95 protein-coding genes and 1 tRNA gene (2 of these 96 only partly in view) are annotated in these 115,343 nt (G+C 62.3%); 51 read left to right on the top strand and 45 right to left on the bottom strand.

Translation table 11 applies throughout. The features are described 5' to 3' along the window. From trbE to C7G61_RS24040, 8 genes are all read left to right on the top strand, one after another. Positions 1 to 1,939, top strand: the 3' portion of a protein-coding gene (gene trbE / locus C7G61_RS24080; protein WP_108519138.1) for a conjugal transfer protein TrbE. Its footprint begins 650 nt before the window's first position; only the last 1,939 of its 2,589 coding nucleotides appear in the window; its start codon lies off the left edge, out of view; the stop codon is at positions 1,937 to 1,939. Positions 1,940 to 1,988: 49 nt separating this feature from the next. After that, a complete protein-coding gene (gene trbJ, locus C7G61_RS24075; protein ID WP_108519136.1) occupies positions 1,989 to 2,744 on the top strand; it encodes a P-type conjugative transfer protein TrbJ in 756 nt (251 codons plus the stop codon). 12 nt (positions 2,745 to 2,756) lie between these two features. Then, positions 2,757 to 3,935 (top strand): P-type conjugative transfer protein TrbL, encoded by a 1,179-nt coding sequence (gene trbL / locus C7G61_RS24070; RefSeq protein WP_108519133.1) that lies wholly within the window; start codon positions 2,757 to 2,759, stop codon positions 3,933 to 3,935. A 4-nt stretch (positions 3,936 to 3,939) separates the two neighbouring features. Beyond that, positions 3,940 to 4,644, top strand: a complete 705-nt coding sequence (gene trbF, locus C7G61_RS24065) for a conjugal transfer protein TrbF (protein ID WP_108519131.1) — start codon at positions 3,940 to 3,942, stop codon at positions 4,642 to 4,644. A gap of 11 nt (positions 4,645 to 4,655) precedes the next feature. Continuing rightward, complete coding sequence (gene trbG, locus C7G61_RS24060; RefSeq protein ID WP_244608444.1) at positions 4,656 to 5,666, top strand: P-type conjugative transfer protein TrbG; 1,011 nt, start codon at positions 4,656 to 4,658, stop codon at positions 5,664 to 5,666. Beyond that, positions 5,663 to 6,940 carry a TraB/TrbI/VirB10 family type IV secretion system protein gene (locus tag C7G61_RS24055; protein WP_108519127.1) on the top strand — a complete coding sequence of 426 codons (1,278 nt, stop codon included), beginning with the start codon at positions 5,663 to 5,665 and terminating at the stop codon, positions 6,938 to 6,940. The genes trbG and C7G61_RS24055 overlap by 4 nt, the downstream gene beginning before the upstream one ends. 5 nt (positions 6,941 to 6,945) lie before the next feature. Then, on the top strand, positions 6,946 to 7,248 hold the full coding sequence (locus C7G61_RS24050; RefSeq protein ID WP_108519182.1) for a DUF2274 domain-containing protein: 303 nt from the start codon (positions 6,946 to 6,948) through the stop codon (positions 7,246 to 7,248). 652 nt (positions 7,249 to 7,900) lie between these two features. Further along, complete coding sequence (locus C7G61_RS24040) at positions 7,901 to 8,128, top strand: helix-turn-helix domain-containing protein (RefSeq protein WP_108519123.1); 228 nt, start codon at positions 7,901 to 7,903, stop codon at positions 8,126 to 8,128. A 143-nt stretch (positions 8,129 to 8,271) separates the two neighbouring features. On the opposite strand, the gene C7G61_RS24035 is transcribed toward C7G61_RS24040, so the two are convergent. The 4 genes from C7G61_RS24035 to C7G61_RS24020 all read right to left on the bottom strand — a co-directional run bounded on the left by C7G61_RS24035 (position 8,272) and on the right by C7G61_RS24020 (position 10,503). Next, positions 8,272 to 9,243 carry an ImmA/IrrE family metallo-endopeptidase gene (locus C7G61_RS24035; protein ID WP_244608443.1) on the bottom strand — a complete coding sequence of 324 codons (972 nt, stop codon included), beginning with the start codon at positions 9,241 to 9,243 and terminating at the stop codon, positions 8,272 to 8,274. Next, positions 9,203 to 9,673 carry a helix-turn-helix domain-containing protein gene (locus C7G61_RS24030; protein ID WP_108519119.1) on the bottom strand — a complete coding sequence of 157 codons (471 nt, stop codon included), beginning with the start codon at positions 9,671 to 9,673 and terminating at the stop codon, positions 9,203 to 9,205. The genes C7G61_RS24035 and C7G61_RS24030 overlap by 41 nt, the downstream gene beginning before the upstream one ends. A 7-nt stretch (positions 9,674 to 9,680) precedes the next feature. Next, on the bottom strand, positions 9,681 to 10,184 hold the full coding sequence (locus C7G61_RS24025) for a GNAT family N-acetyltransferase (protein ID WP_244608442.1): 504 nt from the start codon (positions 10,182 to 10,184) through the stop codon (positions 9,681 to 9,683). A gap of 112 nt (positions 10,185 to 10,296) precedes the next feature. Beyond that, complete coding sequence (locus C7G61_RS24020; RefSeq protein ID WP_108519115.1) at positions 10,297 to 10,503, bottom strand: transcriptional regulator; 207 nt, start codon at positions 10,501 to 10,503, stop codon at positions 10,297 to 10,299. 184 nt (positions 10,504 to 10,687) lie between these two features. On the opposite strand from C7G61_RS24020, the gene C7G61_RS24015 reads away from it, so the two are divergent. From C7G61_RS24015 to dcd, 6 genes are all read left to right on the top strand, one after another. Continuing rightward, positions 10,688 to 11,557: a multiubiquitin domain-containing protein gene (locus C7G61_RS24015; protein ID WP_108519113.1), complete on the top strand. Its 870-nt coding sequence runs from the start codon at positions 10,688 to 10,690 to the stop codon at positions 11,555 to 11,557. After that, positions 11,554 to 12,966, top strand: coding sequence for a ThiF family adenylyltransferase (locus C7G61_RS24010; RefSeq protein ID WP_108519111.1), 1,413 nt, complete (start codon positions 11,554 to 11,556; stop codon positions 12,964 to 12,966). Before C7G61_RS24015 ends, C7G61_RS24010 begins: the two co-directional genes overlap by 4 nt. Next, positions 12,966 to 13,319, top strand: a complete 354-nt coding sequence (locus C7G61_RS47505) for a ubiquitination-like system serine protease family protein (protein WP_108519109.1) — start codon at positions 12,966 to 12,968, stop codon at positions 13,317 to 13,319. The genes C7G61_RS24010 and C7G61_RS47505 overlap by 1 nt, the downstream gene beginning before the upstream one ends. A gap of 25 nt (positions 13,320 to 13,344) precedes the next feature. Beyond that, positions 13,345 to 13,764: a hypothetical protein gene (locus C7G61_RS24000; protein ID WP_108519106.1), complete on the top strand. Its 420-nt coding sequence runs from the start codon at positions 13,345 to 13,347 to the stop codon at positions 13,762 to 13,764. A 139-nt stretch (positions 13,765 to 13,903) separates the two neighbouring features. Beyond that, positions 13,904 to 14,782, top strand: coding sequence for a M48 family metalloprotease (locus tag C7G61_RS23995; RefSeq protein WP_145963678.1), 879 nt, complete (start codon positions 13,904 to 13,906; stop codon positions 14,780 to 14,782). Further along, complete coding sequence (gene dcd, locus C7G61_RS23990) at positions 14,779 to 15,378, top strand: dCTP deaminase (protein WP_108519102.1); 600 nt, start codon at positions 14,779 to 14,781, stop codon at positions 15,376 to 15,378. The genes C7G61_RS23995 and dcd overlap by 4 nt, the downstream gene beginning before the upstream one ends. 170 nt (positions 15,379 to 15,548) lie before the next feature. Here the strand turns inward: dcd and C7G61_RS23985 are convergent, their stop codons facing one another. From C7G61_RS23985 to C7G61_RS23975, 3 genes are all read right to left on the bottom strand, one after another. Further along, positions 15,549 to 16,124 (bottom strand): DUF4238 domain-containing protein, encoded by a 576-nt coding sequence (locus tag C7G61_RS23985; protein WP_190241943.1) that lies wholly within the window; start codon positions 16,122 to 16,124, stop codon positions 15,549 to 15,551. Between the two features lie 535 nt (positions 16,125 to 16,659). Further along, positions 16,660 to 17,091, bottom strand: a complete 432-nt coding sequence (locus tag C7G61_RS44025) for a hypothetical protein (protein ID WP_145963676.1) — start codon at positions 17,089 to 17,091, stop codon at positions 16,660 to 16,662. Positions 17,092 to 17,164: 73 nt separating this feature from the next. Continuing rightward, entirely contained in the window at positions 17,165 to 19,321 is a 2,157-nt protein-coding gene (locus C7G61_RS23975) for an ATP-binding protein (protein WP_145963675.1), read from the bottom strand. Positions 19,322 to 19,445: 124 nt separating this feature from the next. On the opposite strand from C7G61_RS23975, the gene C7G61_RS23970 reads away from it, so the two are divergent. After that, positions 19,446 to 20,066, top strand: coding sequence for an ESCO family N-acetyltransferase (locus C7G61_RS23970; RefSeq protein WP_108519093.1), 621 nt, complete (start codon positions 19,446 to 19,448; stop codon positions 20,064 to 20,066). Between the two features lie 286 nt (positions 20,067 to 20,352). On the opposite strand, the gene C7G61_RS23965 is transcribed toward C7G61_RS23970, so the two are convergent. Continuing rightward, a tRNA-Ile gene (locus C7G61_RS23965) sits at positions 20,353 to 20,428 on the bottom strand. Positions 20,429 to 20,595: 167 nt separating this feature from the next. Between C7G61_RS23965 and C7G61_RS23960 the strand changes: the two genes are divergently transcribed. Next, on the top strand, positions 20,596 to 21,561 hold the full coding sequence (locus C7G61_RS23960) for a TAXI family TRAP transporter solute-binding subunit (RefSeq protein WP_190241942.1): 966 nt from the start codon (positions 20,596 to 20,598) through the stop codon (positions 21,559 to 21,561). A gap of 149 nt (positions 21,562 to 21,710) precedes the next feature. Here the strand turns inward: C7G61_RS23960 and C7G61_RS23955 are convergent, their stop codons facing one another. Then, a complete protein-coding gene (locus C7G61_RS23955) occupies positions 21,711 to 22,922 on the bottom strand; it encodes an ABC transporter substrate-binding protein (RefSeq protein ID WP_108519088.1) in 1,212 nt (403 codons plus the stop codon). Positions 22,923 to 23,105: 183 nt separating this feature from the next. Here C7G61_RS23955 and C7G61_RS23950 point away from each other — a divergent pair, with 183 nt between their 5' ends. The 3 genes from C7G61_RS23950 (at position 23,106) to C7G61_RS23940 (ending at position 27,356) form a co-directional block, all read left to right on the top strand. Then, positions 23,106 to 24,218, top strand: coding sequence for a molybdopterin-binding protein (locus C7G61_RS23950; RefSeq protein ID WP_108519086.1), 1,113 nt, complete (start codon positions 23,106 to 23,108; stop codon positions 24,216 to 24,218). 1 nt (position 24,219) lies between these two features. After that, a complete protein-coding gene (locus C7G61_RS23945; RefSeq protein WP_108519084.1) occupies positions 24,220 to 26,181 on the top strand; it encodes a molybdopterin biosynthesis protein in 1,962 nt (653 codons plus the stop codon). Between the two features lie 71 nt (positions 26,182 to 26,252). After that, a complete protein-coding gene (locus tag C7G61_RS23940) occupies positions 26,253 to 27,356 on the top strand; it encodes an FAD-dependent monooxygenase (protein WP_244608441.1) in 1,104 nt (367 codons plus the stop codon). A 102-nt stretch (positions 27,357 to 27,458) separates the two neighbouring features. Here C7G61_RS23940 and mobA read toward each other — a convergent pair whose 3' ends face one another. Then, positions 27,459 to 28,142, bottom strand: a complete 684-nt coding sequence (mobA, locus tag C7G61_RS23935) for a molybdenum cofactor guanylyltransferase MobA (protein WP_108519181.1) — start codon at positions 28,140 to 28,142, stop codon at positions 27,459 to 27,461. After that, the gene (fdhD, locus tag C7G61_RS23930) at positions 28,087 to 28,977 is read right to left on the bottom strand and encodes a formate dehydrogenase accessory sulfurtransferase FdhD (protein ID WP_108519082.1); all 891 of its coding nucleotides are present in this window, start codon (positions 28,975 to 28,977) and stop codon (positions 28,087 to 28,089) included. The genes mobA and fdhD overlap by 56 nt, the downstream gene beginning before the upstream one ends. A gap of 218 nt (positions 28,978 to 29,195) precedes the next feature. Here fdhD and mobB point away from each other — a divergent pair, with 218 nt between their 5' ends. The 8 genes from mobB to fdhF all read left to right on the top strand — a co-directional run bounded on the left by mobB (position 29,196) and on the right by fdhF (position 41,663). Then, entirely contained in the window at positions 29,196 to 29,723 is a 528-nt protein-coding gene (gene mobB / locus C7G61_RS23925) for a molybdopterin-guanine dinucleotide biosynthesis protein B (RefSeq protein ID WP_108519080.1), read from the top strand. 8 nt (positions 29,724 to 29,731) lie between these two features. Beyond that, positions 29,732 to 30,988, top strand: a complete 1,257-nt coding sequence (locus C7G61_RS23920) for a molybdopterin molybdotransferase MoeA (RefSeq protein WP_108519078.1) — start codon at positions 29,732 to 29,734, stop codon at positions 30,986 to 30,988. A 41-nt stretch (positions 30,989 to 31,029) separates the two neighbouring features. Continuing rightward, positions 31,030 to 31,281, top strand: a complete 252-nt coding sequence (locus tag C7G61_RS23915; protein ID WP_108519076.1) for a sulfurtransferase TusA family protein — start codon at positions 31,030 to 31,032, stop codon at positions 31,279 to 31,281. Between the two features lie 87 nt (positions 31,282 to 31,368). Further along, entirely contained in the window at positions 31,369 to 32,802 is a 1,434-nt protein-coding gene (locus C7G61_RS23910) for a sigma-54-dependent transcriptional regulator (RefSeq protein WP_108519073.1), read from the top strand. Further along, complete coding sequence (locus tag C7G61_RS23905; protein WP_108519071.1) at positions 32,795 to 34,819, top strand: sensor histidine kinase; 2,025 nt, start codon at positions 32,795 to 32,797, stop codon at positions 34,817 to 34,819. The genes C7G61_RS23910 and C7G61_RS23905 overlap by 8 nt, the downstream gene beginning before the upstream one ends. Positions 34,820 to 35,230: 411 nt before the next feature. After that, positions 35,231 to 36,886, top strand: coding sequence for an OFA family MFS transporter (locus C7G61_RS23900; RefSeq protein ID WP_108519069.1), 1,656 nt, complete (start codon positions 35,231 to 35,233; stop codon positions 36,884 to 36,886). 296 nt (positions 36,887 to 37,182) lie between these two features. Continuing rightward, a complete protein-coding gene (locus tag C7G61_RS23895; RefSeq protein ID WP_108519067.1) occupies positions 37,183 to 38,901 on the top strand; it encodes an NADH-ubiquinone oxidoreductase-F iron-sulfur binding region domain-containing protein in 1,719 nt (572 codons plus the stop codon). Beyond that, complete coding sequence (gene fdhF, locus C7G61_RS23890; protein ID WP_108519065.1) at positions 38,898 to 41,663, top strand: formate dehydrogenase subunit alpha; 2,766 nt, start codon at positions 38,898 to 38,900, stop codon at positions 41,661 to 41,663. The genes C7G61_RS23895 and fdhF overlap by 4 nt, the downstream gene beginning before the upstream one ends. A gap of 57 nt (positions 41,664 to 41,720) precedes the next feature. On the opposite strand, the gene C7G61_RS23885 is transcribed toward fdhF, so the two are convergent. Beyond that, the gene (locus tag C7G61_RS23885; RefSeq protein ID WP_244608439.1) at positions 41,721 to 42,872 is read right to left on the bottom strand and encodes a LysM peptidoglycan-binding domain-containing protein; all 1,152 of its coding nucleotides are present in this window, start codon (positions 42,870 to 42,872) and stop codon (positions 41,721 to 41,723) included. A 114-nt stretch (positions 42,873 to 42,986) separates the two neighbouring features. Beyond that, positions 42,987 to 44,003 carry a magnesium and cobalt transport protein CorA gene (locus C7G61_RS23880; RefSeq protein WP_108519061.1) on the bottom strand — a complete coding sequence of 339 codons (1,017 nt, stop codon included), beginning with the start codon at positions 44,001 to 44,003 and terminating at the stop codon, positions 42,987 to 42,989. Between the two features lie 257 nt (positions 44,004 to 44,260). On the opposite strand from C7G61_RS23880, the gene C7G61_RS23875 reads away from it, so the two are divergent. Further along, the gene (locus tag C7G61_RS23875) at positions 44,261 to 44,527 is read left to right on the top strand and encodes a hypothetical protein (RefSeq protein ID WP_108519059.1); all 267 of its coding nucleotides are present in this window, start codon (positions 44,261 to 44,263) and stop codon (positions 44,525 to 44,527) included. A gap of 86 nt (positions 44,528 to 44,613) precedes the next feature. Here C7G61_RS23875 and dapA read toward each other — a convergent pair whose 3' ends face one another. From dapA to C7G61_RS23860, 3 genes are all read right to left on the bottom strand, one after another. After that, on the bottom strand, positions 44,614 to 45,594 hold the full coding sequence (dapA, locus tag C7G61_RS23870; protein WP_108519057.1) for a 4-hydroxy-tetrahydrodipicolinate synthase: 981 nt from the start codon (positions 45,592 to 45,594) through the stop codon (positions 44,614 to 44,616). A 6-nt stretch (positions 45,595 to 45,600) separates the two neighbouring features. Beyond that, complete coding sequence (locus C7G61_RS23865; protein WP_108519055.1) at positions 45,601 to 45,882, bottom strand: hypothetical protein; 282 nt, start codon at positions 45,880 to 45,882, stop codon at positions 45,601 to 45,603. 95 nt (positions 45,883 to 45,977) lie between these two features. Next, the gene (locus C7G61_RS23860) at positions 45,978 to 46,442 is read right to left on the bottom strand and encodes a hypothetical protein (RefSeq protein ID WP_108519053.1); all 465 of its coding nucleotides are present in this window, start codon (positions 46,440 to 46,442) and stop codon (positions 45,978 to 45,980) included. Positions 46,443 to 46,880: 438 nt separating this feature from the next. Here C7G61_RS23860 and C7G61_RS23855 point away from each other — a divergent pair, with 438 nt between their 5' ends. From C7G61_RS23855 to C7G61_RS23830, 6 genes are all read left to right on the top strand, one after another. Further along, positions 46,881 to 46,970, top strand: a complete 90-nt coding sequence (locus C7G61_RS23855; RefSeq protein WP_016846764.1) for a K(+)-transporting ATPase subunit F — start codon at positions 46,881 to 46,883, stop codon at positions 46,968 to 46,970. Positions 46,971 to 47,086: 116 nt separating this feature from the next. Continuing rightward, positions 47,087 to 48,790 (top strand): potassium-transporting ATPase subunit KdpA, encoded by a 1,704-nt coding sequence (kdpA, locus tag C7G61_RS23850; protein ID WP_108519051.1) that lies wholly within the window; start codon positions 47,087 to 47,089, stop codon positions 48,788 to 48,790. A 24-nt stretch (positions 48,791 to 48,814) separates the two neighbouring features. Further along, positions 48,815 to 50,932, top strand: coding sequence for a potassium-transporting ATPase subunit KdpB (gene kdpB / locus C7G61_RS23845; protein WP_108519049.1), 2,118 nt, complete (start codon positions 48,815 to 48,817; stop codon positions 50,930 to 50,932). Between the two features lie 41 nt (positions 50,933 to 50,973). Then, on the top strand, positions 50,974 to 51,576 hold the full coding sequence (locus C7G61_RS23840; protein ID WP_108519047.1) for a K(+)-transporting ATPase subunit C: 603 nt from the start codon (positions 50,974 to 50,976) through the stop codon (positions 51,574 to 51,576). A 41-nt stretch (positions 51,577 to 51,617) separates the two neighbouring features. Next, positions 51,618 to 54,332: a sensor histidine kinase gene (locus tag C7G61_RS23835; protein WP_108519045.1), complete on the top strand. Its 2,715-nt coding sequence runs from the start codon at positions 51,618 to 51,620 to the stop codon at positions 54,330 to 54,332. Beyond that, positions 54,329 to 55,018, top strand: a complete 690-nt coding sequence (locus tag C7G61_RS23830; protein ID WP_108519043.1) for a response regulator — start codon at positions 54,329 to 54,331, stop codon at positions 55,016 to 55,018. The genes C7G61_RS23835 and C7G61_RS23830 overlap by 4 nt, the downstream gene beginning before the upstream one ends. A 52-nt stretch (positions 55,019 to 55,070) precedes the next feature. On the opposite strand, the gene C7G61_RS23825 is transcribed toward C7G61_RS23830, so the two are convergent. Both C7G61_RS23825 and C7G61_RS23820 read right to left on the bottom strand, forming a co-directional pair. Further along, positions 55,071 to 55,685 carry a GDYXXLXY domain-containing protein gene (locus tag C7G61_RS23825; protein ID WP_108519041.1) on the bottom strand — a complete coding sequence of 205 codons (615 nt, stop codon included), beginning with the start codon at positions 55,683 to 55,685 and terminating at the stop codon, positions 55,071 to 55,073. Then, positions 55,682 to 56,935, bottom strand: coding sequence for a DUF2157 domain-containing protein (locus tag C7G61_RS23820; RefSeq protein ID WP_108519180.1), 1,254 nt, complete (start codon positions 56,933 to 56,935; stop codon positions 55,682 to 55,684). Before C7G61_RS23820 ends, C7G61_RS23825 begins: the two co-directional genes overlap by 4 nt. A 369-nt stretch (positions 56,936 to 57,304) precedes the next feature. Between C7G61_RS23820 and C7G61_RS23815 the strand changes: the two genes are divergently transcribed. Further along, a complete protein-coding gene (locus C7G61_RS23815; protein WP_108519039.1) occupies positions 57,305 to 57,910 on the top strand; it encodes a pyridoxamine 5'-phosphate oxidase family protein in 606 nt (201 codons plus the stop codon). Positions 57,911 to 57,920: 10 nt separating this feature from the next. Here C7G61_RS23815 and C7G61_RS23810 read toward each other — a convergent pair whose 3' ends face one another. Continuing rightward, positions 57,921 to 59,528, bottom strand: a complete 1,608-nt coding sequence (locus C7G61_RS23810) for an AMP-binding protein (protein ID WP_108519037.1) — start codon at positions 59,526 to 59,528, stop codon at positions 57,921 to 57,923. 178 nt (positions 59,529 to 59,706) lie between these two features. Here C7G61_RS23810 and C7G61_RS23805 point away from each other — a divergent pair, with 178 nt between their 5' ends. Then, positions 59,707 to 59,949, top strand: a complete 243-nt coding sequence (locus C7G61_RS23805) for a DUF6496 domain-containing protein (protein ID WP_108519035.1) — start codon at positions 59,707 to 59,709, stop codon at positions 59,947 to 59,949. Between the two features lie 154 nt (positions 59,950 to 60,103). Here the strand turns inward: C7G61_RS23805 and ku are convergent, their stop codons facing one another. After that, positions 60,104 to 60,988 (bottom strand): non-homologous end joining protein Ku, encoded by an 885-nt coding sequence (gene ku, locus C7G61_RS23800; RefSeq protein ID WP_108519033.1) that lies wholly within the window; start codon positions 60,986 to 60,988, stop codon positions 60,104 to 60,106. Between the two features lie 99 nt (positions 60,989 to 61,087). On the opposite strand from ku, the gene ligD reads away from it, so the two are divergent. Then, the gene (ligD, locus tag C7G61_RS23795) at positions 61,088 to 63,733 is read left to right on the top strand and encodes a DNA ligase D (RefSeq protein ID WP_108519031.1); all 2,646 of its coding nucleotides are present in this window, start codon (positions 61,088 to 61,090) and stop codon (positions 63,731 to 63,733) included. A 131-nt stretch (positions 63,734 to 63,864) separates the two neighbouring features. Here the strand turns inward: ligD and C7G61_RS23790 are convergent, their stop codons facing one another. Further along, entirely contained in the window at positions 63,865 to 64,029 is a 165-nt protein-coding gene (locus C7G61_RS23790; RefSeq protein ID WP_108519029.1) for a DUF3309 family protein, read from the bottom strand. Positions 64,030 to 64,192: 163 nt separating this feature from the next. On the opposite strand from C7G61_RS23790, the gene C7G61_RS23785 reads away from it, so the two are divergent. Beyond that, the gene (locus tag C7G61_RS23785; RefSeq protein ID WP_108519027.1) at positions 64,193 to 64,504 is read left to right on the top strand and encodes a polyhydroxyalkanoic acid system family protein; all 312 of its coding nucleotides are present in this window, start codon (positions 64,193 to 64,195) and stop codon (positions 64,502 to 64,504) included. A gap of 69 nt (positions 64,505 to 64,573) precedes the next feature. Here C7G61_RS23785 and treY read toward each other — a convergent pair whose 3' ends face one another. From treY to treS, 5 genes are read right to left on the bottom strand one after another with little or no spacing between them, the layout of a single operon-like run. Continuing rightward, complete coding sequence (gene treY, locus C7G61_RS23780; RefSeq protein WP_108519025.1) at positions 64,574 to 67,363, bottom strand: malto-oligosyltrehalose synthase; 2,790 nt, start codon at positions 67,361 to 67,363, stop codon at positions 64,574 to 64,576. A 4-nt stretch (positions 67,364 to 67,367) separates the two neighbouring features. Then, complete coding sequence (gene treZ / locus C7G61_RS23775; RefSeq protein ID WP_108519023.1) at positions 67,368 to 69,125, bottom strand: malto-oligosyltrehalose trehalohydrolase; 1,758 nt, start codon at positions 69,123 to 69,125, stop codon at positions 67,368 to 67,370. Next, a complete protein-coding gene (gene glgX, locus C7G61_RS23770) occupies positions 69,122 to 71,197 on the bottom strand; it encodes a glycogen debranching protein GlgX (protein ID WP_108519021.1) in 2,076 nt (691 codons plus the stop codon). The genes treZ and glgX overlap by 4 nt, the downstream gene beginning before the upstream one ends. A gap of 3 nt (positions 71,198 to 71,200) precedes the next feature. Beyond that, on the bottom strand, positions 71,201 to 73,348 hold the full coding sequence (gene glgB / locus C7G61_RS23765; RefSeq protein ID WP_108519019.1) for a 1,4-alpha-glucan branching protein GlgB: 2,148 nt from the start codon (positions 73,346 to 73,348) through the stop codon (positions 71,201 to 71,203). Further along, positions 73,345 to 76,638: a maltose alpha-D-glucosyltransferase gene (gene treS, locus C7G61_RS23760; protein WP_420836790.1), complete on the bottom strand. Its 3,294-nt coding sequence runs from the start codon at positions 76,636 to 76,638 to the stop codon at positions 73,345 to 73,347. The genes glgB and treS overlap by 4 nt, the downstream gene beginning before the upstream one ends. Positions 76,639 to 76,935: 297 nt before the next feature. On the opposite strand from treS, the gene malQ reads away from it, so the two are divergent. The 4 genes from malQ (at position 76,936) to C7G61_RS23740 (ending at position 84,405) form a co-directional block, all read left to right on the top strand. Beyond that, positions 76,936 to 78,885 (top strand): 4-alpha-glucanotransferase, encoded by a 1,950-nt coding sequence (gene malQ / locus C7G61_RS23755; RefSeq protein ID WP_108519017.1) that lies wholly within the window; start codon positions 76,936 to 76,938, stop codon positions 78,883 to 78,885. A 116-nt stretch (positions 78,886 to 79,001) separates the two neighbouring features. After that, positions 79,002 to 80,801 carry a glycoside hydrolase family 15 protein gene (locus C7G61_RS23750; protein ID WP_108519015.1) on the top strand — a complete coding sequence of 600 codons (1,800 nt, stop codon included), beginning with the start codon at positions 79,002 to 79,004 and terminating at the stop codon, positions 80,799 to 80,801. A gap of 482 nt (positions 80,802 to 81,283) precedes the next feature. Then, a complete protein-coding gene (locus C7G61_RS23745) occupies positions 81,284 to 82,264 on the top strand; it encodes a formylglycine-generating enzyme family protein (RefSeq protein ID WP_108519178.1) in 981 nt (326 codons plus the stop codon). Positions 82,265 to 82,464: 200 nt separating this feature from the next. After that, on the top strand, positions 82,465 to 84,405 hold the full coding sequence (locus C7G61_RS23740) for an adenylate/guanylate cyclase domain-containing protein (RefSeq protein ID WP_108519013.1): 1,941 nt from the start codon (positions 82,465 to 82,467) through the stop codon (positions 84,403 to 84,405). A gap of 400 nt (positions 84,406 to 84,805) precedes the next feature. On the opposite strand, the gene C7G61_RS23735 is transcribed toward C7G61_RS23740, so the two are convergent. Genes C7G61_RS23735 through C7G61_RS23710 form a run of 6 tightly spaced genes read right to left on the bottom strand, consistent with a single transcriptional unit; the run spans position 84,806 to position 92,248 of the window. Then, positions 84,806 to 85,609: a Cof-type HAD-IIB family hydrolase gene (locus C7G61_RS23735; protein ID WP_108519011.1), complete on the bottom strand. Its 804-nt coding sequence runs from the start codon at positions 85,607 to 85,609 to the stop codon at positions 84,806 to 84,808. Next, complete coding sequence (locus C7G61_RS23730; RefSeq protein ID WP_108519177.1) at positions 85,606 to 86,094, bottom strand: gluconokinase; 489 nt, start codon at positions 86,092 to 86,094, stop codon at positions 85,606 to 85,608. Before C7G61_RS23730 ends, C7G61_RS23735 begins: the two co-directional genes overlap by 4 nt. Positions 86,095 to 86,116: 22 nt before the next feature. Beyond that, positions 86,117 to 86,872, bottom strand: a complete 756-nt coding sequence (gene pgl / locus C7G61_RS23725) for a 6-phosphogluconolactonase (protein ID WP_108519009.1) — start codon at positions 86,870 to 86,872, stop codon at positions 86,117 to 86,119. A gap of 3 nt (positions 86,873 to 86,875) precedes the next feature. Continuing rightward, complete coding sequence (gene zwf / locus C7G61_RS23720) at positions 86,876 to 88,387, bottom strand: glucose-6-phosphate dehydrogenase (RefSeq protein ID WP_108519007.1); 1,512 nt, start codon at positions 88,385 to 88,387, stop codon at positions 86,876 to 86,878. Between the two features lie 6 nt (positions 88,388 to 88,393). Continuing rightward, positions 88,394 to 89,389: a phosphogluconate dehydrogenase (NAD(+)-dependent, decarboxylating) gene (gene gnd / locus C7G61_RS23715; RefSeq protein WP_108519005.1), complete on the bottom strand. Its 996-nt coding sequence runs from the start codon at positions 89,387 to 89,389 to the stop codon at positions 88,394 to 88,396. A gap of 12 nt (positions 89,390 to 89,401) precedes the next feature. Then, positions 89,402 to 92,248: a bifunctional transaldolase/phosoglucose isomerase gene (locus tag C7G61_RS23710; protein ID WP_108519003.1), complete on the bottom strand. Its 2,847-nt coding sequence runs from the start codon at positions 92,246 to 92,248 to the stop codon at positions 89,402 to 89,404. Between the two features lie 250 nt (positions 92,249 to 92,498). On the opposite strand from C7G61_RS23710, the gene C7G61_RS23705 reads away from it, so the two are divergent. Then, the gene (locus C7G61_RS23705) at positions 92,499 to 92,771 is read left to right on the top strand and encodes a hypothetical protein (protein WP_145963674.1); all 273 of its coding nucleotides are present in this window, start codon (positions 92,499 to 92,501) and stop codon (positions 92,769 to 92,771) included. 52 nt (positions 92,772 to 92,823) lie between these two features. On the opposite strand, the gene C7G61_RS23700 is transcribed toward C7G61_RS23705, so the two are convergent. Next, positions 92,824 to 93,273: a DsrE family protein gene (locus C7G61_RS23700; protein ID WP_108518999.1), complete on the bottom strand. Its 450-nt coding sequence runs from the start codon at positions 93,271 to 93,273 to the stop codon at positions 92,824 to 92,826. Between the two features lie 73 nt (positions 93,274 to 93,346). Continuing rightward, positions 93,347 to 93,952, bottom strand: a complete 606-nt coding sequence (locus C7G61_RS23695; RefSeq protein WP_108518997.1) for a hypothetical protein — start codon at positions 93,950 to 93,952, stop codon at positions 93,347 to 93,349. Between the two features lie 503 nt (positions 93,953 to 94,455). Here C7G61_RS23695 and C7G61_RS23690 point away from each other — a divergent pair. Genes C7G61_RS23690 through C7G61_RS23680 form a run of 3 tightly spaced genes read left to right on the top strand, consistent with a single transcriptional unit; the run spans position 94,456 to position 99,233 of the window. Beyond that, the gene (locus C7G61_RS23690) at positions 94,456 to 96,399 is read left to right on the top strand and encodes a PrkA family serine protein kinase (protein ID WP_108518995.1); all 1,944 of its coding nucleotides are present in this window, start codon (positions 94,456 to 94,458) and stop codon (positions 96,397 to 96,399) included. Positions 96,400 to 96,411: 12 nt separating this feature from the next. Then, positions 96,412 to 97,692: a YeaH/YhbH family protein gene (locus C7G61_RS23685; RefSeq protein ID WP_108518992.1), complete on the top strand. Its 1,281-nt coding sequence runs from the start codon at positions 96,412 to 96,414 to the stop codon at positions 97,690 to 97,692. Further along, complete coding sequence (locus tag C7G61_RS23680; RefSeq protein ID WP_108518990.1) at positions 97,689 to 99,233, top strand: SpoVR family protein; 1,545 nt, start codon at positions 97,689 to 97,691, stop codon at positions 99,231 to 99,233. Before C7G61_RS23685 ends, C7G61_RS23680 begins: the two co-directional genes overlap by 4 nt. Before the next feature lie 176 nt (positions 99,234 to 99,409). Here the strand turns inward: C7G61_RS23680 and C7G61_RS23675 are convergent, their stop codons facing one another. The 11 genes from C7G61_RS23675 to pqqA all read right to left on the bottom strand — a co-directional run bounded on the left by C7G61_RS23675 (position 99,410) and on the right by pqqA (position 110,704). Next, positions 99,410 to 100,465 carry a 2-oxoacid:ferredoxin oxidoreductase subunit beta gene (locus C7G61_RS23675; protein WP_108518988.1) on the bottom strand — a complete coding sequence of 352 codons (1,056 nt, stop codon included), beginning with the start codon at positions 100,463 to 100,465 and terminating at the stop codon, positions 99,410 to 99,412. Then, positions 100,462 to 102,312, bottom strand: coding sequence for a 2-oxoacid:acceptor oxidoreductase subunit alpha (locus C7G61_RS23670; protein ID WP_190241940.1), 1,851 nt, complete (start codon positions 102,310 to 102,312; stop codon positions 100,462 to 100,464). Before C7G61_RS23670 ends, C7G61_RS23675 begins: the two co-directional genes overlap by 4 nt. After that, on the bottom strand, positions 102,282 to 104,081 hold the full coding sequence (locus C7G61_RS23665) for an FAD-dependent oxidoreductase (RefSeq protein ID WP_108519176.1): 1,800 nt from the start codon (positions 104,079 to 104,081) through the stop codon (positions 102,282 to 102,284). The genes C7G61_RS23670 and C7G61_RS23665 overlap by 31 nt, the downstream gene beginning before the upstream one ends. 291 nt (positions 104,082 to 104,372) lie before the next feature. Next, positions 104,373 to 105,572: a chromate efflux transporter gene (gene chrA / locus C7G61_RS23660; protein ID WP_244608437.1), complete on the bottom strand. Its 1,200-nt coding sequence runs from the start codon at positions 105,570 to 105,572 to the stop codon at positions 104,373 to 104,375. Between the two features lie 24 nt (positions 105,573 to 105,596). Continuing rightward, positions 105,597 to 106,262 carry a DUF4286 family protein gene (locus C7G61_RS23655; RefSeq protein ID WP_108518984.1) on the bottom strand — a complete coding sequence of 222 codons (666 nt, stop codon included), beginning with the start codon at positions 106,260 to 106,262 and terminating at the stop codon, positions 105,597 to 105,599. Positions 106,263 to 106,273: 11 nt separating this feature from the next. After that, positions 106,274 to 107,260, bottom strand: a complete 987-nt coding sequence (gene pip, locus C7G61_RS23650) for a prolyl aminopeptidase (protein WP_108518982.1) — start codon at positions 107,258 to 107,260, stop codon at positions 106,274 to 106,276. Next, positions 107,250 to 108,458 carry a pyrroloquinoline quinone biosynthesis protein PqqE gene (gene pqqE, locus C7G61_RS23645; protein WP_108518980.1) on the bottom strand — a complete coding sequence of 403 codons (1,209 nt, stop codon included), beginning with the start codon at positions 108,456 to 108,458 and terminating at the stop codon, positions 107,250 to 107,252. Before pqqE ends, pip begins: the two co-directional genes overlap by 11 nt. Continuing rightward, positions 108,455 to 108,766, bottom strand: a complete 312-nt coding sequence (pqqD, locus tag C7G61_RS23640; RefSeq protein ID WP_108518978.1) for a pyrroloquinoline quinone biosynthesis peptide chaperone PqqD — start codon at positions 108,764 to 108,766, stop codon at positions 108,455 to 108,457. The genes pqqE and pqqD overlap by 4 nt, the downstream gene beginning before the upstream one ends. A gap of 6 nt (positions 108,767 to 108,772) precedes the next feature. Continuing rightward, positions 108,773 to 109,528, bottom strand: a complete 756-nt coding sequence (gene pqqC, locus C7G61_RS23635) for a pyrroloquinoline-quinone synthase PqqC (protein ID WP_108519174.1) — start codon at positions 109,526 to 109,528, stop codon at positions 108,773 to 108,775. Positions 109,529 to 109,548: 20 nt separating this feature from the next. Continuing rightward, positions 109,549 to 110,478: a pyrroloquinoline quinone biosynthesis protein PqqB gene (gene pqqB / locus C7G61_RS23630; protein WP_108518976.1), complete on the bottom strand. Its 930-nt coding sequence runs from the start codon at positions 110,476 to 110,478 to the stop codon at positions 109,549 to 109,551. Positions 110,479 to 110,623: 145 nt separating this feature from the next. Further along, the gene (gene pqqA, locus C7G61_RS23625; protein ID WP_035635412.1) at positions 110,624 to 110,704 is read right to left on the bottom strand and encodes a pyrroloquinoline quinone precursor peptide PqqA; all 81 of its coding nucleotides are present in this window, start codon (positions 110,702 to 110,704) and stop codon (positions 110,624 to 110,626) included. Between the two features lie 308 nt (positions 110,705 to 111,012). Here pqqA and C7G61_RS23620 point away from each other — a divergent pair, with 308 nt between their 5' ends. From C7G61_RS23620 to C7G61_RS23600, 5 genes are all read left to right on the top strand, one after another. Continuing rightward, positions 111,013 to 111,270, top strand: coding sequence for a DUF6894 family protein (locus C7G61_RS23620; protein WP_108518973.1), 258 nt, complete (start codon positions 111,013 to 111,015; stop codon positions 111,268 to 111,270). A 176-nt stretch (positions 111,271 to 111,446) separates the two neighbouring features. Then, entirely contained in the window at positions 111,447 to 112,727 is a 1,281-nt protein-coding gene (locus C7G61_RS23615; RefSeq protein WP_108518971.1) for a PQQ-dependent sugar dehydrogenase, read from the top strand. 140 nt (positions 112,728 to 112,867) lie between these two features. After that, positions 112,868 to 113,434 (top strand): c-type cytochrome, encoded by a 567-nt coding sequence (locus tag C7G61_RS23610; protein ID WP_108519172.1) that lies wholly within the window; start codon positions 112,868 to 112,870, stop codon positions 113,432 to 113,434. 229 nt (positions 113,435 to 113,663) lie between these two features. Continuing rightward, positions 113,664 to 115,055 carry an amidase family protein gene (locus C7G61_RS23605; protein WP_108518969.1) on the top strand — a complete coding sequence of 464 codons (1,392 nt, stop codon included), beginning with the start codon at positions 113,664 to 113,666 and terminating at the stop codon, positions 115,053 to 115,055. Between the two features lie 15 nt (positions 115,056 to 115,070). After that, a protein-coding gene (locus C7G61_RS23600) for a glutathione peroxidase (protein WP_108518967.1) crosses the window boundary here: on the top strand, positions 115,071 to 115,343 show its 5' portion. 204 nt of this gene lie beyond the right edge of the window; 273 of the gene's 477 nt are visible here — the first part of the coding sequence; its start codon is at positions 115,071 to 115,073; its stop codon lies off the right edge, out of view.

The raw sequence follows: 115,343 nt of genomic DNA, 5'->3' as shown, positions 1-115,343 counted from the left end.
CGATCGTGCCGTCGATCTGCTCTCGTCCGTTCTGCCGGAAATCGCCCCGCTCGACGACAAGGACACGCTGACCTATCTGCACACTTGCGTCTCGACGAAGCGGCATCCCGTCAGTGTTCCCGAGATTCCGGCCTATCTGGACGCATTCTTAAGCGATGAGCCGCTGACCGGCGGTCTCTCGCCAGCGATCGGCCGCAGCCACCTTCGTATGGTGACCGTACTGGGCTTTCCGGCCGTTACGTTTCCGGGGGTGCTCGATGATTTGAACCGGCTCGGCGTCGCCTATCGATGGGCCACGCGCTTCTTACCGCTCGATCGGACGCAAGCCCAAGCAGCACTTTCCCGCTATCGGCGGCAATGGTTCGCTAAGCGCAAATCCCTGGGCGTTATCCTGAAGGAGGTGATGTTCAACGAGCAGGCAGCCTTGCTCGACACGGATGCGGATAACAAGGCGGTGGACGCGGATGCGGCGCTCCAGGAACTCGGCGATGACCTCGTGGCGTTCGGCTACATCACGACGTCAGTCACGGTTCACGATGAGGATTCCCACGCCGCCGACGAAAAGATTCGCGCGGTGGAACGGGCCATCAACAGCCGCGGCTTCACCACGATCCGGGAGAACGTCAACGCGGTGGAAGCCTGGCTCGGCAGCCTGCCGGGACAGGTCTACGCGAACCTGCGTCAGCCGATCGTCCATACCCTCAACCTCGCCCATATGTGTCCTTTGTCTGCCGTATGGGCAGGCGAGGCGCGCTGCGAACATCTGGATGGACCGCCGCTTCTCTTGGCCAAGACCAAGGGCGCGACGCCGTTTCGCCTGACGCTGCATGTCGGCGATGTCGGTCACAGCCTGATCGTCGGACCAACGGGCGCCGGCAAATCTGTCCTTCTGTTGGTACTGGCTCTTCAATTCCGCCGCTATCAAGGATCCCAGCTTGTGATCTTCGACAAGGGCCGTTCGGCCCGCGCGGCAACGCTTGCACTCGGCGGCGCCTGGTATGAGTTGGGGGTGAAGGGCGGACTTGCGTTCCAGCCACTCCGGGATGTCGACGATGAGGGAGCGCGGCTCTGGGCGCTTGACTGGTTGTGCGGCGTTCTTGCCCATGAACGAGTCCTCATCACGCCCGAGGTCAAGGAGACGATCTGGTCGGCCTTGAAGAGCCTTGGCTCGGCACCGGTCGCGGAACGCACCATGACCGGTCTTGTGGCCTTGCTGGCGCGCGACGCGCTGCGTCAGGCGCTGACGCCCTACACGCTGGAAGGCCCTTACGGACGCTTTCTTGACGCTGACGCGGACAGGCTCTCCAGCGCCGATGTGCTGACGTTCGAGATGGAAGAACTGATGGCGCTGCCGGGACTGGTGGCGCCCGTGCTAACCTACCTGTTTCATGCGCTCGAGGCGCGATTTGACGGCCGTCCAAGGCTTCTGGTTCTGGATGAGGCCTGGTTGTTTTTGGACGATCCGTTGTTCGCCCATCGCATCCGCGAATGGCTGAAGACGCTCCGCAAGAAGAACGTCGCAGTGGTTTTCGCGACCCAGTCACTCAGTGATATTGCCGACAGCCAGATCGCGCCGGCGATCATTGAGTCCTGCCCAACCCGGATATTCCTGCCAAACCCCCGGGCGCTTGAGCCTGCCCAGTCGGAAACCTACCGCCGTTTCGGTCTTAACGACACGCAAGTGCGCCTGATCGCGGAAGCCTTTCCGAAGCGCGACTATTACCTGCAATCGCGCGCCGGCAACCGCCTGTTCGAGCTTGGTCTCGGTCCAATTGCGCTTGCCTTCGCGGCGGCTTCATCGCCCGAGGATCAGCGCCTGATTGAGGCACTACTCGCCAAATTCGGCCCCAGCCAGTTCGCGGAACGCTACCTCGCCGCCCGAGATCTTCAGTGGGCCGCCAATCTGATCAGCACCTTCGAACACGTCAGGGACGCGTGATTCCACGCGCGTTGCCTGCAATCCTTTCCTCTAATCCGGAGTCCATCTGATGCTGGAAAAGCTGTTCGGCAAAACCGTTCCACGAAAAATACCGACCAGTGTCGTCGCAATCGGACTGGCACTCGTCGTTGCGGTGAATGGGTCGCGACGACTTGGAGCCCAGATCGTCGTGTTCGATCCGTCGAACTACAGCCAGAATATTCTGACCGCCGCGCGGGCATTGGATCAGATCAACAATCAAATCAAGAGCCTCGAAAACGAGGCGCAGATGCTGATCAACGGCGCCAGGAACCTGACGAGCCTGCCAAGCAGCGTTGTTGGCCAACTCACTTCGAAGATAAACGAGATCAACAGCCTGATCGCCCAGGCCAAGGGCATTTCATTCGACGTTCAGAAAACCCAGGGCGACTTTCAGCGGTTTTATCCTCGCCAATATAGCGCAGCAGTGTCCTCAGACCGGATGGTGCAGGACGCGACAGCCCGCTGGGACAACACCTATCAGGCGCTGAAGCAAACGCTGGTGACCCAGGCGACGATTGCTTCCGCGCTCGATCAGGACGGGCAGACGCTCCGTACCCTGATGGCGAATTCTTCGGGCGCCGTCGGGTCACTGCAGGCCCAGCAGTCCGGCAACGAACTATTGGCGCTTCAGGTCAAGCAGTCGCTGCAGGCTCAGGCGCTGGTCGCGACGCAGGCCCGGGCTGAGGCCTTGCGAGCGGTCGAGCAGCAGGCGTCCGCGGAGGCCGGGCGCGAGCGCTTTACCCGTTTCATCGGGGACGGTCGCGCTTACACCGGCGGACGCTAGAGGAGGGGGACCATGGCTGATCTCGCGGTCATCGACCGTTTTACCGAAACATTCTCGCGCTACATCGATTCCGGCTTCGGAATTCTCGGCGGCGACGTTGCGTTTCTGAGCTCAACGCTGGTTGTCATTGATTTGACGCTTGCGGGCCTTGCGTGGAGCCTGCGTGCCGACGATCACATCCTGGTTACGCTTGCCAAGAAGGTGCTCTATGTCGGGGCATTCGCCTTCATCATTGGCAACTTCAAGTCGCTTGCCGGCATCGTCTTCAGTTCGTTCTCAAGCATTGGGCTGAAGGCAAGCGGCGGTTCGCTGAGCGCGGCGGATCTGATGCGGCCGGGCTTCGTGGCCTCGTCGGGGTTCACCGCGGCACATCCGCTGCTCGAGGAAACCGGCCAGTTCTCGGGCTTCGACATACTGACCAACCTGCCCACGATTCTGATCCTGCTGTTTTGCTGGATCGTGATCGTGCTCGCGTTCTTCATCCTCTCGGTCCAACTGTTCGTTACCTTGATCGAGTTCAAGCTGACGACGCTTGCGAGTTTTATTCTGGTACCGTTCGCCCTCTGGGGCAAAACGTCTTTTCTCGCCGAAAAGACGCTCGGCAACGTGGTCGCATCCGGTGTCAAGGTGATGGTGCTTGCGATCATCATCGGCATCGGATCGACCATCTTCGGTGAACTCGCCACGACGCTGACCCGACCGGTCGATATTGTTTCCGCCATGGGCCTGCTGCTTGCCGCGCTCTCCTTGTTTGGGCTCGGTATCTTTGGCCCAGGAATCGCGGCCGGTCTGGTGTCGGGCGCGCCCCAACTTGGCGCCGGTGCTGCCGCGGGCACGGTTGCGGGCGCCGCGGCGGTCGCGATCGGCGGTGGTGCGATGGCGCTCGGCGGCTTGCGGATGGCGGCAGGGTCGGTAGGAACGCTCCGTTCAGCCGCTTCCCTTTCCGGTACACCGACGAGCGGGCCTACCCCTGCGGCAGATGCGGCCGGCGCTCGCCAGAGTTCTCAGCCGGCGGAAGCCGGCAGGCTTGGCGGTGAGGGCTCCGCTTCATCCAGCGGCAGACCGTCGGGTCTGGCCGGCCAGTTCCGTCCGGGACAGCAGATCAAGGATGCGGCGCGCGTCGCCAGCCATACCCTGAAGGAAGGTGACAAAGGTGGACACTCTTCCGGTCCCAAGCTGGGAGAGGACTAAAGCTATGGCGACTCATCCCTTCCACCGCCCGTCGGTCCGCTATGGCAATACGCCCGAGCCGGTCACGCCCTATCAGAAGGCGCAACAGGTCTGGGACGAACGGCTGGGCTCGGCCCGCGTTCAGGCCAGCAACTGGCGGCTAGCCGCTCTGGCCGCTATTGCACTTTCAACGGTGTTGGGTCTCACGTTTTCGACGGTGATTGGCCGGTCCGGCGTCGTGCCATATGTGGTCGAGGTTGATCGCCTCGGTGAAGTGCGCGCTGTCGGTCCTGCATTTGAAACCTACCAGCCCACCGATGCCCAGATCGCGCACTTCCTCGCGCGCTTCGTCGAAAACGTCCGCTCGCTATCGATTGACCCGGTCATCGTGCGAACGAACTGGCTTCGAGCGTATGACTTTGTCACCGATCGCGGGGCGCAGGCTCTTAACGAGTATGCGCGAGAAGCCGACCCCTTCACGAAGATCGGCGCAAAAACCGCAACCGCCGACGTGATCTCGGTCGTCCGTGCATCCGGCGACAGTTTCGAGATTCGCTGGAAGGAGAGCACCTACGAGAACGGCGCGGTCGCAAAGACTGAGCGCTTCACCGGCGTCGTGACAGTCATCCTGAAACCTCCAACCAGTGCCGAGACGTTGCGGAAAAACCCGCTCGGTCTCTACGTTCATTCCCTCAACTGGTCGCGCGATCTGATCGGAGACGCAAAATGATGTCTTTTGCCATGAAGAGCCGCGCGTCGGTGAGCACCCTTGTGCTGGCGCTCGCACTTGGGGGCTGCGCCACGAAATTGAATCTCGAGGCGCCGTACGACGAATTGAGCTTTGAGAAGGCGCTTCCGGAGACCGATCCGCCTAAGCCGGTCGAGGTTGTCGAGGTACCCAAGGTGTTGCCTCTGCCTGGCCAACTCAAGCCTTGGCCAACCAAAGGTGCGAAAGGCGAGAAGGTGCCGCCGGAACAGGCCATTGCCACTGCCAACAAGGCCGCACGGATCGAGCCGACCCGGGCGGGCTATATCAATGCCATTCAGGTCTATCCCTGGACCGAAGGCGCGCTTTATCGGCTCTACACCAGTCCGGAGAAGGTCTCCACCATCGTGCTGCAGCCAGCCGAAGAGCTGATCGATGTCTCGACTGGCGACACCGTACGCTGGGTCATCGCCGACACCATAAGCGGGCAGGGGGGCACACGGCGGGTCCATATCCTGGTCAAGCCGACGCTGCCAGATATTCAGACCAATCTTGTGGTCCTGACCGACCGGCGCACCTACCACCTCGAACTCGTTTCCACCAAGCAAACCTACATGGCCTCAATCTCCTGGACCTATCCGACCGACAGTCTGGTCGCACTTCACAAGCAAAACCAGGCGGCGCAGGAGACTGAACAACGTGTCGCTGATCGCGGCGTGCGGCTGGACAGCTTGAACTTCCGTTATCGGATCGAGGGGGACGATCCGCCGTGGCGGCCGCTTCGCGCCTTCGACGATGGCCATAAGGTCTTTATTCAGATGCCGTCGGGTCTCTCCCAAGGCGAGGCGCCGCCGCTGTTCATCGCCGGCGCCGATGGCCGGCCTAACCTCGTCAATTATCGCGTACGAGGCTCCTACTACATCGTCGACCGGATGTTCGGCGCCGCCGAGCTTCGCCTTGGCGAAAATCCTCAGCGTACGGTTCGGATTGTCCGCACCGATGCGCGCCCGGTCTCGCAGATCTTCAGCACCGGAGGCGCATCGTGACCGAGGATTCCGACAAGGTGCCACCGGAACGGCTGGAATTGCGGGCGCGGCCGCGGCCGATCCGCCGTCTCAACAAACGCACCCTCATGATTAGCTGCGCGGTCGCCGCGCTGCTCATCGCGGGGGCGACGATCATTGCGCTCAGCCCGCCTCGGATGTTCAAGCCCACCGAACGAACTGAATTGTACAATACCGACCGCAAACAGACGGCTGACGGGCTCACCAAGCTGCCCAAATCCTACCAGGACTTACCGCCAAAACTTGGCCCACCGTCGCCCGGCGATGTCGGTCGCGCCTTCGCCGAAAGTGAGAAGAAACTAGGGGCAAGCCCATCCGAAACGCCCTTCCAGGCTAACCCGGAGCAGGATGTTGAGCGGGCAGAGCGCATCCGCCAAGCCCGTATAGCGCAGCAGGCCAAGGAGTCGGGGCTCCTGTTTCGCCTGTCGGACAAGCAGGACCGGCGTAAGCAGCCGGCGGCTGTGGTCACAACCACTGAGCAGCCTTCGGCATTTCGCCCGGCACCCGCGGATAACACTCCGACGACCGCTGATCTGCTTGCAAAGGCCCAGGGCTTGAACGATCGCTCCAGCGAAATCATTCCATCGTCCCAGGCGCGCAAGCTTGCCTTCGTTGGCGCCAAAGCCGACAAGGAAACCACCAACCCTCACAGCCTCGCAGCCGTGCCGTCGCCCTACGCGATCATGGCGGGATCGATCATCCCGGCGAGCCTGATCACTGGTTTGAATTCCGATCTACCGGGATCGACGATCGCCCAGGTAACGGAAAACGTCTACGACACCGTGACCGGCGGGCATCTCTTGATACCACAGGGAACGAGGCTCTTTGGCAAGTACGATAGCGTCGTCGCTTTTGGCCAGAAACGTGCGCTGGTGGTCTGGACACGCTTAATCCTGCCCAATGGCAATTCGATTGTCATCGAAAATCTGCCGGCGACGGACGTGGCGGGCTATGCCGGTCTTGAGGATGACGTCGATTTCCATACGTGGCAATTGCTCAAGGGGATTGGCCTCGCGACGCTCATCGGTGTTGGAACCCAGCTCTCGCTCGGCAACGACGAAAGCGATCTGGTCAAGGCGCTGCGCGAAAGCGTTCAGCAGACGACCAATAGGGCAGGTCAGCGGCTCATCGAGCGTGAACTCGATGTCCAGCCCACCATCACAGTGCGACCTGGCTGGCCGTTACGCGTTATTGTTTCAAAGGATCTGGTGCTGAAGCCGTATCAAGACATTCAGACGGCGGCCAAGGCGAGATAATGCCGATGAAGCTTTCGAAACTACCCGATCGAACCCCGGTCAAACTCAGCACGACGCTATCGCCGAACCTCGCAGCGCGGCTTCGCGAATACGCCGATTTCTACGCGGAGACCTACGGTACACGGGAGGAGGTGGCCGATCTCGTGCCGTTCATGCTGGAGGCGTTTCTAGATGGCGATGCGGATTTCCGGCGAGTCCGCCGGGCAAACGGCGTGAGGGACTCGTCCGATGCTGCTCCTCGGAATCCTGAGGACCGGCGCACCCGCAAAGGGCAGGACCAGGGTGAGCAGAGTCCTCACCAAAGGTAAGCGAGAAATTCGGCGCCGGCGCCAGTGATGAATGCGCAAACCAACTATCGTTTTGTTGGGGAGGAGAGGGCAGAGCCCGAGGTACCCGTCATTTATATTAGGGGCCCTTCGAGTAGTTGGCCATCCTATCAATGGCCTCCCTCACAAGGTCGACCGAACGCTGAAGACGCTGGAGTAGGGCTCTTAGATCAGCAGCGCTAGCCTCCTCCATGCGGAGGTTTTCGAAGTTCAGCGCATTTCGTACTAGAATGTCGATAGGTGCGGCTCCGTGCACGGCGGATTCAACGGAATTCGAGTAAGATACTGCGACTGCAACCTGGCCATCCACCGTGATGGTCAACGCTACCGACCCACGCAAATTCACAATCTTTTCAATAATTTCAGCAGTTACAATTGTTGATGTAATAGCAGTGCCGTCTGGACCCATGCGGTATCCAATTCGGTAGCCAGCGGCACCATTGAAATCACGCGTCCTATCGATAGGCTCGACAAAGGGTTCGAGTGCTACGGGTGGGGACTTCAAGGCAAGCCTCAATTGATGGTAATACGTCCAAGCTGACGATGGGAAAACCAGTCGGCACAAGCGCATGATAGCTCTTTTTATGACTCATAGTCTATGGGCTAACGTCGCGCGGTCTTCTGCTCTACCTGCATGGATCTGCGGGACCGAGTCGGATTGAATGTTCAGGAATTGCGCCGAGCCAAGAAGCTCAGCCAAGAGGAGCTGGCTTATCGGGCAAAGATTCATCAGACCTATTTGAGTGGAGTGGAAGGCGGCAAACGCAATCCATCGTTATTGGTCCTTGACCGAATAGCGAAAGCGCTCGGAACTGATGTCGAGGATTTGGTTCGTCGCAGACGTCGAGCGAGGGCCGATTAACCGTATGTATTTAGCAGGCTTGCCAGTTGAGCGGCGCTGCCTCTGGAAGTTTCGTTTATTATCCAACGACCCCAAGGAGCTATGATTGGAGTAGCGACTAGTGCGAACCACTTCGCGCCGATCTGGGTTCATTGTTTGACATGTTAAAAACCCACAATGCGCAGGTGGGGTCGTTGATAAACGGCCAAACTCAGGCAGTCGTACGTGTTGCAAAACGTTTCAAACAGAAACACGTGCTGGTCGTCGTTCTTGTCGGTTAGCAGCGCCTCTCCTGAACCCAGCGGACCAGCTCGCTGGTGTCCGCAGTAGGACGATATCGCCCGATGTATTTCCGCAGGAATTATGCTGCGAAATTTATCTGCGAATGCAGGCGACTCTATCAAATAGCGAAACGGCCGCATGGCATCAAAATTTGCAGGAGGACGCCGCGGGTGCGGCCCGATCATTCCAATCATCGGCAACTGCGTATGAGCCCCTTCGATGTAGCGCCAGAAAGTCGTCGTGTACGTGTTGCCGAAGTCGGACTTCAGCGATCGAACAGCATCGAGGCTGGGCAATGTGTCATTGGCTGCTTGAACGAAACGGGCCTGCAGAAACAACAGTTGTCCGGCCGTATAATTAGCTTCCGCCTCGACTTGTGCATGACAGCCAGGTGTGAGCGATTGTTCATGATCGCCGAGCATCAGATCAGCATGCCAAGGCAGGAGACTATGTCCGATTTCATGTGCCTCGTTCCAACGCTGCTTTGCATCGGGTTGTGATTGATCGAGAAGAATTCGTTTGCGATCCGGCAGATAGAGCGCGCGCAGGTCGAACTTGCGGACGGCATCCAACAATAACGTTGGCCGCTGAAGAATCTGCACACCGGCTACCGTGAGCTTGCTCACCGTCTCTCTGAGAAATCCGTCGCTGCGCGATGAATAGTAAGCTCGATCTATGCGCAGTAGTTCGCGAACATCTTGAAGCTGAAGCGGGGGCTCGGGATTTCCAAGTCCTCGCAGCACTTTGGCGACTTGTGCGTCGATGTCTTCAACGGTTGGCCGACTGAGCAGGATGTTTTGCACGATATCGTCGCTATTGTTTAGCCAAGAAAGCGACGAACTCTTCCAGCGCACGTTGCTCTTCCTGAGAGAGACTTTGCACCGACTCTCCTGACCGCGCGGCGAAACGAAGAGCGTGTTCTTGAACGCCGGTGTCTCGCGCCGTTGAATTTCCCGAGAGTTGCATTAGCGCCTTGTTTGGTAGATTGAAGGTCAAGGCGATCTGATACACCGTCCTTGGCTCCGGTCGGAAATGAGCGTCGCGTTCGATGTTCATTACTTCGGAGACTTCTATCTTTGCGGTTTCGGCCAACTTCTCCATGCTAAGGCCGCGCTTGCGGCGCATGTATTCTACTAGTGAGCCGAAGGCTATTCGCGTCGGAGTGACTGGTTCGGCGGCATCGGCTGGAGATGGATCCCGGGCTAGGATACCAGCGGCGATCTCTAGATCACCTTCATTTCTGGCCTTGCCGTCGAACCATTCCCTCGTAATGGCGAGTTTCATGGCTGTCCTAACTCGAGAACGCCGTCGATTGCTCCGACGTCATCTCGAAATATCTGAGGTTTTCTTTGGTTCCGTCCAGGCCGAGATCGCTCATTCCGCAAACGTCTGCGTAGAATGACTCGGATTGCGGTAACGAATGTAGGCCAATGCGGCCATGAAATCCTTCGTCGCGACTGACTTCAATCGCCGCCCGTACCATAACCACGCCGACGCCGCCAAATCTTGGCTGACCAACGACCGTAACGCGGTTCCACGGCGCCGTCTCAACGTAGTCGACATAGGCGAGGTGCTTGCCGGCTTGTGCCGGCAAACGACAGAGATTTTTGGCCGTGTTGATCTGCATGAGGCCCTGAACTTTGCCTTCGCAAGTCAGCGCGAAGGTCCGGAATGCAAGCAGACCGCTGATGTGATCCATTTTTGTGCGCCAATTCCAATGCCAGCTCTGTGGCCAGGCTTGGCGCGGCTCGCCTCCGTCGACGAGCTGCTTTATCCGGTTAACGAGAACGGGCATCCACTCCGTCTCCACACAACGGAGATGGGACTCGTCGATAGTTTCAACGAGCTCGGCCGCAACCGTCTGACCGGTGCGCCTATCCTTTAGCAGGACCGAGTGGGTCACGGATTCACAGCACCATAAGTTCGGCTTTTTCCTTGGTGGCGTCATCCTCAAAGAAGAGCTTGCCGCCTTGTCCCAGTCGAACATCTACCAACTGGTAAAGCTTCAACGCCTGGCGAAGAACGGCTGTTTTGCTCAGATCCTTCTTGCCCGACAGCTGCTCAAGAGCAGTCATTTCGGCGTCGGTTAGATTCAGGGTCATTGTTTTCTTCATGGGGTACTCTCCTCGATGGGCGCCATAAGTTAATGGTTTTACTGTAAAAAATAAACTAGAAACATGCATGAAACAGCCATCAAGCAGCTAAATATTGAGGATAGCTATTGACTAGCTAAAATATAGCTAGTATTTATGTATCCGACAGAGCGGGCGATGGCGCCTCCTCTAGCGGAGAACTTAGATGAGCGATCACGCAAATCTGGCCGGCCCAGATGCTGCCCAACGCCAGTATGAAACGGCCATCAACGACACGTTGCACTCATTTCGCGATCCCGTCGTAACTGGCGAGCAAATACTCGAGACCGCGAAGCTCTTTCCGACCGACGAATACCTCATCTTTCTAAAGCTGCAGGACGGTCAGCTCGACGAGATCCGTCTCGACGAAACGGTCGATCTTCGAACGGAAGGGATCGAGCGCTTCATTACCTTCAAGAGCGACCGCTCCTTCCGCTTTACCCTGGACGGCCGGCGTTTCGAATGGGGGCTTCCCTTTATCACGGGCCTGCAGCTCAAGCGATTGGCCGGGGTTGATCCGAAGACGTATGGTGTATGGCTGGCGCAGCGTGTCGGAGACGATCGCCTGATCGGTAACACTGAACAGGTCGATTTGCGAGCCGAAGGTGTCGAGCGATTCTTCACTGGCATTGACACCACGACCGAGGGGGCGGGACCCGCAGTGCTCCCGCCTGACGACCGAGAATATTTAGAAAACTGCGGCATTGTTTTCGAAGAGCGAAACGAAGGCGGCGTCAAGGCGCTTGTGCTGAAGGGACGTAGTCTGCCCAGCGGTCGCTTCGACTCTGGCGTGGTGGACATTCTGATCGTACTGCCACCAGCATATCCCGACTGCGCGCCGGACATGTTTTATCTCACGCCTTGGGTGCGTCTGGTGACGAGCAAGCGCTACCCCCAGGCCGCTGACCAACCCTACGCGTTTGCCGGCAGGAGCTGGCAGCGCTGGTCAAGGCACAACACGGCTTGGCGGCCCGGCGTCGACGGCATCTGGACGATGCTGCGGCGAATCGAACGCGCTTTGGAGATTGCGGCATGACCAGCGCGGACCTGAGCTTCCAGGAGAAGCATTTGCGGCTGCTGGAAGCCGAACTGATCCGCCCAGACGGGGCGGAACATGCAGCATATGTGATCTTTGGAGTAACTCGGATCCACCGCGACCCCTTCACTACCGGACCGCGCATTCGTGTCTCTGTGAAAGACATACTCCCAGTGGAATTAGACGAGATCATCTCGTCCGATCATCAGCACATTTCTTGGCGAACCGATCGTTTTGTTTCCCTGTTGGCGCAAGCCGAGCGCGAAGGATTCCAAGTAGGTATCGCGCATTCGCACCCTCAAGGCCCAAAGCATTTTTCTCCGCAAGATGACCGCAACGAGGCCGAACTCTCTCGGCTGGCACAGAACCGCAACGGCGAAAAGGCAATTATGCCGAGCCTCTTGTTCTGCGGCGATGGAACAGTCTTGGGTCGTATTTGGACAACTCCGAACGAAGCGATCCCGTTAGCAACCATTCGTACTGTTAGTTCGAATTGGCGCTTCATCCATCGGAAGGAAATCTCCGAAGACGATGAACCAGCGTTTGCGCGCCAGAGCTTGGCACTCGGAGCTGCATTCAACCGGACCGTGAGGGAATTGCGAATTGGGGTTGTCGGTGCCGGTGGAACTGGCAGTCCGCTCATCCAACAACTCGGGCGCATGGGAGCAGGCTGCCTCGCAATTTTTGACCCAGATATTGTTGAAACCTCAAATCTCAACCGGCTTTATGGAGCGACGTATGAAGACGCCGCGGTGGGCCGCAAGAAAGTCGAAGTCGCTAAGCGCGAAATCGAGCGCATGGGACTTGGAACCCAGGTCGTTACGTTTGAGTCCTGGATCGGCGCGGAGGAATGCCGTGACGCGCTAAGATCGCTAGATCTAATTTTTGGCTGCACAGACGATCATGAGGGCAGGGGACTTCTCAACCGATTGGCGTATTATTACCTGATCCCTGTCATCGACGTAGGTCTTGCATTGCGGGTTTCCGAGCGTCACGGCGAAACGCTGCTCGAAGCTGATGGCCGCGTAACTGTATTGGAGCCAGGCGCATCTTGCTTGATTTGTCGGCGCGTTGTGAATCCAGCAATCGCTGCGGAAGAAGCGCTGAAGCGGACCGATCCCCCAGAATACCATCGTCGAAAGGCTGAAGCCTACGTTCGAGGAGAGCGAAATCCCGCTCCGGCGGTCGTATCCTTCACGACCTCGGTCGCGACGATGGCCGTCGAAGAGATGATCCAACGCTTGCAACAATTTCGCGGTACGACTGGCAACGTTGCCAATCGAGTGCGTAAGTTCACACACTTGGAGGACTTCCGACCTGGAGCCTCACCGGAGCGGTGCCGCGTGTGCGCCAATTTTCGAATTCACGGAGCGGGCGACGTTGAACCATTTTTGGGAAGGGTCGGCTAATGCTTGGAGCATTGTTAGCGAAGGCGCTTAGCTGGTCGCGGCTTCTTGCGAAGCCTGACTTTCTGATCTGTCGGGCGACGGAAATGCCACCTCGTGAAATCCTTGAGGCCGGCGTGCTCGTCGTCGTCGGTCCCAAGCGAAATCCAAAATGGGCGACTTTCCTTTGCCCATCAGGCTGCGGAATGCCGCTTCTACTATCGCTTAGCCAAACACGACGCCCAAGGTGGTCTGTCGCATCAGACTGGCTGGGTAGGCCATCACTCAGCCCGTCCGTTCGGCGAACTGATGGTTGTCGCTGCCATTTTTGGCTTCGCCGCGGATCGGTGGACTGGTGCGCAGACACTGGCAGGTGAGTACGCCGACGCCAAGTGAGGGAGCATGGGTTTCGGTAGACAACTCGAAACAGCCATTTCGTTCAAAAGCCCGTTGAGCCACACTATCGACGATTCGGCGGGATGGAGCGAACATATGTTTTCGGCGATACCGTCCGAGAATGCGAAGCGTCTTGAGCTATTTCGGCTTGCGCTCATTTTGGTCAATCGGGGCAACCAAGAAATTCCGGCTCCCCTGTCGACTCACTTTAATTGTGTTCTGCAACAAGCGAGGCTGCTACTCGAGGATCCAAGGACGATCTCGCCCGAAGTCATCCCGCAAGCTGTTCAATTGGCGAATGACTTTCGCTCGATTGCCGGCCTCAAAGACGCGTTAGAAGGTATCGAGCGTATCGGTGATGTTAGTCCCGACATCGCAGATAAAGTGCTCCGTAGCCTGGAGCCTAACATTGCACCCGCGGACTGACCTTGGGCTCTTACTCGAAAGTCTAGAGCAACTTTCGACGACGCCCTATTTCAATAGAGCGATCGAAGCACATACGCGCGCTCTTGTGGACGTTATCCGGCACGTCCTAACAGCCTCACCCCGATATGACGACGAGATCGTGCGCAACTTCTCTGAAAAGGTATGGGTCACTCACCGCTACTTGCAGGGGTCCACCACCAAGGAATTGCCTTACGAAATCGAATATTGCATGAGGTTTGCGATTGCGGATTGGCTTACTGATGAGTGTCTGGTCACGACAACTCTGACTGAGGAGAAGGACTTTCATCTCAATCCAGGCGATCCGTGGGAGTTTGTTGGCACCGCGATAACTCGCTATGACCGGCCACTTCCAAGAGGGCGTCTAATTTTAATCGGTGTACCACGACTTTACAAGCACATGCCGCTATTTTGCAGTGCCTTATACCATGAGCTCGGACATTTTCTGGATTTGAATCGTAACGTGACCGACACGACGATGCTGCTCAAATCCGTTCCTGAGAATCTCCAGGAGATAGTCTCAACGCACCGGCGCGAGCACTTTGCGGATCTGTTTGCAGCTTGTTATGTCGGGTCCGGAATTGTCGACAGCCTGAACGCTGTAAATCCATTGGGAAAACGGACATTCACCCATCCGCCGACAGTTGAGCGAATAGAGGTTATCCGCGCGTTCCTTGCAGGCGAAGAGTTCGACGAGCTCACAATGTTTCAAGACGCTCTCACGCGACTGGGGCTTCCGAGGCTTGAGCGTCGTTTCAGCATTCCGGATATCGAGGCTTCCTTTGACGATATTCGCCCTCATGTGCTGTCTGGCAAAGAAGAGCTGCACGGTATGATGTCCTCTGGGTGGTCATACATGGCAAAGGCGCTACGCGGCGACGGACCGTCGTGGACTAAGAGCGCGAAGCCGTTGGAGATAATCCGGATTGTCAACGATCTGACCGAAAAATCGATCCGTAACGCATCGATACGGCAACGCTGGTCGAGTGTAATAAAGTGATCAAGCAAGAAATTCTCGATCGGTTGGGAAAGACCGGGCCGACGGGCCTTTGGATCGAACCCCTACTTGATGATTCCCAGATCGGTGAGGTCACGATTGACCTGCGTCTAGGTTATGATTTCCTGGTGTCTATCGTGACACGTCGGCCCTACATCGGAGTTGCGCGTCAGGATGCCGGATTCCGCTCTGTGTCCTCATACTTTCAACCGACGAGACGTGAACTCGGCGAGCGGTTCATCCTCTATCCGGATCAAGTGGTACTGACAACGACGTTGGAGTATGTGGCCCTTCCATCCGACGCTTATGCGGACGTGCTTTCGCGCAGCAGCTACACACGCCTGGGCATTGCGGTGAATACGATGATACAGCCGGGCTTTCGAGGATGTTTTCCGGTCGAGTTATTCAATCATGGCAATAACCCTGTGGAACTCGTCGTCGGTGCTAAGATGTTTCAGATGCGTCTGACAAAACTCGCCAGTACCACAAACTACGGCGGAACAGAGAGAAAATATTTCGGAAACGTCCGTCCAACTCCGTCGCGTGCGGCCGACGACGCGGACCTGCAACGACTCTCACGGCTGAGTCCAGACCAATAAGGTACGGTTGATCATCGTTCGCCTATCGGTTATCGGCCCAAAAGCGGACCGTCTTGCCGAGTAATTGCGTAAGAAGCCGCCGACCGGTCTCAACCCGGTCTGGCGGCTTTGCTATTTCGGCGCTTGGGCATATCCTTAACTTTTGTGGGGATAATCTGCCCGCATTGGCTCTATTTGGTCCGTAGCGTGAAGATTTTGGTATCGCCGGGGTCCTTGCCACCTGCAAGAAACACATCGTCTGTGTTGAGGTGGGCACCACTGCCGACTTCCTCTTTCGGTCCGCGCTTGTAGCTGAATAGCGCATCCCGCGCGTAGATCTGGTTATGGCAATTGCTGATCAACAGGCTGTTGATGCCAGCGACCGTATCCTTGTCCTCCTGGACGATGTTTTCTTCGCCATCGAAACGGCCGCGCAGCGCGAGCTTTGGCGAGAGTGAGAAGAGTACTTCCGTGCCAGGCATGCCAAATCCCGGAGAAAGGAAGCCGCGGTCCTTACCGTCGCACCATCGTAAACAGATAGGATGATCGCTCGTGACGAAACCACCTGAATCGTCGATCGCCACGACGATTTGCCATTTCCGCTGTTCGTACCGCTGTACCAGAGTGTCGTGAAATTTGGCCTCAATATAAATGTTGAAGTTCTCGGTACGCTCACGCGACCTTTGAATTGCCAGTCTGCGCCAGTTGCTGGAGGTCTCGCCCGGCACCACAAATGTCTCGCCATGGGCTCCCCCCAGCGGCGACATGGGCACGGCTCGTGGCATAGCGTTCAAACTCAATATCCATTTCCAGCCGCTCCGCCCCGAAGCGTCGAATCGACGCCAGCTCGAGGAGGCTGCGTCGCAAACTGGCGACGGACGCCTTTTCCGCCCTTATCGTTTTCTTGGGTGGTATCAATTCTCGGCGAGCCAACGTCGAAAGTGCTCATCTTGCCTTTTCGAGCAGGTCGATCCGGGCCTGCACTGAGGCAATCTTCGCTAAAGCTCAAGCTTCCCTAACCGCCTCCAGTAATTTTCCGAAGGCATAACCCTGTTTGGATGTGCGTCGGAAATGCGGCGGCTCTGGGCTTTTCCACCACTAGCGCCGCCCCATGGTTTCTTTAGGCTTTTCTCTTGTGCGACTTTTAGCTACCTCACATATCAACCAGAAATTGTTTTCGAGGGAACGATGCCGACGAAACTAACGGGCCGCGACGGGGTCTCAGTCACCATTCCAGATGGCGGACACGGTTTACAAGGCTCAGACGGGCACATGGTCGCTATTCCACGTGGCGGACACGGCTTACAGGGTAGGGACGGCCGCATGGCTGCGGTTCCCGCAGGCGGGCATGGTTTGCAAGGTCGAGACGGCCGTATGATCGCGATCCCAAAGGGCGGGCATGGGTTGCAGGGCAAAGATGGTCGCATGGCCGCGATCCCAGCTGGTGGTCACGGTTTGCAAGGTCGGGATGGCCGCATGGTTGCAATACCCGCAGGTTGTCATGGTCTCCAAGGGCCTGACGGACGAATGGTGGCAATTCATCCTGGCAAGCATGGTGTCGCAGATGCGCGAGGTAGAATGCGGAACAAGTAGAGTTGCACAAATGCGCTCCTCTGAATTCGAGAATTTTGAATAGCTGGCCGAGCCATTGGTCTCCCAATGGTTGGCCTGCTCAAAAATCAGAGGCAAAATGTTGTTGTTGCGCAAGTCAAAAAAAATGCAAAGGGTAGACACTCGATTTCACCAGAGCTTCGACCGTTGCGAAAGTCTGTTGCGCAGACTGTAGTCGAATGCTGGCGCCGATCGGCTAGGCTGTTTGTGCGACGACCGGCGGTTCAGGTGGCGGTTGGCGCAACGCATCGCTAGCGTCCTTTTTCGCCTGATCAAACGGCCGGCCGAGCAGGATCGGCCTTTCGGCCTTGATCGCTTTGCCCGCGGCGAGGAATTCGAAGCGTCCCAGGTTTGGAATCGAGCGCACATGCTGGGAACTATAAACGCTTTCAAGGAACGTCAGGCTGGTCTGGTCGATGAGGCTGTGCGTGAGGAAGGTATTGCACTGAGAAAGGATCGTCTTGCTCACCAAGGCCGTTCGTTGGCTGATTACAAGTAGGCCCACGCCATACTTGCGGCCCTGCAACGCGATTTGACCAATACGGCTGACGACCCATTGGGTATCGCCATCGAAGCCCGAGCTGAACGTCTCGGGGATGATGGTGTGCGCCTCCTCCAGAACGATCAGCACCTTGCGCGCTTGGCGATGTTTCCGCGCCCAGGCCATAATAGTCGATAGATACTGTTCCGTGATCCGCAGCGTCGCCTTGGTGTTGGAAATTTCGGTCAACTCAAGGATCGCGAGCTTCTCCGCGCCCTCCAGGAAGGCTTTTATTTGCGTTTCGACACCAACCTTGATGTTCGCCAGGCAACCCTTCAAGGCTGCCTTTTCCGCGCCAGCACCATATGCCCCTGTCTCCGCCGCGAATAATTTTTGGTCCAGATCATCTATTTGGGCGGCCGTAGGGGCCGGGAAAATCGGGTTCAAATCTTTCAGGCGTGCTTTGTACTCGCCGGTGAAATCGACGCAAAACACCTTAAAATCATTTCTGACCGCCTCCCGCACAATATCGAGCGCCAGTTCCGTTTTGCCAGTGCCAGTCACGCCGAGAACGGCGGTATGAAACTGCACCAAGTCGTCAATATGCGCGGTGACGCCAATATTGGTCGACGGCACCGATCCGACAACGAACTCGCCCGGCTTGAGCACGGCGGCCGGAAAAACCCGAGCCTTCGCCCAGAACACCGGCGCGTTCATTGTTGATAGCCAGCCGTATTTCGTGAAGCCGTTTTCGGGTGAATAGCAGCCCAGTTGCACCGCGTTGACGATGTGGGTGCCGCGGGGATTTTGGTCGAAACTTTCTTCCGCAGTCTGTGCGTCTAGAATTTGGTAGAAAACGTCTGTGCCATTGAGCCGCACGAAGACGACTTGCCCTTCGCCCAGCTGCGAGGCCGCGGACACCTCGAATCGCAATATTCCAATATTGGAATTTTCAACCGTGAAACCGACCAGTTCGGAGCCAGGCGTGCCACTCAAATTCTCAATGAACTCGGCCGCCTTTTCCGGCGAATGTGACTGGATCACTTCGCCTTCCGACAGGCTGATCTTATCCTGCAACTGGGCGACGCAGAGACCCGTACCCATCACTTCGAGGCCTTGGACCTGGCTGAACAGCGCCAGCACGAAATGCTGATCGCCGTTCGACATCGCAGCGGTATGAAGCGTGCCCGGCTTCCAGGAGGAGTGCCGCGCGAGCCTGACCCTGACGATATCGGGATCGTCGATGCGTTCGATCGATCCGATCGTGGGAGACGAAATTACCCGCGCTTTTTCGACCTGCCAATGTTTCCAGGCGGACAGCAAGCGTTCCGCCGGTCTGCCGATCACGAACATCGTCCATAGGATGATTAACCAGGTGACCGTCGTCAGACTGCCTTGGTACGCGCCGATGATGCTGATCAGGGCCGGTGGGGTGTAGAGCAATTCCCCCTGACCGAAGGTATCCGTGACGCGGAAAAAGAAGCGCCCGGTAGGCGAACGCTTGCTTTTATCATGGATGAAGAGAGAGACGACAGCACTCACCATGATTACGGCGCAATAGGTCACCGCCACCCATCGCACCGCTTCGAGGTGAGGTTTTAGACCGCCGACAGCGCCGAGGTCGGCGGTCACCAGGATAGCCATGGCGCCGAGTGCGTTCGCTAGCGCGTCTTTGGGTGGCACGAACCAGGGGGCCGAAAGAAGTGCCAAGAACCACAGCGCGAGACCGCTCAGGAACCAAACACTTTCGAGTCCGCCCGTGGGCAGCAGATTGCCCGAGGCGAAGTATAAGCTAGCGTAGAAGACCACAATATTGGCGCACAACGCCTTGGTCCGATCGGCTAAGGTCGTCTGCAATCTGTTATCAGCCACTTACGAATCCCTGGTTGCGTCCCATCATATCACACAACCAGCATCGCAAGTCCCATGACCTATTTCATGGCCGCGCCATAGGATAAGCTTGCGCAGCCGCGCTCACGGAATTGAAAGGTGACCAATGGCCAAGCGCGCGTACGCGATGGAGTTTTTTAAGCGTCCCGAGACGTTTGAAGGCACCTGTCCGGTCTGCAACATGCTGTACGTGAAAGAAGAGTCGGACGATCGCATCATGCACGAGGCATATCATCGTGAGATCGTCGATGTCTTTGAGCCAAAACCGAGCGTTACACTTGCGAAACTTTTCATTCGCCATGGTCAGCTCGTTCCGGTTCGCTCCGACAGTCCGCGGCCCATCCGGCGACGCCTGGCGCGCATTTCACGCGTCTTCAAAAAGGAGTTCGGCGCAGGCTTCACGATGTATGAAGAAGCCGAAGACACTGGCGATGGCTACTTGATCGTGGGATCCGACGGCCGCGCCGTCGGCGGCTTCGTGGTGCGATGGATGGAATACGAGAATGAGCCCGCGCGATGGGTCTTATGTTGGGTCTGGATCGCGCCAAGCCATCGCCGACGTGGACTCATGCAAACGGCGTGGCTGATGGTCCACGACAAATATCCGAACATCGAGCCGGACCCGCCATTTTCCAAAGGGGCGGCTCTGTTCTTCGCTAACCGGGAGGATGTACCCGACGACATTCGAAAATACGCGCAGAGTCAACTGGCCGCCGACAACTTCTGATAAATAGCACTGCCAGTGATAGCGACTAGCCGGCCTTGCCGGAAAGCCGCGATGTCGTTGAGCAGCCGGATCGGAGGGTTCGGTTTCTCCACCCAATTGCCTGTGACGGCGGTTATCAAAATGGAGCTGTTTGGTGCTGGTCTCACCTGCGGAAGTGTTTCTGACCTTGGTCAAACTTTCCCACTTAAGATCATCACGCGAACAAAACGGCAATCAATTCTGTGGCGGCAACTGAGGCGGTATCAAATCATCAACCTTCAGAAACGTACTAAGGTTCTGCGATCATTGGTGGGCCCGGCAGGACTCGAACCTGCAACCAGACCGTTATGAGCGGCCGGCTCTAACCATTGAGCTACAGGCCCCGCCGCGGCGGCCGGGAGAAGCGGCCGGCAACGGTGCCGCCATCGTTTACAGGCATGACAGCGATACGGCAATGCCGGGTTGGCGGCCAAGAACAGGCTTTCATCAGGCCCCGCGCTTGCCTACAACCTCCGTTGCATCATTCGTCACCGAACGCTTGAGGCTAGAAATGAAACTCGCTGGGATCGTCTGGGCCGGCCTGCTCCTGTTCGCTGGCGCCGCCGCGGCGCAGGAGGGAGGCAAGACCATTACCAAATCCACGATCAGCTTGGGTACCGCGACGCCGGGCGGCGGCTTTCCGGTCTATGGCAATGCCTTCGCGGAAGTCATGAATGCGGCCGATCCCGCGCTATCGATCGAGCCGCGCAACACCAAGGGTTCCAACGAAAACATCCCGCTCCTGGAATCCGATCAACTCGACATCGCGCTGGTGGCCGGCGAGCCGGCCTATGAGGCCTTCATGGGCATCGGGCGGGCGGCAACAAAACTGAAAATCCTCACCGCGATGTATTCCAGTCCCGGCATGTTCGTGGTGCGGGCGGACAGTCCCTACAAGACGATCAGGGATCTGGTCGGCCAGCCGGTTGCCTTCGGCGCCAAGGGCTCCGGCCTGCCGATCCTGTCGCGCTACATCCTCGATGGCATCGGGCTGAAGCAGGACGAGGATTTCAAATCGATCTATCTCGATCGCGCGGGCGACGGCCCCGCCATGGTACAGGACGGCCGTGCCGCCGCGTTATGGGGCGCGGGCATCGGCTGGCCGGGTTTTGCCGCGATGGCGCAGGCGCCGGGCGGCGCACGGTTCATCGCGCCCGACGCCAGCGAGATCGCACGCGTCCGCGCCAAGCACACTTTTCTCAAGCCGCTGACGGTCCCCGCCAACAGCTATCCCAACCAGCCGGCGGCCATCGATTCCATCGGCTCATGGAGTTTTGTGCTGGCGCGCGAGAGCCTGCCTGATGATGTCGCTTACCGGCTGGCGCGCACGCTGCACGGAGCGGAGGGCGCGCTTTGCAAGAAGCTGCCGCAGGCCTGCGAGACCACGGCCGCGAACACGGTCGCGGCGGCGCCGAATGCAGCGCTGATTCATCCCGGCGTGATGAAATATTTTAGGGAGGCGGGGGTGGTGAAGTGACCGTTGCCTTGGCTCGCGTTTCAGCGCGAGGCAAGGCAACGGTCATCCCGGGGCGCGAGCCAAGCGAGCGAACCCGGGATCTCGAAATTCTCAGGTGCGCAATTGCGCACCATAGCTCGCTTGCGCGCCCCGGAATGACTGCTACGCAGTCACTTCTTCGCCATCGCGCACGCCGGATCGGGCGGGCCGAACGCCTCATCGCCGGGAATCTTGGTGAGGATCTGATAGTAGTCCCACGGATATTTCGATTCCTCCGGCTTCTTGACCTGCACGAGCCACAGGTCATGCACCATCAGATTGTCCTCGCGCAGTTTGCCGTTGCGGGAGAAGAAATCCTCGACCGGCTTTTCGCGCATCTTCGTCGCCACTTTCAGCGGCTCGTCGGTGCCGGCCTCCTTGATGGCGTTGAGATAGTGCATAACCGAGGAATAGACGCCGGCCTGCCACATCGTCGGCATCCGGTTCATCTTGGCGAAATAGCGTTTTGACCATTCACGCGTCTTGTCGTCCATGTCCCAGTAGAACGAGGTCGTCAGCAACAGGCCCTGGGCTGCCGGCAATCCCAGCGAATGGATGTCGGTGATCAGCGCGAGCAATGCCGCCATCTGCTGGCCGCCCTTCAATACACCGAACTCGGCGGCGGTCTTGATCTCGTTCATGTTGTTCGGCGGACCGGCGGCGATGCCGATGATCTTGGCCTTGGACGCCTGCGCCTGCAGCACGAAGGACGACAGGTCCGGGGTCGCGAGCGGTGGGCGCACGGAACCCAGCACCTTGCCGCCATTGGCGGTGACGACGCTGGAAGCGTCGCGTTCCAACGAGTGGCCGAACGCATAGTCGTCGGTGATGAAGAACCAGCTATCGCCGCCGCGCTTCACCACCGCCTGCGCGGTGCCTGCGGCGAGCGAACGGGTGTCGATCACCCACTGCATCGCGTAGGGCGTACAGAATTTGCCGTGGAAATCCGCGGCCAGGGTCGAATGCGTGATGAACAGCTTCTTCTTGTCATTGGCAATGTTCTGCACTGCAAGGCCGACCGCGGAGACCGGAACGTCGACGATCAGGTCGACCTGATCGACGTCATACCAGCGCCGCGCAATCGCGCCGCCGATATCCGGCTTGAGCTGGTGGTCGCCGACGATGATGCCGATCGGCTTGCCCAGCACCTTGCCGCCGAAATCGTCGATCGCCATTTGCGCTGATGTGACCGAGCCCTGGCCGGTCGGCGTCGCCGCCGGTCCGTTCATGTCGGTGAGGACGCCGATCTTGACCACATCGTCTGAAACTTGCGCGAGCGCGGCGGTCGACGCCAGCAGCGCGGCCGCAAGTATTCCCAGCCTGGATAGGTTCCTGGCGAACATCCTGTCTTCTCCTCCCTGGAATCGGCGCGTTGGCCGCTGGTTTTGGCAGGCGGTTTGATCCGCCAATTGGTCTCATTTGCAACTATTTTCGGGCGGCGTCAACGTGGTTCCGTGGAGGGGTCCCGACGATAGGCTGCCCCCGGTTCTGTTTATTTCCAGCCCGATTCAGGGCATAGCCGGACCATGACCTCGCCGCAGCGCCTGCCGACCTCACTTACGCCGCTCGACACGGCGCTCGACGCCCTGCTGCAGGGCGTGGAACCGGTCGCGCCGGTGGAATTATCGCTCAAGGAAGCACTGCGCTGCATTGCCGCCGAAATGCCGCCGCTCCAGGCCCGTCCGTCACGCGACATCGCCGCCGTCGACGGTTACGCCTTCCGCGCGCGCGATCTCGTCGGCGCATCCTCCTATTCGCCGTTGCCGTTATCGGCGCCGCCGGTCTGGGTCGAGGCCGGCGAGGCCATCCCGGAGGCCTGCGACTGCGTGCTCGATTCCGATTCCGTCGATTTGTCCGGGCCGATGCCGCAGGTGCTGGCGGAAGCGATTCCGGGGCAGGGCGTGCGCCGGGCCGGCGGCGATATTGCGGCCGGCAGTCTCGTCGTGGAGGCCGGGCGGCGCGTGCTGCCGCGCGATCTCCTGCTGGCACGCACTGCCGGAATAGAGCGATTGAACGTCCGGCGTCCGCGCCTGCGCATCGTCAATGTCCCCGGTGGCGGCGTGGCGGCGAATCTGATCGCAGAGAGCGCGCAAGCGACAGGTGCCGAAACCGTCTGCTTCACCGCTGCGGGCCGCGATGCCGGATCGATTGCGGCGGCACTCGATGACGGCGCGTGCGATCTGCTCCTGATCGTCGGCGGTTCCGGCGTCGGCCGCACCGATGCGGCGGTGACGGCATTGGCTGCGCGTGGCAAAATTCTTAGCCATGGCATTGCCCTGCAACCCGGCCGCACTTCGGCCGTCGGGCGCCTCGGCAAGACGCCCGTCGTGGTGCTGCCGGGCGCACCGGATCAGGCCCTCGCGGCATGGTGGACGCTGGCGCTTCCCGTACTCGATCGCCTCGCGGGCCGGCGCCAGCGCAAAACAGTCAATTTGCCGCTGGCGCGCAAGATTGCATCCAGCGTCGGCATCGCCGAGATCGTGTTGCTGGAGCGGAAGCAGGATATGTGGGCCACGCTGGCGGTGGGCGAATTGTCGCTCAACGCGATCGCGCGTGCCGAAGCCTGGCTCGTGGTATCAGGCGGCTCGGAAGGCTTTGCGGCAGGCAGCCCGGTCGATGCCTATATGTTGCGGGAGTGATATGAGTTCGGGAATGACCAATACGCCTTCGCCAAGAGACCGCGACAATAGCGAGCAGGACCAGTTCCTGACGATCCTGTCGCGCGAGGATGCGCTGGCACGTTTCGAGGCCGCCTTGTTCCCGCGTGCGGTGACGGCAGAGAAGCGCCCGCTCGCCGACGCGCTCGGCTGTGCGCTTGCCGAGGATGTCGTGGCGCCGATCGACGTGCCGCCGTTCGACCGCTCCAATGTCGATGGTTTTGCGGTGCGTTCGGCCGATCTTGCTTCCGCCGGTGAGGCTTTACCGGTGCGCGTGATGCTGAACGACGAGGTGATCGCCTGCGGTATCGCGCCGACGCGGCCGGTATTGTCGGGGACGGCCACGCCGATCGCGACCGGCGGTCCGGTGCCGCGCGGGGCAGACGCCGTCGTGATGGTGGAGCATACGCAGCCATCAGGACCTCGCGCGATCGAAATCCGCCGCGCCGCTTCCCCAGGGCAATTCGTGTCCCATGCCGGCTCCGATATCGCCCGTGGCGAGGCGCTGCTGCGTGCCGGCACCATCATCGGCTCGCGCGAGATCGGCATGCTGGCCGCCTGCGGCATCGCGGACGTCACCGTCGCGCGGCCTCCGCGCGTCGCCGTCATCTCCACCGGCGACGAACTCATGCAGCCCGGCCCGCCGTTGCGCCCGGCCGCGATCTACGACACCAACGGCGCCATCGTCACCGCGGCGATCTCCGAGAACGGCGGCGAGGCGGCGTTTCTGGGCGCAATTCCCGACGACGAGGAAGCACTCGAATCTGCCATGCGCCGGGCGCTCGAGACCAGCGACATGCTGGTGCTGTCGGGCGGCTCGTCCAAGGGCGCGGGCGACGTATCCCATCGTATCATCGGCCGGCTCGGCCAACCCGGCATCATCGCGCATGGCGTTGCGCTGAAGCCCGGCAAGCCGCTGTGCCTTGCGGTATGCGACGGCAAGCCCGTGATCATCCTGCCGGGATTTCCGACCTCGGCGATGTTCACCTTCCACGACATGATCGTGCCGGTGCTGCGGCGGATGGCCGGCCTGCCGCCGCGTTCGGACGCCAAGGTGGCCGCACGCGTGCCGGTGCGGATCGCCTCCGAACTCGGCCGCACCGAATTCGTCATGGTGTCGCTGGTCGAAGGGGCGGACGGGTTGATCGCGTACCCGACAGGCAAAGGCTCCGGCGCCATCACATCATTCGCGCAGTCCGACGGCTTTCTGCGCATCGATGCGCTGGCCGACCAGATGCCCGCGGGCATCGAGGCCGAGGTGACGCTGTTCACGCCGCATGTGCGGGTGCCAGATTTGGTCATCGTCGGCAGCCATTGCACCGGGCTCGATCTCGTCACCGCGCCGCTGGCGCATGCGGGATTTGTCGTGCGCTCGATCGCCGTCGGCAGTCTCGGCGGGCTCTCCGCCGCCAAGCGCGGCGAATGCGATTTTGCGCCGATCCATTTGTTCGACGAGAAGACCGAGACCTACAACACGCCCTATCTCAGCGACGGGCTCGAACTGGTGCCGGGCTGGCGGCGCATGCAGGGCATCGTATTCCGCAAGGGCGACCGGCGTTTCGAGGGACTGTCGGCCGAAGACGCAGTTCGCGCCGCACTCGCTGATCCCGCCTGCATCATGGTCAATCGCAACCAGGGCGCGGGCACGCGCATCCTGATCGACCGGCTGCTCGGCGGCGCGCGCCCGGACGGCTACTGGAATCAGCCGCGCTCGCACAATGCGGTGGCGGCCGCGGTCGCGCAGCATCGCGCCGACTGGGGCATGACCATTGCGCCGGTCGCGCATGCGTCAAACCTGGGTTTCATTCCTTTTGCCGAAGAGCATTATGATTTTGCGCTGGTGAAGGCGCGCAAGCAGCGGCCGGCGGTGCAGGCTTTTCTCGATGCGCTGGCGTCGGGGCAGGGCCGCGCCGCCCTGGAGCAGGCGGGGTTTCGGCCGGCCTGATGCGCGACATGTGAGAAGCCGTCATTAGAAACGGCTCGAGCAGGGACTGGGAATGGCAAGACCGCTATCGATTGCGATCATCGGCGCCGGCATGGGTGGGCTCGCGGCCGCCGCGGCGGGTCGGCATCGAAATCACCGTCTACGAACAGGCGACGCAGTTCGCGCGGCTGGGCGCCGGCATCCAGATCGGCTGCAACGCCATGAAGGTGCTGCGCGGGCTGGGGCTGGAGGCACGACTGCGCGGCCAGTCGTTCTATCCGCGCTCCTGGAACAACCGCGACTGGCGCACCGGCGAAGTCAAATTCGATATGATCTTCGGCGAGAGCGCCGAACAGAGGTTTGGTGCACCCTATCTGCTGGCGCATCGCGGCGATCTTCATGCGGCGCTCGCCAGCGCCGTTCCAGATCAATGCGTCAAGCTCAATCACAAACTGGTCGGGCTGGAGGAAAGCGGCGAGGGCGTCCGGCTGACATTCGCCAACGGTGCAAGCGCCGTCGCCGACGCCGTGATCGGCGCCGACGGCGTTCACTCGGTCGTACGAGATATTTTGTTCGGCATCTCGCCGGTAAAATTCACCGGGCGGATCGCCTACCGCACCACCTATCCCGCCGCGCTGCTCGATGGTGCAAAAATCGATGACTGCACCAAATGGTGGGGCGAGGATCGCCACATCGTCATCTATTACGTCAAGCCGGACCGCAGCGAGATCTACCTCGTCACCAGCCAGCCGGAGCCGGATTTCCGGATCGAGTCGTGGTCGGCGAAGGGCGACGTCAGGGAATTGCGCAAGGCGTTCGCCGGCTTCGACCGCCAGGTCGAGCAGGTACTGGCCGCGTGCCCCGACGTACACAAATGGGCGATTGTCGATCGTAACTCGCTGGAGCGCTGGACGGATCGAAACGTGACGCTGCTTGGCGATGCCTGCCATCCGATGACGCCCTACATGGCGCAGGGCGCGGCGATGGCGATCGAGGACGCCGCGGTGCTGTCGCGCTGTCTCGACGGCGTTGAGCCGGATGGAATTGCGAATGCGTTTCGCCGCTTCGAGGCGACGCGCAAGGCGCGGACGGCGCGCATCCAGGAGACTTCGCGCGCCAATATCTGGCTCAGCGGAAAGACCGATACCGACTGGGTCTATGGCTACGACGCCTGGACCGTGCCGCTTGCGGCGTAAGGTCTCCTAACCCTGAATGCGCAGCAGCTCGCTGATGATCCGTGGCTTCATCCAGCCGACGTTGTAATTGCGCACGTGGCGGGGATGACGGAGAGAGTTGAGTCAATCCCCATCCAGTGCCGCCAGCCGCTCCGCCTCCGCGATGTCGTCCATGGTGTTGGCGTTGAAGAACGGATCAAGCGGCGTGATCGGCCACGTCACGGTGGCAAGCTTGTAGCGCGCGGTCCAGCGGTCGATCTTTCTGATGTCCTCGACGACAAGCGCGTGACGAAGCTTTTCGCGCAAGCCGACGCTCCACAATCCGATCACCGGATGCGATTGTCCGTCGGAGGCAGCAACGGCCAGCTCAGCCTTCTCTGCTTCCAGCGCGCCGCATAGCCGCGACACCAGATCGCGCGGCAGGAACGGACAGTCGGCGGCGGCGCTGAGAACGAGTTTTATGTCTGGCCGGTTGGCTGCGGCCCAGTCGAGTGCCGCGAGGATACCTGCGAGCGGGCCTGGAAAATCCGCGACGCCGTCGGGGATGACCGGCAGCCCGAACGCGGCAAAGCGTGCAGGATCGCCATTGGCGTTGAGGATGAGGCCGTCGCATTGCGGCTTCAGCCGCGCGATCACGCGGTCGAGAATGGTGCGGCCGGCGATCGTGCGCATCGGCTTGTCGCCGCCGCCCATTCTGCGCGCCAGCCCGCCGGCGAGCAGCACGCCGGGAATTTTGACGGTCTCCGTCGCGTCAGTCGTCACGTTCTTCGCCCTTGCGCTTGTGCCGCGCGGATTCTTCCGCGACATAGTCGAGGTCCTGGTCGAACACGATCCGCTCCTGTCCGGACAGCGCGATGAAGCGTTTTCCCCGCGTGCGCCCGACGAGTGTCAGTCCGACCTGCCGCGCCAGTTCGACCCCCCAGGCCGTGAAGCCCGAGCGTGAGACGAGAATGGGAATTCCCATCCGCACCGTCTTGATCACCATTTCGGAGGTGAGGCGGCCGGTGGTGTAGAGGATCTTGTCGGCGGGATCGACGCCGTGGCGATAGATCCAGCCCGCGATCTTGTCGACGGCATTGTGGCGGCCGACGTCCTCGGTGTAGCACACCGGCGTGCCTTCCTTGCACAGCACGCAGCCATGGATCGCACCGGCTTCCAGATAGAGCGAGGGCATGGTGTTGATCGTACGCGTCATCTCGTAGAGCCAGGACGTGCGCAATTCCGCTTTCGGCAGTGCCACGCTTTCTACGGCCTCGAGAAGATCGCCGAACGCGGTGCCTTGCGCGCAGCCTGACGTCTGCGTGCGCTTCTTCAGTTTTGCCTCGAAGTTGGTGTGGTGCTCGGTGCGCACCACCACGACCTGAAGGTCGTCGTCATATTCGACCTCGGTGACGACGTCGTCGTATTTCAGCATGTTCTGGTTCAGGAGATAGCCGAGCGCGAGGTATTCCGGATAGTCACCGATCGTCATCATGGTGACGATCTCCTGGGCGTTCAGATACAGCGTCAGCGGCCGCTCCACCGGCACCCGGATTTCGACCGCAGCACCCGTCTGGTCGGTCCCGGTAACGCGCTCGGTCAGCCGCGGATCCTCGGGATTCGGCACGATCAGGGGGGCGGGGGCTTTTTCCATCTTCATCATAGCACGCAGGTTAGCATGACTTTGTCCCGGGGCTGATATAAGCACCGGAGTGAACAAGTCACGGTCTACCCGTCATGGCCGGGCTTGTCCCGGCCATCCATGTCTTCTTTCGGAGACGGTTCGAGACGTGGATGCCCGGGACATCCAGGGTGGAAGACGCGCTTCGCGCTTTTGCCCGGGCTTGACGGGGGATACTGACGCCGGTGTCGGAGAATGTGATGAATGTAATAGGCCTCGCGGGATGGAGCGGCGCCGGCAAGACCACCTTGCTGACGCGGGTGATCCCGCAATTGCACAAACAGGGCCTACGCGTTTCCGTCATCAAGCACGCCCATCACGCCTTCGATGTCGACGTGCCCGGCAAGGATTCCTGGAAGCATCGCGAGGCCGGCGCGGCCGAAGTGCTGGTGTCGTCCAGCCAGCGCTGGGCCCTGATGCACGAGCTGCGTGGTGCCGCCGAGCCGCGGCTGCCGGAACTGCTGGCGAAGATGTCGCCGGTCGATCTCGTCGTCGTCGAGGGTTTCAAGCGCGAGCCGCACCGCAAGATCGAGGTCTATCGCGCCGCGAATGAAAAACCGCTGCTGTTCCCCGACGATCCCGGCATCGTCGGGATAGCGACCGACACCCCGGTTGAAACCACGCTGCCGACCGCCCATCTCGATGATATCGAAGCGGTGGCGGCGATGATGCTGAAATCGGCGATATCGCTCGAGGACGTGCTGGCGAAATGCGAAGCTGAGGGCTGATCAGGCACATGGCGCAATTGTCCGACGATTGCTTTGCCTTCGGCGGTCCGATGATGTCGGTCGATGAGGCCGTCGGTCTCATTGCGACGCGCGTGACGCCGGTCGTGGATATCGAGACGGTCATGCTTGCGCGCGCCGATGGCCGCATTCTGGAGCACGACATTTTGGCGCCGCTGCCGCTGCCGCCCTTCACCAATTCCGCCGTCGACGGCTATGCGGTCTCCAGCCGCGACCTGCCGCAAATGGAAGAACAGGCGTTTCCGGTAATCGGCCGCGTTCAGGCGGGCAGCGCCGCATCTGCGCCGCTCAAGCCGGGGCAGGCGATGCGCATCTTTACCGGCGCGCCGATGCCCGAGGGCGCCGATACCGTGTTCATGCAGGAAGACGTGCGCGTCGACGGCGACAAGGTCGTGCTTCCCGCGGGCCTCAAGCCCGGCGCCAATGTGCGCCCCTCGGGTGAAGACATTCCGGCAGGTTTTGCGGCGCTAAAGGCCGGCCAGCGGCTGCGGCCACAGGATGTTGCGCTTGCCGCGGCCTTCGGCCTGACGCAACTCGATGTCGTGAGGCGCCTTCGCATTGCGGTGTTCTCCACCGGCGATGAACTGGCCTCGCCCGGCGAAGCGCGCGCCGCGGCGCAATTGTTCGATTCCAACCGCTTCATGCTGATGGCGATGTTGTCGCGGCTCGGCTGCGAGGTCAGCGATCTCGGCGTCCTCAGGGACGATCGGGCTGCGCTCGCCCGCGCCCTGCAGGAGGTGGCCGGCAGCCACGACCTGATCCTCACCACCGGCGGCGTTTCGACCGGCGAGGAGGATCACGTCAAGGCGAGCGTCGAAAGCGTCGGCAGGCTGGTGCTGTGGCGGATGGCGATCAAGCCGGGACGACCCGTCGCGATGGGAATCATCGGCGGCACCCCGTTCATCGGCTTGCCGGGCAATCCGGTGGCGAGTTTCGTCACTTTCGTCCACGTCGTGCGGCCCACGATTCTGGCGCTATCCGGTGCGCAGCCGGAGCCGCTGCTGCCGATGCCGGTGCGTGCCGCCTTCAGCTACAAGAAGAAGATTGCCCGCCGCGAATATGTCCGCGTCACCTTGCGCAAGGCCGCCGATGGTGCGCTCGAAGCGGTGAAGTTTCCACGCGAAGGCGCGGGCCTCTTGTCTTCGCTGGCGGATACTGACGGCCTGGTCGAACTCGGCGAAGAACTCACGCAGGTGACGCCTGGCCAGACGATCGGGTTCCTGTCCTATGCAAGCCTGATCAATTGATGTCCGTTGACGATGCAGGGTCCCTTCGCCATGGTCGGAGCATGACGACGACAAAACTCGATCTTGCCGGGCTGAAATGTCCCTTGCCGGCATTGAAGACGCGCAAGGCGCTGAAGACGTTGCCGCCCGGCGACAGGCTGGAAGTGCTCTGTACCGATCCGCTGTCGGTGATCGATATCCCGAACCTCATTCGCGAGACCGGCGACAAGGTCGAGATTACCGAGCGCAGCCAGGACCGGATCGTTTTTTTGATAGAAAAAGCAATGGGTTCCGCGGAAAAGACAAATGCCTGAGCGGGCCGGGCGGGGACAAGATCCTCGCTCGTCAATTAGACGACCGAGCGGTTGCCGGGTGCGACATTCGGCCCTACAAATCCCGGCATGAACCTCCCAACATCGAAGGCGAGCGCAGCGGCATCTCTTGCCACGGTCAATGAGCCGGCGGGGAAACTCGGCAGATCAGCCGGTGGGCCTGAGTTCAGCGCGCTGGCGCAGGCCTCGATCCTGATCGTCGATGATGAGCCCGGGATGCGCAATTTTCTCGTGCGCACGCTGGGGCCGCGCTGCAAGCATGTGGCGGAGGCGGCCGACACGGACGAAGCCTCGCGCATGCTCGACAAGAGCCGGTTCGACGTCGTCATCCTCGACAACATCATGCCGGGCAAGAATGGCGTCGACTGGCTCGCCGAGCAGCGGGCCGTCGGCTTCTTTGCGGATGCGATCCTGATCACGGCCTATGCCGATCTCGACACCGCGATTCAGGCGCTGCGCGCCGGCGCGGTCGATTTCGTGCTGAAACCGTTCCGCTCGAACCAGATCCTGAACGCGGTGGCGCGTTGTCTCGACCGGGTCCGGCTGCAGCGCGAGAATTATGTGCTGCGCTATGCGCTGCGCGCCTCCTCCGATCGCACCTTCCTGCGCGACAACCTGATCGGGGCGTCGCCGGCGACCCGCAGCGTGCGGGAAACCATTGCCCGCGTCGCCCGCCTGCCGACGTCGATCCTGCTGACCGGCGAATCCGGCACCGGCAAGGAAGTCGCGGCGCGCTCGATTCATTCGCTGTCCGACCGCGCCGATAAGCCTTTCGTGCCGGTCAACTGCGCAGCCATTCCGCCCGACATGATCGAGGCCGAACTATTCGGCCACATCAAGGGAGCCTTCACCGGCGCAGACAGCGGGCGCGAGGGCCTGTTCCTTTATGCGCATGGCGGCACATTATTTCTGGATGAAATCGGCGAACTGCCGCTGCCGATGCAGAGCAAGCTGCTCCGCGTGCTGGAGGACCGCCGCGTCCGTCCCGTCGGCTCCGAGCGTGAAGTGCCGGTCGATCTCCGCTTCATCTTTGCGACCAATGCCGACCTGCCGAAGGAAGTGGAAAAAGGGCGCTTTCGAGCCGACCTCTACTACCGCCTGAACGTCATGCAGATTCACCTGCCGCTGTTGAAGGACCGCGGCGACGACGTGCAGGAGCTCGCCACCATCTTCATGAGCAAGCTCTCGACACAGCTCGGCATGCCGCCGATTCCGATCGACGGCTCGGTCCGCGCCGCATTGGCGAGTTACGACTGGCCGGGCAATGTGCGGGAGCTGCGCAATCTGATCGAACGCACGCTGATCCTCGGCGCGTTCCCGGACGATTTCGCCGGGCCGCGAAACGACGGGCAAGTCGCCACCGCCGACAGTCTGGCGGACATGGAGCGTCGCCACATTCTTTCAGTGCTGAAGGAGACCGGCGGCAACCGTGAGGAAGCGGCGCGGCGGCTCGGGGTCTCGCGCAAGACCATCGATCGCAAGCTTGCGTTATGGAATGGCTGACCGGGCAGGCCGCACGGACGGACCGATGCGCGGGCGATCCGTCCGCTTCCGGCTGCTCGCCATTGCATTGCTGCCCATGCTGGTCATCCTGCCGCTGCTGCTCGGAGTTGCCGTCTATCGCTGGAACGCGAGATTCGATGCGACGCTGATCTCGAAAGTGAATGGCGATCTCACCATCGCCCACCAATATCTGGCCCGCATTCTCGAAAAAACCGGCGTTCAGATCCGCGCGCTCGGCCTCTCCGCCCGCTTCCGCGATGTGGAAGAGCATGATCCGCTGTCCGCCGTGGGCGACCTGCTCGAAACCTCCCGCAAGGAGATAGGTCTCGACTTTCTCTACCTGATGGACTCCAGCGGAAAGATCCTCGTCTCGTCACCCGCGTTTCCTGGACGGCCAAAGGGCGACTGGCCGATCATCACTTCGGCGTTGTCGGGGGAAGCCCCGTCAGCCGGCATCGACATCTTCACCAATGATGAGCTTGCGGCGATTTCACCTGTTCTGGCAGAACGTGCGCGTCTCGACCTGGTGCCGACGCCGAACGCCATGCCGACCGACCGCAGCACGGAAACGCACGGCATGGTCGTGCATGCGGCGAGCCGGGCGACGACTCCGGGCGGAGCGCCGGCTGCGTTGGTCGGCGGCATTCTGCTCAATCAAAACCTGGAATTCATCGATACGATCAACGACCTCGTCTATCGGGCGGCTAGCCTCCCTGAGGGCAGCCAGGGAACGGCGACGCTGTTCCTGGACGACGTGCGGATCTCCACCAACGTCCGGCTGTTTGAAGGGCGCCGCGCGCTCGGCACGCGCGTATCAGCGGCCGTGCGTTCTGCTGTCATGGACGAGGGGCGCACCTGGCTCGACAGCGCGTTCGTGGTCAACGACTGGTACATTTCGGCCTATGAGCCACTGGTCGACAGCTATGGCAAGCGTGTCGGCATGCTCTATGTCGGCTTCCTGCAAAAGCCGTTCAGCGCCGCGAAGTTTGAGACGCTGCTGATCATCGCGCTCGCATTCATCGTGATCACGGCGGCAACCGTGCCGATCTTCCTGCGCTGGGCGCAGTCGATATTCATGCCGCTCGAGCGCGTTACGACGACGATCGGCGAAGTGGAGAGCGGCAATTTGTCCGCCCGCACCAAACTGCCGGCGTCGGGCGACGAGATCGGTCGCGTGGCGTTTCACCTCGATACCCTGCTCGACCAGATCCAGGAGCGCGACCGCCAGTTGCGGGAGTGGAACGAGGAGTTGAACACGCGGGTACGCGAGCGAACGCGGGATCTCGAGCACGCCAATCTGAAGCTGGAGGCGACCACCAAGCAGCTCATCATGTCCGAAAAGCTCGCCGCGATCGGCGAAATCACCGCCGGCGTCGCCCATGAGATCAACAACCCGATCGCGGTGATGCAGGGCAATCTCGACGTCATCCGCAGCGTGATCGGCCCTGACGTCGAAAAGGCCAAAGTCGAATTCCGCCTGCTCGACGAGCAGATCCATCGCATCAGCCAGATCATCACCAAGCTTTTGCAGTTTGCCCGGCCGGAAGAGTATGCCGGCTATGTCGAGCGTCATGCGCCCGGAAGCGTGGTCGCGGATTGCCTGCCGCTGGTGCAGCATCTCCTGAACAAGACGGAAATCGACGTGGTGAGAGAGGATCGGGCCAGCCGCCTGGTCCTGATGAACCGCACCGAACTGCAGCAGGTCGTGATCAACCTGATCGTCAACGCGATCCATGCCATGCCGGACGGCGGGATGCTTGCGCTGCGGTCATTCGACGCCGAGCGGGACGGCAATCCGGGCATCGTCATCGAAGTGGCCGACACCGGCGTTGGCATGCCAGCGGATATGGTGGAGAAGGTGTTCGATCCCTTCTTCACGACGAAGCGCCGCGAGGGCACGGGCCTTGGTCTTTCCATAAGTCAGACATTGATCAAGCGCCAGCGTGGCCAGATCACGGTGGAAAGCGAAGTCGGCCGCGGAAGCATATTCCGCGTGTGGCTTCCGGAAGCCGACTGATCCCCGACGGATTGGACATTTTGTCCGGAGAGTCCGGACATTTTGTCTTGAGTCGCCGCACGGTCACTCACAAGTCATTGATTTCTTGCATCGTGCGATTTGGCACACGGATTGCTCACTCCTCTTCAACAAGTTGAAAGGGGAGGAGCGATGACCAGCGGTGTGCAGTCGGGTTGAGCTGTCGGCCGCGCATCTCATGCCGGCAAAATCTCACCTCAATTGGCCGGCACTGCTGCGAGCACAATCAAAACATCAGGGTGGATGGTTCTCGAATGCGCGTGGCGGTCCCCGCGCGTTCCGGAATTGCGTGGGACAGCAGGATGGTGCTGTTCCACTGCATGGCTGAAGACGACGGGATCGAAGACGTCAAAAAACGCCCAGTTCAACAGTGGGCTGCAGGGGAAAATAGCGATGACAACAATCAGCAGCGCCGGGAGTATACCCGGTGCCGGAACGGGATTCCTTGACAAAGAGCGGACGATTGCGACAGCCGGCTTCAATCGCTGGCTGGTGCCGCCGGCGGCGCTTTGCATTCATCTTTGCATCGGCATGGCCTATGGCTTCAGCGTGTTCTGGCTGCCGCTGTCGCGCGCGATCGGCGTGACCGCGCCGAAGGCTTGCTCCGACATGACGCTGATGCAGGAATTGTTCACCACCACCTGCGACTGGAAGGTCGCTAGCATGGGGTGGATGTACACGCTGTTTTTCGTGCTGCTCGGTGTTTCCGCCGCGATCTGGGGCGGCTGGCTGGAGCGCGTCGGACCGCGCAAGGCGGGCTTCGTGTCGGCGCTGTGCTGGTGCGGCGGTCTCGTGCTCGGCGCGATCGGTATCATCACCCATCAACTGTGGCTGCTGTGGCTCGGCTCCGGCGTCATCGGCGGCATCGGGCTCGGCCTCGGTTACATCTCGCCGGTGTCGACGCTGGTGAAATGGTTTCCGGACCGGCGCGGCATGGCGACCGGCATGGCCATCATGGGCTTTGGCGGCGGCGCCATGATCGGTGCGCCGCTGGCGAACCTGCTGATGAACTATTTCAAGTCGCCGACCTCGGTCGGCGCCTGGGAAACCTTCATCGCGATGGGCGCCATCTATTTCGTGTTCATGATGATCGGCGCCTTCCGCTACCGGATTCCGCCGGCGGGCTGGCGGCCCGAGGGCTGGACTCCGCCGACCAAAGCCAATGCTATGATCTCGCAGAACCACGTTCATCTGAAGGACGCGCACAAGACGCCGCAGTTCTGGCTGATCTGGTGGGTGCTCTGCCTAAACGTGTCGGCAGGTATCGGCGTGATCGGCATGGCTTCGCCGATGTTGCAGGAAATCTTCGCCGGCAAGCTGATCGGATTGCCCGACGTTGGCTTCAACCAGCTCGACGCGGCGCAGAAGGCGACGATTGCCGGCATCGCGGCTGGTTTCGCCGGCCTGCTCTCGCTGTTCAACATCGGCGGCCGCTTCTTCTGGGCGTCGCTGTCGGACAAGATGGGCCGCAAGAACACTTATTACACGTTCTTCATCTTGGGCATCGTGCTCTACGCGCTGGCGCCGACCTTCGCCGCAATGGGCTCGAAGCTTCTGTTCGTGCTCGGCTTCGGCATCATCCTGTCGATGTATGGCGGCGGCTTCGCGACTGTGCCGGCCTATCTCGCCGACATGTTCGGCACCCAGTTCGTCGGCGCCATCCATGGCCGGCTGCTGACGGCGTGGTCGACCGCCGGCATCATCGGTCCCGTGGTTGTGAACTACATCCGCGAGTTCCAGCTTGCCGCCGGCGTGCCGCGTGACCAGCTCTACAACACGACGATGTACATCCTGTGCGCCATGCTGATCGCGGGCCTGATCTGCAACCACCTGATCAAGCCGGTCGATAAAAAATGGCACATGAGCGATGCCGAGGTCGCCAAGTTGCAGGCGGCGACGGCCAGCGCAGGCCAGTCGGGACCGTCGGGCTCCTACGGCATCGGGTTCGGCGGGCTCGACGCCAAGGCCGCGCTGTTCTGGGCGTTTGTCGGCATCCCGCTTGCTTGGGGCGTGTGGAAGACGCTGGAAAGCGCCGTCAAGATACTCTGACGACGGAGACGTCGCGGGACCGCTATCATGGTTTCCCGCGGCGTCTTCCGACCTCGGTTTCGGCCGGCCGATCGATAGGTGTTCGCAATCGCAGCATACGATGGCTTTATTGATCTTGCGGTCATTTCGAGTACTCATCCTTCCAGCAGCCAAGGTGGCACCGGCGAGGAACGCTGAGGGCTCGAACGCCACCGGCAGCAAACTTAAACGCTTATCAAGACGCCACAATTCGCTTGGCATCTGGCATGCCACGAACTAAGCTTGCGTTAGACGATAAGCAGGGATGAGATTTTTCAATGGATCACGACGTACAGGACTTACAGAAAGTCCGCTCGTTCGAACATCCGGGCGCGGGACGGAAGCGGGCCAAGGCGACCCCCAAGGGCCGCCAGGTCGATCCCACCGCCGCCCACGAGATCGAGCTGCTGCTCGGCGACCGGCCGCGGCGGCGTGATCTCCTGATCGAGCACCTGCACCTGATCCAGGACAAATATCACCAGATCTCGGCGGCGCATCTCGCGGCGCTGGCCGACGAGATGAAACTGTCGTTTGCGGAAGTGTTCGAGACCGCGACCTTCTACGCCCATTTCGACGTGGTGAAGGAAGGCGAGCCTGACATCGCGCCGCTGACCATCCGCGTCTGCGATTCGCTCACCTGCGCCATGATGGGCGCGGAAAAGTTGCTGCATGAGTTGCAGGACAGTGCCGGCCCCGGAGTTCGCGTGGTGCGCGCGCCTTGCGTCGGCCGCTGCGATACCGCGCCTGCCGCCGAGGTCGGCCATCACTTCGTCGATCATGCCACGGTCACGAACGTGCTCGCCGCCGCCAAGGCGGGCGAGACCCACGCGCATCTGCCCAAATATGTCGACTACGACGCCTATGTCGCCGGCGGCGGCTACAAGCTGCTGAGTAGCCTGCGCTCCGGTGCGATGACGAAAGAAGATTTGCTGAAATCGCTCGACGACGCCTCGCTGCGCGGGCTCGGCGGCGCGGGCTTCCCGACCGGGCGAAAGTGGCGCGCGGTGCTCGGCGAGCCCGGCCCGCGGCTGATGGCGATCAATGGCGACGAGGGCGAGCCCGGCACCTTCAAGGATCGCTTCTATCTCGAGACCGATCCGCATCGCTTCATCGAGGGCATGCTGATCGGCGCCCATGTGGTCGAGGCCACCGACGTCTACATCTACCTGCGCGACGAATACCCGGTCTCGCGCGAAATCCTCGAACGCGAAATCGCAAAGCTGCCGCCGAGCGGTCCCGTCCTGCATATGCGCCGCGGGGCAGGGGCCTATATCTGCGGCGAGGAATCCTCGCTGCTGGAGTCCATCGAGGGCAAGCGCGGTCTGCCGCGGCACAAGCCGCCTTATCCGTTCCAGGTCGGGCTGTTCGGCCTGCCGACGCTGATCAACAATATCGAGACGCTGTGGTGGGTGCGCGACATCGTCGAGAAGGGCGCCGACTGGTGGAAGAGCCACGGCCGCAACGACCGTCACGGCCTGCGCAGCTATTCGGTGTCGGGTCGCGTCAAAAATCCCGGCATGAAGCTCGCGCCCGCCGGCGTCACTGTGCGCGAACTGATCGACGAGTTCTGCGGCGGCATGGCTGACGACCACACCTTCCACGCCTACCTTCCGGGCGGCGCCTCGGGCGGCATCCTGCCGGCCTCGATGGACAACATCCCGCTCGATTTCGGCACGCTGGAAAAATACGGCTGCTTCATCGGCTCCGCCGCCGTCGTCATCCTGTCCGAGCAGGACAGCGTGAAGGGCGCGGCGCTGAACCTGATGAAATTCTTCGAGGACGAGAGCTGTGGCCAGTGCACGCCGTGCCGGGTCGGCACCCAGAAGGCGGCGATCTTGATGGAGCGCCCGGTCTGGAACCGCGAATTGCTCGACCAGTTGAGCCAGGTGATGCGCGATGCCTCGATCTGCGGGCTCGGCCAGGCCGCCTCGAATCCGCTGACGTCAGTGATTAAATATTTTCCGGAAGAATTCGTGCCGAAAGAGGCCGCGGAATGACCAGGATCAAGTTCGAACTCGACGGCCAACAGGTCGAGGCCAACGCCGGCGAGACCATCTGGCAAGTGGCAAAACGCCACCAGAAGGAAATCCCGCATCTCTGCTATTCGCCGGAGCCGGACTACCGGCCCGACGGCAATTGCCGTGCCTGCATGGTGGAGATCGAGGGCGAGCGCGTGCTGGCCGCGTCCTGCAAACGCACGCCGAGCGTTGGCATGAAGGTGAAATCCGAAAGCGCGCGTGCGGTCGCGGCGCAGAAGATGGTGATGGAATTGCTGGTCGCCGACCAGCCGGCGCGCGAAACCTCGCACGATCCCGATTCGAAATTCTGGCACTGGGCCGAAAAGGTCGAGGTCACCGAGAGCCGTTTTCCGGCCGCCGAGCGCTGGCAGGGCGATAGCAGCCATCCCGCGATGAGCGTCAACCTCGACGCCTGCATCCAGTGCGGCCTCTGCGTGCGTGCCTGCCGCGAGGTTCAGGTCAACGACGTCATCGGCATGGCCTATCGCAGTCACGAAGCCAAGATCGTGTTCGACTTCGACGATCCGATGGGTGAATCGACCTGCGTTGCCTGCGGCGAGTGCGTGCAGGCGTGCCCGACCGGCGCCCTGATGCCCTCGGTGATGCTGGACGAGAACCAGACCCGCGTCACCTACGCGGACAAGAAGGTGGATTCGCTGTGCCCGTTCTGCGGCGTCGGCTGCCAGGTTACCTATCAGGTAAAGGACGACAAGGTCATCTATGCCGAGGGCCGCGACGGCCCGGCCAACCACAACCGCCTCTGCGTCAAGGGCCGCTTCGGCTTCGACTACATCCACCACCCGCATCGCCTGACAAAACCGCTGGTGCGGCTGCCGAATGCGAAGAAGGATGCCAACGACCAGGTCGATCCGGCCAATCCGTTCACGCATTTCCGCGAAGCCTCGTGGGAGGAGGCGCTTGATATCGCGGCCAACGGGCTCGTGAAAATCCGCGATGAGAAAGGCGTCAAGGCGCTCGCCGGCTTCGGCTCGGCCAAAGGCTCGAACGAGGAAGCCTACCTGTTCCAAAAACTAGTGCGCACCGGCTTCGGCTCCAACAACGTCGACCACTGCACGCGGCTGTGCCACGCTTCATCGGTGGCGGCGCTGATGGAGGGCTTGAACTCGGGCGCGGTGTCGGCGCCGTTTGCGGCTGCGATGGACGCCGAAGTGATCATCGTGATCGGCGCCAATCCGACCGTGAACCATCCGGTGGCCGCGACCTACATCAAGAATGCAGCCAAGCGCGGCGCCAAGCTGATCGTGATGGATCCGCGCCGGCAGTCGCTTTCGCGCCACGCCTGGCGGCATCTGGCGTTCAAGCCCGGCAGCGACGTCGCGATGCTGAACGCGATGCTCCACACCATCATCACCGAAGGGTTGACCGACCAGCAGTACATCGCGGGCTACACCGAAGGCTTCGACGAACTCGCCGAGCGCATCAAGGAATTCCCGCCGGAGAAGATGGAAGCGATCTGCGGCGTTCCGGCCGAGACGCTGAAGGAAGTGGCGCGGGTCTATGCCCGCTCGCAGTCCTCGATCATCTTCTGGGGTATGGGCATCAGCCAGCATATCCACGGCACTGATAATGCGCGCTGCCTGATCGCGCTAGCGCTGACCACAGGTCAGGTCGGCCGTCCCGGCACCGGGCTGCATCCGCTGCGCGGCCAGAACAACGTGCAGGGCGCGTCCGACGCCGGCCTGATCCCGATGTTCCTGCCGGACTACCAGCCGGTCGGCCGCACCGATCTGCGCGAGCCCTTTGAGAAGCTCTGGCATCAGGACCTCGATCCCGTGCGCGGCTTGACGGTGGTCGAGATCATGAATGCGATCCATGCCGGCGAAATCACCGGCATGTATATCGAGGGCGAAAACCCCGCGATGTCGGATCCCGATCTGCAGCACGCGCGCGGAGCGCTGGCGATGCTCGACCATCTGGTGGTGCAGGATCTCTTCGTCACCGAAACCGCGTTCCATGCCGACGTGATCCTGCCGGCATCCGCATTTGCCGAGAAGTCCGGCACCTTCACCAACACCGATCGCCGCGTGCAGCTCGCGCGCGAGGTGATCCGGCCGCCGGGCGATGCGCGGCAGGATCTCTGGATCATCCAGGAGATCGGCAAGCGCATGGGCCTGCCGTGGAACTATGACGGTCCGGCTGATGTCTTCACCGAGATGACTGAAGTGATGCCGTCGCTGAAGAACATCACCTGGGACCGGCTGGTGCGCGAGGGTGCGGTGACCTATCCGGTCGACGATCCCAACAAGCCCGGCAACGAGATCATCTTCACCACGGGGTTCCCGACCGAAAGCGGCCGCGGCAAGATCGTTCCGGCGAAGGTGGTCGCACCCGACGAGGTGCCCGATTCCGAATATCCAATGGTGCTGTCGACCGGCCGTGTGCTCGAACACTGGCATACCGGTTCGATGACCCGCCGCGCCAGCGTGCTCGACCAGATCGAGCCGGAGGCGGTGGCGTTCATGTCGCCAAAGGACATGCGGCGGTTAAGCGTCTGGCCCGGCGATTTCATTAAGCTGGAGACCCGCCGCGGAGCCGTCGAGGTCAAGGTGCGCTCCGACCGCGACGTGCCGGAGAACATGGTGTTCATGCCGTTCTGCTACGCGGAAGCGGCGGCCAACCTGTTGACCAACCCGGCGCTCGACCCGTTCGGCAAGATCCCTGAATTCAAGTTCTGCGCCGTGCGCGCCGAAAAGGTGGAATTGCAGTCGGCGGCGGAGTAGGCGAGAGGCAATCGACAACAGCGATTAAGACCGCGTCATCGTGAAGATGGCGTCGCTTCACTTCGCCGGAACGACAAACACCTGCCCGGGATAAATCAGGTTGGGATTGCGGATCTGTTCCCGGTTCGCCTTGTAAATGACGGCATAGCGCGTGCCCGCGCCGTACGAGACCTGGCTGAGACGCCAGAGGCTATCTCCGCGTGAGACAGTGGTGGTTGCAATCTTCGGCACCACCACGGTGGAGGGCGGCGAGCCGCTATCAGGCAAAACGGTGGACCCTGCGGCGGCCAGCCGCGGAGCGGCGGTGTCCGCGCGCTTGGCCTGCGCCGTCACGGACGCGGTTGTGTCGGGAACGCTGAACGGCACCTCGGCGCGTGCACGCACCGTGCCGGAGCTCGACGCCTCGTCCACCCTGACGCGGTAGCTGCCCGCGGCGACCCCCTCATTGATGGTGACTGCAAAACGTCCATCCGTGCCGGCCGTTACCGACGTAATAAAACTATCGTTGAGGTAAAGCCTCAGCGCTGCGCCGGGACGCGCCTGGCCGCTGACATGGAACTTGCCGCCCGGCTCCATCTCGACCGTTTCCACGACCACTGCGCCGGCCGCCGGTTTTGGCGCCGCTGGTTGCGACAACATGATCGTGGGTTTGTTCGGCGTGATCAGCGCCACGACCGGCCGGTCGGTCGCTTTGGGCTCAAGCGCCACCGTCACATTCTGTTTGGACGTGGTCTGCTTGCCGTCCGGCTGCCTGGAGCGCAGCGTCAGGTCATAGGTGCCTGACGGAAGCCGGGGCGGGACGATGACGAATTGTCCGGATTGATCCGCGACCGCGCGATCGTGCACCTCGCCGTTACGCAGCAGCTCCACCGTTGCGCCGGGCGTTGCGCGACCCGCGACCACGGCCTCGCCTGTCGGCTCGATCCGGGCAATGTCAAACGTCGGCACGCCGTCGCTGTTCTCTGGCGGTGGGGGTGATCCGGCCAGCGCGTCCACGATGGCGTTGGCTTCCGCTTTCGCCGTTGCGAGCGGGGCGGGACTTTGCTCTCGCGCATCCGATGCAGGCTTTGAGATCATCGGCGCTGTCGTTGCCGCCAGGCTGTCAGCCGGGGGTACGCGAACGTGCTGAATGGCGAAGGCGAGCGCCACGCCACAGGCGACAAACGCCAGGATTGGGACGATCGTTCGGCTCGCCGATATGGCAGTCATGATATTCACCCGTCTGCCGGATCGTTGGCTCGCCGATAGTCTATATCGTCTCGAGCAGGGTGGGTACCGGTTTGCAACAAGAAAATGCGGCCTTTGGTTGGTCAGCTCGCAGGCTTACAGCCAGCCGACGCGCCGGAACCGCCAGAACAAGCCTGTGCATACGAGCAGGATCGTGCTGATTACGCCAAAATAGCCATACTGCCACTCCAGCTCCGGCATATGCTTGAAGTTCATGCCGTAGATGCCGGCGATCGCCGTCGGGACCGCGATGATGGCGAGCCATGACGCCAGTTTCTTGGACACCGCGGTCTCCTGTGCCTGGCCGACCAGAAGGCTTGCCTCGAAGGCAAACGCCAGCACCTCGCGAAGCGAATCGATCTGCTCCTGCACCGTCCGGACGTGGTCCGTGACGTCGCGAAACAACGGCTGCATCGTGGATCGCACCATCGGCAGATTGTCGTGCTCGAGCCGGCGGCAGACTTCCACCAGGGGCCCAACCGCATTGCGCAACCGCAGCAGGTCGCGCCGGAGCAAATAGAGGCGCTCGATCTGCGCCTGCGTCATGGCGCTGGCGAGCACTTGCGCCTCCATCGCCTCGACTTCCTCCTGAATGGTTTCGAGCACGGGGGAGTAGTTGTCGACGATGAAGTCGAGAATGGCGTAGAGAATGTAGTCCTCACCCCGGGCCAGCGCCCGAGGGCAGCTTTCGCATCGTTCGCGCACCGGCTTGTAGGACGTCGAGGCGCCGTGCCGGACCGACACGATATATCCTTCGCCGACGAACAGATGCGTCTCGCCGAATGCGATGCTGGCGCCGTCGAGCTGCGCGGTGCGCGCCACGATGAACAGCGCGTCGCCATATTGCTCGATCTTCGGCCGCTGATGCGCGTGGTCGGCATCCTCGATCGCAAGGTCATGCAACTCGAACTGCCGCTGTACGCGGCGCAGCACCGACATATCCGGCTCGTGCAGGCCGATCCAGACCACGTGGTCGGGCTTGCTGCGCCAGCTCGAGGCGTCATCGATGGCGATGTTGGCGATGCGCCGGCCTTCGACGTAGACGCCGGCCGCGACCACGCCGCCGGAACTGGCGGGATCGGTTTTCACAATGCCTGACGATGCGACGTTCATGGCTTCCACCCTCGATGATTGTTGCCGAACCTTGCTTCGCGGCGACGTTTTCGAATGAGGCTAGCACCATGGAATCCGCCGTCAACGCGAACGGGGCGACGATGTTCCCGCAAGCTGCTTCGACCATGCCGGTGCGACCTGCCGATCTATATGCCGTGCCTATGCGAAAGGCTCCCCGGACCTCTCGAAATCCTACGTCTGCCTTTGCATGTTCGCTTGTCCGGTGCGCGCTTCGCGCCGACATTGGGAAGACGAACATGACGCATTTCTACACGCACCATGACCGGCGGTACGGTTCGGCCGGCGGCTTTTCCATCCGCCGCGCGGTACGCCGCCTGCGGACCGCACTGAAGACAATCCATCGCGCGATCGCCGCCGCAAAGATCCGGCGGCTGCGCAACGAACTGCGGCTGCACGCCGCAACGCGTGCGAAGTGGGCGCGCCCGCGCCAGCCCGACCCGGAAGCGCATGGCGACCGGTTTCCGCAGCCGCCGCTGCATCTCGGCGAGAAATGGGATTTCTGACATGCGACAACCTTCGTCAATGCCGTTCATGGTGTTGCTGTTGCGCGCGCTAACACGTCTGCTGACTTTGCTCGGCAACGAGCCGGTCAGGGCCTATCGTCCGGAAGCCCACTACATGCGCGGTCCGGGACCGGCGTGGCGGGCCAAGCATGGCGAGGGTTGACCAGGTTTTCGTCGCAAAGGCGGGCAATGGCGGCCTCGACCAAGGGCTTGGCCGCTTCGCTCAATGGCACAAGCGGCAGACGCGTATCGGGCGTCATCAGGCCAAGCCGCGCGAGCGCATATTTCAGCGCGGCCGGATGATCGGCAGCCAGTAGTTCAGCGATCGGCGACAGCCGGCTGGACAATAGTCGTGCCGACTGCAGCCGTCCCTCACTGAGGCTCGCATGGATCGCCCGGCACAGCCCTGGAATTACATTTGCTACGGCGGACATGCAGCCATGGCCGCCAGCCATCAAATAGGCCGGCGCCGTGGCGTCATCGCCGGTTAGCAGGCGGAAGTGCGGCGGTAACCGCTGCTGCAGGCGCAACGGGCGTGCGACATTGCCGGCGCCATCCAGTAACCCGACGAATTGCGCGGACCCGGCCAACCGCTCCAGCGTCGTGTCGGACAACCCGCGGACAGTCCGTGCAGGAATGTCGTGAAGGATCACCGGGAGAGTGGTCGAGGCGGCGATTGCGCGGAAGTGCGCGATCATCCCTTCCTGCGTCGGCTTGTTGTAATAGGGCACGACCGACAGTACTGCGTCGGCGCCGGCGCGTTCGGCCTGCCGCGTCAACTCGGTCGCGCGGTCGGTCGAATTGGATCCGGCGCCCGCAATGATGCGGGCACGGCCTTGCACGGTCTCGACGGCGCAGCGAACGAGCCGAAACTTTTCCGCCGCACTCAGCGTCGATGCCTCACCGGCGGTCTCGCCGACAATGATGGCGGCGGCACCGGCATCGATCGGGCGTGCGCACAGCGCAGCGAAAGCGTCGAGATCGAGTTCGCCATCTCCGTCGAACGGGGTCGGAAGGTCGGCTATATAGCCGGTAAGCCAGCTTGCCGGGGTTGCCAAGGCGGGCATCGCGGTTCAGGAAGTGCGGCCGAACGCGGTGCGGCCGCCGGCGGCGGATCGATCGGCGGGGCTGCGGCCGTCATGCATATTGAGTTCGATCTCGCGCGACAATTCGATGACGGTCTCCGGGTGATGCCCGTTCTCGAACAGCGCGTATTTCAGCGCCTGGGCGCGATTGACGAACAGGCCGCCGTAAAGCCCATTCTGCTCCTGGGCGACCCACTGGCCGCGCCGGTTTCTGCCAATGAACACGATGGTTGACGCAGCGCTGTACGATGGAGGTTCGAGAAGTTTCACGTTGGTATTCCCTCACAAGGCGGGTTGGTGCCCGCAATATTCCTGCGGATGGATATGAATTCGAGCGAGTTGCGCCAGCGATCGGTAGCTCTGTGTCAGGCGAAATTGTCGCTGTATACCGGCTCATAGAAGGTGTCGGCGCGCCGCGGCGCGCTCGGCACGCTGGGCCGGGCCGCAGGCGCACCGATGCGCCGAGCTTCGACGAACGCGCTCAGGATCGCCAGCGCCAGATCGGCGTGGCGAGCCTCGATCGATTGATCCAGCCAGTCCGGCAGTTCGCGCTGCCGCGACAGCGCGCAGTACCATTCGCCGTCGTCATAGGCGAGGCGGCGGACCTGCCATTGCGGTAGTTCCAATTCGATCAGCGCCAGCGCCGCGTCGGTCCAGGCGCCCGACTGGATCAACCGCTCGATGCGGTCGGCTTTGGCGCTCTGCCCGAGTGAGGGGAAGCGCCGGCAGGTCTGACGAACGATATCGGACATGAACTCGGCCGTGACCGCACAGGCTTCCCGGAGCCTGTCGCCCAGGTCGGCGGAGGGGTTTTCTAAAAGCAGTGACATGGCGTCACCTCGTATCGATCGCGGCTGGGAACATTGGCCGCACGGCCAAGATGGCCAGATCGCCATTCGAAAGCGAGGTGAGGCAAGGGGTAGAAAAATAGAGATTTCATAAGCGTGCGTTTCTGGAAGCGATGCCGATGCGCGGAAGACCGCGATTCGATCTCGGGCCAAGCTGGAAGTGCGGATAAACTTCGAGGCGGCGCAAAATCGGCTCTTTATGAGATTCCTATAACGTTCCTGTCTGCCCCGTCTCGAAAACCTATGCGCTTGGTGGCACCTCAGTCCGGTAAACGCGGATAGCCGCACCTTCGGCCCGCGGTTCACGACGCACAGGAACATCCCATGCTGGACATTGTCATGCTGGCGCTCGCTTTCGGCTTCTTCGTGGCCGGCATTGGCTACGCCTATGCCTGCGAACGGCTGTAACGGAGCAGAGCCATGATCTTCGATTATTCACTCGCCGGACTCGTCTCGCTCGGCCTGCTGTTTTATCTGACTTACGCGCTGCTGCGGCCCGAGCGTTTCTGAGTGCGCCATGATTACGCTGGTCGAAGTCGTGCTGGCGTTTGTCATCACCTCGGCGCTGCTGATCGCGCTCATTCACCTGCCGCTGCCTACAAGAAAATTCTGAAGGATTCCCGACAATGACCGTCATCGGCTGGATTCAAATTCTTTTGTACTGCGCAATTGTCGTCGCGCTGGTCAAGCCGCTCGGCTGGTACATGACCCGCGTCTTCAACGGCGAGTCCACCTTTCTGTCCCCGGCGCTGCGCCCGGTCGAGCGCGGGCTGTACTGGATCGGCGGCGTCGACGAAAATCGCGAACAGCATTGGCTGACTTATACGGTCGCCATGCTGCTGTTTCATGTCGGCGGCTTCGTCATCATTTATGGGCTGATGCGGCTGCAGCCGCTGTTGCCGTTCAATCCGGCGGATCAATCTGCCGTCGCCCCGGACCTGTCCTTCAACACGGCGATCTCCTTCATCACCAACACCAACTGGCAGAACTACGGGGGCGAGAGCACGCTGTCGTATCTGGTGCAGATGCTCGGCCTGACGCACCAGAATTTCCTGTCGGCGGCGACCGGCATTGCGCTGGCAGTGGCGCTGATCCGCGGCTTCTCCCGCTCCTCGATGCGCACCATCGGCAATTTCTGGGTCGATGTGACGCGCTGCACCCTCTATGTCCTGCTGCCGATCTGCATCGTCTACGCGCTGTTCCTGGTCTGGCAGGGCATGCCGCAGACGCTCGGCGCTTATGTCCAAGCCACGACGCTGGAGGGCGCCAAGCAGACTATCGCGGTCGGGCCCGTCGCCTCGCAGGTCGCGATCAAGATGCTCGGCACCAATGGCGGCGGCTTCTTCAACGCCAACGCCGCGCACCCCTTCGAAAACCCTACCGCGCTGTCGAACTTCGTGCAGATGATCTCGATCTTCTCGCTCGGCGCGGCGCTGACCAACGTGTTCGGCCGCATGGTCGGCAACCAGCGCCAGGGCTGGGCGATCCTCGCCGTGATGGGCGTGCTGTTTCTTGCGGGCGTTGCCGTCACCTATTGGGCCGAAGCCAACGGCACCTCGACGCTCACCGCGCTTGGCCTCTCCGGCGGCAACATGGAGGGCAAGGAAGTCCGCTTCGGCATCGTTGCCTCCTCGCTCTTTGCGGTCATCACCACGGCGGCCTCGTGCGGCGCAGTCAACGCCATGCATGACAGCTTCACCGCGCTCGGCGGGATGATCCCGCTGATCAACATGCAGCTCGGCGAGATCATCGTCGGCGGCGTCGGTGCCGGGCTTTACGGCATGCTGCTGTTCGTCGTGCTGGCGATCTTCGTCGCCGGCCTGATGGTCGGCCGCACGCCCGAATATGTCGGCAAGAAGATCGAAGCGCGCGAAGTCAAGATGGCGATGCTTGCCATTCTGGTCCTGCCGCTGATGTATCTCGGCTGGACCGCAGTCGCCGTGGTGCTGCCGTCGGCGGTGGCGTCGATGGCCAATGCCGGGCCGCATGGGTTCACCGAGGTGCTGTATGCCTTCACGTCCGCGACCGGCAATAACGGCTCGGCCTTCGGCGGCCTGACAGGCAACACCTTCTTCTACAACCTGACGCTCGCCAGTTCGATGTTCGTCGGCCGCTTTTTCATGATCGTGCCGGCGATGGCGCTGGCAGGCTCGCTTGCCGCCAAGAAGTCGATCCCGCCGTCGGCCGGTACGCTGCCGACCACCGGCGGCCTGTTCGTCGGGCTTGTCGTCGGCGTGATCCTGATCATCGGCGGTCTCACCTTCTTCCCGGCGCTGGCGCTCGGGCCGATCGTCGAGCACCTCGCAATGAATGCCAACACCCTGTTCTGAGCGGCGCCTTTGGAGTCTACGGCTATGGAAACCATGAAACTGCAGAAAAAAGTGACGGCGTCGGCCATGCGCGATCCCAAGATCGTCGTGCCCGCGATCCGCGCGGCATTTGCAAAACTCGATCCGCGGCTGATGATCAAGAATCCCGTGATGTTCGTGGTCGAGATCGTCGCAGCCCTCACCACCGTGATCTTCCTGCGCAATGTGGTGGCGGGCGGCGAGGGTCTCGCCTTCACCTTCCAGATCATCCTGTGGCTGTGGTTCACGGTGCTGTTCGCCAACTTCGCCGAAGCGGTTGCGGAAGGACGTGGCAAGGCGCAGGCCGAGTCGCTGAAGAAGACCCGCACCGAGAGCAAGGCGAAGCTGCTGGAAGGCCCCGACAAGTCCTATCGGCTGGTGTCCGGCACCAGCCTCAAGGTAGGCGATATCGTCCTGGTCGAGGCGGGCGACAACATCCCTTCCGACGGCGAGGTGATCGAAGGCGTGGCTTCCGTGAACGAGGCGGCCATCACCGGCGAATCCGCGCCCGTGATCCGCGAATCCGGCGGCGACCGCTCGGCGGTGACCGGCGGCACGCAGGTGCTGTCCGACTGGATCCGCGTCCGCATCACGGCGGCGCAAGGTTCGACGTTCATTGACCGCATGATCAAGCTGGTGGAGGGCGCCGAGCGGCAGAAGACGCCGAACGAGATCGCGCTCAATATCCTGCTTGCGGGCTTAACCATCATCTTCGTGTTTGCCACCGTGACGATCCCGAGCTATGCGGCCTATGCCGGCGGCTCGATTTCGGTCGTCGTGCTGGTGGCGCTGTTCGTCACGCTGATCCCGACCACCATCGGCGCGCTGCTGTCGGCGATCGGCATTGCCGGCATGGACCGCCTGGTGCGTTTCAACGTGCTGGCGATGTCCGGCCGCGCGGTCGAGGCGGCGGGCGATGTCGATACGCTGTTGCTGGACAAGACCGGCACCATCACGCTCGGCAACCGTCAGGCAACGGAATTCCGCCCCGTGCGCGGCGTCACCGAGCAGGAACTGGCGGACGCGGCACAGCTCGCGTCACTTGCCGACGAGACGCCGGAAGGCCGCTCGATTGTCGTGCTGGCAAAGGAGAAATACGGCATCCGTGGCCGCGACATGAAAGAGCTCAACGCCACCTTCATTCCCTTCACCGCGCAAACGCGCATGAGCGGCATCGATGCCGGGACATCCTCCGTCCGCAAGGGCGCCGTGGATGCGATCCTGAATTACGTCGTTGGCGGCGGCGCGGTGCGCGTGGTCGCTGCTGGAAATGCGGCGCGCGCTTTGCAGTCGGGCGCCATCTCGGAGGCAGCGCGCGAGATCCGGACGATTTCCGATGAGATCGCCAAAGCCGGCGGCACGCCGCTGGCGGTCGCGCGCGACGGTAAATTGCTCGGCGTCGTGCACCTGAAGGACATCGTCAAGGGCGGCATTCGCGAACGCTTTGCCGAACTGCGCCGGATGGGCATCCGCACCGTGATGATCACGGGCGACAACCCGATGACGGCAGCTGCCATCGCCGCCGAGGCCGGGGTCGACGACTTTCTCGCCCAGGCAACACCGGAAGACAAGCTGAAGCTGATCCGCGACGAGCAGGCCAAGGGCAAGCTGGTTGCGATGTGCGGCGACGGCACCAACGACGCGCCCGCGTTGGCGCAGGCCGACGTCGGCGTCGCTATGAACACCGGCACGCAAGCCGCGCGGGAAGCCGGCAACATGGTCGATCTCGATTCCAATCCCACCAAGCTGATCGAGGTGGTCGAGATCGGCAAGCAACTCTTGATGACGCGTGGCGCGCTGACGACGTTTTCGATCGCCAACGACGTCGCAAAGTATTTCGCCATCATCCCGGCGATGTTCCTGGCGTTCTACCCGCAGCTCGAAGTGCTCAACATCATGCATCTCGCCAGCCCGCAAAGCGCCATTCTGTCGGCGATCATCTTCAATGCGCTTATTATCATCGCGCTGATCCCGCTGGCGCTGAAAGGCGTGGCGTACCGCGCCGTCGGCGCCGGGGCGCTGCTGCGCCGTAACCTGCTGATCTACGGTCTCGGCGGCATCATCGTTCCCTTCATCGGCATCAAGGTCATCGACCTGGTGGTGGCTGCCTTGCACCTGGCTTAACCGTCATTGCGAGCGAAGCGATACACCTACGGAGAACCACAATGCTCAGAGAAATCCGTCCCGCTATCCTCATCCTGCTCCTGCTCACGGCCATCACGGGCGTCGCCTATCCCCTCGCCATGACCGCCATCGCCGGTGCGATCTTTCCGAAGCAGGCGCAAGGCAGCCTGATCGAGAAGGACGGCAAGGTCATCGGCTCTGCGCTGATCGGGCAGGAGTTCAAGACCGATAAATATTTCCACGGTCGCCCGTCCGCCACCACGGCCCCGGACCCGGCCGATTCCACCAAGACGGTCTCCGCTCCCTACAACGCCGCCAATTCCGGAGGCTCCAACCTCGGCCCGACCAGCAAGGCGCTGGCCGACCGGATCAAGGAAGACGTCGAGAAGTTGAAGGCCGAAAATCCGTCCGCCGTCGTGCCGGTCGATCTCGTCACGACGTCCGGCAGCGGGCTCGACCCTGATATCTCGCCGGAAGGCGCGCTGTTCCAGGTCCCCCGGGTGGCAAAGGCCCGTAACCTGCCGGAAGCCCGCGTCCGCGATCTGGTCGTGGAGCATACGCAGGGCCGCATGGCTGGATTGCTCGGCGAGCCCCACGTTAACGTACTGGCGTTGAATCTGGCATTGGACGAGGCCTCAAAATGAGACCGACTAGGCCGGCCCGGGCGTGAGGACTATATTGCCGCATGGTCCAAACCCGCCGCGACCCTGAACAGCGTCCTTCGCCGGAAGCCCTCCTGGAGGCGGCCCGGCGCGAGGATAGTCGCGCGGGACGGCTCAAGATCTTCGTCGGCGCCGCTCCCGGCGTCGGCAAGACCTACGAAATGCTGCAGAGCGCCCATGCCAGGAAGAAGGCTGGCGCCGATGTCGTCGTTGGCGTGGTCGAGACCCATGGCCGGGCGGAAACGGAGGCGCTTCTGAACGGCCTCGAGGTGCTGCCGCGCAGGCGGCTCGCCTACAAGGAGCAGACGCTCGAGGAGATGGACCTCGACGCGTTGATTGCGCGGCGGCCGCAAATTGCGCTGGTCGACGAACTCGCCCATACCAACGCCCCGGGCAGCCGTCATCCCAAGCGCTATCTCGACGTCGAGGAGTTGCTGTCCCACGGCATCGACGTCTATACCGCCGTCAACATCCAGCACATCGAAAGCCTCAACGATGTCGTCGCGCAGATCACGCATGTACGGGTGCGCGAGACCGTGCCGGACAAGGTTTTCGACCGCGCCGACGCCATCGAACTGATCGACCTGACGCCCGACGATTTGATCCAGCGGCTGAAGGAGGGCAAGGTCTATGTCCCCAAGCAGGCCGAGCGCGCGCTGGAGCATTATTTCTCGCCGGGCAACCTGACCGCGCTGCGCGAACTGGCGCTGCGGCGCACCGCCGAGCGGGTCGACGAACAGTTGCTCACCCATATGCAGGCCAACGCGATCGACGGACCGTGGGCCGCCGGCGAGCGCATCCTGGTCTGCGTCAGCGAGGACCCGCGCGCGGCAGGGCTGGTGCGCTACACCAAGCGGCTGGCCGATCGGTTGCACGCGCAATGGACGGCGATCAGCATCGAGACGCGGCGCAGCCTGCAACTGACCGACGAGCAACGCGACCGGCTGGCCGACACCATGCGGCTGGCGGAAGCGCTCGGCGGCGAGGCGCTGACCATTCCCGGTGTCGGCCGCCGCATCGCCGACGATGTCATCCATTTCGCGCATGCCAACAACGTCACGCAGATCATCATCGGCAAGTCGACGCGCTCGTGGTGGTTCGAGTTGACGCGCGGTTCTGTCGTGCACGATCTGGTGCGGCGCGCCGGCAATATCAGCGTCCACGTCATAGCGGGCGACGAAGAGGGGGTGGCAAAGCCGGCGGTGCAGACCGCGGCGCGGCAGGAAGCTTTCAATCCGCGGCCTTACCTGATGGCGCTGCTGTTCGTCGCGATCGGTCTCGGTGCTGCAGAACTGATCCATCCGCTGTTCGGTATCGAGAACGTCGATCTGGTATTTCTCACCGCCGTGGTCAGCGTTGCCGCGCGGTTCGGCCTGTGGCCATCGCTGCTGGCAAGCGTCGCGGCATCGCTATGCTACAATTTCTTCTTCATGCCGCCGGTCTATACCTTCACCATTGCCGACCCGACCAATATTGCGGCCTTTTTCCTCTTCATGTTGGTTGCGGTGTTGGTTTCCAATGTCGCGGCGAGGGTACGCTCGCAGGCCGATACGGCGATCGGCCGGGTGCGTACCACCGAATTGCTCTACGCCTTCAGCCGCAAGCTGGCGGGCACTGCCACGCTGGATGACGTGCTGTGGGCGACCGCCTATCAGACTGCGTTGATGCTGAAAGTGCGGGTGGTGTTGCTGTTGCCGGAGGAGGGCATGCTCACCGTCAAGTCGGGCTATCCGCCGGAAGACCAGCTCGACCAGGCCGATCTCGCCGCCGCCAACTGGGCGTGGAGCAACGACCGTCCGGCGGGGCGCGGCTCGGACACGCTGCCGGGGGCAAAACGGCTGTTCCTGCCGATGCGAACCGGGCGCGGCGCGATCGGCGTCATCGGCATCGACGACGACCGGACGGGTCCCTTGCTGACGCCGGATCAGCGCCGCCTGCTGGATGCGCTGGTCGACCAGGGTGCGCTCGCGATCGAGCGGGTGTTGCTGGTCGAGGACATGGACCGGGTCAAGCGCACGGTGGAATCCGACCGGCTGCGCGGCGCGCTCCTGACCTCGATCTCGCATGACCTGAAGACGCCGCTGGCCTCGGTGCTCGGCGCCGCCAGTACCCTGCGCGATCTCGGCGCCGGCCTCAACGACGCCCAGAAAAACGAACTGCTCGCCACCATGATCGACGAATCCGAGCGGCTCAACCGCTTCATCGCCAACCTGCTCGACATGACCAAGCTCGAATCCGGCGCGGTCGTTCCCAACACCGCGCGGCACGATATCGGCGAGATCGTCGGCAGCGCCTTAAGCCGTGCCGGCAAGATCCTCGTGCATCACAAGGTGTCGCTGGAGCTCAGCCCCAATCTGCCGATGCTGGAGCTCGATGCCGTGCTGTTCGAACAGGTGCTGTTCAACCTGCTCGACAATGCCGCCAAATACGCGCCACCCGGCACCACGATTTCGATCCGGGGAGCGCGCGATCAGGGAAGGGTTATGCTGCAGATCCTCGACGAGGGCAGCGGCATCCCGCCGGAAGAGCTGGAGAGCGTGTTCGACAAGTTCTATCGTGCGCAGAAGGGCGACCATGTCCGTCCGGGAACGGGTCTTGGCCTGGCGATCTCCCGTGGCTTTGTCGAGGCCATGCACGGCACGATCTCGGCCGCCAACCGCGCCGATCGCCGCGGCGCGGCAATAACCATTCGGCTGCCGATACCGGTCACAAGTAACGCCCTGGATACCGCCGCATGAACGCCGCAGCGATCAAGGTTCTGGTCATCGACGACGAGCCGCCGATCCGCAAGCTGTTGCGGATGGGGCTGAGCACGCAAGGCTACGACATCCTGGAAGCCTCCAACGGCAAGATCGCGCTGGAGAAGCTGGCCGAGGGGCCGGCGCTGATTATCCTCGATCTGGGCCTGCCCGATATCCAGGGACATGACCTGCTGCGCATGATCCGCGGCCGCAACGAGAGCGTGCCGATCGTGGTGCTGTCGAGCCGTGGCGACGAGGCCGGCAAGGTGCAGGCGCTCGACCTCGGCGCCGATGATTACCTGACAAAGCCGTTCGGCATGGATGAACTGCTGGCACGGATGCGCGCGGCCTTGCGGCACCAGTTGCAGGTGCAGGGCGAGCGGCCGGTGTTTCGCGCCGGCGATCTCTCCGTCGATCTGGTCCGCCGCATCGTCAAGACCGGCGAGCGCGAGGTGAAACTCTCGCCGAAGGAATACGATCTGCTGCGCGTGCTGGTGCAACACGCCGGCAAGGTGCTGACCCATCGCTTCCTGCTCAAGGAGCTCTGGGACGAACTAACGGACGCGCAATATCTGCGCGTCTATGTCCGCCAACTCCGCCAGAAGATCGAGGCCGATCCGGAGCGTCCGCAATTCGTGCTGACCGAGACCGGCATCGGCTACCGGTTGCGCGCGCCGGATTAGCAGCGTCGGTTGCTAAGCGATCAGCATCGCTTCGCGCCGGGATCGGCGGGTGCTAGAACCACGGCTCCTCGTAGGCGGGTTTGCCATCGATCAGGAGTCGCTTGATGGCGGCGCGCCCTGACGGCAGGACTGCCGCAACCACCGTCAACTTGCTCTGATTGCGGAGCTGTTCGAGCTTGAGGCCCTCACCTTCGGGCACGAAATAGCTTTCGAGATTGTAGTGAATCCGCAGCTTGTCGCAGAAGAAGCGCCCAGCTGAACCGCAGGTGGCGCCGTAGGCGACGCGGCCGCGGATCAGCACTTCGGGACTTGTAACTGCTACGGGTTCGGCATGTACCGAGACGGCCTCGTAGAGCCCGTCGCGATTGGGCGCGAGTTTGACGAACACCATCGGGTTGCGCGCACCCGCAGGCTGGTCCAGAAGCGAGCCTGCCGGTAATAGCGAAATGTCGTAGCCGAGAACGACATAGTCGCCGCGCAGCAGATCGCGCGGATCGACGGGACGGGTCTGCAGGGTTATTTCCGTGCCTTCGCGCAAAATCTGGGTGCGATCGATGATCATCACGGTCAGGAGCGCGACCTGAACCAGGGCGGCAGCGCCGAACAGCGCGAGTTTCGGGATGCGCGCCCATAGTACGGCGAGAGATGCTGCAGAGGTCTCGATCATTCGCGGGTTCTCGGCAGCAAGCGATTCAGCACCAGAGCAAGCGCAACAGCGACAAGTCCAGCCGCGGCGAGGAACATTGAGCGGTGCAACAGCGAACCCTTCACCGTCCATGTGATTGCCGCGATGACGCCGGCGATCCCGAGCCAGCCGGCGACGATCCGCGGGCGTGCCGCATCAAGCATGCCGGACGCGACGAGGCAGAGCATGGCGCAGAGCGCCAGGGTGTATGCGCGCCATGGCTCCCCGGCGTGCGGCGGCGTCCATACCGCTGATGCGAGAAGCACCAACCCAATCGCACTTGCGGCAAAGGCCGCGCCGGCCCGGCGCGTCGTCGCCGCTGCTCCAAAGGCGAAGATCACTCGTGCGATACCGCATGAAATCGCCCAAAGCGGGTGGCCGCCGGCATGGGCACGGAAAACCTCGTTGGCCGTTGCCGCCTCCAGAATGGCGACGCCGGCTAACGATAAAGCCCCATAGATCGACAGCACGGTTCCGGCGGAAGATGCCCTCTGCCATGGTGCTACGGCAAGCGCCAGTCCTGCACCGAACAGCAGGGCCGCGCCGTCGGCGAGAACGTACGGCGATAAGGGGGCGGCGAGAAGCGCTGTCGCGAACCACCAGGGAAGCGCGGCCAGCGCGACGAGGTGGGCCGCCACGCGCGAGTTCCAGGCGAGCGCAAGGACGGCGGCAATGAGCCAGATCACCACGAACGAAAGATGCGGGGCGTCATGAGTTTCATAGACGCGCATGTTGCTCCATATGCACGCAGCAACCAGCGCAACCGCGAGCGCGCCACGCGAGCCGGTAAGCGCCGCTGCCGCAAGCGCGCCCATCGCCCACAGCAGCATGCCGTCCGCAAAGTCTCCACCCAGATGATACATCTGGCCAACCAGGGCGATCGCGGCACCAAAGACGATCGCGCCTACGCTTGCGCAGAGGTCGGCGAGGACGGGCTGGCTCGCACGGGCAAACCAGGCGCCGAGGCCATGGGCACTGACGATGCCGGCAAGCAGCATTGCCAAACGCAACAGGCGTCCGAGTTCGGTCCAATGGGCCGCGACGAAAGCCAGAAACGCAGCTGCAATTAAAAGGCCGCCGACGATAGCTACCACCACGGCGATGTTGATGCCGGGAGAGAGCGGCGGAAGTGCAACACGGATCGCGGCGAAGGCTGCAGGCGTGATCACGCCATCTGTCTCCCATCGCGCAAGGTCAGCTTCGAGGCGCTGCCGATAGGCCCGGTCGAACATCATCGTTATTTGCCGGTTCTACACCGGCCGGCGTCAAGGCAGCGGGCTACGCCGAGGTGCGGCACCTCCAGCTTCAAGATCAAGTTCAGACGCCGCATTGATGATTCCTCAGTCGCCGGGCCAACCTAACACCGTTCCGGTTGCATTGGAACAGCGCGCCGCCCGTCCGCAAATGCGTGCTGAGGCGGACCGGCATCGGCTACCGGTTGCGCGCGCCGGATTGATTGGATCGCGAAGGTGGTCGCGTCCCCGGTCCATCGTGCGGGTCAGCGTGCCCAATACGCTGCAACCGCAAAGTGGTATGCTCAATTGGGGGATTTGATCCAGACTGAGCTCGCGCAGGAAACTCAGGCAGGAGGAAGCACGGCCATGGCTGAGAGCGTCATGTATCACGAAGGCAACCGGCAATTGCAGGATCAGTTCGACAGCCGCCGGATTTCGGACCGGCTGGAAGAGAAGCTGATGCGCAAGGAATTTTCGGCTGACGACAAGCAGTTCATCGAAGGCCTTCCTTACTTCTTCCTGGCGACGGCCGACGCCGAGGGGCGGCCCGATTGCTCGTTCAAGGGCGGGGCGCCGGGTTTTGTGCGCATCACCGGACCTTCCGAGATCGCATTTCCCGACTATGACGGAAACGGCATGTTCAAGAGTCTCGGCAACATCGTCGCCAATGCCGATGTCGGCCTGCTGTTTATCGCCATGCACGACAAGCCGCGGCGCCTGCGGGTCAACGGCAGCGCACACGTGAGTGACCGCGATCCGCTGCTTGCGGAGACCGTCGGCGCGCAGCTTATCGTTCGTGTCACCGCGCGGGCGATCTTTCCGAATTGTCCGCGCTATATTCCGACGATGAGTTCGATCGAACCGTCGATGTACGTACCCGCAGCCGGACAGGACGCGCCGGAGCCGGCGTGGAAGGGTTTTGCGGACTTCAAGGACTGCATTCATCCACGGCAGCCGACATTCAAGGGGTAGCAGCGGCGACCTAGATCGCCGCCATCTCACCTTTGCTCCAGGCTTCGCGCAGCTTGAACTTCTGGATCTTGCCTGATCCCGTCAGCGGGAACGCGTCCACGATAAACCAGTGCTTCGGCGTCTTGTGCGGGGCGAGCGAGGCGCGCATGTAGTCGATCAGCTCTTCCTTTTCGATTGTTACGCCGGGCGCCGGGCGGATGAAGGCAGCAACTTCTTCACCCCACTTCTCATGGGGAACGCCGATCACGGCGACTTCGCCGACCTTGGGATGCTTGAACAACAGCTCTTCCAGCTCGCGCGGATAGATGTTCTCGCCGCCACGAATGATCATGTCCTTCAGTCGGCCTTCCACCGTGCAGTAGCCGCGCGCGTCCATCGCGCAGAGATCGCCGGTGTGCAGCCAGCCGTCGGCATCGATCGCGGCCGATGTCGCATCGGGCATTTCGAAGTAACCGAGCATCACGTGGTAGCCGCGGGTGCAGAACTCGCCGATCGTGCCCACCGGAACGGTCTCGCCGGTGTTGGGGTCGATGATCTTGTTTTCCATATTGGGAAGCGGCAGGCCGATCGTGTTGGCCTTGTCCTCGACGCTGTCGGTGGTGCGGGTTTGCGCCGCGACCGGGGAGCATTCGGTCTGGCCGAAAACAATCGTGAAGGGCGCGCCGAGCTTTTCCTCCAATAGCCTCACCAGCGCGGCCGGCACCGTGGAGCCGCCCGAGCAGATTGCCTTGACCGATGACAGATCGGTCGCCGCGAATGTCGGGTGCTCCAGCATCGCGACCAGCATGGTGGGAACGCCGAGCATCGCGTTGCCGCGATAGGTCCCGAGCATTTCCAGCACCAACCCAGGTTCGAAAGCCTCGATCAGCACTTGGGTTGAGGCTTTCGATACCGCGCCGATCACGCAGCAGACGCAACCGCCGGTATGAAACAGCGGCATCGTGGTGACGAAGACGTCGCCGGGATCGACGCCCATCCGGTCGGCGGTGTCGGCGCCGTTGTTGAGAAGGCCGTGATGGCGGAGCAGGGCGCCCTTCGGAAAGCCCGTGGTGCCCGAGGTGTACTGGATCATGACGGGATCGTCGGGACTGACGGCCGGCAGTGTGACGCTCTCGTCGTCGCCTGCCGCGATGAACGCGTCCCAATCGTCGAAGCAGATGATCTCGCGCAGTTCGGGGCAGTTCGGCGCCACCGCCTGAACGGTCTCCAGCATCGGGTTGCCACGAAAACCGTTGACGACGAAGATACCGGCCGAGCGCGACTGCTTCAGCACATACTCCACCTCGCGCGCGCGAAAGGCCGGGTTCACGGTGACGAGGATCATGCCCGCCATGCCGGCGCCGAATTCGAGCATCACCCATTCCGGGAGGTTCTGTGCCCAGACGGCAATGCGCTCGCCCGGTTTGAAGCGCGACAGCAGCGCGCGGGCGGTGCGCTGGGCTTCGCGATAAAGCTGCGCGTAGGTCCATTGTCGCCGCAGTTTTGGATCAGGGACGCCCGCAATCAGGGCCAGGCGATCGGGCGCCGCCTCAGCCGCCTTGCGCAAGAGATCGCCGAACGTCATCTCCCGTACCGCAGGCGTCTTTGGGCCTGCGACGTGCGACTTCGTCAATGTCATCAAATCCTCCCCGGTCTGGGGACGGTGCTGTTCTTGCTGCCGGCGTTTCAGTCGTTCCCCCGACGGCCAAAATGCCTTCCGGCGCCGGTCAATGCAAGCGGACTATGACGTGCGAGGAACTTTGCATGCCACCGGTGATTACTTTTTTGCCAAACGGAGGATAGCCGGAGGAAAAGCGATGGCACGAAGATATTCGAAGACGGCGTCGACCGATGTCGGGCGCGCGATGAAGAAGCGCAAGGCAGGCACGCTGAAAAGCGGCCGCTCCGGCAGGACGGTCAAGAGCCGCAAACAGGCGATCGCGATCGGACTGTCGGAGGCGAGGGCCAAGGGCAAGAAGGTGCCGAAGAAAGCAGCCAAGAAGCGGAAGACGGCGAAGAAAACAGCGAAGAAGCGGAAGGCGAAGAAGTCGAAGCGGTAGCACCGTCATTGCCTGCGACAAACGCGAAGCGTTTGCGCAAGGTAGCGAAGCGACGAAGCAATCCAGAATCCCGGGCGGGACTCTGGATTGCTTCGCGGAGCCTGTCATCGGGCGCGCATTCGCGCGACCCGTTGGCTCGCAATGACGGCAATTGTCACCCCGCCTTGCGGTGCCTCGCCGTCGAACGGTGCGCTTTCTTTGCCGTCCGGCGTGACGGCGCCCGTCGTGCGGTCGAGCCATGCGCGCGCCGTTTCGCCGCCGACTTGCCCTTCAGGCTCGCCTCGAGTGCGTCCATCAGGTTGATGACGTTATCGGGCTTTTCCTCGCGCTCCGTGACCTTGATCGGCTTGCCGGAGGCTTTCCGCCGCACCAGCGCCTTCAGCGCGTCCTCGTATTCATCCCTGAACTTCGAGGGATCGAAATGCGCCGCCTTGGTGTGCAGGATGTGGCCCGCGAGTTCGATCATGTCCTTGGTGATCTTCGGGCTCTTGATGTGATCGAAGAAGTCGTCCTCGTCGCGCAGTTCGTAAGGATAGCGCAGCGTGGTGCCGAGCAGGCCCTTGCCGAGCGGCTCGATCGCCATGACGTGCTCGCGGTTGGTCAGCACGATGCGCGCCAGCGCGACCCGTTCCTCATCCTTCATGGCGTCGCGGATCACGGCGAAGGCGTCGACTGCGGCCTTGCCGTCGGGGGCGACGTAGTAGGGATGGTTGTAATAGCGCTTGTCGATTTCGTCCCGCGGCACGAAGCTGTCGATCTCGATGGTGTGATTGCTCTCGATCTGGACGGCCTCTAGTTCCTCCTTCTCGATCTCGACATACTGGCCCTTTTTCAGCTCATAGCCGCGGCCTTTCTGGTCGCTGTCCACTACATCGCCGGTCTCGGCATCGATCATCTGTTGCTTCAGCCGGTTGCCGGTCTCCTTGTTGATCATGTGAAAGCGGGTTTTCTCGACGGATGTCGAGGCCGGATACAGCACCACCGGACACGACACCAGGGACAGCTTTAGCGTGCCTTTCCAATAGGCGCGGGGGGCCATTGCAATCTCCGGCATAGTTGGGTTTGGGAACTTCAACGGTTAGTATGGGTTTTCGTTCCGGTATTGCAGCGGGGCGGTCTTGAAGCTTGAGGTTTGCCCGTGGCGTTGAAGAAACTCAGCACGTACCGGAAGAAGCGCGATTTCGGCAAGACCGCCGAGCCCTCCGGCGACGTCAAGGTCGCGCCGGCGAAGCAATGGCGATTCGTGATCCAGAAGCATGACGCAACCCGCCTGCATTACGATCTCCGGCTGGAGTTCGACGGCGTCTTCAAGTCCTGGGCAGTCACTAAGGGTCCGTCGCTTGATCCGCACGACAAGCGGCTGGCGGTCGAGGTCGAGGACCATCCGCTCGATTACGGCGATTTCGAAGGCACCATTCCGGACGACCAATATGGCGGCGGCACCGTCATGCTGTGGGATCGCGGCACCTGGGAATCCGATGATCCCGAGCGCGGCTTCAAGAAGGGCGACCTGAAATTCACTTTGCACGGCGACAAGCTGCATGGAAGCTGGGTTTTGGTGCGGATGAAGGGCGATCGCTACGGCGGCAAGCGCACCAACTGGCTCCTGATCAAGCACCGCGACGAATACGCCAGAGAAGGCGAGGCCAACGACATCCTCGAAAACGACCGGTCGGTCGCCTCGGGACGGGCGATGACGCAGATCGCGCAAGGCAAGGGCAGGGCGCCAAAGCCGTTCATGCTGGCCAAGGGCAAGACAAAGGCCGACGCAGTCTGGCACTCGAATAGAGGCGATGCCGCAGAGGCGCGTGCCAAGGGCAGGATCGCGGCACTTCGATCCAGTCCGGAAACGAAGATTCGCGCACCGGTGCAAAGCGCCAAGCCGAAGAAGGTTTCCGCGATGCCGGATTTCGTCGCGCCGCAGCTCTGCGCCTCCGTCGAGCGGCCGCCGAACGCGGACGGCTGGTGCCATGAAGTCAAGTTCGACGGCTACCGCGTGCAACTGCGGATCGAGGATGGCGACGTAGCGTTGTTGACCCGCAAGGGGCTGGACTGGACCGACAAGTTCGGCGCCATCGCGAAAGCAGCCAAGACGTTGCCCGATGCATTGATCGACGGCGAAATCGTCGCGCTGGACCACAACGGCGTGCCCAGCTTTTCGCCGCTGCAGGCAGCGATCGCCGACAACAAGACCGGTAACCTCATTTTCTTTGCGTTCGATCTCCTGTTTGCCAAAGGTGAGGATTTGCGCGCGCTGCCGCTGCGAGAACGCAAGGAACGCTTGAAGCGCCTGCTGGAGCGACGGAGCGGAAAGGAAAAGCTGATCCGCTACGTCGATCATTTCGAGGACCGCGGTGCTACCGTGCTGGAATCGGCAAAGAAACTGGAACTGGAAGGCATCGTCTCCAAGAAGCTGGATGCGCCCTACCGCTCGGGACGCACCGAGAGCTGGACCAAGGCCAAGATTCGCGGCGGGCAGGAGGTCGTGCTCGGTGGCTGGAAGACGACCAACGGCAAATTCCGTTCGCTGATGGCGGGCGTCTATCGCGGCGGTCATCTGGTGTTCGTCGGCCTCGTCGGCACCGGCTTCGGGCAGGACGTCGTTCGGCGCATCACGCCGGCGTTGAAGGCGGCGGCCTCGGACAAGAGCCCGTTCGGCGGCAAGGATGCGCCGAAGAAGACCCGCGACGTGCACTGGCTGAGGCCTGAATTGGTCGCCGAGGTCGAGTTCGCCGGCTGGACCGATGGCGGCAACATCAGGCAGGCCGCGTTCAAGGGGCTGCGGCAGGACAAGCCGGCGAAGGAGATACGCGCGGAGAGGCCTGCCATGACCCAAATTGCAAAGCCCGTAACGCGGTCCGCGAAATCATCGGCCAAATCCGCCGAGGTGATGGGTGTTACGATCTCAAAACCCGACAAGGCGCTGTGGCCCGACGGCGGCGACGGCGAGGCCGTCACCAAGCTCGACCTCGCGCAATATTTCGAGGCGGTCGGCGAATGGATGATCGTCCACCTCAAGGGCCGTCCGTGCTCGATTCTTCGCGCGCCCGACGGCATCAACGGCGAAAAATTCTTTCAGCGTCACGCTATGCAGGGCGGCTCCGATCTCCTGAAGCTTGCCAAGGTCGCGGGTGACCGCAAACCCTATTTGCAGATCGATCAGGTCGAGGGATTGGCGGCGGTGGCGCAGATCGGTGGGCTGGAGCTGCATCCCTGGAATTGCGCGCCCGATGATTACGACACGCCGGGGCGGCTGGTGTTCGATCTCGATCCCGCACCCAACGTTGAATTTTCGGAGGTGATCGAGGCTGCCAAGGATATGCGGCAGCGGCTGACGGCGGTCGGCCTTGAAAGCTTCTGCAAGACCACCGGCGGCAAGGGCATGCATATCGTGACGCCGCTGCTCCACGGCTCAAGGGACAAGGTTACCTGGAAGGAGGCCAAGGCGTTTGCGCAAGACGTTTGCCAGTGGATGGCGAACGATGACCCCGAGCGCTATCTGCTCAACATGTCGAAGAAGCTGCGCAAGGGAAAGATCTTCCTCGACTACCTCCGCAACGACCGGCTCTCGACCGCAGTCGCCGTGCTGTCGCCCCGCGCGCGCGACGGCGCCACCGTCTCGATGCCCTTGACCTGGCCGCAGGTGCGCGGCGATCTCGATCCGAAGAAATACACGGTTCGGTCAGTGCCGGCGTTGCTGGCGAAGACGAAAGCGTGGGACGGCTACGATGACGCAGCGGCGTCGATCAAGGCGGCGATGAAGAAGTTGGGTGGGAAGATGTAGAAGGATGGGCAAAGCCACCGGGTCGCGCGAATGCGCGCCCGATGACAGGCTCCGCGTGCCCATCATTTTTGACCGCGCAAGAAAAGGTGGGCACGGCTACGCCTTTGCCCACCTTACGATCTTCAACCCGCTCACAGCCGCCCGAGCAGCAACAGGATCAGCAAGATCACGATCACAAGGCCCAATCCGCCGCCACCGTAGTAGCCGGTCCCGTAGAATGGACCGCCGCCGACGCCGCTGAATCCGCCGAGCAGGGCGATGATGAGAATGATCAGAATGATGGTGCCGATGGACATAAAGCTCTCCTCAGCCCAAACGGGGCGCTTATGCTCTGCCCCTCACGTGGACCAACAACCGGCGCGTCATCTAAGTTCCGTTTTGCGCAGCGATAATGCGCGCGGCCCTTCTTTTCGAAGCGCGTGTGATTACATGCAGTTGGATAAGAGAGGGATTTTTGCCATGACCAAGCCGCTGGTGGTTTCGATCCCGCATAGCCTCGGACGCGAGGAAGCCATGCGCCGCCTGAAGACGGGGCTTTCGCGCGCCGCTTCCGGCGTGCCGGTGCTGAGCGTCGATGAGGAGCGATGGGAAGACAACCGCATGATCTTCCGCGTGCGCGCCCTCGGGCAGGCCGCCGCCGGCCATGTCGACGTCGCGGAAGATCATGTGCAGGTGGAAGTCGTGCTGCCATGGCTGTTGCAGCGCTTTGCCGAGGTGGCTCAGGCTGCGATCCAGAACCGCGGCAAGCTGTTGCTGACGAAGAAAAGCTGACGGCGCCATAGCGTTTTCGAGCGAAGTGGATACCGGTTCGCGTCAAGAAACGCGTCAGAACATGAGTCGCTAGGTGTGCGCGCGTTCGCGCGCCAGCTTTACCGCGCCGGTGAATCTTGCTTTCAGCACGGTGACCGGCAGATGCGTCAGCAGGTCGGACAGGCGCAATTGTTTGGCATCGGCATCGGCAAAGCCTTCGACCGCATAGCCTTCGACGTTTAGCGCGGCATCGTAGTTCTCCGGTCCAGGCCAATGTCGGCCGCCGTCGGTCAACGGCGCAAACCACCGCGTGACCACGGTGATCGCGGCCTCGCGGCCGCGCCGTCGGGCGAACGCGATGAAATGGTCGCGATGCGGCCCGCTCACTTCCAAAGGCGCGTACTCTCCGCCGGTGAATATATCGGCGAGCCCGGTTCGAAGCTTGAGCAGGTGCCGTGTCCAGGCCAACTTCAGATGGCCGCTCGGCCACTTCTCGACCAGCCGGTCCCAATCCGGTTTCTCCAGCGCGTCGAGCCGCCCTGCGCGTTCGGCAAAGTCGACCGGCCGCCGGTTGTCGGGATCGACCAGTGAATAATCCCAGAGCTCCGTGCCCTGATAGAAATCCGGCACGCCCGGCGTCATGGCCTTCAGCGTGATCTGACTGAGCGAGTTCAGTGCGCCCAGCAGCGATAGCCGCTGCGCCAGCGTCTGCAGCGCGTTCAGGAATTCGCCTGAGAGTGAAGGGTCGAGAATTTTTTCGACGAAGCCTTTTACACCCTCCTCATAGGCTGCGTGAGGATTGAGCCAGCTCGTTTCCTGCTTGCCCTCGCGCGCGGCCTTCAGCGCATATTCCTGCATCCGCTGCGGAAACGAAGCGTCGTCCGGCTGCCATGCCCCGAGCAGCGCCTGATACAGCATGTATTCGAATGTTGCCGACGGCGCGCGAAAATCGCCATCGACGAGCAGTTGCGGCGCGTTGAGCAGCTTCCATCGGGCCACGGCGCTGGTCCATTCGCCCGGAATTTCCGAAAGCGCCATGATGCGTGCCCGCGCATCTTCGCCGCGCTTGGTGTCATGCGTCGCAGTCGCCGTCATGCCATGCGGCCATTCGCCGGCGCGGGCCCGCATCATCCGATGAAACTCGGCGGCTGAAAGCGCTCTTGCCGCCGGGTCGCCGCCGACCTCATTGAGGGCGAGCAGGCGGTGGTAGCGGTAGAACGTCGTGTCCTCCAGCGACTTCGCCATCATGGGGCCGGTGAACTGCTGCACCTTCAATGCGAAACGTCTGACGCGCGGCGCGCTGTGGTGCGCGCGCCCGGGCTTGATCAGGTCCATCGTCAGGGTGTCGCGCAGGAAATCAAAAATGCCGTCGTCGGCGGCAAACCAGTCGGCGCGCGCCCGTTCGATCGTCCCTGATATCAACTCGCGATCATGCGCTGATAGCCCTGAGGATGTCAGGTAGGTGCGGTACACCGGGAAGTGCAGCACGTAGAGCTCGAGCGCCTGCCGCAGGCTGTCGGCGGAATAGTCGCGGGTGGAGTAATGTCCGCTGGCAATCCGCGCCAGGAGGCGCGTCAGCACCGTAAACTCGCTGGTCAGCAGCGTTTCCAGCACGCGGCGTTTTGCATCCCGCAGGATCGGTTCGAGTTTTGGCGACTGGTTGCTGACCTGCCGCCAGATCTCATCGAGCGGCTCCAGGCCGCTTCCGTCGGTGAGCACAAGGGTGATGACGTTCATCCACTCATAGCCGGTGGTGCCGTGAACGCCGGCGAATGACGGCAGCTTTTCGTGTTCGCCGAGAATTTTCTCGATCACCACGTAGAAGGGCCTGCTGCGGCCGCCATGCGCGTCGCGGACCAGCCGGCGCAGGCGCTGGAAATACTGCACGGGATCGCGCAGGCCATCGATGTGGTCGAGCCGCAACCCGTGAAGCTTTCCCTCCGCAATCAACCGTTTGACCAGCCGATGGATCGCCTCGAAGGTGCCGGCGTCCTCGACACGCAAGCCCGCCAGCGTATTGATGTCGAAGAAGCGCCGGTAGTTGATGTCGCTCGAGGCAAGCCGCCAGTGGCCCAGTTTATAGTGCTGGCGCTCCAGCAGATGGTGCAGCGCCTGTGTCGGCACTGTGCGATCGCCTCCGGCGCGATAGGCGGTCAGTCCGCGCGCGATGATGTCGGCGGCTCCCGGGATGCCTTTCAGTTCTGCCTTGAAGGAAGGCGCTTCCTTGCGATTCGGGCGTCGCGGCCCCTGATAGCGGGAGGCCAGTGCAAGCATGGCCCTGCCGGGCGCGCCTTCCTCCGCGCCCGCGTCCTTGAGGATCATGCGCAGGATTTCGCCGTAACGTTCCGGCGCGATCGGCAGTCGATGCTCGAAATACCAAGCCGAAAAACTACCTTCGGCGGGATCGTAGCGCAGTTCGATCTCGCCGTTTTCCAGCGCCTGGCTGTAGGACGAGCCGATGATCGGCAGCAGCACGCCGCCGCGTGCACGATACGGCAACTGCTCCCAGTCGATGTCGAAGGAGGCTGCGTGCGGCGAGGCCGGACCCCACTCCAGCACGTCGAGCCACCAGGGATTATCGTCGTAGTGCACGCCGACATGGTTGGGCACGAAGTCGAGAATCAATCCGAGATCGTGCTGCCGCAGCACGGCGCTCAGCCGCTCGAAGCCTTCCTCGCCGCTGAGCTCCGGATTGAACTGAGCGTGGTCGGTGACGTCATAGCCATGCGCGCTGCCCTTGCGGGCCCGCATGAAGGGCGAGGCATAGAGATGGGTGATGCCGAGCGCCTTCAGGTAGGGCACCACGGACGCGGCGGCGTCGAAATCGAAATCCGCCGATAGTTGCAGCCGATAGGTCGCGATCGGGATCGCCGGGGGCATTGTCCTATCCGATGCGCCAGAGCACCGTCCATGGCGGGACGCTGTCGCCCAACTCGCTGCCCCAGATCAGGGTTCCCGTGGGCATTCCGGGCGCATGGCTGATGGCCCGGTCCGACAGGTTGGCGAGCAGGCGAAGCGTGGCGCCATCGCCCATCCGCCAATTGGCCGTCAGCAGGTGGTTGTCGCCCGCGTGCGCCTCGCCGAATTCCGCACCCGCGAGCCGCAGGACAATCTGCTGCTGGCGGACTTTTAGCAGCTCCCGCACCAGCGTCAGCCGTTTTCGTGCTGCCGGCGCGTCGCGCTCTTTCCAGTCGAGCACGGCGGAATCTCGCGTCGACGGATCGAGTGCGTCCGGCACCTCGTCGCCGAATTCCGCATAGGCCCAGGCATATTCGCTGCGGCGGCCCTTGCGGACGGCATCGGCGAGGTCGCCGCCGAAATCGCAAAAGAACGGGAAGGGCGCCTTCGAGCCCCATTCTTCGCCCATGAACAGCATGGGAATGGATGGCGCCAACAGCAGCACGGCGAGCGCGGCTTCGATCGCTTGCGCATCCGTATAGCTTTCGAGCCGGTCACCCAGCGCGCGATTGCCGATCTGGTCGTGGTTCTGCAGGAAGTTGATGAAGGCTGTCGGTGCCAGATGGCCGCTCGGCTCACCGCGGTTGCCGCCGCGAAACGCCGACGGCTCTCCCTGATAGACGAAGCCGGATGACAGCGAGCGGGCAATATCCGAGATCGGCGCGCGCTGGTAGTCGCCATAGTAACCCTGCTTCTCGCCGGTCATCAGCACGCGCCAGGCGTGGTGATAATCGTCGTTCCACTGCGCGCGGTATTTGCCCTGCGGCGGGTCTTGCGCGGCGTCCAGAATGCTGGCGCGGTTGTCGCCGTTTTCCAGCACGAGGTGAATGTGCCGGCCGGTTTCCGCGGCGAGTTTGCCGGCGGCGGTACTGAGATCGTGCAGCAGCGACAACCCGCCCGGCTCGACGATCGAGTTGACGGCATCGAGCCGCAGCCCGTCGAAGCGATAGTCGCGCAGCCAGGAGAGCGCGTTCTCGATCGCAAACGCACGGACTTCCTTCACGCGATAATCGATCGCGCTGCCCCAGGGTGTGTGCGCTTCGGTGAAGAAGGTGGGCGCATAGCGGCCGAGATAATTTCCTTCGGGGCCGAAATGGTTATAGACCACGTCGAGCATCACCATCAGCCCGCGCAGATGCGCCGCGTCGATCAGCGCCTTGAGATCCTCGGGCCGCCCATAGGCGCTGTCGGGCGCGTACCACAGCACACCGTCATAGCCCCAGTTGCGCGCACCTGCGAAATCCGCCAGCGGCATCAATTCCAGCGCAGTGATGCCGGTCTCTACGAGATGGTCGAGCCTGTCGATCATCGCGCGATAGCTGCCTTCCCTGGTGAAAGTCCCGACATGGGTCTCGACGATTACCGCCTCCTGCCACGGCCGGCCGCGCCAGCCTGCGGCTTGCCATGGATAGGCTTGATGGTCGATCACTTCGCTCGGGCCGAAGACATCATCGGGCTGAAACGCCGACGCCGGATCCGGCACGTCGATCTCGTCATCGATGCGGAATTTGTAGCGCGCGCCGGCCTTCACGCCGGCGATGTCGGCGGTGAACCAGCCGTCCTCGCCGCGCTTCATCGCGTGAGGCTGCTCCAGCATGACATCGACGCGTTTCGCCGCCGGCGCCCACAGCCGAAACCGCGTGCCGTAGTTTGCCAGACACGGGCCGAATTGCCGGTCGTTCATGCCGTGCCCGCAAAGGCAAGCACCGACCGCGGCGGCGCGCTGGTCGCGGCGCCCGAAGTTAGTCTGGTCGGGCTCTGCACGGCCTCGGTCGTGTTCAGCACCTGCTGCCAGTTTTTGTACTCGGGCATCTCGGGCAATTTGAAAGCGATCTCTTCAGGCGCGGCATTCAGGACGATAAAGATCGGCGGCTGACCTTGTTCCATCGGCCCCAGTACAAAGGCGAGGAATCGTCCCTCCGGAAAATTCCAGTCGGCTTCCTGCATCTCCTCGGCCGCCGGCGTCAGCCACAGCACGCCATAGGAGCCATCCTTGCGCCGCCCGGAGAGCCAGCGCTGGCAGCGCAGTTGGGCGAAGCGCCGCCGCAGCGCGGTCATGTGGCTGACGAAATCGGTGAGGTCGTCGCCCTGCTTGCCGAGATTGTCCCAGCTCACCCAGCCGGTCTCGTTGTCCTGGCAATAGGCGTTGTTGTTGCCGTTCTGCGAATTGCCGACCTCGTCGCCGGCCAGCAGCAGGGGCGTGCCTTGCGCGAGGAACAGGCAGGCGAGCTGGTTCTTGCGGAGCTGCCGGCGCAGCGCAACGATCGCGGCGTCGCTGGTCGGACCCTCATGGCCGCAATTGTTGCTGTGGTTGTCGTTGGAGCCGTCGCGATTGTCCTCGCCGTTGGCCTCGTTGTGCTTGTCGTTATAGCTGAACAGGTCGGCCAGCGTGAAACCATCATGGACGGTGATGTGATTGACGCTGGCGCGGGTCGCGCGGTTGTCGTGACGAAACAAATCGGATGAGGCGGTCATGCGGCGCGAGACTTCGCCGATCAGGCTGCCTTCGCCGCTCCAGTAACGCCGCATCGCGCTGCGATAGCGGTCGTTCCATTCCGACCATTGCGAGGGAAACGCGCCGACCTGGTAGCCGCCCATGCCGAGATCCCACGGCTCGGCGACGAGCTTGACGGTCGATAGCACCGGGTCCTGCCGCACCGCGGTCAGGAAGGCGGCATTGCGGTCGTATCCATTCGGCCCGCGCGCCAGCGTGGTAGCGAGGTCGAAGCGGAAGCCGTCGACGTGACAGACCTCGACCCAGTAGCGCAGCGAATCCATCACCATCTGCAGCACACGCGGATGGGTGAGGTTGACCGAGCTGCCGCAGCCGGTGAAGTCGTCGTAGTAGCGCGGGTTGTCCTTGTTGAGCCAGTAATAGGACGCGTTGTCGATGCCGCGGAAACTCAGCGTCGGGCCGAGGTGATTGCCCTCGGCGGTGTGATTATAGACCACGTCGAGCATCACCTCGATGCCGGCATCGTGCAGCCGCGCCACCGTGGTGCGGAATGCATCGAGCGCGTTGTCCTGCGCATAGCGCGGCTCCGGCGCGAAGAACGCCAGTGTGTTGTAGCCCCAGTAGTTGGCAAGCTTCCTTTCCACCAGCACGCGGTCGTCGATCAGCCCGTGGATCGGCAACAATTCGATGGTGGTGACGCCGAGCTTCTTGAAATGGTCGATCATTGCCGGCGCGCACAGCCCGCCATAGGTGCCGCGCCAGCCCGGCGAGACGTCGCCGCGCTTCTGCGTCAGGCCCTTGACGTGGGCCTCGTAGATGATGGTGTCTTCCCAGGCGACGTTCGGCCGTATCTCGCGGCGGCCCCAGTTGAAGGTCTCGTCGACCACGACCGCCTTCGGCATGCCGCGCGCATTGTCGCGGCGGTCGAAGGAAAGATCCTCGCGCGCGCTGCCGGTGCGATAGCCGAAATGCGCATCGCTCCACACCAGCCGGCCGGCGAGCCGCTTGGCGTAGGGATCGAGCAGCAGCTTGTTGGCGTTGAAGCGGTGCCCGCGCTCGGGCGCATAGGGGCCATGGACGCGATAGCCGTAGAGCTGCCCGGGCGAGACGTCGTTGAGATAGCCGTGCCAGACGTCCTCGCTGCGCTCGGGCAGTTCGATCCGTTCGAGCTCGCGGCGGCCCTGGCCGTCGAACAGGCAAAGCTCGACCTTTTCCGCGTTGGCCGTGAACAGCGCAAAGTTGGTGCCCCGTCCGTCCCAGCTTGCACCGAGGCGGGCGGCGCTTCCCGCGGACAATCGCATGCGTCAGCTTTCCGGTACGAGAAAGATCGCGGCCAGCGGCGGGATGGTCAGTGAGAGCTCGGGGATGCTGCCTTCCAGGGTACGGACTTCGCCGACATTGCCGACATTGCTGCCGCCATAATGCGCGGAGTCGGAATTGAGCGCTTCCTTCCACTTGCCGGCGAACGGCACCCGGACGCGATAGTTTTGATAGACGTTCGGCGAGAAGTTCACGACCACGAGACAGCGCGCGTGCGCGTCGAAACCCTTGCGCAGCCAGGCAAAGATGTTGTTGCCGGAATCATGGGTGATCACCCATTCAAATCCCGCCTGGTTGCAGTCCATCTCGTGCAGCGCCGGTACGTTGCGATAGAGCCGGTTGAGGTCGCGGATCAGGTTCTGGATGCCGGCGTGCCGCTGTTGCCCCAAGAGGTGCCAGTCGAGCGACTGATCGTGATTCCACTCGCGTTCCTGGCCGAATTCGCAGCCCATGAACAAAAGCTTCTTGCCAGGATGGCCGAACATGAAACTGTAATAGGCACGCAGGTTTGCAAAACGCTGCCACTCGTCGCCCGGCATGCGGCCGAGGATCGAGCGCTTGCCGTGCACGACTTCGTCATGCGACAGCGGCAGGATGAAATTTTCCGAAAACGCGTAATGCAGCCCGAACAGGATGTCGCCGTGATGGTGCTTCCGGTACACCGGATCCTTGCCGAAATATTTCAGCGTGTCGTGCATCCAGCCCATGTTCCATTTGAAGCCGAAGCCGAGCCCGCCATATTCGACCGGCTGCGAGACCTGCGGCCATGAGGTGGATTCTTCCGCCGCCGTGGTGGCCTCCGGAAAATGCCCGAACAGTTCGATGTTGAAGCGGCGCAGGAATTCGATGGCTTCGAGGTTTTCCCGGCCGCCATGCCGGTTCGGAATCCACTCGCCGGCGGGCCGGCTGTAGTCGAGGTAGAGCATCGAGGCGACGGCATCGACGCGCAGGCCGTCGACGCCGTAGCGATCGAACCAGAACAGCGCGTTGGAGACCAGGAAATTGACCACTTCGGTGCGGCCGTAATTGTAGATCAGCGTGCCCCAGTCGAGGTGGCGGCCCTGCAGCGGATTGGCGTGCTCGTAGAGCGCGGTGCCGTCGAAATAGCCGAGCCCATGCGGATCGTCGGGGAAATGTCCGGGCACCCAGTCGAGCCATACGCCGAGCCCCTCGCGATGGCAGGCATCGACGAGGGCGGAAAAGTCTTCCGGCGTGCCGAACCGGCTGGTCGGCGCATACAGGCCGGTCGGTTGATAGCCCCATGAGCCATCGAACGGATGCTCGCTGACGGGCAGAAACTCGAGATGGGTAAAGCCCATGTCCTTTGCATAGGCCGGGAGCTGTTCGGCGAGGTCGCGATAGTTCAGCCATTCATTGCCGTTCTTGCGTCGCCACGAGCCGAGATGCACCTCGTAGATCGAGATCGGCGCGCCCAGCGCGTTGATGCCCGCCGGCGCCGCGCGCGGATGCGGAATTCTGCTTTCGTCGACGACGATCGAGGCCGTTGAAGGCCGGATCTCCGCCGCAAAGGCCACCGGATCGGATTTCAGCGGCAGATGCCGCCCGTCGGGTCCGGTGACGTCGAACTTGTAGCGGTCGCCGGCGCGGGCATGCGGCACGAACAATTCCCAATAGCCGACGCCGCGCACCCGCATCGGGTGCCGCAGCGCGTTCCAGAAATTGAAGTCGCCGACCACGCTGACGGCCTTGGCATTCGGCGCCAGCACCACGAACGCGACGCCGTCGACGCCATCGAGCGTCATCGGATGCGCGCCGAGCTTGTCGTAGATCCGCCGGTGGGTGCCTTCGCCCAGGAGATAGAGATCGAAGTCGCTGAGCACGGGCGGGAAGCGGTAGGGATCGTCGAGATCGACGACGTTTTCGCCGAAGCGGGCGCGGAGCTGGTAGCGCTTGGAGCCGTTCGGCAGCGCGCCTGCGAACAGCCCGGCATCGTGAATCCGTTCAAGCGGCGCCGTCTCGCCATGCTCGCCGATCGCTTCCACATCGGAAGCTTCGGGGATGAAAGCACGCACCACGCTGTGGCCGCCCTCGCTGTGCAAGCCGAGATAACGAAACGGATCGGAATGCTTGCCTTCGACGATCGCGTAGGCCTCGGCGGGTAGCTTGGTCATGAGGCCTCGAAGGATGGTTGCGACAACATTCTGATGATTCCGATCAGGGGCACGCGCAGCCATTCCGGTCGGAATGACAGTTCGTGTTCGATTTCGTTCAAGGCCTTCTCGAGCAGGAAGAAGGTCAGCAAGCCGTCTGCCGCATTCGGATCGGACGGCCACAGCCGCTGATCGGTCATGGCTTCGTGGTAGGCGGCGAGAAATGCGGCTGTCGCCCGGTCGCGCCACTCGCCAAGCGCCGCGCCGAGCTTGCCGTGCTCATCGTGGGCCACTTTGAGCGCGCGCTCAAGGGCTGCGGTTGCCGAATAATCGATCGATCGGACCATGCTGGCGATGTCGCGCGCCGCGGGCGCCTTGCGCCGGCGTTCGGCGATAGTGCGCCGCGGCGCGCCTTCGAAGTCGACAATGAAGATATCGTCCTTGACGATCAGCAACTGGCTGAGATCGAGGTCGCCATGGCAGCGGATGTTGGCGGCATCGGCCTCGCGCAGCAGCAGCGTGTCCAACCAATCGGGTAGCGACGGCTGCAACGCCAGCACCCGGTCGGCCAGCGGACGGTCGGCTTCCCTCAGCGTTTCCCGCCGCTGCCGGAGCGCATCGAAGACGCGGCCGGCGCATAGCGTCAGATCGTCGATCCAGCGCTGCACGTCGTCGCGGCTGGTCGGCTCCGGCGCGAATTCGGCAATCTCGCTGTTGCCGGCGAGCGCCACATGCAGCTCGGCCACGCGCCGCCCGGCCTGCGACATGTAACGCAGATAGGGGGTCTCTTCCTCGCGCTCGCCGGCGTGCATGCTTACCGCCAGCAGGCGTTGCTCCTCGACGAAGCGATCGAGATAGGCCGCACTCACGGTCCAGAGGTCGCCCTGATTGGCGACGAAGGCGTGAACGACGCCGATCGCGCTCTTCTCGTTGCCCTCGACCAGCTCGACGCTGCCGAGCAGCGCCGGCGTGTTGGCAAAGTTGGCGATATCGGTGAGGAAGCGCCCGATCTCGATCTCGGGATTGGGGCCGGGCTGAAGCGTCCGGTAGATCTTGACCACATGGTCGTTATCCACCAGGGCGGTGCTGCGGGGCTGCTCGGACTCGATGGTGCGGATGTGCTCGGGCTGCCGGATCGGCTTGTCGCTGAAACGCTTGGTCGGCCGGAATTCGAGCCGCAAGCCCTGTTCGCTCTCGTCGACCGTCAGCGATTGCTGCAGGTTGCGCAACAATAGCGAGATGAAGATCTGGTCGGTGGCGACGTCGAGCAGAGTGCCTTCGCGGGCGCCTTGCCGAACGGCGGCCAGCGCATGCGGGTTGTAGCGCTCGCGGTCGAAGCGCACCCATTCGATCTGCATCGGCAGCACGTAGCGCGTGCTGACGCCGCGCTGCGTCGTTTCGAAAAAGGCGAGCCACGGCCGGTTGTCGCCGATGTCGCAGAACGGAATGGCCGAAGTAAGCGTCGGACGGATCGCCTTGGGCGATCGTTCCGGATACCAGCGGCTGCGCGCCAGATGTCCCGGAAGCACGTCGCGCTCGAACACGCCGCGTTCGCGCGCCAGCGACACCCAGGTCGCGTTCAGCGGCACCACAAGCGTTTCGAACTCGGGCACGGCGCGCTGCACCACCGGCGCCGATTTGTCGCGCTCCTGCAGTTCGAACCAGTAGAAGCCGTAGGGCGCCAGCGTGATCATGTAGGGCAGTTCGCCGATCGCCGGGAAGCGGGTACGGCCGAGCATTTCCAGCGGGATACGGTCCTTGAAGGCGGAAAGATCGAGTTCGGTCGCCTGCGCCGATCGCGACAGGTTGGCCACGCACAGGATGACTTCGCCCTGGTACTGGCGCACATAGCACAGCACCGATCGGTTTTCCGGGCGGATGAACGTCATGGTGCCGCGGCCGAAGGCGAGCGTGGATTTGCGGACCGCGATCAGCCGCTTGGTGGCTGAGAGCAGCGAGGACAGGCTGCGCGACTGCGCCTCGACATTGACGGACTCATAGCCATAGACCGGGTCCATGATGGTCGGCGCGTAGAGCCTGGCGGGGTCGGCGCGGGAGAAGCCGCCATTGCGGTCCGGCGTCCATTGCATCGGCGTGCGGACTCCGTTGCGGTCGCCGAGATAGATGTTGTCGCCCATGCCGATCTCGTCGCCGTAATAGATGATCGGCGTGCCCGGGAACGACAGCAGCAGCGAGTTCATCAATTCGATCTTGCGCCGGTCATTGTCCATCAGCGGCGCCAGGCGGCGGCGGATGCCGACATTGATGCGGGCGCGCGGATCGTTGGCATAGGTCGACCACAAATAATCGCGCTCGACATCGGTGACCATTTCCAGCGTCAGCTCGTCGTGATTGCGCAGGAACAGCGCCCACTGGCAGTTGCCCGGGATATCCGGCGTCTGGCGCAGGATGTCGGTGATCGGAAAGCGGTCTTCCTGCGCGATCGCCATGTAGATGCGCGGCATCAGCGGGAAATGATAGGCCATGTGGCATTCGTCGCCGCGGCCGAAATATTCCTGCACGTCCTCCGGCCATTGATTGGCTTCGGCCAGCAGCACCTTGCCTTTGGCGTAATTGTCGAGCTCGCGGCGCAGCCCTTTGATGACGGCATGCGTCTCGGGCAGGTTCTCGTTGTTGGTGCCGTCGCGCTCACAGAGATAGGGAATGGCGTCGAGGCGGAAACCGTCGACGCCGGTGTCGAGCCAGCGCTTCATCACCTGCACCAGCGCGCTGACCACGCGCGGATTGTCGAAATTGAGATCCGGCTGGTGCGAGAAGAAGCGGTGCCAGTAAAACTGGCCGGCTTCCGGATCCCAGGTCCAGTTCGATTTCTCGGTGTCGGTGAAGATGATCCGCGTGCCCGGATATTTCTGGTCGGTATCGCTCCAGACATACCAGTTGCGGGCAGAGGAATGCGGGTCCGAGCGGCGGGCGCGCTTGAACCAGTCGTGCTGGTCGGAGGTGTGGTTGATGACGAGCTCGGTGATGACCCGCAGGCCGCGCTTCTTGGCTTCCTGGATGAAGCGGCGGAAATCCTTCATCGTCCCGAAATCGGGGTTGATGTCGCCGTAATCGGCGATGTCATAGCCGTCGTCGCGGCCGGGGGAGGGGTAGAACGGCAACAGCCACAGCGTGGTGACGCCGAGATCCTGCAGATACCCCAGTTTCTCGGTCAGCCCGGCAAAGTCGCCGATGCCGTCATTGTTGCTGTCGGCGAAGGCCTTGACGTGGAGCTGGTAGATGATCGCGTCCTTGTACCAGAGCTCGTCGGTGACGGCCTCAGTGGCTGGCACCTGCTTTGCTTCGACCACAAGGCTGCTATCCGGATTCAGCGGATAGGCACCGTCGATAGAAAGGGAGACGCCGGCGTTGGAGCTCTCGGCGGTTTGCGCTTTTTTGTTCACGGTGATGCCACTGCCATGGAAATGACGTCCCCGTTTCGTTTGCAGAAAGGGAGACGTTCCGGACATAGATAAGAAGCCGCTCGACTCGCTTTGGTTCCCTTGGAACCGTTGGTGGGCCCGAGCGTTAGACACCGTCTATCTCCTTCCCCTAATTAGACAATTTCGCGACATCGGTTTGATGTTTGCGTGCAAAGTACATGCCGAATGGACCTTTTTGCTCAAGCCAAAGCCCAGGGAATCCAGACCGAGTTCCTGGACGGTCAGGGTCACCGCCGTGTGACGGACGCCGCCGCGCTCAAAATTATCCTGGATGCGCTGCCGCCGCAGGCGCCGGGACCGCTGCTCGGCCACCCCGTGGTGGTCCGGTCCGGGCGGCCGTCGCGAACCGAGCTCCCGGCTACCGCCAGGCTTCCGGTGGAGTGGAAAATCGTTGCGGAATCGGGCGTTATCGCCAGGGGCGAGAGCTCCGATCACGCCATCGACTGGCCCAGGGACCTGCCGCCTGGCGCCTACCGGCTTCAGGTGAGCGACGCCTCGACCGCCGAGGATGTGCCGCTGATTTCGGCGCCGGAAAGGGCGTTTGGTGGTGAATTCGACCGCTGCTGGCTGCTCGCGGTCCAGCTTTACGGCGTCCGCTCCGCGCGCAACTGGGGCATGGGCGACTTCACGGACCTCGCCAACCTGATCGAGCTTGCCGATCATCTCGGCGCCGACGGTGTCGGCCTCAATCCGCTGCACACCCTGTTCGACGATCGCCCGGACGATTGCAGCCCGTATTCGCCGAACAGCCGGCTGTTTCTCAACGCGCTCTATATCGACGTCGAAAAGCTGCCCGAATTTCAGCCCGATTCAGAAACAAGCGAGGCGCTGGCGCCATTGCGGGCAAGCGATGCCGTCGATTACGTCAGCGTCGCCGGCCTCAAGTGGCGGGCGCTGCGCAGGGCCTTTGCTGCATTCAAGGCCAACGCCAAGCCGGCCCGCCAACAGGATTTTGACAAATTCCGCGCCGAACGCGGCACTTTGCTGTCGCACTTTGCCTGCTTCGAGGTGCTCCGGCACAAATTCGGCAAGCCGTGGTGGGAATGGCCGGTAGAGTGGCGGCAACCGGACGACGCCGGATGCGACGCGTTGCGCCAGGGTGAGGACGCCGGCGAAATCGAGTTCGTCGAATTCGTGCAATGGACCGCCGACCGGCAGTTGGGGGCCGCCGCCGATCTGGCGAAGCGGCTCGGCTTGAAGGTCGGGCTCTATCTCGACGTCGCGGTCGGCGTGCAGGCCGACGGGTTCGACGCCTGGAACGAGCAGGTCGCAATCTCCCGCCATCTCGGCGTCGGCGCGCCGCCCGATCCGCTCAACACCGCCGGCCAGACCTGGGGCCTCGCCGGCTTCAATGCCGCTGGGCTTGAGCTTGAGTCCTTTGCGCCATACCGCGACATGCTGCGCGCCGCGATGCGCCACGCCGGCGCCATCCGTCTCGATCACGTGCTCGGGTTGAAGCGGCTCTATCTGGTGCCGCAAGGCTTCAGCGCACGCGACGGCGTCTATGTGCAGATGCCGTTCGAAGCGCTGCTGGCGGCGACTGCGCTGGAAAGCGTTGCGAATCGCTGCGTCGTGATCGGCGAAGACCTCGGCACCGTGCCGGAAGGCTTTCGCGACCAGATCGCCGATTGGGGCATCTGGTCGTATCTCGTGATGATGTTCGAGCGCGACGATGCCGGCTCGTTCCGCAACATCGATCATTATTTGACCAATGCGCTCGTCACCTTCAACACCCATGACCTCTCGACCTATGCCGGCTGGCGCTCGTTCGGCGATCTGAAGCTGAAGCGCTCGCTCGGCATCGATCCGGGGGAAAGCGACGATGCGCGCTGGCGTGCGCTTGCCATGCTGGACGAGGTGCTGCGTCATCACGCCATCGAGCGCAACGATCTCTATTCGGTGGCGAATTTCCTGGCGCGAACCAAGTCGCGGCTGCTCGCGGTCTCGCTGGAGGACCTGCTCGGGGTGGTCGACCAGCCCAACATCCCCGGTACCGTCAACGAACATCCGAACTGGCGGCGGCGGCTTCCGGTGTCGCTCGAGGATATGACATCGACGGTCGACGTCACCGCGCTCAAGGCGGCAACACATGAGCGGTCGCGCGCGGCGCTCTGATACAGCATGATCCGGAAAAGTGGTTGCCGGTTTTTCGAAAAGATCATGCTCAAGGATGAAGGTAGAGCGGGATGACAGTTCGAAGAAATGTCATCCCGCTCTAGTGGTGAAACACCTTGTCGTGCCGGATCGAAGATTATGGGCTGATCGGCGATTGCGAGACCGCGGCGCTGGTCGGCCGGAACGGATCGATCGACTGGCTGTGCTGGCCGGCCTTCGATTCCGACGCCTGCTTTGCCGCACTTCTCGGCACCGAGAAGCACGGCCGCTGGTTGATCGCGCCGGCCGACGAGATTACCGGCACCTCGCGGCGCTATTGGGACGACACCCTGATTCTGGAAACCCGGTTCGAGACGGCTGGTGGCGCGGTTGAACTGATCGATTTCATGCCGCCGCGCGGCAACGCCTCCGATGTGGTGCGGCTGGTGCGCGGCGTTCGCGGCCGCGTCAGGATGCACATGCAACTGGTGATCCGCTTCGGCTTCGGCGTCGATATTCCCTGGGTCAAGAGAAACGAAGACGGTTCGGCGCTGCTGGCGATCTGCGGGCAGGACATGACGGTGTTGCGGACGCCGGTCGAGACCCGCGGCGAGGACCTGACGACGGTCGCCGATTTCGAGGTCGGCGAGGGTGACACTGTTCCCTTCGTGCTGACCTACGGCCCCTCGCACCTGCCGGTGCCGAAGCCGATCAATCCTGTAGACGCCTTGCAGGACACCGAGGCATTCTGGACCGAATGGTGCAGCCGCTGCACATATGAAGGCGAGTACCGCGACCTCGTGATGCGCTCGCTGATCGCGCTGAAGGCGCAGACCTATGCGCCGACCGGCGGCATCGTGGCCGCGCCAACGACCTCGCTGCCGGAAAAGCTCGGCGGCGCCAGAAACTGGGACTATCGCTTCTGCTGGCTGCGCGACGCCACCTTCACGCTGCTGGCGCTGATGAACTCTGGCTACACGGAGGAAGCTTCCGCCTGGCACCGCTGGCTGTTACGGGCGGCGGCGGGATCTCCTGCCAACATGCAGATCATGTACGGCATCATGGGCCAGCGCCGCCTGCTGGAATGGGAGGCCACATGGCTGCCCGGCTACGAAGGCGCAAAGCCGGTGCGGGTCGGCAACGCCGCGCATGCGCAACTGCAGCTCGACGTCTACGGCGAACTGATCGACGCCTTTCACCAGTGGCGCGTGGCAAAACTCGAACTGGATGAAACCAGCTGGGCGATGGAATGCGCCGTGCTGCAGCACCTTGCCGGACGGTGGGACCAGCCGGATCACGGCATCTGGGAGCGCCGCGGCGCGGGCAAGCACTATGTCTCTTCGAAAGTGATGACCTGGGTCGCGTTCGACCGCGGCATCAAGAGCGCGGAGACTTTCGGCTTCAAGGCGCCGCTTACGAAGTGGCGTGTGCTGCGCGACGCCATTCATCACGACGTCTGCGCCAGGGGTTTTGATCCCGAACTAAATTCCTTCGTCGAGTCCTATGGCTCAAAGATGCTCGACGCCTCTATCCTGTTGCTGCCGTCGGTCGGTTTCCTGCCGCCGGAAGATCCCCGCGTGCGCGGCACGCTCGCCGCGGTCGAACAGCACCTGATGCGCGACGAATTTGTGCTGCGGCATGATCCCCGTGAAGTGGAGCAGCAACCGGCCGAAGGCGCGTTCCTCGCCTGCACGCTATGGCTGGCGGACGCCTATGTGCTGGCGGGCGAGTTCGCTCGCGCGCAAGAGCTGTTTACCCGCGTGGTCGCGGTCGCCAACGATCTCGGCCTCCTGGCCGAGGAGTACGATACGGCCGCCGGCCGCCAGACCGGAAATTTCCCGCAGGCGCTGACGCACATCGCGCTGATCAATACCGCGCATAATTTGAGTGCAACGAAGCTCTCGACCGAGAAGCCGGCGAAGCAACGCTCGAAGTAGCGGCGGGCTCGATCGGCCCGTTGGATCGTTCTCTGTCGGACTGCGGACGCAACGGACGTCGTCCGATCCCATAGCATTCAACAGAGTGCGTCTGAATCGAAGTGCAGGTCGTTGTGTCGCCTTGGAATTTGGCCTTTTCGCTTCTGCCTGCGGCAGCCGCCGTTTCGTGCCCGGCGCAAAGCTTTGATTTGAATTGTCGGACAAGTCTGTCTTCGCAGCGGCCGAATGATCAACGATTATGAAGCAGCGTTTTCAACGAAGAAGAGCGATCTTTCGAAGATTGGCACAAACTGTACATCACAGCAGCGCTGACTTCGGTTAGGTTGAAAGAATCAGCCTAAATAGCAGTCAAGGAAGGGGAATTTGCCGGTCATCTGATCGGGATTATCCGCAAGGTGAATGCAAAAGCCGAAGGACCGGGATTCATGGGGCGCTATCCACGGCAACGGGATTAAAGAACCGGTTTAAATGCCATGACGATGATGCTGCGGGTGGACAAGGAGCAGTGCGTTCGATCCTCCGATGATCGCGCCGGCGGCTTGGTCTGGATTCCCGGTGGCACATTTCGCATGGGATCCGACAGGCACTATCCCGAGGAGGCGCCAAGCCGCCAGGTTGCGGTCGACGGCTTCTGGATCGACCGGACGCCCGTAACGAACCGGCAATTCAGCCAATTCGTGCTGGCGACCGGCCATGTGACGACGGCGGAAGCTCCGCCCGACCCGAAGGAGTATCCCGGCGCCCTGCCGCATATGCTCCATGCAGGCTCCCTCGTGTTCATGCGGCCGAGGTCGACGTTCGATCTGTGCGACCGGAGCCAGTGGTGGTTCTTTTTGGAGGGCGCAGACTGGCGCCATCCCTATGGTCCCAAGACCAGCATCCATGGGCTCGATGATTACCCTGTCGTACACGTCTCGTTTTCCGACGCAATCGCCTATGCCAAATGGGCGGGCAAGGACCTGCCGACGGAAGCGGAATGGGAATTTGCCGCGCGCGGCGGACTGGACGGCGCTGAATTCGCCTGGGGCGACGTGTTCATGCCCGATGGCTTATCCATGGCCAACACCTGGCAGGGCGACTTTCCACGGCACAAACATAACGAAGACGGCTACGAACACACTTCCCCGGTGACGGCCTTTCCGCCCAATGGTTACGGGCTGCAAGACATGATCGGCAATGTCTGGGAATGGACTTGCGACTGGTACTCGCCGAACCGCGAAACCGACGCAGCGAAGGCGTGCTGCATTCCGCAAAATCCGCGTGGCGGCAACGAGGACGCCAGCTACGATCCTCGGCTGCCCGACATCAAAATTCCTCGCAAGGTGCTCAAGGGCGGCTCGCATCTCTGCGCGCCCAATTATTGTCGCCGCTACCGTCCCGCGGCGCGTCACGCCGAACCCGTCCATACGTCGGCCTGTCACGTTGGATTCCGCTGCGTCGCCAGGAAACCGCTCGCGTCTTGATTTTCGCCTTCGCGCCTGGCCAGGCGCAAACGGCGGTGCCGTTGGCATCAGTGGGCGGCAAGTTCGATAGAACGCCGGCTGAGGCCCGATGCGAAGGGCCTGGACGGCGGTGGACATGAAGCGGCGGGAATAGAGGGCGGTCTTTTGGTGCAAGGCCGGCCTCGCAATGCGACTCCGGCGGGAAGGAGCAGGCGGTGCCAATGTCGTCCGAACCACGCTTCCACGTCGGCTTCAGAACATCGATCATCGCGCTGTTCGTCGGCATTGTCCTGTTCGTCGGTCTGGCGCTGGTCTATCTCAGCTTCGTCCGGGTCACCTCGATCACGCGTTCCGCCGCCAGCTCGTTTCTCGACACGGTGGCGCAACTCTCGGCCGATCGCATCGATGCCCGGCTCAAGACCGCGCGCGACAGTCTCGATATCCTTCGGGGACTGACCTCGGTTCAGCAAGGAGATATCAGGGATAATCCGCGGCTGCACGTCGTGCTGGCATCGATGCTGCGAAACAACAAGCAGCTCTATAACCTCTATATCGGTTATGACGACGGCAGCTTCCTGGAGATGGATTTCATCGATCGCGCGGGCAGTGTGGGGAAATCGCGCCTCGGGGCCCCGGATGACGCCAAATTTCGCCTCGTCATCATCGCGAAGGCCGGGGATGGCGGGAAACCCGTTTCCTCCATCCATTTTCTGTCCGATACGCTCGCATCCATTTCTCAGCATCCAGGCCGCACGGACTTCGACCCGCGCGAGAGGCCGTGGTTCAAGGATGCCTACGAGCCCAACGCCGGCCTGCTCACCGAGCCCTACGTGTTCTTTGCCACCGGAGAGGCTGGCTACACGGTCCGCGTTCCGATCGACGGCGGCCGTCGCGGCGTGGTGGCGGGAGATATATTGCTCGGCGAAGCCGAAGCCATGTTGCGCAAGCAGCAAATTGGCAAATCCGGTCTCGCCTTTCTGTTTGACGATGCGGGCCGCGTGCTTGTGCATCCGGATATGCGAAACTTGATGGAAGCGGCGAACCGCAGCGGCCAGCCGGGTGAACTGCCGCGCCTCAGTGCCATCGATACCATCGGCATATCCGCCGCGATCAGTGCCTGGCGGCAGAGTGGCGTGGCGCAGCAGTTTTTCCGCGACGGCAACGGCAGGACCTATGCAGCCGCGTTCCATCCGATCGCGCTGGCCGGCGCCGCGAATCTGAACCTCGGCCTGTTTGCGCCCGTCGATGAGTTCTATGCTCAAATCGAGGGCGACCGGCGGAGGCTGTTCGTCGTCGCCATCGCCTTCGTGCTGGCCGTGCTGCCGATTGCGTTCGCGCTGGGATCGATGCTTTCGGGGTCGCTGAGGGAGCTTGCCCGGGAGACCGACAATATCCAGAAATTCCGGTTTACGAATAGTGCGCAGCTGCATTCGCCGATTCGCGAAATCGACGAACTGGGACGCTCGGTCTCCACCATGCGCACGCTGATCCGGACATTCTCGAACTTTGTTCCGAAACGTCTCGTCCAGCAACTCGTCGAAACCGGGAACGCGATGACGCTCGGCGGTACGCGGCGCGAGGTGACGATCCTGTTTACCGACGTCGCCAACTTCACCGGCATCACCGAGCATCGCGACCCGGCCCAGGTTATGCAGTTCACCTCACGCTACTTCGCGGTAATGTCAGAGGCCATCATGGCGAACAAGGGCACTGTCGACAAATTCATCGGCGACGCCGTGATGGCGATATGGAATGCGCCGATCGAGGACGACGATCATGTCGCGAATGCCTGCGCCGCGGTTCTTGCCTGCATCGAGGCCAACCGCGAACTCAATACCGAATTCGAGCGCGAGGGATGGCCCGCCTATCACACGCGGTTTGGAGTGCATGTCGGCGATGTCGTGGTCGGCAATATAGGCTCGTCCGACCGGATGAATTACACGGTACTGGGGGCGGCCGTTAATCTCGCAGCGCGCCTTGAATCCCTGAACAAGCAATACCAAACAACCGCGCTCGTGAGTGAGGCCGTCAAGCAGCGCGTCGAGCCGCGCTTCGTGTTTCGGAGCGTGGATCGAATCAAGCCCAAGGGATTCGCAGCGGAGGCCCAGGTCTACGAGCTGGTAGGGGCGAGGGCGGAAAGCGGCGTTCGCAGGGCGGTCTGACCGCGAGCGGGCATGTCCTGCCGGAGACGATCAGCCATCAGCCGGCAGCGACGGTGACAGACGCCGGGAAGGGCGCGGCCCTGCGGAAGTCGCGCGAGCCGGCACCCGACTTCGCCGTGGCAGGCCCGGGCTGGGGTGAACCTGCCTTCATGGGAGGAGGTGGCGGTCGGACACCGGCTCGCGCTTGCCGATCGTGCCGGCCAACAGAAGCGGATTCGCCGCGCGAAGGCTTTGAGAATTCCCCGATTTATCCTTCACGCCGGCTTGATACGGCGGAGCATGGCATTTTCGAGCGAAAGCCCGCCCCGGACGCGATCCGGGGTGGATGCCGGTTCGCATAGCAATCAAGTTTACGCCGATTGCGTAGACCTATCTGCGCAGAAAGCGCTTCAAAAAGATCCTATCCGAGCTGCAGCACCATCTCGATCGCAGCCGCAAATCCATCGCGCTCGTTGCTCTCGGTCACATGCGTCGCGTGCTGCTTGATGCCGTCGGCCGCATTGCCCATTGCAAATGAAACGCCGCTTTTGGCAAACATCGGCAGATCATTCTCCATGTCGCCGATGGTCGCCACCGCCGCGGCCGGAATGCCGAGCCGCCTGCTCATCGCGTCCACGAAGGTGCCCTTGTCGTGACCGGGCGGCGTGACGTCGAGATAATAGGTCTGCGAGCGGACCGCGGTGGCCTCCGCCCCGACGGCTTCCTTCATCGCCACCTCGCAACGCTGCAGCAGTGCCGCGTCCGAACTGGCGCCGACGATCTTGCAGACGCTGGCGAGATGCGGCGTGAAATCCGGGATGATGGTCGGGTCGGCCTTGATCGCCCGCTTTTCGTGCGGGACGTATTCGCCGTCGGGATTGCGCGTGTACCAGCGGTCATTGGTGAACAGCCAGATATCGACGCCGAACGCATCGAGCACGTCGAGGCTGCGCTGGGCCACAGCGGGGGCGATCAGATGCTGCTCGATCGGCCTGAGCTTGTCGTCGACGATCGAGCTGCCGTTGAAGGCGCCGACGGGAAGCGTGATCGAAAGCGGCTCGATCAGAAAACCCATGCCGATGGCCGGCCGGCTGGAGACGATGGTGAAGCCGACGCCGGCCTCATGCAGCTTGCGCACGGCCGCCTTTGCGGCATCGGTCAGGATCTTGTCCTTCGTCAACAGGGTGCCGTCGACATCGGAAACAACGAGTGCAATGCGGGTCATTGGGGAACCAGGTTCAATTGACTGACGATGTCATCCACGATTCGCTCGACCGGCGCATCGATCGATACCGTGATCGGCCGCTCGTCGGCGCCCGGTCGCTCCAGTGTCTTGAACTGGCTGGTAAGCAGGCCCGGCGGCATGAAGTGGCCCTGGCGGCTGGCAAGGCGGGCGGCGATCAGATCCTGCGTCCCGTCGAGAAAGACGATGTGGACATCGTCGCGGCCGTGCACGAGGACGTCGCGATAGGCGCGCTTCAGCGCCGAGCAGGCGATGACGGCGCGCTCACCGGCGGCCGAGAGGCGGTCGATCTCGTCAGCAATCGCCTGCAGCCACGGCCAGCGGTCTTCGTCCGTCAGCGGATGGCCGGCGCTCATCTTCTCGACGTTGCTTGCCGGGTGAAACCTGTCGCCGTCCTCGTAGCGCCAGCCGAGGCGTCCAGCGAGATGATCGGCGATGGTGCTCTTGCCCGAGCCGGAGACGCCCATCACCACCAGCGCGCAAGGAGTGTTACTGCCCACCAAAATTCTCCGGAATCGCGGCCCGGTCCACCAGCCAGACCGTCTCGCCGGTGGATCGCGCGCGGTTGGCGGGCAGGTTCTCGGCTGCGAACAGCCGCGTCAAGATCGCACGCTTATCCGCGCCCGCAACCTCGAACAGCATTTCGCGGCAGGAGGCGAGGGTGGGCAGCGTGAGGGTAACCCGCGGCACGAACGGCTCGACATTCGCTTTGGGCACGCCGACAACCCAGCGCGCGGTCTCATCGAGTGCGCCATCGCCGGGAAACAGCGACGCGGTGTGGCCGTCGGGACCGACGCCCATCAGCACGAGATCGAACAGGGGCCTGGCGCGATCAAGCGCGTCTGCGCCATAAAACGATTGCAACTCCTGTTCGTAAAGCGCGGCGCCCCGATCGGGGTCGGTGGGGTCGGCGGTCGCGGTCGGAATCGGATGGATGTTTGCCGCCGGCGCGCATCGGTCCAGGAAGGCCGTTCGCGCCATGCCCATGTTGTTGAGCGGGTCATCCGCCGGCACGAAGCGTTCGTCGCCGATGAACCAGTGCACGCGCTGCCACGGGATCCGGCTTCGATAGGCGTCGGTCGCAAGCAACTGATAGAGCTGCTTCGGGCTCGATCCGCCGGTCAGGCAGATCGCCACGCGGCCGCTGTTGGCGGCTGTTCTGGCCAGTAGATGTTCGGCGGCGGTCGCCGCCAGCGCCGCTGGATCGGTGACAGTGATCACGTGGCGATTGTCGTTCGCGGCCATCGTTCACCCGAGCTTTCGCCAGCTTCGGCCGTCGCGCCTCAACAGTTCGTTCGCGTCCTCCGGCCCTTCGCTGCCGGCCTTGTAGGTCTGCAAGCCCTCGGCGCCCGCCTTCTTCCAGGCATCGATGAACGGCTGCACCGCCTTCCAGCCGGCCTCGACGCTGTCGGCGCGCTGGAACAGGATATTGTCGCCGATCATGCAGTCATAGATCAGCGTCTCGTAGCCGGTCGAGGGCTCCGCCTTGAAATAATCCTTGTAGCGAAACTTCATCTCGACACCGTCGATCAGGATCGAGGGGCCGGGCACCTTGGTGTTGAACTGCAGCGCAATTCCCTCGTTCGGCGCGACGCCGATAACGAGGTAGTTCTGCGCCAGTGCTTCCACCGGCGTGCAGTTGAACATCGCGAACGGAGCCTGCTTGAATTTGATCGCGACTTCGGTGCGCTTGACGCCGAGCGCCTTGCCGGTGCGCAGGTAGAAGGGAACGCCGGCCCAGCGCCAGTTGTCGATGATCAGCTTCAGCGCCGCATAGGTTTCGGTGGTGCTGCCGGCTGCGACGTCCTCGATCTTCCGGTAGTCCTCGATCTGGCTATCGCCGATCCGGCCGGCCAGATACTGGCCGCGCACCGAATTCCGCAGCGCCTCTGCCTCGCTCTGGGCCTGGATCGCAGAGAGCACGTCGGCCTTTTCCGCGCGCACCGAATGCGCGTCGAACCGGATCGGCGGCTCCATCGCGACCAGCGACAGCAACTGAAACAGATGGTTCGGCACCATGTCGCGCAGCGCGCCGGTCTGGTCGTAGAAACTACCGCGGTGACCGACGCCGAGCTGTTCATTGACCGTGATCTGGACATGGTCGATGTGGTTGCGGTTCCAGATCGGCTCGAACATGCCGTTGGCGAAACGCAGCACCAAAATGTTCTGCACCGTCTCCTTGCCGAGATAGTGATCGATCCGGTAGATCTCGTGCTCATCGACGAGTTTGAGCAGTTCGCTGTTCAGCGCCCGTGCCGAAACGAGATCGGTGCCGAACGGCTTTTCCACCACCAGCCGTCGCCACGCGCCGTTCTCGGCCAGCATGCCGGTGCGGCCAAGCTCGCGGCTGATCGGCAGGAACGCGTTGGGCGGGGTCGCCAGATAGAACAGCCGGTTGCCGCCGGTGTTTCGCGCGGCTTCCAGTTCGGCGAGCTGCTTGCTCATCGCATCGAACGACGGCGGATCTTTCGGATCGGCCTCGATGCAGGTGAGGCATTGCAGCAGCCGCTGCGAAACCGCGTCGTCCACCGGCTGGGTCGCGAACTCGCGCAGGCCTTTCATCAGGCTGTCGCGCAGTTTGTCGTCCGTCATGCCCTTGCGAGCGACGCCGACCAGGCAGAACCTCTCCGGTAACAGATCGCTGGCGGCGAGGTTATAAAGCGCAGGCACGACCAGCCGGTGCGCGAGATCGCCGGTCACGCCGAAAATGACGAACGAGCAGGGATCGGGTTTTTTCTGTGCTGTCTGACCGACCGCCATGTCCGTTCAGGCCTTCGTGTCAGGTTTTTTCGGCGGCTCCTTGTGTCCACCGAAACCGGCCCGCATCGCGGACAGGATCTTTTCCGCAAAGGTGTGATCCTTGCGGGAACGGAAGCGCGCATAGAGCGCCGCCGTCAGCACTTCCGCCGGCACGGCCTCGTCGATCGCGGCATTCACGGTCCAACGGCCTTCGCCGGAATCCTCCACGAAGCCGGAGTAATTATCCAGCGTCTGGTTTTCCGCGAGCGCGGAGGATGTGAGATCGAGCAGCCAGGACGGGATCACACTGCCGCGCCGCCACACTTCGGCGATGTCGGCGATGTCGAACGCGAAGCGGTGCTCCGGCGGCAGCGCTTCGATATTGGCGTTCTTCAGAATGTCAAAGCCCTCGGCATAGGCCTGCATCAGGCCGTATTCGATGCCGTTGTGGATCATCTTGACGAAGTGTCCGGCGCCCGACGGGCCGGCGTGAATGTAGCCCTGCTCGACGCGCGGGTCGCGGCCCTCTCGGCCGGATGTGGGCGGGATGTCGCCAACGCCCGGCGCCAACGTCTTGAAGATCGGGTCGAGCCGGTCAACCACCGCCTTGTCACCGCCGATCATCATGCAATAGCCGCGCTCGATGCCCCAGACGCCGCCGCTGGTGCCGACGTCGAGATAGTGCAGGCCCTTGGCCTTCAGCGCCGCGCCGCGGCGAACGTCGTCCTGCCAGAACGTGTTGCCGCCATCGATGATGACGTCGCCGGGCTGCATCAGCTTTGCCAATGCCTCGATGGTCGCCTCGGTAATCTTGCCCGCCGGCAGCATCACCCAGGCGGTCCGCGGCTTTTCGAGTTTGGCCACGAAATCTTCCAGCGTATCGGCGCCGGTCGCGCCTTCGCCGGCGAGGCCGGCGACCGCCTTCGCATCCTTGTCGTAGACCACGGCGGTGTGGCCGTTGTTCATCAGCCGGCGGACGATATTGCCGCCCATCCGGCCGAGCCCGATCATGCCGAGTTGCATAGCCTGACTTTCCTAACTGAGCGCTTCTGCAATCGCGGCATCGAGTGCGGACAGTCCCGATCCAAGATCGCCCTTGAGATGGACGCGCAGCGCGCGCCGCCCTCGTTCGGTGAGCACGTCGAAATCGCCGCGCGCCTGCGCCGCCTTGATGATGCCGAAACTCGCCTTCTGGCCCGGCACCGGTAAATCCTCGGCGTCGTCGGCGGTGATCTGCAGGAACACGCCGCTGTCGGGGCCGCCCTTGTAGGCTTGGCCGGTGGAATGCAGGAAGCGTGGGCCGAATTCGGCGCAAGTCGCGACGTGACGCGTGTCGCGCACCGCAAGCCGCATCTTCTGCAGCGAACCGATCGTGCCGGGGTCTCGCGCGATATAGGCGAGCAGGGCGACATAGTCGCCGCTGTCCGAACGCGACAGATGCGCCTTGATCCAGGAGCCGAGCGTGCCGTCGGCGCCGGCCTTGCGCAGTTCGGCCGCGTTGTGCGCGTCGGTGTAGAGATCGGCTTCATCGGTCGAGATCACAGGCTTCTCCGCAGGCAGCGCGCCGGTCTTCTCGAACGCGCTAGTCAGCTCGCGGGTCTTGATCTTGGCTGCTTCCACATCGGGCTGGTTGAACGGGTTGATGCTAAGGATCGCGCCCGCCACGGCGGTGGCCATCTCAAACCGGAAAAATTCCTGGCCGATATGGTCGATCGATTTCATCACGATGCGGACCACGGGGTGACCTGCCTCCTCAAGCGCCTTGAGCCGGTCATCATGCGAGGCTTCGTCCTCGCCTTCGGTACGGATATCGATGAAGAAACGGTCGTTGCCGTAGAGCGATGGCGCGCCGAGCGGCTCGCCGTCGATCGGGATCAGGCCCTTGCCGTCCTTGCCGGTGGATTCGGCAATCAGTTGTTCGGCCCAGGCGCCGAAATCGGCGACTTTCTCCGACGAGGTGATCGTCACCTTGTCGCGGCCTTCGAGGCCGGCGAGACCCATCGCCAGGCCGAGCTGCACGCCCGGGTTTTCATGCGGCGGCACGTCGGCGCCGCAGGAGCGCACCATCGCGAGCGCGTGCGTGATCAGGCTGCGAACGTCGATACCGGCCGCCGCCGCCGGTACCAGCCCGAACGGCGACAGCACGGAATAGCGTCCGCCGATCGCGGGATCGCCATGGAAGATGCGGGCAAAGCCTTGGCTGATCGCACCCTTCTCCAGCGACGAGTCGGGATCGGTGACGGCGATGAAACGATGCCCGGCCTTGTCCTTGCCGATGGTCCTGGAGACGCGATCGAAGAAATAATCCTTCATCACGTTCGGCTCGGTAGTGCCGCCCGATTTGCTGGAGACAATGAACAGCGTGTGGGCGAGATCGACTGTCTCCTCCATCGCGCGCACCTGCGCTGGATCGGTGGAATCGAGCACATGCAGTTTTGGGAAGCCGGATTTCCTGGCAAACGTTTCCGCCAGCACTTCCGGCCCGAGGCTCGATCCGCCCATGCCGAGCACCACGGCATCGCTGAAATTCTGTCCCTTCACGCGGCGGGCAAAATCCTCGTAGTCGGCGACGTCGGCGGCTGCAGGGCTGTTCAGCCAGCCCAGCCATTTGTTTTCGTCATCATCGGTCCAGACCGATTTGTCCTTCTGCCACAGCCGGCGGATTGTCGCCGATGCGCGCCAGTCCTCGGTGCTCTTCTCGACCGCCTTGCGGATGCCGTCGCCGAGTGCGAGCTGCTGACGGTCGATGCCGCTGCCGAGCGTGGTCGCGCGCTTGTATGCGACTGCGCCATAGAGCTTGTCGGCAGAGTCCGCGAACAGCTTGACGCCGTCCTTGACCAGCTCCGCCGTGATGGCGTCGAGCGAGATGCCGGATTTTTCGAGCTCGTCCAGCACGCGCCTTGCGTCCTCGATATTTTCCTCGAGGCTGTCCCTAACCTGGCCATGGTCGCGGAATGCATCGAGCGTTGCCGGCGGCACGGTGTTGACGGTGTTGGGGCCGATCAACTCCTCGACATACAGCACGTCGCTATAGTCCTTGTTCTTGGTGCCGGTGGACGCCCACAGCAGGCGCTGCGGCTTTGCGCCCTTGACCGCGAGCTTCTCCCAACGGGGGCCTGCGAACAGCCGCTTGTAGTCCTGATAGGCGAGCTTGGCGTTGGCGACGGCAACCTTGCCCTTCAGCGCGCTCAGCCGTTCCTTTTCGCTGGGATCATTGGCCCTCGCGATCTTCTCGTCGAGCTGCTTGTCGACCGCGGTATCGATGCGGCTGACGAAGAAGGAAGCGACGCTGGCGACAGGCGCGGGATCGCCGCCGTTGGCGACGAGTTTTTCAAGGCCGGCGATATAGGCCTCCGCCACCTCGCGATAGACCTCTTGCGCGAACAGCAGTGTGATGTTGATGCTGATACCTTCGCCGATCAGATGTTCGATCGCAGGCAGCCCTTCCGGCGTGGCCGGGACCTTGACCATCAAATTCTGCCGCTTGACGTCCTTCCAGAGCCGTTCGGCTTCCGCAATGGTCCCCTTGGTATCCATCGCCAGATAGGGCGAGACCTCGAGGCTGACGAAACCGTCATTGCCGTTCAAGCGGTCGTAAACCGGGCGCAGCACGTCGGCCGCGTTCTGGATGTCCTCGACGGCGAGCGCCTCGAACAGGTCGGCGACGGGGCGGTCGCCCGCCTTCAGCGCGTGGCCGATTGCGCCGTCATATTCGTCCGAACTGCCGATCGCCTTTTCGAAGATCGAGGGGTTCGATGTCACGCCCTTGACGCCGTCGGTATCGATCAGCGCCTTGAGGTCGCCCTTGGCGACGAAGCCGCGGGCGAGGAAGTCCAGCCAGATCGCCTGGCCATGGTTTTCGAGTGTTTTGACGGGATTCATGGTGCCTGTTCTGTTTAATCGGCCGATTTTTGGGTTTCCGGCAGCTTTCGGGGGCAGGGCCGGAAAGTCAACATTTGGTTGGGTTTGCCGCTGGATGGAATGGGGCAGTCCGGGACGATAACGCCGTTGACACGGGTTCGATCCCGAAAATGGCTGGCCTTGTCGGCCTCGATACGACCGGGCCGGTCGAACCAGCTTTCGGAATGGCGACACCAACGGGCACAAGCACGAAGTCGTGAAGGAGGCCGTCATGATCAATCGTTTCTTGCGTTTCTCGGCCCCCGCCTGCGTCGTGCTTTGGTGCGGCGTGATCGTGCTTGGTGCGGCCGCGGCGGAAGCGGCCGGCATCGGCGTGCATCTGAGGGTTCATGCGCAAAACGTTCCGCGGGCGGTTGCGGGGGGACACAATCCGCATGTCGGCGTGGGAGCGGGCGCGCAGGCGGCGTCGCGACTGCTTCCGAACACAAGAAGTATTCAGCTCGATACAGCGGGCGAAAGTGCGGCGATCAAATCGCGCAAATGAGCGATCGATGTGAAAGGTTCACGTCAATCGCAAGATCAGACGGACTAAGGCCTCAAGGTCGGAGGTAAAGATAACCTTGCGATTGCAACTCGGCGATCCGTACCACGCCGCCCCGCTCGGCGGCGATGAAGCCCGGCAGCAAATCCTTCAGCGTGACATTCTGGGACTTCATGGTGTTGCCGCAGGCGGCGAGTTCGAGATCGGCTTTGGCGAATTGACCGACGCGCTTCGAAAGATCGGGGTTGGCGGAAGCCGAGTGAAACGCGCGCAACGCCTGGCCGTGAACCACCAGCGCGATCGTGACATGGTCGGGACCGCCGACGCCGTCGAGATGGTTCTGGATGTTGCCCAGCACGAAGCTGACCTTGTCGAGGTCGTTGAGGTGGTAGACGACTTTCAATTTTGCCGAAGGTGCTGCCTCGCCAGCCGCGCTGGCGCGAGAGGCGGCAAAGGCTGCGCCGAAAGCCGAAATCGCGCCCCACAAGATATTGCGTCGATGCATGAAAATCTTTCCGGCCAAAGTGGTGTGGGTCACAGACCAAAGTAGTGAGGCGTACCAACCTATGTAGTATGGCTCATTTGTGCCGGAGTGCCGCAAGCTCCTTGCGATCCGTCACCAACTCGGAGCATTCGTGCAGATCGGCGCGATCAACGCGGAAGATCTTGTCGTCGGCGCCGGCAACCAGATCATTGCTGGCGTCCTCGTCGGGCTTGTTGCGTTCCCAGATCCTGATCCGCTCCAGCCGGATCAGCGCGGATTTGTCGTCCTTCATCGCCACGCTAATGCCGCCGCCTTCGCAATCGACGCCGCAGCCAAGTCGAATTTCAGCGCCGGTGTTTTCGGCGACAATGTGACTGCAGTAGCCGCTGGAATCGAAATTGCCGGCGCGGTGGCGATATTTGAAGCCGAGGCGGAACGAATAATTGACGGTCTTGTCTTCCGGTGCGTGTTCGGCCGTCACCAGCAGCTTCATCGCGCTGACCTTCTGCTTCGGATGCTGCGCCAGATGGCTGGCGTCATAACGACGCACGAAGCAGGCATAGGTCTTGTGGCTGAACGGGCCGCCGAACATCTGAGTATAGAAGGCGGTGGCTTTGGCTTTGTCGACGCCTTCCTGGGCGTGACAGGCATGGGCTCCGATGACGGAGGCAAATGCGGCGGCTATGCAGGCGTATTTCATGGCAGACTCGGGCTAAACGCGCGGCATGTTACTTTAGTTGCAGTTGGCGCCGGGTGCGTTCAACACCCGGTCCGCGATGAACGCGTGTTAATCTTGGCCTTATTTGCCGCTGACCGGCCGTCCGAAGGTCACAAAAGGCGCGGTTATCGCGCGTCCGGGCCGTTTCAGAGCCCCGAAGTGCTCTGTTTGGCTGTTCGGGGTTTGCCAGGCGGATGCAGATTCGAGCCGCGTGACCGCTCAGATTCCTTAAAAAATCCCTTACGGCGTGCTCAGTACTTCCCCGGTAAAAAATGTTGCAGCACGGCTACAACGCGAGCGAAATGGCACCGTATCTTTACGAGGAGGAGGCCGTTAGCACGACTATTGCATTGCATTGTGAAGTCGCTCGCGTGTCCAATCGACCCATGTGCTGATTGTGATTCGCGAACGGAAGCTGTGGCGCTCCGACACTGGAACCCGAGTGGTGCGTCCGGCATTTACAGGTGACCATGGAGAGACGGATCATGTACAACGATTCTCTGTTCAATGCTTTCGCCCGGTCCTTCGAAGCTCGAAGCCAGACCGACATGTCGATGGCCGAATATCTGGAGTCGTGTCGAAGCGATCCGATGCGATATGCCAATGCGACCGAACGACTACTAGCTGCGATCGGTGAGCCTCAGATGATTGACACGGCCAAGGACCCTCGCCTTGGCCGTATCTTTTTGAATCGCACGATGCGGCTCTATCCGGCTTTCGCCGGCTTCTACGGGATGGAAGACACGATCGAGCGCATCGTCGGGTTCTTCCGCCACGCGGCGCAGGGCCTCGAAGAGCGCAAGCAGATACTTTATCTGCTCGGGCCTGTCGGTGGTGGAAAGTCGTCACTTGCCGAACGCCTCAAGTCGTTGATGGAAGTCCACCCCATTTACGTGTTGAAGGCCGGTGACGAACTCAGCCCGGTATTCGAAAGCCCGCTCAGCCTGTTCGATCCGGAATCGCTCGGGCCGATGCTCGAGGAAAAGTACGGCATTCCGCGCCGCCGCCTCAGCGGACTGATGAGTCCGTGGTGCTACAAGCGCCTCGAAGCCTTCGGCGGCGACATCTCGCAATTCCGCGTCGCCAGGATCCAGCCGTCGCGGCTGCGCCAGATCGCGATCGCGAAGACGGAGCCCGGCGACGAAAATAATCAGGACATCTCCTCGCTCGTCGGCAAGGTCGATATCCGCAAACTGGAGATCTTCGCCCAGAACGACCCTGATGCCTACAGCTATTCCGGCGGGCTCAATCGCGCCAATCAGGGCATCCTTGAATTCGTCGAAATGTTCAAGGCGCCGATCAAGATGCTGCATCCGCTGCTGACTGCGACGCAGGAGGGTAACTACATCGGCTCCGAAAATATCGGCGCTATTCCCTTCACCGGCATCATTCTCGCGCACTCCAACGAGTCGGAATGGCAAAACTTCAAGGCCAACAAGAACAACGAAGCCTTCATCGACCGTATCTGCGTCATCAAGGTGCCGTACTCCCTGCGTGTCACCGAAGAGCAGAAGATCTACGAAAAGCTGATCCAGGGCTCCGAACTGGCTACCGCGCCCTGCGCCCCGGCCACGCTTGAAACGATGGCGCGCTTCTCGGTGATGTCGCGGTTGCGCAAGCACGAGAACTCGACCGTGTTCGCCAAGATGCGGATCTACGATGGTGAAAGCCTCAAGGAATCCGATCCGAAGGCGCGCAGCGTTCAGGAATACAGGGACGCCGCCGGCGTCGACGAAGGCATGGACGGTGTTTCGACCCGCTTTGCCTTCAAGGTTCTCGCCGCGACCTTCAACCACGACACCAGCGAGGTCGGTGCTGACGCGGTCCATCTGATGTACACGCTGGAGCAGGCGATCCGGCGCGAGCAGCTTCCCGACGAAGTCGAGAAGCGTTACCTCGAGTTCATCAAGGCCGAACTGGCGCCGCGCTATGCCGAATTCATCGGGCATGAGATCCAGAAGGCCTATCTGGAATCCTATTCGGACTACGGCCAGAACCTGTTCGATCGCTATGTCGACTATGCCGATGCCTGGATCGAGGATCAGGATTTCAAGGATCCCGACACCGGACAACTGCTCGATCGCGAACTGCTCAATCAGGAGCTGACCAAGATCGAGAAGCCGGCCGGCATCGCCAATCCGAAGGACTTCCGCAATGAGGTCGTCAAGTTCTCGCTGCGGTCGCGGGCCCAGAACAGCGGCAAGAATCCTGCGTGGACCAGCTACGAGAAGATTCGCGAAGTGATCGAAAAGCGGATATTCTCCCAGGTCGAGGATCTGCTGCCCGTCATTTCCTTCGGCTCAAAGAAGGACGGCGAGACCGAAAAGAAGCATGACGACTTCGTCGCGCGCATGGTCGAGCGTGGCTATACCGAGCGGCAAGTCCGCCGGCTGGTCGAGTGGTACATGCGCGTAAAACAGGCTGGCTGAGGCGGATGAAACGTGGTCATTCACATTGTCGACCGGCGCCTGAATCCGGGTAGCAAGAGTCTCGAGAATCGGCAGCGCTTTCTGCGCCGGGCCAAGGCGCTGGTTCAGGGGGCGGTGAAGAAGTCGTCGCAGGACCGGGACATCAAGGATGTCCTGGAAGGCGGCGAGGTCAGCGTGCCGATCGATGGCATGGACGAGCCGCGCTTTCGCCGCGAGGGCGGCACGCGCGACATGGTGCTGCCTGGAAACAAGAAGTTCATCGAGGGCGATATTCTTCCGCGGCCGAACCCGAGCGGTGGCAAGGGCAGGGGTGCGGGCGAGGGCGACAGCGAAGATACGTTCCGCTTCGTTCTCAGCCGCGACGAGTTTGTCGACCTGTTCCTGGACGATTTGGAATTGCCCGATCTCGCCAAGCGAAAGCTGGCCGAGGTCGAAAGCCAGGGTATTCGCCGGGCGGGCTACACAACCTCCGGCTCGCCCGCCAACATTTCGGTGAGCCGAACGGTAAGTCGCGCCCTGGCGCGGCGCGTCGCGCTGCGGCGGCCGAGGCCGGAGGTGCTGGCGGCGCTCGAGGCGGAGCTTAAGGATTGCAGCGACGAGGCGCGCCGCGCCGAACTCATGGCCGAGATCGAAGCTCTGAAGGTAAAAATACGCCGCATTCCGTTCATCGATCCGATCGATATCCGCTACCGGCGTTTCGAGACGGTGCCGAAGCCCGTGGCTCAGGCCGTCATGTTTTGCCTGATGGACGTCTCCGGTTCGATGACCGAGCATATGAAGGATCTGGCCAAGCGCTTCTATATGCTGCTCTACGTGTTCCTGAAGCGGCGCTATCGCCACGTCGAGATCGTTTTCATCCGGCATACCGACCGGGCCGAAGAGGTCGACGAGCAGACGTTCTTTTACGGAGCGGCTTCCGGCGGCACGCTGGTATCGAGCGCGCTGCAGGCGATGCACGACATCGTGCGGTCGCGGTTCCGGCCGGCGGACTGGAATATCTATGCCGCGCAGGCTTCCGACGGCGACAATTCCTATGCGGACGGCGAGGTCACCAGCCGGCTCCTGACCGACATGATCCTGCCGGTTACCCAGTTTTTTGCCTATCTGGAAGTCGGCCAGGAGAACGGCCTGTCCTACGAAATGCCCAATTCGTCGCTCTGGACCCTTTACGAGGGCCTGCGCGCGAGCGGCGCGCCGCTATCGATGCGCAAGGTCAACGAACGCAGCGAGATCTTTCCGGTGTTTCACGATCTCTTCCAGCGCCGTAGCCAGCAGGAAAGGACCGGGTCATGACCGCAACCGATCAGTTGCTGTTTCAGGGCGCCGACTGGGATTTCCGGACGCTGCAGCGGGTCTGCGACGCCTGCGAGCAGATTGCGCGGGACGAGTTGGGGCTCGATGTCTATCCCAACCAGATCGAGGTCATTACCGCCGAGCAGATGCTGGACGCCTATTCGTCGGTCGGCATGCCGCTGTTCTACAAGCATTGGTCGTTCGGCAAGCACTTTGCCTTTCAGGAGGCGTCCTATCGCAAGGGGCTGATGGGGCTGGCCTACGAAATTGTCATCAACTCGTCGCCGTGCATTTCCTACCTGATGGAAGAAAATACCGCGACGATGCAGACGCTCGTCATCGCGCATGCCGCCTTCGGCCACAATCATTTCTTCAAAAACAACTATCTGTTCAAGCAATGGACCGACGCCGACGGCATTCTGGATTATCTCGAATTCGCCAAACGCTATGTGGCGCATTGCGAGGAACGCCACGGCCGGTTGGCGGTCGAGCATACGCTCGATGCCGCGCACGCTCTTATGTCGCACGGCATCGATCGCTATCCCGGCAAGAAGAGTCTCGACCTGCGCGCCGAGGAAAAGCGGGCGGGAAGGCGCCGCGCTCATGAGGAGAGCGCCTTCAACGATTTGTGGCGCACCGTTCCGGCCGGTAAAGTGAAGAGCGACGCAATACTGGACGTCGAGCGCCGTCGCCAGATGCTCGGCCTGCCGCAGGAAAACTTGCTGTATTTTCTCGAGAAGACGGCGCCGCGCCTGCGCCCCTGGCAGCGCGAAATACTGCGGATCGTGCGGCACATCGCGCAGTATTTCTATCCGCAGAGCCAGACCAAGGTGATGAACGAGGGCACGGCGACCTACGTTCACTATCAGATCATGAACCGGCTGCACCAGCAGGGACGGCTGACGGACGGCAATTTCCTCGAATTCCTGCAGTCGCACACCAACGTCGTGTTCCAGCCCGAATTCGACGATCCGCGCTATTCCGGCTTCAACCCGTATGCGCTGGGATTTGCGATGATGCAGGACATCGAGCGCATCGTCACCAATCCGGACGCCGAGGATCACGAGTGGTTTCCGGATATCGCCGGCAAGGGCGATGCCATGGGTGTGTTGCGCGACATCTGGGCCAATTATCGCGATGAAAGCTTCATCAGCCAGTTCATGAGCCCGAGGCTGATGCGGCACTTCCGCCTGTTCCATCTGCATGACGATCCGGAGGAGCGCAGCGGTATCCTGGTCGACGCCATCCACAACGAGCGCGGTTACCGCCGGCTGCGGCGCGAACTGGCGCGGCAATACGACGTCGGCTTCATCGACGCCAACATCGAAGTCGTCGACGTCGACCTCGCCGGCGATCGTCGCCTGATGTTGCGCCACACCGTGGTGAAGGGCGCCCAGCTCAGCGAAGCCGACGCCAAGCGCGTGCTGCAGCACCTTGCCGATCTCTGGAGCTATGACGTGTCGCTCGTCGAGACCGACGGGGCCGGCAAGGTCATGAAGGAGTATGTCGCAAACCCGCGGAACATCGCCGTGGCAGCGTAGCTGGGTTTGCTGCGTGATGAATCCCCTCATGGTGAGGAGCAGCGATAGCCCGTAGCCCGGGTGAAGCGAAAGCGAAACCCGGGACCGGCGCCGAATGTCGCAAGAATCCCGGATTGCGCTTCGCCCCATCCGGGCTACGAACGCCTCACGATGAGGGGCTTGAACAGTCTTGACGCCTACCGCAGGCTGGCGTTGATCTTTTCCAGCGCTGATGTGCCGGGGCACAGGTCCTTGGCTTCCAGCGTATTGAGCGGCGTCTCGACGGTGTCGAGATGGGTGTGGAGGTCTTCCGAATCCGGATCGACGTAGAGCAGTCCGGTCACCACCTGGCCCTTGGCCGCGTGCTTCTGCAGGAAGGTCATGGCCGCCAGCCGGTCGTTGGCGTCATAGTCGGCGTCGATCTTGCGCAGCGCCAGCCTCGTACCGTCGTGCTGTTCGACTACCTGCACCGTGCCCGGCGCATAATCGACCGTGATCGGGTCGCGGCCGGTGAGCACATCGAGGCGATTCACCGCGTCGTTATGTTCGCGGACGTAATCAAAACTCTTGGTCGAGCCGGCGTGGTTGTTGAAGGCGATGCAGGGGCTGATGACGTCGATGAACGACGCGCCCTTGTGCCGGATCGCGGCTGCGATCAGCGGCACCAGCTGGTTCTTGTCGCCGGAGAAGCTGCGCGCCACGAAGCTCGCGCCAAGTTGCAGCGCGATCGCCACCAGGTCGATAGCGTTGTCGGTGTTAATCACACCCTTCTTGGATTTCGAGCCGCGGTCGGCGGTGGCCGAAAATTGCCCCTTGGTCAGCCCGTACACGCCGTTGTTCTCGACGATATAGGTCATGTTGACGGCGCGCCGGATCGAATGCGCGAACTGGCCGAAGCCGATCGAGGCACTGTCGCCGTCGCCGGAAACGCCGAGATAGATCAAATCGCGGTTGGCGAGGTTGGCGCCGGTCAGCACCGACGGCATGCGGCCGTGCACCGAGTTGAAGCCGTGCGAATTGCCGAGGAAATAATCCGGCGTCTTCGACGAGCAGCCGATGCCGGAAATCTTTGCCACCCGGTGCGGCTCGATCGACAGCTCGTAGCAGGCCTCGATGATGGAAGCAGTAATCGAGTCGTGGCCGCAGCCGGCGCACAGCGTCGAGATCTTGCCCTCGTAGTCGCGGTGGGTATAGCCGAGTTCGTTCTTCGGCAGGCCGGGATGATGGAATTTCGGCTTGGCGATATAGGTCATGACTTTACCTTGCGGAGAGGGGTCACCTTGAGGTGGTCCTGGTGGTCGCCGATGGCGTTGGCGATGAAGCGCGCGGTGATCGGGCTGCCGTCATAGTGCAGGATCGGCACCAGCCGGACTGGATCGATGCCGTTCTCGTTGACGATCAATTGCCGTAGCTGGCCGTCGCGGTTCTGTTCGACCACGTACACGAAATCATGGTCGGCGATGAAGCTCGCCAGGCTGGAGTGGAACGGGAAGGCGCGGACGCGCATGCGGTCGAGCTGATGCCCGCGCGCTTCCAACAAGCCGATCGCCTCGTCCATCGCCGGCGCCGTCGAGCCAAAATAGATCACGCCATATTTGGTCGGCTTGGCGGCGTTGGCCTGCAATGGCCGTGGCACCATGTCCTGCGCCGTTTCGAACTTGCGCACCAGCCGCTGCATGTTGTCGGCATAGATCGCGCCTTCTTCCGAATAGCGCGCGTAACGGTCGCGCGAAGTGCCGCGGGTGAAGAACGAGCCCTTGGTCGGATGCGTGCCGGGGTAGGTGCGGTAGGGAATGCCGTCGCCGTCGACGTCGAGATAGCGGCCGAAATCGCGGCCGGGCTCGTCGAGCATTTCCGCCGTCATCACCTTGCCGCGGTCATATTGCCGGGCGTCGTCCCATTTCAGCGGGCGGCACAGCCGGTGATTCATGCCGATGTCGAGATCGAGCATCAGGAAGATCATGGTCTGCAGCCGGTCGGCGAGGTCGAACGACTGCGCCGCGAACTCGAACGCTTCGGCCGGATCTTCCGGGAACAGCAGGACGTGCTTGGTGTCGCCGTGCGAAGCGTAGGCACAGGCGATGATGTCGCATTGCTGGGTGCGCGTCGGCATGCCCGTCGAGGGGCCGGCGCGCTGGATGTTCATGATCACGGCCGGAATCTCTGCGAAATAGGACAGGCCGATGAATTCGGTCATCAGCGAGATGCCGGGGCCGGAAGTCGCGGTAAAGGCCCGCGCGCCATTCCAGGAGGCGCCGATCACGATGCCGATGGATGCGAGCTCGTCTTCGCCCTGCACGATCGCGTATTTCGCCTTGCCGGTCTCGGGATCGTGCCGCAGCTTTTTGCAGTGGCTCGTGAAGGCCTCCGCCACCGACGACGACGGCGTGATCGGATACCAGGCGCAGACGGTGGCGCCGCCATAGACCGCGCCGAGCGCAGCCGCGCTGTTGCCTTCCATGAAAATGCGGTCGCCGACCTTATCGGACTTCTTCACCCGCAGCCCGACCGGGCATTTCAAATTCTGCAGCGCCCAGTCGCGGCCGAGATGCAGCGCGTGGACGTTGGAGGACAAGAGCTTCTCCTTGCCCTTGTACTGTTCGGCAATCAATTGCTCGACGATCTTCGGGTCCATGTCGAGCAGGGCGCACATCGCGCCGAGATAGATGATGTTCTTGAACAGCTGGCGCTGGCGCGGATCGGTGTAGGTCGAATTGGTGATCGCCGTCAGCGGCACGCCGATCACGTTGATATCCGCGCGGAACTTCGACGTCGGCATCGGCTTGGTCGAATCGTAGAACAGATAGCCGCCGGGCTCGATCGAGGCGACGTCCTTGTCCCAGGTCTGCGGGTTCATCGCCACCATCATGTCGACGCCGCCGCGGGCGCCGAGATGGCCGGCTTCAGTGACCCGCACCTCGTACCAGGTCGGCAGGCCCTGGATGTTGGAAGGGAAGATGTTACGTGGGCTGACCGGTACGCCGTGGCGCAGGATCGAGCGCGCGAACAGTTCGTTGGCGCTCGCCGAACCCGAGCCGTTGACGTTGGCGAAACGGACGACGAAGTCGTTTACGCTGCTGATCGGGCTTTGGACTGGCATGTTGTTCCCGCGTAAGTCATATCGATGAGGTATTTCTGCATGTCCCAGGCACCCGTGGGACAACGCTCGGCGCACAGCCCGCAATGCAGGCAGACGTCCTCGTCCTTGACCATGACGCGGCCGGTCTTGAGGCCCTCGGCGACATAGAGCGCCTGGTCCTGGTGCGGCGAGGGCGCCTTCAATCGCTGCCTGAGATCCTCTTCCTCACCATTCTCTGTGAAGGTGATGCAATCCATCGGGCAGATGTCGACGCAGGCATCGCATTCGATGCAGGCGGGCGCCGAGAATACGGTCTGCACGTCGCAGTTCAGGCAGCGCTGCGCTTCGCCGAGCGCGAGCTTGACGTCATAGCCGAGCTCGACCTCGGCCTTGATGTCCTTCAGCGCGATCACCTTGTCGCGATGCGGCACCTTGTAGCGCTTGTCCCCCGAGATATCGTTGTCGTAGCTCCATTCGTGGATGCCCATCTTCTGCGAAAAGACTTGCACCTCGGGAAGCGGGCGCTCTGTGATGTCTTCGCCCGATATCATCTTGTGGATCGACAGCGCGGCGTCGTGCCCGTGCGCCACCGCCCAGATGATGTTCTTCGGGCCGAACGCGGCGTCGCCGCCGAAAAACACTTTCGGATTGGTCGAGACAAAGGTCTTCGCGTCGACCTGCGGCATGTTCCACTTGTCGAACTCGATGTCGCAATCGCGCTCGATCCAGGGGAACGCATTCTCCTGGCCGACCGCGACCAGCACGTCGTCGCAGGGGATGGTCTGGTTGGGTTCGCCGGAGGGCACCAGGTTGCGGCGGCCCTTGGCGTCGTATTCGGCCTTCACCTTCTGGAAGGTGACGCCGATGAGCTTGCCGCTGACATGCTTGAACGCCACCGGCACCATGAAATTGAGGATCGGAATATCCTCGTGCAGGGCGTCTTCCTTTTCCCAGGGGCTCGCCTTCATTTCCTCGAAGCCGGAGCGCACGATCACCTTGACGTCTGCGCCGCCGAGCCGGCGCGCGGTGCGGCAGCAATCCATCGCGGTGTTGCCGCCGCCGAGCACGATGACGCGCCTGCCGATCTTCTCGACATGACCGAACGAGACCGACGCCAGCCATTCGATGCCGATGTGGATATTGGCGGCAGCTTCCTTGCGGCCGGGGATATCGAGCTCGCGGCCGCGCGGGGCGCCGGAGCCGATGAAGATCGCGTCGTAGTTTTCGCTGAGCAGCTTCTTCAGGCTGTCGATGCGATGCCCGCCCTTAAACTCGACGCCGAGGTCGAGGATGTAATCGGTCTCCTCGTCGATGACGGTGTCAGGCAGGCGGAACTTCGGAATCTGGCTCCGCATCATGCCGCCCGCCTTCGGATCGGCATCGAACACGGTGCAGTGATAGCCGAGCGGCGCGAGGTCGCGCGCCACCGTCAGCGAAGCAGGACCGCCGCCGACCAGCGCGATGCGCTTGCCGTTTTTGGCCAGCGGCTTCGGCATGCGGTGCTTGACGTCGTCCTTGAAGTCGGCGGCAACGCGCTTCAGGCGGCAGATCGCAACCGGAGTTTCCTCGACGCGGCCGCGTCGGCAGGCGGGTTCGCATGGACGATCGCAGGTGCGTCCCAGAATTCCGGGAAACACATTCGATTTCCAGTTGATCATATAGGCGTCGCTATAACGCCCCTCGGCAATCAAACGGATGTACTCGGGAACCGGTGTGTGTGCGGGGCAGGCCCATTGGCAATCGACCACTTTGTGAAAGTAGTCTGGCGCCGATATATCAGTCGGTTTCATTCCTACCTTGTCCGCGCAAGCTACGGGAACGCGGCCTTATTTTGCCTCGAACGCTTAACGAGCGTTCTTGTGGTTTTTGAATTGGATCATAGGCTTATCTTATTAGAGCCATTCCAGACGCCGCGCACAAGGCAATTTTGTGCGATCTCCGGCCTTCAACTGCATGGGAGCTTGGACTTAGCGTCGCATATCGATGCGGCAGTGCAGCATGTGCAGTGCAGCTTCAACTTCGAACACGGCAAGTACGCGCATGTCGGGCAAACGAATGTACGCAGATGCGATGACGTGTGCTCAGATCAGTCGCAGGGTGGCTCCCGCCGCCGCCAGCAGGACGACGACAATCCAGGGCGGCAATTTCCACACCGTCAGCAGCAGGAAGCCCGCCAACGCGATGGCGAAATCCCGCGGAGTAAGCACGGCGCTGGTCCAGACCGGATTGTAGAGCGCCGCCCCAAGGATGCCGACAACGGCGGCATTGGTGCCGCGCATGGCGGCTTGGGCGGTGGGACGCAGGCGTAGTGCATCCCAGAACGGCAGCATGCCGTAGACCAGCAGCAAACCCGGCAGAGACAGGGCAATGAGTGCAATCGTAGCGCCGGCGAGACCATTGGGAGCGGGTCCAATGGCGCCGAGATAGGCCGCAAAAGTGAACAGCGGTCCGGGCACCGCTTGCGCCATGCCGTAGCCGGCGAGGAAATCCTCGTTGCTGACCCAGCCCGGCGTCACCACTTCCGCCTGCAACAGCGGCAGCACGACATGGCCGCCGCCGAACACCAGCGAGCCGGAACGATAGAACGCGTCGAACAGCGCAAGGCCCTGCGAGCCGGTCTTGGCCGTCACCAGCGGCGTGATCAGGAACAACGCTGCGAACAGCACAAGCGCGACCGCGCCGTGTCGAGGCGATACTGAAAAGCCGAGATGGCCCGCAGGGGCGGGCCCATTGCCGCGGCACAGCCAGAGCCCGGCCACGGCCCCCAGCGCAATGGCGCCGATCTGTCCAAACGATCCGCCGATGAAAACCACGATCGCAACCGCCGCAAGCGCGATGGCCGCCCGCGCCCGATCCGGCGTCAAGCTGTTCGCCATGCCCCAGATCGCCTGCGCAACCACGGCGACCGCGACCAGCTTCAGGCCGTGCAGAATCCCTTCAGCGAACGGGCCGGTGAAGGCCGTCGCACCGAGCGCGAAGGCGAAGAGAATGAGTGCCGACGGCATGGTGAAGGCGAACCACGCGGCGAGCCCGCCGAGCAGGCCGTTGCCGCGCAGGATTCCGAGGGTGAAGCCGACCTGGCTGGAAGCCGGGCCCGGCAGGAACTGGCAGAGCGCGACGACGTCCGCATAGCTGCTTTCGCTGAGCCATTTCCGCCGCTCGACGAACTCAGCCCTGAAGTAACCAAGATGCGCGATCGGCCCGCCGAACGACGTGAGGCCGAGCTTGAGGAAGGCGGCAAAGACCTCCGCGGTACTGCCCGTGGCCTTTTGGTCATTCATGGCATTGGGCATCGATTCCAAGCCCTAGCCGAGGTCGCTTTTGGCGATATCCCACATCAGCCGGTAGACGCCGCTGGAAATCACCAGCGGCTTGAGTGCGGCATTGTCGAGAAACCGCGCCGCCGCAGAAGGGACGGCGCCTACGTCAGTCGCATCGATCAGCACGAACCAGTCGCCGGCGCCGGGATTGGGCGTCGAGGGATCATCGGTGATCGGCTTCGACAGTGCCGGATCGCTCTCGATCAAATGCATCGAGATGATGCCGTCGAGCTCGGCCGGATCGAGTTGCTCGGCGAGCGCGGCACGCAATTTGTCCTCACCGCCGGCCGAGGAACGCAGCCGGATGATGCCGAGCGCCGCGCCGCGGCCCGTGCCTTGGCTGACCGTGATGCGCGCGACCGCCCGGATCATGTTCTGGAAGCGGGCGATGTTGGCCTTTGACCACGCGGTCTGGTTTGAAAGCGCGGTGCGATAGGCCGGACTGTCCAGCACCTCAAACGTTTCGGTCGAGTAGAGGCTGAGATATTTCGGATTGCCCGCATGCGCGACATAGCGGCGCGCTTCGAGGAAGCCGTCGATCGCGACGCGTTCTTCGAGATGTTCGCGGTCGTACCAGCGATTGAATTCGGCTTCGTCCTTCGCGTCGATGTTCATCGACGTCAGCAGCATGCCTTTACCCGCGATCGGCATTTTCTTGATTCCTATTTGCCCGTTCTGGAAGCCATGTCCGCGATCGCCTTCATCACCGCATCGCGGACGCCGGGATCGTACAGCGTGTGGCCTGCACCCTCGACGAAACGGATCTCGGCCTCGCGCCACAGCGCGCCAAGCGCGTGCGAGGTTGCGGGCGGGCACAGCAGGTCGTAGCGGCCCTGCACGATGATGCCGGGGATGCCTTTGAGCCTGCCCGCTTCGCGCAGCAACTGGTTGGGCTGCATGAAGCAGTCATTGGCGAAGTAGTGCGCTTCCATGAACGGCGTGGCCGGCAGGCCCCGTGATGAACTAAGCGCCGCCAGATCGAGGCGTGTGCGGTTCGGCGTGTGTTCGGAAAGAATGCGCTCGGTCTCGCCCCATGCCCGCGCTGCCGGAATATTCACGTCGGGGCTGGGATCGAGGATACGGCGAAAATAGGCCTGGATCGGCTGCTCGCGTTCGCCTTCCGGCAGCACGCTCATGAAGTCGTCGTAAAGGCAGGGATAGAAGCGCGGTAGCGTGTTGAGAAAACCGTTTTCGATTTCCTTGATCGTGCCGAGAAAGGTCGCGCGCAGTACGATGCCGGTGACGCGGTCGGGATGGGCCTGCGCATAGGCCAGCGCCAGCGTCGCGCCCCAGGAGCCGCCGACGATCATCCAGCGCTCAAACCCGAATTTCTCGCGGATCATTTCCATGTCCGTGATCAAGTGCGGCAGCGTGTTGGCCTCGCGGCGGCCCTTGGGGCGGCTGCGGCCGGCGCCGCGCTGGTCGAACAGCACCGCGTGGAAGCGCTCGGGATCGAACAGCCGGCGATGGTCCGGCTGGCAGCCGCTGCCGGGCCCGCCATGCAGGTAGACCGCGGGGATGCCACCGGCGCGGCCGACGCTTTCGACGTAGATATCGTGACCGTCGCTGACCGCGAACTGCTCCGACGTCAGCGGGGCAAACGGATCGGCCGGTTTGATCGATTTGCCGGCGTCGGCGTCAGGCGCCATGCTTGCCTTCCGTCTCCAGCGTGCCGCCGGCGAAATTGCGATAGAGGAAGCGGTCCTGGTGCGCGGCCGCCTCGCGCTCGGCCTGCTTGAAGATCTGCTCGTGCATCGGCGACAGCGTGCACGCCGGATCGGTATTGCCTGCATCGCCGGTCAGCGCAAAGGCCTGGCAGCGGCAGCCGCCGAAATCGATTTCCCGGAATTCGCAGCTCTTGCATGGCTCGGGCATCCAGCCGGTGCCGCGATAGCGGTTGAAGGCTTCGGAATTTTGCCAGATCCACGCGATCGAATGATTGGAGCGTACGGATTCGAATTCTAGCCCGGTGATGCTCTCCGCCGCGTGGCAGGGCAGGACTTTGCCCGCCGGAGAAATGTTGAAGAACTGCCGGCCCCAGCCGCCCATGCATTTCTTCGGCCGCAGCGCGTAGTAATCCGGCACCACATAGTCGATGGCGAGAATGCCCTTCAGCCGCACGGCAGCTTCCCCGACGATGCGGCTGGTCTCCTCGATCTGTTCGAGCGTCGGCATCAAGGCGGCGCGGTTCTTCAGCGCCCAGCCGTAATATTGGACGTTCGCCACTTCCAGCCGGTCGGCGTCGAGATCGACCGCCATCTGAATGATGTCAGAGAGCTGATGCAGGTTCTGCCGGTGCATGACGGCATTGACCGTCAGCGGCATATCGAGCTCGCGCGTCCATCTCGCGGCTTCGATCTTCTTCTCGTGGGAGTTCTTCAGCCCGGCGACGCGATCGGCCACCATGGGCTCATTGCCCTGGAAACTGATCTGCACATGGCAGAGGCCGGCATCGGCCAGCGCCGAAAGTCTTTCCCTGGTCAGCAGCACCGCCGATGTAATGAGGTTGCTGTATAGCCCGACGTCGGTCGCATGCTGCACCAGTTCCACCAGGTCCTTGCGCGCGGTCGGCTCTCCCCCGGAGAAATGGATCTGCAGCACGCCGATTTCGGCGAGCTCACTCAAAACCTTCTTCCACTCCTCGGTGGTGAGTTCGCTGCCGCCACGGTCGAGTTCGATCGGGTTGGAGCAATAGGGGCATTGCAGTGGGCAGCGGTGGGTCAGCTCGGCGAGCACGGCCAGCGGAATGCCGAACGTCTCCGCGGTCGAACGTTGCGATTCCAGGACCGCGAGCCCGTCACTGGGCGCGGCGCCGGCTGTTTTGCCATCTGCGAGAATGTCGCTCATGACGTCTTCTCACGCGCTTCGGTCAGAAAGCCCTTGTCGGCGAGGTCTTGCAGCATCCCGATGACGTCGGTTGAGATCGCCTCGCGGTCGGCCGTGTACTTGACGGTGAGCTGGTCGACGATGTCGGCAACGCTGCGCACGCCATCGCAGAGCTGCAGCACTTCCACCGCGATTTCGTCCGGCGCCAGCACGCGTTCCGGCGCCAGGATCACCCAGACCTGCCGCGTCTCATCGAATTTCAGCCGCGCGTGCCGCGGCAATTTCGGCCGGCTCGCCTCGCTGACACTGATGTTGCGGCTCGCAGCCATCGATCGCTAGTCTCCTCTGGGCACGAACGCGCCGGGCGGTATGTGGCCCTCGACATAGGCATGATACAGCGCGTCGAGCTGAACCCATAGCACATTGGTCTTGAAGATCAGCGCGTTGCAGACCGCCTCGCGCTCGGCGTGCGTCTTCGCGTTGGCCTTGACGTATTCCAGCGCAAAACCTGCGTCGCGCGGGGCCTGCGTCAGGCGGCGGCTGAAATAGCTCATGATATCAGGGTTGACGAAATCATAGTGCTGCAGCATCCCGGAGATGCGTTCCTCATGCAGGTTCGGCGCGAACAGTTCCGTGAGCGAGGAGGCGATCGCTTCCAGCGGCGTCTTGTCACGGCAGAAATGCACGTAGGCCTCCACCGCAAATCGCGTCGCGGGCAAAATGCCTTCGGTCGATTCCACATAGGCGCTGTCGAGCCCGAGCCCCTCGGTCAGCTTCAGCCAGCGCTCGATACCGCCTTCGGAGCCGATATCGCCGTCGTGATCCTCGATCCTGTGCCGCCATTCGATCCGGGTGGCGCGGTCGCGGAACCGGGAGATCACCATCGCGTCCTTGAGCGGGATCGTGCTCTGGTAAAAATAGCGGTTCAGCGCCCAGGCCTGTACCTGCCCCTTGTTGAGCTTGCCGCCATGCAGCAGCCGGTGGAACGGATGCAGATTGTGATAGCGCGTCGCGCCGATGTGGCGGAGCATCGCTTCGAGTTCATCGGCGCTGTTGAGCGTGATGCCCTTGCCGATCGACAGGGCGGTCATTTCCGCCTTGGCCATGACATTCACAGCGTGATCTCCGTTCCGTCGGCTGGAATCTGCCAGCCTGCCTGTTCCAATTCCTTTCGCTCGTCCGAGCCGGTGAGCAACGCGGGGTTGGAGTTGTTGATATGCAGGAACATTTTGCGGCCGACATCGAGGCCGGCAAGGCTCTCGATCGCGCCATGTGTGCCTGACATTGAAATATGGCCCATCCCTCGTCCCGTTTTAGTGCCCAGCCCCTGGACGATCAATTCATCGTCGCGCCACACAGTGCCATCGAAGAACACCAGCGCGGCGCCCGCCAGGCGCGATTTGAGATCGTCGGTCACGTCAGCGCAGGCGGCCAGGAAATAGAAGTACTTGCCGCTTGCCTTGTCCAGAATCCGCAAGCCCAGCGTATCGCCCGCGCCGTCGCCGCCGGCCGGATGCGCCTTGCCTTCGAGATACCAAGCGCCCTTGCCGGGAACCGCGAAGGGAAGGATTTCCATGCCGGATGGGGAGCCATCGGGCAGGGCTGGCTCGAACGCCTTGTCGACCTCGATTGGCCGCCGCTTCACGTTGCTGTCGCCCAGTACGTTAAAGATGCTGTTGGATCGCAAAATCGCAAGGACCCGCTCATGCGCATAGAGCGTGAACGGCGAACCCTCGCGCATCGACAGCAGCCCTGCGACCGCATCGACCTCGCCATTGGTCAGGATCACGCCGGCGATCGGGCTGTGCCTGAGCTGTCCGGCTTTGGGGTGAAGCTGCGGCGTCGCAATCACCTGCTGGCGCAGGTCGGGCGAAGCGTTGATGAGATACCAGTGCGCACCATCGGCGCTGACCGCGATCGAGGCTTGGGTACTACGCAGTTCGGGATTTTCGCTTCGTGCTATCAGGCACACCGGACATCCGCAGTTCCACTGCGGAATCCCGCCGCCTGCGGCGGCGCCCAGGACGACGACGCGAAGCATGATCCGTCTCCTGGAGATTCCAGACTTGAAGAAACAAGCTGAATTACAAACGCCGCAAAGTGGACACCGGCGTCGGACACCGTCCCGCTATCGGAACGTGTCGGGCCCGGAGGTCCACCTGCGCAAGATGTGAATGCGCTGCCGCTTACTTGCGGGTGGCGCACATATACATGTTGATTTCCATGCCGACCGATACTTCGACGATTTTTGGTGCTTTCCAGGCCATTGGCGCCTCCCTTTTGTTACCGGACGAACTCCGCCCTTCCAGACTAAGGTACTGCGGATCAAAAAGTTCGCCAGTTAAATCTTTTGCCTGGAACCCCATTTGTTTATGCTGCGCCGCAAAGGGGATTTCACGGGGTTGTGTGGAGGGTCTCGGTCAAAACGGCGTGGGATCAAGCCTTTCGCGGTTGTTCGCACCGCCGCGAATGGCAATTCTGGGTGTGGACGGAGCGCAGCCGGCTCCGGATAAGGAACTTGTGAGATAGTAGCGGCCTCCGGTTGCGGGGCCTCAACGGAGCCAGGTTTGTGCCGATGCCGCGATATTACTTCAACACCCGTATCGGCGATGAGCTGATTTCCGATCCTGACGGCGAAGTGCTTGTCGATCCCGATCGCGCCTGGGAAATGGCGCGCGCCATGATCCGCGAGCTGCTCAAGACCGACGGCGCCGATGGCGCGCTTTTGAGCGCGATCATCGAGGTGACCGACGACGACGGCGAGATCGTGCTGGAGTTTCCGTTCGCCGAAGCGATCCTCGACGCCCCCGGCGCCTCGGTTACGAAGCACTGACGCGCGATGAAGCCGGTCTGCGCGGCCGCCCACTCGGCCGCCGCCGTTTCCGTGAGGCATGTTTCCGGTTGCGCAGCGACGGAAAAATATCGGAGATTGCGGTCCGGAAAGCCACCGGCGTCAGCACCCTTGTGTGCTGCGTGTAGAGAACAGGCTTCCACCAAGGGAGAACGCCCATGATACGCCATTCGTCGGCGCCGCGCAGCCTGCTGCTGGCCGGTGCCTTCCTTAGTGCCTTCACGCTAGGCGCCGCTGCGCAGCAGCCCGCCGCTCCGCCGGCCGCCGGCGCACCGCCTGCGGCCGCACCCGCGCTTCCGCCGGGATCTCCCCTGATCGGACGTCCCGCGGGCAACGAAGCCGCCGCCAAGCTCGCGCCGAATGCGCCGCCGCCGATCCCCGCGGCACCGGACAAATTGCCGACGGCGAAGCTGAAAGTGCCGGCCGGCTTCAACATCGAGGTCTATGCCGCGGGCATGGCAAATGCGCGCTCGCTCGCCGTGGGCGACAAGGGCACGGTGTTTGTCGGCAGCCGGCTGGTCGACAAGGTCTATGCCATCGTCAACAAGGACGGCAAGCGCGAGGTCAAGGTGCTGGCCTCCGGCCTCTACCGTCCGAACGGTCTCGCCTTCAAGGATGGCACGCTCTACATCGCCGAACTGTCGAAGGTCTCAAAGATCGACAAGGTTGAAGACGTCATCGACAACCCGCCGAAGCCGACTCTGATCTATGACAAGCTGCCAAAGGACGAGGCCCATGGCTGGAAGTTCATCGGCATCGGTCCCGACAACAAACTCTACGTTCCGGTCGGCCAGCCCGGCAACAATTTGCTGCATAGCGACGACCACGGTCAGATCCGCCGGATGAACCTGGACGGCTCAGATGCGGAAGTGATCGCCAGGGGCGTTCGCCAGACCGTCGGCTTCGACTGGCATCCAGCGACCAAGCAGCTCTACTTCACCGACAACGGGCGCGACTGGATGTCGGAAGACGTGCCCGAGGACGAACTGAACCGTATCACCAAGGTCGGCGAACATTTCGGCGCGCCCTACTGCCTGCAGGGCAACATCGTCGACCCCGAATTCGGCTGGGGAAAATCCTGCAGCGAATACACTGCCCCGGTTGGCCTGCTGGGCCCGCATTCCGCAGCGCTCGGCATGCGATTCTACACCGGCAGCATGTTCCCGAAGAGCTACAAGAACGTGGCCATCATCGCCCGGCACGGCTCATGGAACCGCACCAAGAAAGTGGGCGGTGACGTCGTCGTCGTCAAGTTGAACAAGGACGGCACCATGAAGTCGATGGAGCCGCTCATCACCGGCTTCCTCGAAGACAACAAGTATATCGGCCGCCCGGTCGATGTGCTGCCGATGAAGGATGGCTCGCTGCTGGTCTCCGACGACTGGAACGGCGCCGTCTACCGCATCACCTACGGCAAGCAGAAGGTGGCGGAGAAGTAGATCGCCTTTGCGAATAGCAGTCATTCCGGGATGGTGCGTTAGCACCAGACCCGGAATCTCGAGATTCCACAATGCGCAATTGCGCATTGGGGTTCGATGCTTCGCATCGCCCCGAAATGACGACGTACCGGGAATGGCTGATGCGTAAAACAATAACGGCACTGGCGTTTGCGTTGATTTCAACATGCGCATCAGCCGAAACCATCGAACAACGCATCGTGCCGTGCCTGGCCTGTCACGGCGAGAAGGGCCAGTCGGAAACCGAGAACACGCCCTCGCTCGGCGGCCAGCAGGCGCCTTACACGCTGATCCAGCTTTTCATGTTCCGTGAGAAGCTGCGCGTCTTCGAGCCGATGAACGAGATGGCGAAGCCGCTGACCGACGACGACCTTCGCCTGTTCTCCGACTTCATCGCCAAGATACCGAAGCCCGCGCCGCCAGCGGAAAATGGCGATCCAGCGCGGATGCAGCGCGGCCAGGCGCTGGTGCAGCAGCACCGCTGCGACGCCTGTCACAACCCTGATTTGTCGGGCAAGGAAAACGTCCCGCGCATCGCCAACCAGCGCGAGGATTATCTCGCCAAGACCCTTGCTGAGTACAAGGACAACAGCCGCCACGGCTATGATGCCAGCATGGCGGACGTGATGGCCCCGATCGCAGCAGAGCAGATCGTCGATCTCGCTTATTACATCGCCCGTATGCGCTAGGTTAAATCAACCTCGCCCCGCTTGCGGGGAGAGGTCGGATTGCGAAGCAATCCGGGTGAGGGGGTACCGGTCCCTCCAATTGGCGAAAGTGCCCGCGGATAGACCCCTCACCCCAACCCTCTCCCCGTAAGAACGGGGAGAGGGAGAAGTACGCGCTCGCCGCAAAGTCCCCCGCTGGCATTGCCCTGCGCCCGGCGCTACAAGGGCTCCAATCAATATGGAGTTTTGCATGCAGGATCTATGGCGCTTGTCGGCCGCGGAAATCGCTTCGCTGATCAGGTCGAAGAAGGTCTCGGCCAAGGAGGCGGCGACCGCGGCGCTGGCGCGGCTGGACGCAGTCAACCCCAAAATCAACGCCGTGGTCGACCACAGGCCTGAGGACGTGCTGGCGCAGGCTTCCGCCATCGATGCCGCCATCGGGCGCGGTGAAGACGCCGGACCGCTCGGCGGCGTGCCTGTTACGGTGAAGGTCAATATCGACCAGGAAGGCTTTGCCACCACCAACGGGCTGAAGCTGCAGCGCGACGCCATTGCAAAGAGCAACAACCCCGTGATCGACAATCTGCGCAAGTCCGGCGCCGTCATTCTCGGGCGCACCAATTGCCCGGCGTTCTCCTATCGCTGGTTCACCACCAACCTCATTCATGGCGACACCAGGAACCCGCGCGATCCGTCCATCACGCCGGGCGGCTCGTCCGGCGGCGCGGGGGCGGCGGTCGCGGCCGGCATCGGGCATATCGCGCACGGTACGGATATTGCGGGATCGATCCGCTATCCGGCTTACGCCTGCGGCGTGCATGGCCTGCGGCCGACCATGGGCCGCATCGCGGCGTTCAATGCGGCGCTCCCCGAACGGCCGATCGGGCCGCAGATCAGCGCCGTCTCGGGCCCGCTGGCGCGCACCATCGGCGATATCAGGATTGCGCTGGCCGCGATGTCGGCGAAAGATTATCGCGATCCCTGGTGGGTACCGGCGCCGCTCGAAGGCCCGGCGATGCCCAAGCGCGTCGCGATGTGTCTCAACCCTGACGGCCTCGATCCCGTGCCTGAAGTGAAAGCCGCCGTTGCGGACGCGGGCAAGCGGCTCGAGCGTGCCGGCTGGATCGTCGAGGAAATCGCCAACACGCCGCCGCTGCGCGAGGCCGCCGATCTGCAGACAAAACTCTGGCTCGGCGACGGCTTTGAGGCGCAGTTGGAGATGGCCGAGCGCGAAGGCGATCCCGGCGCGCTGGCCTGCCTGCGCGGGAACCGCGCAAAAGTCCATCCGTTCGACCTGTCCAAGGCGCTGACGCGGCGCCTGACGCTGACGCGCGAATGGCTGGCGTTCTTCGAAAACTATGCCGTACTGCTGATGCCGGTATCCGGCGAATTGCCGTTCCCCGATCAGCTCGACCGCAAGGACGAGGCGTCGTTTGCGCGCGTCTGGCATGCGCAATTGCCGCAGATCGCCATTCCCTTCATGGGGCTTCCCGGGCTAACGGTTTCGACAGGGCTGGTCGGACGCGTACCCGTTGGCGTGCAACTGGTTTCCGGCCGTTACCGCGAGGATTTATGCCTTGCTGCCGGCGAGGCGATCGAAGCCGGCGGAACGCCGTCGGCGGCGATCGATCCGGCGGGCTAATTTCGAAAGAACACGATGCCAGGCGTTTATGATTTTACGGCGCAGTCGCTCGCCGGCGAAGAGGTGCCTCTGAAGCAGTTTGAGGGTCAGGTGCTCCTGATCGTCAACACCGCGAGCGCCTGCGGGTTCACGCCGCAGTACAAGGGCCTGGAGCAATTGCAACGCGAACTCGCGCCGCGTGGCTTTGCGGTGCTCGGCTTCCCCTGCAACCAGTTCGGCGGGCAGGAGCCGGGCGACGCCAAACAGATCGGAGAGTTCTGCGAGAGCAAGTATGACGTGACGTTTCCG

The sequence above is a fragment of the Bradyrhizobium algeriense genome (assembly GCF_003062295.1).
GTDB classification, from domain to species: domain Bacteria; phylum Pseudomonadota; class Alphaproteobacteria; order Rhizobiales; family Xanthobacteraceae; genus Bradyrhizobium; species Bradyrhizobium algeriense.
This window is presented reverse-complemented; position numbering and strand designations above follow the sequence as displayed.

Coding starts and splice junctions, on each gene's coding strand:
- C7G61_RS23945 (WP_108519084.1), top strand. CDS start 24,220: ATGAGTTCGGGAATGACCAATACGCCTTCGCCAAGAGACCGCGACAAT.
- trbF (WP_108519131.1), top strand. CDS start 3,940: ATGGCGACTCATCCCTTCCACCGCCCGTCGGTCCGCTATGGCAATACG.
- C7G61_RS47505 (WP_108519109.1), top strand. CDS start 12,966: ATGCTTGGAGCATTGTTAGCGAAGGCGCTTAGCTGGTCGCGGCTTCTT.
- C7G61_RS23955 (WP_108519088.1), bottom strand. CDS start 22,922: ATGTTCGCCAGGAACCTATCCAGGCTGGGAATACTTGCGGCCGCGCTG.
- C7G61_RS23605 (WP_108518969.1), top strand. CDS start 113,664: ATGCAGGATCTATGGCGCTTGTCGGCCGCGGAAATCGCTTCGCTGATC.
- malQ (WP_108519017.1), top strand. CDS start 76,936: ATGGACCTTTTTGCTCAAGCCAAAGCCCAGGGAATCCAGACCGAGTTC.
- C7G61_RS24030 (WP_108519119.1), bottom strand. CDS start 9,673: ATGAAACTCGCCATTACGAGGGAATGGTTCGACGGCAAGGCCAGAAAT.
- pgl (WP_108519009.1), bottom strand. CDS start 86,872: ATGGCCGCGAACGACAATCGCCACGTGATCACTGTCACCGATCCAGCG.
- C7G61_RS23885 (WP_244608439.1), bottom strand. CDS start 42,872: ATGACTGCCATATCGGCGAGCCGAACGATCGTCCCAATCCTGGCGTTT.
- C7G61_RS23915 (WP_108519076.1), top strand. CDS start 31,030: ATGACGACGACAAAACTCGATCTTGCCGGGCTGAAATGTCCCTTGCCG.
- C7G61_RS23670 (WP_190241940.1), bottom strand. CDS start 102,312: ATGCCAGTCCAAAGCCCGATCAGCAGCGTAAACGACTTCGTCGTCCGT.
- C7G61_RS23815 (WP_108519039.1), top strand. CDS start 57,305: ATGGCTGAGAGCGTCATGTATCACGAAGGCAACCGGCAATTGCAGGAT.
- C7G61_RS23880 (WP_108519061.1), bottom strand. CDS start 44,003: ATGAACGTCGCATCGTCAGGCATTGTGAAAACCGATCCCGCCAGTTCC.
- C7G61_RS23610 (WP_108519172.1), top strand. CDS start 112,868: ATGCGTAAAACAATAACGGCACTGGCGTTTGCGTTGATTTCAACATGC.
- kdpB (WP_108519049.1), top strand. CDS start 48,815: ATGGAAACCATGAAACTGCAGAAAAAAGTGACGGCGTCGGCCATGCGC.
- C7G61_RS23920 (WP_108519078.1), top strand. CDS start 29,732: ATGGCGCAATTGTCCGACGATTGCTTTGCCTTCGGCGGTCCGATGATG.
- C7G61_RS23950 (WP_108519086.1), top strand. CDS start 23,106: ATGACCTCGCCGCAGCGCCTGCCGACCTCACTTACGCCGCTCGACACG.
- C7G61_RS23820 (WP_108519180.1), bottom strand. CDS start 56,935: ATGTTCGACCGGGCCTATCGGCAGCGCCTCGAAGCTGACCTTGCGCGA.
- C7G61_RS24020 (WP_108519115.1), bottom strand. CDS start 10,503: ATGAAGAAAACAATGACCCTGAATCTAACCGACGCCGAAATGACTGCT.
- C7G61_RS23790 (WP_108519029.1), bottom strand. CDS start 64,029: ATGTCCATCGGCACCATCATTCTGATCATTCTCATCATCGCCCTGCTC.
- pqqB (WP_108518976.1), bottom strand. CDS start 110,478: ATGCTTCGCGTCGTCGTCCTGGGCGCCGCCGCAGGCGGCGGGATTCCG.
- C7G61_RS23730 (WP_108519177.1), bottom strand. CDS start 86,094: ATGGGCGTCTCCGGCTCGGGCAAGAGCACCATCGCCGATCATCTCGCT.
- C7G61_RS23740 (WP_108519013.1), top strand. CDS start 82,465: ATGTCGTCCGAACCACGCTTCCACGTCGGCTTCAGAACATCGATCATC.
- trbG (WP_244608444.1), top strand. CDS start 4,656: ATGAAGAGCCGCGCGTCGGTGAGCACCCTTGTGCTGGCGCTCGCACTT.
- C7G61_RS23785 (WP_108519027.1), top strand. CDS start 64,193: ATGACCAAGCCGCTGGTGGTTTCGATCCCGCATAGCCTCGGACGCGAG.
- C7G61_RS24025 (WP_244608442.1), bottom strand. CDS start 10,184: ATGCCCGTTCTCGTTAACCGGATAAAGCAGCTCGTCGACGGAGGCGAG.
- C7G61_RS23835 (WP_108519045.1), top strand. CDS start 51,618: ATGGTCCAAACCCGCCGCGACCCTGAACAGCGTCCTTCGCCGGAAGCC.
- C7G61_RS24010 (WP_108519111.1), top strand. CDS start 11,554: ATGACCAGCGCGGACCTGAGCTTCCAGGAGAAGCATTTGCGGCTGCTG.
- C7G61_RS23905 (WP_108519071.1), top strand. CDS start 32,795: ATGGCTGACCGGGCAGGCCGCACGGACGGACCGATGCGCGGGCGATCC.
- mobA (WP_108519181.1), bottom strand. CDS start 28,142: ATGTCGCGGAAGAATCCGCGCGGCACAAGCGCAAGGGCGAAGAACGTG.
- pqqC (WP_108519174.1), bottom strand. CDS start 109,528: ATGACCGCCCTGTCGATCGGCAAGGGCATCACGCTCAACAGCGCCGAT.
- C7G61_RS24000 (WP_108519106.1), top strand. CDS start 13,345: ATGGGTTTCGGTAGACAACTCGAAACAGCCATTTCGTTCAAAAGCCCG.
- C7G61_RS23675 (WP_108518988.1), bottom strand. CDS start 100,465: ATGACCTATATCGCCAAGCCGAAATTCCATCATCCCGGCCTGCCGAAG.
- ku (WP_108519033.1), bottom strand. CDS start 60,988: ATGGCCCCCCGCGCCTATTGGAAAGGCACGCTAAAGCTGTCCCTGGTG.
- trbJ (WP_108519136.1), top strand. CDS start 1,989: ATGCTGGAAAAGCTGTTCGGCAAAACCGTTCCACGAAAAATACCGACC.
- mobB (WP_108519080.1), top strand. CDS start 29,196: ATGAATGTAATAGGCCTCGCGGGATGGAGCGGCGCCGGCAAGACCACC.
- C7G61_RS23745 (WP_108519178.1), top strand. CDS start 81,284: ATGCTGCGGGTGGACAAGGAGCAGTGCGTTCGATCCTCCGATGATCGC.
- C7G61_RS23830 (WP_108519043.1), top strand. CDS start 54,329: ATGAACGCCGCAGCGATCAAGGTTCTGGTCATCGACGACGAGCCGCCG.
- C7G61_RS23710 (WP_108519003.1), bottom strand. CDS start 92,248: ATGAATCCCGTCAAAACACTCGAAAACCATGGCCAGGCGATCTGGCTG.
- C7G61_RS23860 (WP_108519053.1), bottom strand. CDS start 46,442: ATGTCACTGCTTTTAGAAAACCCCTCCGCCGACCTGGGCGACAGGCTC.
- C7G61_RS23985 (WP_190241943.1), bottom strand. CDS start 16,124: ATGTCGCCGCTGGGGGGAGCCCATGGCGAGACATTTGTGGTGCCGGGC.
- C7G61_RS23825 (WP_108519041.1), bottom strand. CDS start 55,685: ATGATCGAGACCTCTGCAGCATCTCTCGCCGTACTATGGGCGCGCATC.
- gnd (WP_108519005.1), bottom strand. CDS start 89,389: ATGCAACTCGGCATGATCGGGCTCGGCCGGATGGGCGGCAATATCGTC.
- C7G61_RS23840 (WP_108519047.1), top strand. CDS start 50,974: ATGCTCAGAGAAATCCGTCCCGCTATCCTCATCCTGCTCCTGCTCACG.
- C7G61_RS23900 (WP_108519069.1), top strand. CDS start 35,231: ATGACAACAATCAGCAGCGCCGGGAGTATACCCGGTGCCGGAACGGGA.
- fdhF (WP_108519065.1), top strand. CDS start 38,898: ATGACCAGGATCAAGTTCGAACTCGACGGCCAACAGGTCGAGGCCAAC.
- C7G61_RS23695 (WP_108518997.1), bottom strand. CDS start 93,952: ATGAAATACGCCTGCATAGCCGCCGCATTTGCCTCCGTCATCGGAGCC.
- pqqD (WP_108518978.1), bottom strand. CDS start 108,766: ATGGCTGCGAGCCGCAACATCAGTGTCAGCGAGGCGAGCCGGCCGAAA.
- fdhD (WP_108519082.1), bottom strand. CDS start 28,977: ATGATGAAGATGGAAAAAGCCCCCGCCCCCCTGATCGTGCCGAATCCC.
- trbL (WP_108519133.1), top strand. CDS start 2,757: ATGGCTGATCTCGCGGTCATCGACCGTTTTACCGAAACATTCTCGCGC.
- C7G61_RS23655 (WP_108518984.1), bottom strand. CDS start 106,262: ATGCCGATCGCGGGTAAAGGCATGCTGCTGACGTCGATGAACATCGAC.
- C7G61_RS24040 (WP_108519123.1), top strand. CDS start 7,901: ATGGATCTGCGGGACCGAGTCGGATTGAATGTTCAGGAATTGCGCCGA.
- C7G61_RS23810 (WP_108519037.1), bottom strand. CDS start 59,528: ATGACATTGACGAAGTCGCACGTCGCAGGCCCAAAGACGCCTGCGGTA.
- glgX (WP_108519021.1), bottom strand. CDS start 71,197: ATGCGATTGTCCGCGGGAAGCGCCGCCCGCCTCGGTGCAAGCTGGGAC.
- treZ (WP_108519023.1), bottom strand. CDS start 69,125: ATGAACGACCGGCAATTCGGCCCGTGTCTGGCAAACTACGGCACGCGG.
- C7G61_RS23960 (WP_190241942.1), top strand. CDS start 20,596: ATGAAACTCGCTGGGATCGTCTGGGCCGGCCTGCTCCTGTTCGCTGGC.
- C7G61_RS23855 (WP_016846764.1), top strand. CDS start 46,881: ATGATCTTCGATTATTCACTCGCCGGACTCGTCTCGCTCGGCCTGCTG.
- pqqA (WP_035635412.1), bottom strand. CDS start 110,704: ATGGCCTGGAAAGCACCAAAAATCGTCGAAGTATCGGTCGGCATGGAA.
- pqqE (WP_108518980.1), bottom strand. CDS start 108,458: ATGAGCGACATTCTCGCAGATGGCAAAACAGCCGGCGCCGCGCCCAGT.
- C7G61_RS23805 (WP_108519035.1), top strand. CDS start 59,707: ATGGCACGAAGATATTCGAAGACGGCGTCGACCGATGTCGGGCGCGCG.
- C7G61_RS23705 (WP_145963674.1), top strand. CDS start 92,499: ATGATCAATCGTTTCTTGCGTTTCTCGGCCCCCGCCTGCGTCGTGCTT.
- C7G61_RS24050 (WP_108519182.1), top strand. CDS start 6,946: ATGAAGCTTTCGAAACTACCCGATCGAACCCCGGTCAAACTCAGCACG.
- C7G61_RS23875 (WP_108519059.1), top strand. CDS start 44,261: ATGACGCATTTCTACACGCACCATGACCGGCGGTACGGTTCGGCCGGC.
- C7G61_RS23615 (WP_108518971.1), top strand. CDS start 111,447: ATGATACGCCATTCGTCGGCGCCGCGCAGCCTGCTGCTGGCCGGTGCC.
- C7G61_RS23665 (WP_108519176.1), bottom strand. CDS start 104,081: ATGAAACCGACTGATATATCGGCGCCAGACTACTTTCACAAAGTGGTC.
- C7G61_RS23895 (WP_108519067.1), top strand. CDS start 37,183: ATGGATCACGACGTACAGGACTTACAGAAAGTCCGCTCGTTCGAACAT.
- C7G61_RS23620 (WP_108518973.1), top strand. CDS start 111,013: ATGCCGCGATATTACTTCAACACCCGTATCGGCGATGAGCTGATTTCC.
- C7G61_RS23680 (WP_108518990.1), top strand. CDS start 97,689: ATGACCGCAACCGATCAGTTGCTGTTTCAGGGCGCCGACTGGGATTTC.
- C7G61_RS23690 (WP_108518995.1), top strand. CDS start 94,456: ATGTACAACGATTCTCTGTTCAATGCTTTCGCCCGGTCCTTCGAAGCT.
- pip (WP_108518982.1), bottom strand. CDS start 107,260: ATGGCGCCTGACGCCGACGCCGGCAAATCGATCAAACCGGCCGATCCG.
- C7G61_RS23700 (WP_108518999.1), bottom strand. CDS start 93,273: ATGCATCGACGCAATATCTTGTGGGGCGCGATTTCGGCTTTCGGCGCA.
- C7G61_RS24015 (WP_108519113.1), top strand. CDS start 10,688: ATGAGCGATCACGCAAATCTGGCCGGCCCAGATGCTGCCCAACGCCAG.
- treY (WP_108519025.1), bottom strand. CDS start 67,363: ATGCCCCCGGCGATCCCGATCGCGACCTATCGGCTGCAACTATCGGCG.
- C7G61_RS23735 (WP_108519011.1), bottom strand. CDS start 85,609: ATGACCCGCATTGCACTCGTTGTTTCCGATGTCGACGGCACCCTGTTG.
- chrA (WP_244608437.1), bottom strand. CDS start 105,572: ATGAATGACCAAAAGGCCACGGGCAGTACCGCGGAGGTCTTTGCCGCC.
- kdpA (WP_108519051.1), top strand. CDS start 47,087: ATGACCGTCATCGGCTGGATTCAAATTCTTTTGTACTGCGCAATTGTC.
- zwf (WP_108519007.1), bottom strand. CDS start 88,387: ATGGCGGTCGGTCAGACAGCACAGAAAAAACCCGATCCCTGCTCGTTC.
- glgB (WP_108519019.1), bottom strand. CDS start 73,348: ATGACCAAGCTACCCGCCGAGGCCTACGCGATCGTCGAAGGCAAGCAT.
- C7G61_RS23970 (WP_108519093.1), top strand. CDS start 19,446: ATGGCCAAGCGCGCGTACGCGATGGAGTTTTTTAAGCGTCCCGAGACG.
- C7G61_RS23910 (WP_108519073.1), top strand. CDS start 31,369: ATGAACCTCCCAACATCGAAGGCGAGCGCAGCGGCATCTCTTGCCACG.
- dapA (WP_108519057.1), bottom strand. CDS start 45,594: ATGCCCGCCTTGGCAACCCCGGCAAGCTGGCTTACCGGCTATATAGCC.